This is a genomic window from Ruegeria sp. CDSC052, from assembly GCF_059610685.1.
Genome location: NZ_JBXWOB010000001.1, coordinates 282070 through 396347, shown reverse-complemented (window position 1 = coordinate 396347; position 114278 = coordinate 282070). Strand labels below are relative to the sequence as shown.

General features: G+C 55.7%; 112 protein-coding genes and 3 tRNA genes (2 of these 115 only partly in view). 53 read left to right on the top strand and 62 right to left on the bottom strand.

Annotated elements, in window-relative coordinates; translation table 11 throughout:
* A protein-coding gene (locus AC2FIM_RS01975) for a MarC family protein (RefSeq protein ID WP_271946972.1) crosses the window boundary here: on the bottom strand, nt 1-446 show its 5' portion. 214 nt of this gene lie to the left of the window's left edge; 446 of the gene's 660 nt are visible here — the first part of the coding sequence; it begins with the start codon at nt 444-446; its stop codon lies off the left edge, out of view.
* A 129-nt stretch (nt 447-575) separates the two neighbouring features.
* Complete coding sequence (purC, locus tag AC2FIM_RS01970) at nt 576-1331, bottom strand: phosphoribosylaminoimidazolesuccinocarboxamide synthase (RefSeq protein WP_271946969.1); 756 nt, start codon at nt 1329-1331, stop codon at nt 576-578.
* Between the two features lie 186 nt (nt 1332-1517).
* Here purC and AC2FIM_RS01965 point away from each other — a divergent pair, with 186 nt between their 5' ends.
* Together AC2FIM_RS01965 and bmt are read left to right on the top strand one after the other, a co-directional pair.
* A complete protein-coding gene (locus AC2FIM_RS01965; protein WP_271946966.1) occupies nt 1518-1835 on the top strand; it encodes a DUF1476 domain-containing protein in 318 nt (105 codons plus the stop codon).
* Between the two features lie 118 nt (nt 1836-1953).
* Entirely contained in the window at nt 1954-2967 is a 1014-nt protein-coding gene (gene bmt, locus AC2FIM_RS01960; RefSeq protein ID WP_271946964.1) for a betaine--homocysteine S-methyltransferase, read from the top strand.
* A 5-nt stretch (nt 2968-2972) separates the two neighbouring features.
* Here the strand turns inward: bmt and AC2FIM_RS01955 are convergent, their stop codons facing one another.
* The 10 genes from AC2FIM_RS01955 to AC2FIM_RS01910 all read right to left on the bottom strand — a co-directional run bounded on the left by AC2FIM_RS01955 (nt 2973) and on the right by AC2FIM_RS01910 (nt 14389).
* Complete coding sequence (locus AC2FIM_RS01955; RefSeq protein WP_142633977.1) at nt 2973-3749, bottom strand: enoyl-CoA hydratase-related protein; 777 nt, start codon at nt 3747-3749, stop codon at nt 2973-2975.
* Between the two features lie 71 nt (nt 3750-3820).
* Nucleotides 3821-4279, bottom strand: a complete 459-nt coding sequence (locus AC2FIM_RS01950; protein WP_142633979.1) for a cytochrome c-type biogenesis protein — start codon at nt 4277-4279, stop codon at nt 3821-3823.
* Nucleotides 4276-6240 carry a heme lyase CcmF/NrfE family subunit gene (locus tag AC2FIM_RS01945; protein WP_496675447.1) on the bottom strand — a complete coding sequence of 655 codons (1965 nt, stop codon included), beginning with the start codon at nt 6238-6240 and terminating at the stop codon, nt 4276-4278. Before AC2FIM_RS01945 ends, AC2FIM_RS01950 begins: the two co-directional genes overlap by 4 nt.
* A 75-nt stretch (nt 6241-6315) precedes the next feature.
* A complete protein-coding gene (locus AC2FIM_RS01940; RefSeq protein WP_496731721.1) occupies nt 6316-6894 on the bottom strand; it encodes a holin family protein in 579 nt (192 codons plus the stop codon).
* Nucleotides 6885-7496, bottom strand: a complete 612-nt coding sequence (locus AC2FIM_RS01935; RefSeq protein WP_271946953.1) for a holin-associated N-acetylmuramidase — start codon at nt 7494-7496, stop codon at nt 6885-6887. The genes AC2FIM_RS01940 and AC2FIM_RS01935 overlap by 10 nt, the downstream gene beginning before the upstream one ends.
* 121 nt (nt 7497-7617) lie before the next feature.
* Entirely contained in the window at nt 7618-8064 is a 447-nt protein-coding gene (gene ccmE / locus AC2FIM_RS01930) for a cytochrome c maturation protein CcmE (protein ID WP_271946950.1), read from the bottom strand.
* Between the two features lie 7 nt (nt 8065-8071).
* Nucleotides 8072-9100: an N-acetyl-gamma-glutamyl-phosphate reductase gene (gene argC, locus AC2FIM_RS01925; RefSeq protein WP_496731719.1), complete on the bottom strand. Its 1029-nt coding sequence runs from the start codon at nt 9098-9100 to the stop codon at nt 8072-8074.
* A 94-nt stretch (nt 9101-9194) separates the two neighbouring features.
* Nucleotides 9195-10004, bottom strand: coding sequence for a glutamate racemase (gene murI, locus AC2FIM_RS01920; protein WP_271946944.1), 810 nt, complete (start codon nt 10002-10004; stop codon nt 9195-9197).
* 8 nt (nt 10005-10012) lie between these two features.
* The gene (locus AC2FIM_RS01915; RefSeq protein WP_271946941.1) at nt 10013-10891 is read right to left on the bottom strand and encodes a lysophospholipid acyltransferase family protein; all 879 of its coding nucleotides are present in this window, start codon (nt 10889-10891) and stop codon (nt 10013-10015) included.
* Between the two features lie 78 nt (nt 10892-10969).
* Nucleotides 10970-14389: an indolepyruvate ferredoxin oxidoreductase family protein gene (locus AC2FIM_RS01910; protein ID WP_271946938.1), complete on the bottom strand. Its 3420-nt coding sequence runs from the start codon at nt 14387-14389 to the stop codon at nt 10970-10972.
* 169 nt (nt 14390-14558) lie between these two features.
* Between AC2FIM_RS01910 and AC2FIM_RS01905 the strand changes: the two genes are divergently transcribed.
* From AC2FIM_RS01905 to grxD, 6 genes are all read left to right on the top strand, one after another.
* The gene (locus AC2FIM_RS01905) at nt 14559-15464 is read left to right on the top strand and encodes a LysR family transcriptional regulator (protein WP_142633997.1); all 906 of its coding nucleotides are present in this window, start codon (nt 14559-14561) and stop codon (nt 15462-15464) included.
* A gap of 277 nt (nt 15465-15741) precedes the next feature.
* Nucleotides 15742-17991, top strand: a complete 2250-nt coding sequence (locus AC2FIM_RS01900; protein WP_271946936.1) for a mechanosensitive ion channel family protein — start codon at nt 15742-15744, stop codon at nt 17989-17991.
* Nucleotides 17992-18223: 232 nt separating this feature from the next.
* Entirely contained in the window at nt 18224-20383 is a 2160-nt protein-coding gene (gene purL, locus AC2FIM_RS01895; RefSeq protein ID WP_496676203.1) for a phosphoribosylformylglycinamidine synthase subunit PurL, read from the top strand.
* A 134-nt stretch (nt 20384-20517) separates the two neighbouring features.
* A complete protein-coding gene (locus tag AC2FIM_RS01890; protein WP_142634001.1) occupies nt 20518-20754 on the top strand; it encodes a BolA/IbaG family iron-sulfur metabolism protein in 237 nt (78 codons plus the stop codon).
* 250 nt (nt 20755-21004) lie between these two features.
* On the top strand, nt 21005-21328 hold the full coding sequence (locus AC2FIM_RS01885) for a hypothetical protein (protein ID WP_496707817.1): 324 nt from the start codon (nt 21005-21007) through the stop codon (nt 21326-21328).
* Complete coding sequence (gene grxD, locus AC2FIM_RS01880; protein ID WP_142634005.1) at nt 21282-21644, top strand: Grx4 family monothiol glutaredoxin; 363 nt, start codon at nt 21282-21284, stop codon at nt 21642-21644. The genes AC2FIM_RS01885 and grxD overlap by 47 nt, the downstream gene beginning before the upstream one ends.
* Here grxD and AC2FIM_RS01875 read toward each other — a convergent pair whose 3' ends face one another.
* Genes AC2FIM_RS01875 through AC2FIM_RS01865 form a run of 3 tightly spaced genes read right to left on the bottom strand, consistent with a single transcriptional unit; the run spans nt 21645 to nt 23136 of the window.
* Nucleotides 21645-21989, bottom strand: a complete 345-nt coding sequence (locus tag AC2FIM_RS01875; protein ID WP_246097133.1) for an MliC family protein — start codon at nt 21987-21989, stop codon at nt 21645-21647. It abuts the gene before it with no gap.
* Between the two features lie 5 nt (nt 21990-21994).
* Nucleotides 21995-22390, bottom strand: a complete 396-nt coding sequence (locus AC2FIM_RS01870; protein WP_271946928.1) for a cell division protein ZapA — start codon at nt 22388-22390, stop codon at nt 21995-21997.
* Nucleotides 22390-23136 carry a hypothetical protein gene (locus tag AC2FIM_RS01865; RefSeq protein WP_496700236.1) on the bottom strand — a complete coding sequence of 249 codons (747 nt, stop codon included), beginning with the start codon at nt 23134-23136 and terminating at the stop codon, nt 22390-22392. The genes AC2FIM_RS01870 and AC2FIM_RS01865 overlap by 1 nt, the downstream gene beginning before the upstream one ends.
* 234 nt (nt 23137-23370) lie before the next feature.
* Between AC2FIM_RS01865 and tkt the strand changes: the two genes are divergently transcribed.
* Nucleotides 23371-25395, top strand: a complete 2025-nt coding sequence (gene tkt, locus AC2FIM_RS01860) for a transketolase (RefSeq protein WP_496700235.1) — start codon at nt 23371-23373, stop codon at nt 25393-25395.
* A gap of 58 nt (nt 25396-25453) precedes the next feature.
* Here tkt and AC2FIM_RS01855 read toward each other — a convergent pair whose 3' ends face one another.
* Nucleotides 25454-26416: a DUF808 domain-containing protein gene (locus AC2FIM_RS01855; RefSeq protein ID WP_496707818.1), complete on the bottom strand. Its 963-nt coding sequence runs from the start codon at nt 26414-26416 to the stop codon at nt 25454-25456.
* 184 nt (nt 26417-26600) lie between these two features.
* Here AC2FIM_RS01855 and gap (AC2FIM_RS01850) point away from each other — a divergent pair, with 184 nt between their 5' ends.
* The 3 genes from gap (AC2FIM_RS01850) to gap (AC2FIM_RS01840) all read left to right on the top strand — a co-directional run bounded on the left by gap (AC2FIM_RS01850) (nt 26601) and on the right by gap (AC2FIM_RS01840) (nt 28904).
* Nucleotides 26601-27602, top strand: coding sequence for a type I glyceraldehyde-3-phosphate dehydrogenase (gap, locus tag AC2FIM_RS01850; RefSeq protein ID WP_142634017.1), 1002 nt, complete (start codon nt 26601-26603; stop codon nt 27600-27602).
* A gap of 71 nt (nt 27603-27673) precedes the next feature.
* Nucleotides 27674-27817, top strand: coding sequence for a hypothetical protein (locus tag AC2FIM_RS01845; protein ID WP_185956611.1), 144 nt, complete (start codon nt 27674-27676; stop codon nt 27815-27817).
* 82 nt (nt 27818-27899) lie between these two features.
* Entirely contained in the window at nt 27900-28904 is a 1005-nt protein-coding gene (gap, locus tag AC2FIM_RS01840) for a type I glyceraldehyde-3-phosphate dehydrogenase (RefSeq protein ID WP_142634019.1), read from the top strand.
* Here gap (AC2FIM_RS01840) and coaD read toward each other — a convergent pair.
* The 3 genes from coaD to AC2FIM_RS01825 form a co-directional block, all read right to left on the bottom strand.
* Complete coding sequence (gene coaD, locus AC2FIM_RS01835) at nt 28896-29387, bottom strand: pantetheine-phosphate adenylyltransferase (RefSeq protein ID WP_142634021.1); 492 nt, start codon at nt 29385-29387, stop codon at nt 28896-28898. The genes gap (AC2FIM_RS01840) and coaD overlap by 9 nt on opposite strands.
* Before the next feature lie 85 nt (nt 29388-29472).
* Nucleotides 29473-29910 carry a CBS domain-containing protein gene (locus AC2FIM_RS01830; protein WP_142634023.1) on the bottom strand — a complete coding sequence of 146 codons (438 nt, stop codon included), beginning with the start codon at nt 29908-29910 and terminating at the stop codon, nt 29473-29475.
* A gap of 60 nt (nt 29911-29970) precedes the next feature.
* Nucleotides 29971-30873, bottom strand: a complete 903-nt coding sequence (locus AC2FIM_RS01825; protein ID WP_142634025.1) for a LysR family transcriptional regulator — start codon at nt 30871-30873, stop codon at nt 29971-29973.
* A 101-nt stretch (nt 30874-30974) separates the two neighbouring features.
* On the opposite strand from AC2FIM_RS01825, the gene AC2FIM_RS01820 reads away from it, so the two are divergent.
* Nucleotides 30975-32474, top strand: a complete 1500-nt coding sequence (locus AC2FIM_RS01820; protein ID WP_142634027.1) for a CoA-acylating methylmalonate-semialdehyde dehydrogenase — start codon at nt 30975-30977, stop codon at nt 32472-32474.
* A 201-nt stretch (nt 32475-32675) separates the two neighbouring features.
* Nucleotides 32676-33263, top strand: a complete 588-nt coding sequence (locus tag AC2FIM_RS01815; RefSeq protein WP_271946907.1) for a L,D-transpeptidase — start codon at nt 32676-32678, stop codon at nt 33261-33263.
* A gap of 55 nt (nt 33264-33318) precedes the next feature.
* On the opposite strand, the gene AC2FIM_RS01810 is transcribed toward AC2FIM_RS01815, so the two are convergent.
* Both AC2FIM_RS01810 and AC2FIM_RS01805 read right to left on the bottom strand, forming a co-directional pair.
* A complete protein-coding gene (locus AC2FIM_RS01810) occupies nt 33319-33795 on the bottom strand; it encodes a fasciclin domain-containing protein (protein WP_142634031.1) in 477 nt (158 codons plus the stop codon).
* A gap of 77 nt (nt 33796-33872) precedes the next feature.
* Nucleotides 33873-34718 (bottom strand): class I SAM-dependent methyltransferase, encoded by an 846-nt coding sequence (locus AC2FIM_RS01805; RefSeq protein ID WP_496700234.1) that lies wholly within the window; start codon nt 34716-34718, stop codon nt 33873-33875.
* A gap of 144 nt (nt 34719-34862) precedes the next feature.
* Here AC2FIM_RS01805 and AC2FIM_RS01800 point away from each other — a divergent pair, with 144 nt between their 5' ends.
* The 7 genes from AC2FIM_RS01800 (at nt 34863) to AC2FIM_RS01770 (ending at nt 40463) form a co-directional block, all read left to right on the top strand.
* Complete coding sequence (locus tag AC2FIM_RS01800; protein ID WP_142634035.1) at nt 34863-35978, top strand: carboxylate-amine ligase; 1116 nt, start codon at nt 34863-34865, stop codon at nt 35976-35978.
* A 128-nt stretch (nt 35979-36106) separates the two neighbouring features.
* The gene (locus AC2FIM_RS01795; RefSeq protein WP_142634037.1) at nt 36107-37249 is read left to right on the top strand and encodes an acyl-CoA dehydrogenase family protein; all 1143 of its coding nucleotides are present in this window, start codon (nt 36107-36109) and stop codon (nt 37247-37249) included.
* A gap of 7 nt (nt 37250-37256) precedes the next feature.
* A complete protein-coding gene (locus tag AC2FIM_RS01790) occupies nt 37257-38297 on the top strand; it encodes an enoyl-CoA hydratase/isomerase family protein (protein WP_496700941.1) in 1041 nt (346 codons plus the stop codon).
* A 3-nt stretch (nt 38298-38300) separates the two neighbouring features.
* Nucleotides 38301-39173, top strand: a complete 873-nt coding sequence (mmsB, locus tag AC2FIM_RS01785) for a 3-hydroxyisobutyrate dehydrogenase (RefSeq protein WP_496679606.1) — start codon at nt 38301-38303, stop codon at nt 39171-39173.
* Between the two features lie 94 nt (nt 39174-39267).
* Nucleotides 39268-39666, top strand: a complete 399-nt coding sequence (locus AC2FIM_RS01780) for a hypothetical protein (RefSeq protein WP_496679603.1) — start codon at nt 39268-39270, stop codon at nt 39664-39666.
* A gap of 141 nt (nt 39667-39807) precedes the next feature.
* Complete coding sequence (locus AC2FIM_RS01775; RefSeq protein ID WP_496731716.1) at nt 39808-39960, top strand: hypothetical protein; 153 nt, start codon at nt 39808-39810, stop codon at nt 39958-39960.
* A 176-nt stretch (nt 39961-40136) separates the two neighbouring features.
* On the top strand, nt 40137-40463 hold the full coding sequence (locus AC2FIM_RS01770) for a site-2 protease family protein (RefSeq protein ID WP_496679596.1): 327 nt from the start codon (nt 40137-40139) through the stop codon (nt 40461-40463).
* Between the two features lie 17 nt (nt 40464-40480).
* On the opposite strand, the gene uvrA is transcribed toward AC2FIM_RS01770, so the two are convergent.
* From uvrA to AC2FIM_RS01755, 3 genes are all read right to left on the bottom strand, one after another.
* Nucleotides 40481-43339, bottom strand: a complete 2859-nt coding sequence (gene uvrA / locus AC2FIM_RS01765; protein WP_496707819.1) for an excinuclease ABC subunit UvrA — start codon at nt 43337-43339, stop codon at nt 40481-40483.
* A 168-nt stretch (nt 43340-43507) separates the two neighbouring features.
* A tRNA-Asp gene (locus tag AC2FIM_RS01760) sits at nt 43508-43584 on the bottom strand.
* 44 nt (nt 43585-43628) lie between these two features.
* Nucleotides 43629-43705, bottom strand: a tRNA-Asp gene (locus AC2FIM_RS01755).
* 562 nt (nt 43706-44267) lie between these two features.
* Here AC2FIM_RS01755 and AC2FIM_RS01750 point away from each other — a divergent pair.
* Both AC2FIM_RS01750 and AC2FIM_RS01745 read left to right on the top strand, forming a co-directional pair.
* A complete protein-coding gene (locus AC2FIM_RS01750) occupies nt 44268-46094 on the top strand; it encodes a M10 family metallopeptidase C-terminal domain-containing protein (protein WP_496707820.1) in 1827 nt (608 codons plus the stop codon).
* Between the two features lie 143 nt (nt 46095-46237).
* Nucleotides 46238-46312: transfer RNA gene (locus AC2FIM_RS01745), tRNA-Val, on the top strand.
* Nucleotides 46313-46423: 111 nt separating this feature from the next.
* Here the strand turns inward: AC2FIM_RS01745 and lon are convergent.
* A complete protein-coding gene (gene lon, locus AC2FIM_RS01740; protein WP_496679588.1) occupies nt 46424-48832 on the bottom strand; it encodes an endopeptidase La in 2409 nt (802 codons plus the stop codon).
* Nucleotides 48833-49183: 351 nt separating this feature from the next.
* Between lon and AC2FIM_RS01735 the strand changes: the two genes are divergently transcribed.
* Nucleotides 49184-50353 (top strand): sugar-transfer associated ATP-grasp domain-containing protein, encoded by a 1170-nt coding sequence (locus tag AC2FIM_RS01735; RefSeq protein WP_496707821.1) that lies wholly within the window; start codon nt 49184-49186, stop codon nt 50351-50353.
* A 49-nt stretch (nt 50354-50402) separates the two neighbouring features.
* Here the strand turns inward: AC2FIM_RS01735 and tgt are convergent, their stop codons facing one another.
* Together tgt and AC2FIM_RS01725 are read right to left on the bottom strand one after the other, a co-directional pair.
* Nucleotides 50403-51533, bottom strand: coding sequence for a tRNA guanosine(34) transglycosylase Tgt (gene tgt, locus AC2FIM_RS01730; RefSeq protein WP_142634055.1), 1131 nt, complete (start codon nt 51531-51533; stop codon nt 50403-50405).
* 63 nt (nt 51534-51596) lie between these two features.
* A complete protein-coding gene (locus AC2FIM_RS01725; RefSeq protein ID WP_142634057.1) occupies nt 51597-52508 on the bottom strand; it encodes a nucleoside hydrolase in 912 nt (303 codons plus the stop codon).
* Between the two features lie 173 nt (nt 52509-52681).
* On the opposite strand from AC2FIM_RS01725, the gene AC2FIM_RS01720 reads away from it, so the two are divergent.
* The 3 genes from AC2FIM_RS01720 to AC2FIM_RS01710 all read left to right on the top strand — a co-directional run bounded on the left by AC2FIM_RS01720 (nt 52682) and on the right by AC2FIM_RS01710 (nt 54310).
* Nucleotides 52682-53572: an SPFH domain-containing protein gene (locus AC2FIM_RS01720; protein ID WP_142634059.1), complete on the top strand. Its 891-nt coding sequence runs from the start codon at nt 52682-52684 to the stop codon at nt 53570-53572.
* Nucleotides 53572-53850, top strand: coding sequence for an NfeD family protein (locus AC2FIM_RS01715; protein WP_142634061.1), 279 nt, complete (start codon nt 53572-53574; stop codon nt 53848-53850). The genes AC2FIM_RS01720 and AC2FIM_RS01715 overlap by 1 nt, the downstream gene beginning before the upstream one ends.
* Before the next feature lie 97 nt (nt 53851-53947).
* Entirely contained in the window at nt 53948-54310 is a 363-nt protein-coding gene (locus AC2FIM_RS01710; RefSeq protein ID WP_142634063.1) for an SUF system Fe-S cluster assembly protein, read from the top strand.
* A gap of 22 nt (nt 54311-54332) precedes the next feature.
* Here the strand turns inward: AC2FIM_RS01710 and AC2FIM_RS01705 are convergent, their stop codons facing one another.
* Nucleotides 54333-54662, bottom strand: coding sequence for a hypothetical protein (locus AC2FIM_RS01705; RefSeq protein WP_496707823.1), 330 nt, complete (start codon nt 54660-54662; stop codon nt 54333-54335).
* A gap of 200 nt (nt 54663-54862) precedes the next feature.
* Here AC2FIM_RS01705 and AC2FIM_RS01700 point away from each other — a divergent pair, with 200 nt between their 5' ends.
* A complete protein-coding gene (locus AC2FIM_RS01700; protein WP_142634067.1) occupies nt 54863-55228 on the top strand; it encodes a HesB/IscA family protein in 366 nt (121 codons plus the stop codon).
* Here AC2FIM_RS01700 and AC2FIM_RS01695 read toward each other — a convergent pair.
* Complete coding sequence (locus AC2FIM_RS01695; RefSeq protein ID WP_496679576.1) at nt 55225-56148, bottom strand: isopenicillin N synthase family dioxygenase; 924 nt, start codon at nt 56146-56148, stop codon at nt 55225-55227. The genes AC2FIM_RS01700 and AC2FIM_RS01695 overlap by 4 nt on opposite strands.
* A 116-nt stretch (nt 56149-56264) precedes the next feature.
* Here AC2FIM_RS01695 and tpiA point away from each other — a divergent pair, with 116 nt between their 5' ends.
* Entirely contained in the window at nt 56265-57014 is a 750-nt protein-coding gene (gene tpiA / locus AC2FIM_RS01690) for a triose-phosphate isomerase (RefSeq protein WP_496679571.1), read from the top strand.
* Here the strand turns inward: tpiA and AC2FIM_RS01685 are convergent, their stop codons facing one another.
* From AC2FIM_RS01685 to AC2FIM_RS01660, 6 genes are all read right to left on the bottom strand, one after another.
* On the bottom strand, nt 57015-57326 hold the full coding sequence (locus AC2FIM_RS01685) for a DMT family transporter (RefSeq protein WP_142634071.1): 312 nt from the start codon (nt 57324-57326) through the stop codon (nt 57015-57017).
* Between the two features lie 157 nt (nt 57327-57483).
* Nucleotides 57484-58860: a TRAP transporter large permease gene (locus AC2FIM_RS01680; RefSeq protein ID WP_142634073.1), complete on the bottom strand. Its 1377-nt coding sequence runs from the start codon at nt 58858-58860 to the stop codon at nt 57484-57486.
* Complete coding sequence (locus AC2FIM_RS01675; RefSeq protein ID WP_142634075.1) at nt 58860-59537, bottom strand: TRAP transporter small permease; 678 nt, start codon at nt 59535-59537, stop codon at nt 58860-58862. The genes AC2FIM_RS01680 and AC2FIM_RS01675 overlap by 1 nt, the downstream gene beginning before the upstream one ends.
* A 113-nt stretch (nt 59538-59650) precedes the next feature.
* A complete protein-coding gene (locus AC2FIM_RS01670; protein ID WP_142634078.1) occupies nt 59651-60652 on the bottom strand; it encodes a DctP family TRAP transporter solute-binding subunit in 1002 nt (333 codons plus the stop codon).
* A 363-nt stretch (nt 60653-61015) separates the two neighbouring features.
* Nucleotides 61016-62245 carry a sigma-54-dependent transcriptional regulator gene (locus AC2FIM_RS01665; protein ID WP_271946867.1) on the bottom strand — a complete coding sequence of 410 codons (1230 nt, stop codon included), beginning with the start codon at nt 62243-62245 and terminating at the stop codon, nt 61016-61018.
* Nucleotides 62242-63975 carry a sensor histidine kinase gene (locus AC2FIM_RS01660; protein WP_496707824.1) on the bottom strand — a complete coding sequence of 578 codons (1734 nt, stop codon included), beginning with the start codon at nt 63973-63975 and terminating at the stop codon, nt 62242-62244. The genes AC2FIM_RS01665 and AC2FIM_RS01660 overlap by 4 nt, the downstream gene beginning before the upstream one ends.
* Nucleotides 63976-64022: 47 nt before the next feature.
* Here AC2FIM_RS01660 and AC2FIM_RS01655 point away from each other — a divergent pair, with 47 nt between their 5' ends.
* Nucleotides 64023-65204 carry a cytochrome P450 gene (locus AC2FIM_RS01655; RefSeq protein WP_142635133.1) on the top strand — a complete coding sequence of 394 codons (1182 nt, stop codon included), beginning with the start codon at nt 64023-64025 and terminating at the stop codon, nt 65202-65204.
* A 3-nt stretch (nt 65205-65207) separates the two neighbouring features.
* Here AC2FIM_RS01655 and AC2FIM_RS01650 read toward each other — a convergent pair whose 3' ends face one another.
* Nucleotides 65208-65687 (bottom strand): Lrp/AsnC family transcriptional regulator, encoded by a 480-nt coding sequence (locus AC2FIM_RS01650; RefSeq protein WP_142634084.1) that lies wholly within the window; start codon nt 65685-65687, stop codon nt 65208-65210.
* Nucleotides 65688-65829: 142 nt separating this feature from the next.
* Between AC2FIM_RS01650 and cobA the strand changes: the two genes are divergently transcribed.
* The 7 genes from cobA to infC all read left to right on the top strand — a co-directional run bounded on the left by cobA (nt 65830) and on the right by infC (nt 71453).
* The gene (gene cobA, locus AC2FIM_RS01645) at nt 65830-66606 is read left to right on the top strand and encodes a uroporphyrinogen-III C-methyltransferase (protein WP_142634087.1); all 777 of its coding nucleotides are present in this window, start codon (nt 65830-65832) and stop codon (nt 66604-66606) included.
* Nucleotides 66606-66920 (top strand): DUF2849 domain-containing protein, encoded by a 315-nt coding sequence (locus AC2FIM_RS01640; protein WP_142634089.1) that lies wholly within the window; start codon nt 66606-66608, stop codon nt 66918-66920. The genes cobA and AC2FIM_RS01640 overlap by 1 nt, the downstream gene beginning before the upstream one ends.
* 65 nt (nt 66921-66985) lie before the next feature.
* A complete protein-coding gene (locus AC2FIM_RS01635; RefSeq protein WP_496677747.1) occupies nt 66986-68650 on the top strand; it encodes a nitrite/sulfite reductase in 1665 nt (554 codons plus the stop codon).
* Nucleotides 68640-69401: a phosphoadenylyl-sulfate reductase gene (locus AC2FIM_RS01630; protein ID WP_271946855.1), complete on the top strand. Its 762-nt coding sequence runs from the start codon at nt 68640-68642 to the stop codon at nt 69399-69401. Before AC2FIM_RS01635 ends, AC2FIM_RS01630 begins: the two co-directional genes overlap by 11 nt.
* Nucleotides 69398-69805 carry a DUF934 domain-containing protein gene (locus AC2FIM_RS01625; protein WP_142634095.1) on the top strand — a complete coding sequence of 136 codons (408 nt, stop codon included), beginning with the start codon at nt 69398-69400 and terminating at the stop codon, nt 69803-69805. Before AC2FIM_RS01630 ends, AC2FIM_RS01625 begins: the two co-directional genes overlap by 4 nt.
* A 109-nt stretch (nt 69806-69914) precedes the next feature.
* Nucleotides 69915-70748 (top strand): ferredoxin--NADP reductase, encoded by an 834-nt coding sequence (locus AC2FIM_RS01620; protein ID WP_142635135.1) that lies wholly within the window; start codon nt 69915-69917, stop codon nt 70746-70748.
* Nucleotides 70749-70871: 123 nt separating this feature from the next.
* On the top strand, nt 70872-71453 hold the full coding sequence (infC, locus tag AC2FIM_RS01615) for a translation initiation factor IF-3 (RefSeq protein ID WP_246097134.1): 582 nt from the start codon (nt 70872-70874) through the stop codon (nt 71451-71453).
* Nucleotides 71454-71501: 48 nt separating this feature from the next.
* Here infC and AC2FIM_RS01610 read toward each other — a convergent pair whose 3' ends face one another.
* The 3 genes from AC2FIM_RS01610 to AC2FIM_RS01600 form a co-directional block, all read right to left on the bottom strand.
* Complete coding sequence (locus tag AC2FIM_RS01610) at nt 71502-71891, bottom strand: hypothetical protein (RefSeq protein WP_142634097.1); 390 nt, start codon at nt 71889-71891, stop codon at nt 71502-71504.
* Between the two features lie 73 nt (nt 71892-71964).
* Nucleotides 71965-73281, bottom strand: coding sequence for an aspartate aminotransferase family protein (locus AC2FIM_RS01605; RefSeq protein ID WP_271946848.1), 1317 nt, complete (start codon nt 73279-73281; stop codon nt 71965-71967).
* A complete protein-coding gene (locus tag AC2FIM_RS01600; protein ID WP_271946845.1) occupies nt 73278-74045 on the bottom strand; it encodes a beta-keto acid cleavage family enzyme in 768 nt (255 codons plus the stop codon). Before AC2FIM_RS01600 ends, AC2FIM_RS01605 begins: the two co-directional genes overlap by 4 nt.
* An 84-nt stretch (nt 74046-74129) precedes the next feature.
* Between AC2FIM_RS01600 and AC2FIM_RS01595 the strand changes: the two genes are divergently transcribed.
* Nucleotides 74130-75029, top strand: a complete 900-nt coding sequence (locus AC2FIM_RS01595; RefSeq protein WP_271946843.1) for a MurR/RpiR family transcriptional regulator — start codon at nt 74130-74132, stop codon at nt 75027-75029.
* A gap of 52 nt (nt 75030-75081) precedes the next feature.
* Here the strand turns inward: AC2FIM_RS01595 and AC2FIM_RS01590 are convergent, their stop codons facing one another.
* The 5 genes from AC2FIM_RS01590 to AC2FIM_RS01570 form a co-directional block, all read right to left on the bottom strand.
* Nucleotides 75082-75873: an FAD binding domain-containing protein gene (locus AC2FIM_RS01590; protein WP_271946840.1), complete on the bottom strand. Its 792-nt coding sequence runs from the start codon at nt 75871-75873 to the stop codon at nt 75082-75084.
* A gap of 94 nt (nt 75874-75967) precedes the next feature.
* On the bottom strand, nt 75968-78328 hold the full coding sequence (locus AC2FIM_RS01585) for a xanthine dehydrogenase family protein molybdopterin-binding subunit (RefSeq protein WP_142634107.1): 2361 nt from the start codon (nt 78326-78328) through the stop codon (nt 75968-75970).
* 54 nt (nt 78329-78382) lie between these two features.
* The gene (locus tag AC2FIM_RS01580; protein WP_142634109.1) at nt 78383-78868 is read right to left on the bottom strand and encodes a (2Fe-2S)-binding protein; all 486 of its coding nucleotides are present in this window, start codon (nt 78866-78868) and stop codon (nt 78383-78385) included.
* 147 nt (nt 78869-79015) lie between these two features.
* The gene (locus AC2FIM_RS01575) at nt 79016-80017 is read right to left on the bottom strand and encodes a molybdopterin-binding protein (RefSeq protein WP_496707826.1); all 1002 of its coding nucleotides are present in this window, start codon (nt 80015-80017) and stop codon (nt 79016-79018) included.
* Entirely contained in the window at nt 80014-80982 is a 969-nt protein-coding gene (locus AC2FIM_RS01570; protein WP_496707827.1) for an XdhC family protein, read from the bottom strand. The genes AC2FIM_RS01575 and AC2FIM_RS01570 overlap by 4 nt, the downstream gene beginning before the upstream one ends.
* 225 nt (nt 80983-81207) lie before the next feature.
* Between AC2FIM_RS01570 and AC2FIM_RS01565 the strand changes: the two genes are divergently transcribed.
* The gene (locus tag AC2FIM_RS01565) at nt 81208-81708 is read left to right on the top strand and encodes a hypothetical protein (RefSeq protein WP_496731711.1); all 501 of its coding nucleotides are present in this window, start codon (nt 81208-81210) and stop codon (nt 81706-81708) included.
* 3 nt (nt 81709-81711) lie between these two features.
* Here the strand turns inward: AC2FIM_RS01565 and AC2FIM_RS01560 are convergent, their stop codons facing one another.
* Together AC2FIM_RS01560 and AC2FIM_RS01555 are read right to left on the bottom strand one after the other, a co-directional pair.
* Entirely contained in the window at nt 81712-82968 is a 1257-nt protein-coding gene (locus tag AC2FIM_RS01560; RefSeq protein ID WP_496731709.1) for a vWA domain-containing protein, read from the bottom strand.
* Nucleotides 82968-83876 carry an AAA family ATPase gene (locus AC2FIM_RS01555; protein ID WP_496677751.1) on the bottom strand — a complete coding sequence of 303 codons (909 nt, stop codon included), beginning with the start codon at nt 83874-83876 and terminating at the stop codon, nt 82968-82970. Before AC2FIM_RS01555 ends, AC2FIM_RS01560 begins: the two co-directional genes overlap by 1 nt.
* Nucleotides 83877-84037: 161 nt before the next feature.
* On the opposite strand from AC2FIM_RS01555, the gene pyrC reads away from it, so the two are divergent.
* Complete coding sequence (gene pyrC / locus AC2FIM_RS01550; RefSeq protein WP_281994693.1) at nt 84038-85075, top strand: dihydroorotase; 1038 nt, start codon at nt 84038-84040, stop codon at nt 85073-85075.
* Here pyrC and AC2FIM_RS01545 read toward each other — a convergent pair.
* Both AC2FIM_RS01545 and AC2FIM_RS01540 read right to left on the bottom strand, forming a co-directional pair.
* Complete coding sequence (locus AC2FIM_RS01545) at nt 85072-86367, bottom strand: MmgE/PrpD family protein (RefSeq protein ID WP_496677752.1); 1296 nt, start codon at nt 86365-86367, stop codon at nt 85072-85074. The two genes, pyrC and AC2FIM_RS01545, sit on opposite strands and share 4 nt — an antisense overlap.
* Nucleotides 86368-86405: 38 nt before the next feature.
* On the bottom strand, nt 86406-86852 hold the full coding sequence (locus tag AC2FIM_RS01540) for a type II toxin-antitoxin system RatA family toxin (RefSeq protein WP_142634123.1): 447 nt from the start codon (nt 86850-86852) through the stop codon (nt 86406-86408).
* Between the two features lie 72 nt (nt 86853-86924).
* Here AC2FIM_RS01540 and hpt point away from each other — a divergent pair, with 72 nt between their 5' ends.
* Both hpt and AC2FIM_RS01530 read left to right on the top strand, forming a co-directional pair.
* Nucleotides 86925-87467, top strand: a complete 543-nt coding sequence (gene hpt, locus AC2FIM_RS01535; RefSeq protein WP_142634125.1) for a hypoxanthine phosphoribosyltransferase — start codon at nt 86925-86927, stop codon at nt 87465-87467.
* A gap of 131 nt (nt 87468-87598) precedes the next feature.
* A complete protein-coding gene (locus AC2FIM_RS01530; RefSeq protein ID WP_142634127.1) occupies nt 87599-87958 on the top strand; it encodes a hypothetical protein in 360 nt (119 codons plus the stop codon).
* Nucleotides 87959-87962: 4 nt separating this feature from the next.
* Here AC2FIM_RS01530 and AC2FIM_RS01525 read toward each other — a convergent pair whose 3' ends face one another.
* Both AC2FIM_RS01525 and lipA read right to left on the bottom strand, forming a co-directional pair.
* Entirely contained in the window at nt 87963-89105 is a 1143-nt protein-coding gene (locus tag AC2FIM_RS01525) for an amidohydrolase (protein WP_142634129.1), read from the bottom strand.
* Nucleotides 89102-90052: a lipoyl synthase gene (gene lipA / locus AC2FIM_RS01520; RefSeq protein WP_496677753.1), complete on the bottom strand. Its 951-nt coding sequence runs from the start codon at nt 90050-90052 to the stop codon at nt 89102-89104. Before lipA ends, AC2FIM_RS01525 begins: the two co-directional genes overlap by 4 nt.
* A 265-nt stretch (nt 90053-90317) precedes the next feature.
* Between lipA and AC2FIM_RS01515 the strand changes: the two genes are divergently transcribed.
* Entirely contained in the window at nt 90318-90866 is a 549-nt protein-coding gene (locus tag AC2FIM_RS01515; protein ID WP_142634133.1) for a peroxiredoxin, read from the top strand.
* Between the two features lie 46 nt (nt 90867-90912).
* On the opposite strand, the gene AC2FIM_RS01510 is transcribed toward AC2FIM_RS01515, so the two are convergent.
* A complete protein-coding gene (locus AC2FIM_RS01510) occupies nt 90913-91833 on the bottom strand; it encodes a hydrogen peroxide-inducible genes activator (protein WP_142634135.1) in 921 nt (306 codons plus the stop codon).
* 52 nt (nt 91834-91885) lie between these two features.
* Nucleotides 91886-92989 carry a DUF6456 domain-containing protein gene (locus AC2FIM_RS01505; RefSeq protein ID WP_496677754.1) on the bottom strand — a complete coding sequence of 368 codons (1104 nt, stop codon included), beginning with the start codon at nt 92987-92989 and terminating at the stop codon, nt 91886-91888.
* 241 nt (nt 92990-93230) lie between these two features.
* Between AC2FIM_RS01505 and AC2FIM_RS01500 the strand changes: the two genes are divergently transcribed.
* Nucleotides 93231-93539: a DUF6477 family protein gene (locus tag AC2FIM_RS01500; protein ID WP_142634139.1), complete on the top strand. Its 309-nt coding sequence runs from the start codon at nt 93231-93233 to the stop codon at nt 93537-93539.
* Here AC2FIM_RS01500 and AC2FIM_RS01495 read toward each other — a convergent pair.
* Nucleotides 93532-95076, bottom strand: coding sequence for a trimethylamine methyltransferase family protein (locus tag AC2FIM_RS01495; protein ID WP_281972186.1), 1545 nt, complete (start codon nt 95074-95076; stop codon nt 93532-93534). The genes AC2FIM_RS01500 and AC2FIM_RS01495 overlap by 8 nt on opposite strands.
* Nucleotides 95077-95353: 277 nt before the next feature.
* Here AC2FIM_RS01495 and guaA point away from each other — a divergent pair, with 277 nt between their 5' ends.
* The 8 genes from guaA (at nt 95354) to AC2FIM_RS01455 (ending at nt 103802) form a co-directional block, all read left to right on the top strand.
* A complete protein-coding gene (guaA, locus tag AC2FIM_RS01490) occupies nt 95354-96913 on the top strand; it encodes a glutamine-hydrolyzing GMP synthase (protein ID WP_142634143.1) in 1560 nt (519 codons plus the stop codon).
* Between the two features lie 96 nt (nt 96914-97009).
* The gene (locus AC2FIM_RS01485; protein WP_496677755.1) at nt 97010-97909 is read left to right on the top strand and encodes a DMT family transporter; all 900 of its coding nucleotides are present in this window, start codon (nt 97010-97012) and stop codon (nt 97907-97909) included.
* Between the two features lie 125 nt (nt 97910-98034).
* A complete protein-coding gene (locus AC2FIM_RS01480) occupies nt 98035-99159 on the top strand; it encodes an OmpP1/FadL family transporter (RefSeq protein ID WP_142634147.1) in 1125 nt (374 codons plus the stop codon).
* Nucleotides 99160-99391: 232 nt separating this feature from the next.
* Nucleotides 99392-100264, top strand: coding sequence for an ATPase (locus AC2FIM_RS01475; protein WP_496677756.1), 873 nt, complete (start codon nt 99392-99394; stop codon nt 100262-100264).
* Between the two features lie 39 nt (nt 100265-100303).
* Nucleotides 100304-101221, top strand: coding sequence for a homoserine O-acetyltransferase MetA (metA, locus tag AC2FIM_RS01470; protein WP_496677757.1), 918 nt, complete (start codon nt 100304-100306; stop codon nt 101219-101221).
* The gene (locus AC2FIM_RS01465) at nt 101205-102164 is read left to right on the top strand and encodes an alpha/beta fold hydrolase (protein WP_496677802.1); all 960 of its coding nucleotides are present in this window, start codon (nt 101205-101207) and stop codon (nt 102162-102164) included. Before metA ends, AC2FIM_RS01465 begins: the two co-directional genes overlap by 17 nt.
* A gap of 49 nt (nt 102165-102213) precedes the next feature.
* Entirely contained in the window at nt 102214-103083 is an 870-nt protein-coding gene (gene ppk2, locus AC2FIM_RS01460; protein ID WP_281994702.1) for a polyphosphate kinase 2, read from the top strand.
* A 104-nt stretch (nt 103084-103187) separates the two neighbouring features.
* Complete coding sequence (locus AC2FIM_RS01455; protein WP_142634158.1) at nt 103188-103802, top strand: TetR/AcrR family transcriptional regulator; 615 nt, start codon at nt 103188-103190, stop codon at nt 103800-103802.
* A 5-nt stretch (nt 103803-103807) separates the two neighbouring features.
* Here the strand turns inward: AC2FIM_RS01455 and AC2FIM_RS01450 are convergent, their stop codons facing one another.
* The 3 genes from AC2FIM_RS01450 to AC2FIM_RS01440 all read right to left on the bottom strand — a co-directional run bounded on the left by AC2FIM_RS01450 (nt 103808) and on the right by AC2FIM_RS01440 (nt 106201).
* Complete coding sequence (locus AC2FIM_RS01450; RefSeq protein WP_271946800.1) at nt 103808-104866, bottom strand: adenylate/guanylate cyclase domain-containing protein; 1059 nt, start codon at nt 104864-104866, stop codon at nt 103808-103810.
* The gene (locus AC2FIM_RS01445) at nt 104863-105264 is read right to left on the bottom strand and encodes a group I truncated hemoglobin (RefSeq protein WP_345741800.1); all 402 of its coding nucleotides are present in this window, start codon (nt 105262-105264) and stop codon (nt 104863-104865) included. Before AC2FIM_RS01445 ends, AC2FIM_RS01450 begins: the two co-directional genes overlap by 4 nt.
* A gap of 94 nt (nt 105265-105358) precedes the next feature.
* Nucleotides 105359-106201 (bottom strand): glycosyltransferase family 25 protein, encoded by an 843-nt coding sequence (locus AC2FIM_RS01440; RefSeq protein ID WP_271946794.1) that lies wholly within the window; start codon nt 106199-106201, stop codon nt 105359-105361.
* A 132-nt stretch (nt 106202-106333) separates the two neighbouring features.
* Here AC2FIM_RS01440 and speB point away from each other — a divergent pair, with 132 nt between their 5' ends.
* Complete coding sequence (gene speB, locus AC2FIM_RS01435) at nt 106334-107308, top strand: agmatinase (RefSeq protein WP_271946792.1); 975 nt, start codon at nt 106334-106336, stop codon at nt 107306-107308.
* A 21-nt stretch (nt 107309-107329) separates the two neighbouring features.
* Here the strand turns inward: speB and AC2FIM_RS01430 are convergent, their stop codons facing one another.
* The 6 genes from AC2FIM_RS01430 to AC2FIM_RS01405 form a co-directional block, all read right to left on the bottom strand.
* Nucleotides 107330-108550 carry an aminopeptidase P family protein gene (locus AC2FIM_RS01430; protein ID WP_496707830.1) on the bottom strand — a complete coding sequence of 407 codons (1221 nt, stop codon included), beginning with the start codon at nt 108548-108550 and terminating at the stop codon, nt 107330-107332.
* 161 nt (nt 108551-108711) lie between these two features.
* Nucleotides 108712-109923 carry an ABC transporter permease gene (locus tag AC2FIM_RS01425; RefSeq protein WP_271946786.1) on the bottom strand — a complete coding sequence of 404 codons (1212 nt, stop codon included), beginning with the start codon at nt 109921-109923 and terminating at the stop codon, nt 108712-108714.
* A gap of 5 nt (nt 109924-109928) precedes the next feature.
* Nucleotides 109929-111203, bottom strand: a complete 1275-nt coding sequence (locus AC2FIM_RS01420; RefSeq protein ID WP_271946783.1) for an ABC transporter permease — start codon at nt 111201-111203, stop codon at nt 109929-109931.
* A 70-nt stretch (nt 111204-111273) separates the two neighbouring features.
* Nucleotides 111274-112362 (bottom strand): extracellular solute-binding protein, encoded by a 1089-nt coding sequence (locus AC2FIM_RS01415; RefSeq protein WP_142634172.1) that lies wholly within the window; start codon nt 112360-112362, stop codon nt 111274-111276.
* Nucleotides 112363-112463: 101 nt separating this feature from the next.
* Nucleotides 112464-113555, bottom strand: a complete 1092-nt coding sequence (locus tag AC2FIM_RS01410; protein WP_142634174.1) for an ABC transporter ATP-binding protein — start codon at nt 113553-113555, stop codon at nt 112464-112466.
* A 576-nt stretch (nt 113556-114131) separates the two neighbouring features.
* Nucleotides 114132-114278: the 3' end of a pyridoxal-phosphate dependent enzyme gene (locus AC2FIM_RS01405; RefSeq protein ID WP_142634176.1), read on the bottom strand. Its footprint extends 897 nt past the window's final position; the window shows 147 of its 1044 coding nt (coding positions 898-1044); its start codon lies beyond the right edge, outside the window; its stop codon occupies nt 114132-114134.

Genomic DNA, 114278 nt, shown 5'->3' with positions numbered 1-114278 from the left:
ACTACCTCGGCGCCGTCGGGCAAACTATGCGCGAACACAATGGTTGTCGCGATAGTGCCGGGCCCAATCGTCAACGGGATAGCCAGGGGAACAACCGCAATGTTCTTCTTCTGCGCGCCATCTTTAACGGCTTTCTGATCGCTTTCTGACCGGTCAGACGCGTTCAGCATCGACATGCCAACCCCAAGAATGATCAACCCACCAGCGATGCGAAAAGACGGAATGTCGATACCGAAAAGCGCCAGAATTTCTTCGCCGATCAGTACCGAAATCAGTGATACAATCACAACCGTGGCTGTCACAACCATTGCAACGCGTTTACGTTCTGGCGGGCTGTACCCCTCGGTCATGCTGAGGAAGATCGGGATGCCGTATAGCGGGTTGAAAATCGCCAGCAGCGCAGCGAGGAACTTTAAAAATACTGCCTGATCAAATAGCTCGGCCATTTTTGTTCACCCGATTACGCTTGTTCAACAAACAATGCCGGACAAGCTGCGGCCCTGTCAAATACCCGATCTCAAATAAAAACGCCGCCCAATATCGGCGGCGTTTTTGCGTTGTTCTTCGGCGTTCGATCAGTTGATCAAGGTCGGTTTGGACACATTGCTTTTCGGCAGAACGCCTAGGCGACGCGCAACTTCCGAGTAGGCGTCGGTCAGGCTGCCCAAGTCGCGGCGGAACACGTCCTTGTCCAGCTTCTGGCCGGTTTCGATATCCCAAAGACGGCAGCTGTCTGGGCTGATTTCATCCGCTATGATCAGGCGCTGGAAGTCACCTTCATAGACGCGACCGATTTCAATTTTGAAATCGACCAGACGAATGCCAACCGCCAGCATCACACCGCTCATGAAGTCATTCACCCGCAATGCGAGGCTAAGAATGTCTTCCATGTCCTGCTGGCTGGCCCATCCAAAGGCGGCGATATGTTCTTCGGTGACAAGAGGATCACCCAACGCGTCGTCCTTGTAGCAGTATTCTACTATCGGGCGCGGCAGCTGTGTCCCCTCGGCAATGCCAAGGCGTTTGGACATCGTGCCAGCCGCGAAATTGCGCACAATAACTTCAAGCGGTACGATTTCGCAGTTGCGGACCAACTGTTCGCGCATGTTCAGGCGACGGATGAAATGGGTCGGTACACCGATTTGATTCAGTCCGTTCATGAAGTATTCGCTCAGGCGGTTGTTCAGCACACCTTTCCCGTCGATCACGTCCTTCTTTTCAGCGTTGAAGGCGGTGGCGTCATCCTTGAAATACTGCACGATTGTACCCGGTTCAGGGCCTTCATACAAAATCTTGGCCTTACCTTCGTAAATTTTCTTGCGACGCGCCATGAGCGACCTTTCCAGACTGTCGCGAGGGAAAAAGTTCCTTCGCCTTGGCGCTCTCTTAGTCCAACCCCCACCTTCCCGCAAGTTCCGAGGACCGAGAGGCTTTGACGCAGCGCAAATACCTTGCACCCGGATCGTCGTATCGTCATATCATTAAGGAAAGAACTACCAACCCAAGGGGTCCAACTGATGACTACGTTTGACGAGCGCGAAAATGCATTCGAAGCAAAATTCGCCCATGATGAAGAAATGCAGTTCAAAGCACAGGCGCGTTGCAACAAACTGCTTGGCCTTTGGGCGGCCGAAAAACTGGGCAAAACCGGTAATGAAGCCGATGAATACGCAAAATCCGTTGTGATTTCAGACCTGGAAGAAACCGGGCACGAGGATGTCGTGCGCAAAGTTTCCGGCGATCTCGGGGATCTGTCTTCGGATGACGATATCCGCGCAAAAATGGCCGAGTTTCTGGTCGAGGCCAAAGCACAGGTTCTCAACGAAACCAGCTAAGGTCTCCCCGCAATATTCATGATCTTCATGAGATTTATGAATTTGATTTGACGCCCCGGTCATGAGACACGGGGCGTCTCGCATTTTTAGCGCGGCTCGCCAGTTTCGGAATATTCTTATGACAAATGCGCTCAGCAAACTTCTGGACTCCAACACGACTCTTTTGGCGGATGGAGCAACAGGTACAAACCTATTCAACATGGGCCTGCAGTCGGGCGACGCGCCCGAGCTTTGGAACGTCGATGCACCGGATAAAATCCGCGCGCTGTATCAGGGTTCGGTGGACGCAGGCAGCGACCTTTTCCTGACCAACACATTCGGCGGGACATCTGCGCGTCTCAAACTGCACGAGGCTCAGAACCGGGTCGCTGAACTGAACCGCGCAGGCGCAGAACTTGGCCGTGAGGTTGCTGACAAAGCCAACCGTCCGGTTATCGTCGCGGGATCGGTCGGACCAACCGGCGAGATCATGCAGCCTGTTGGCGCCCTGTCCCATGCCGATGCCGTGGAAATGTTCCACGAACAGGCGCAGGCATTGAAGGACGGTGGTGTCGATGTTCTTTGGGTCGAAACCATCAGCGCCCCAGAAGAGTTCAGGGCCGCGGCAGAAGCCTTTGCGCTGGTCGATATGCCTTGGTGTGGCACGATGAGCTTTGACACGGCTGGCCGCACCATGATGGGTGTCACATCCGCCGACTTTGCTCAGTTGGTTGAAACGCTCCCTAACCCGCCGGTTGCCTTTGGCGCAAATTGCGGGACTGGCGCGTCTGATATTCTGCGCACTGTCCTTGGATTTGTCGCACAAGGTACGGAACGGCCGCTGATATCAAAAGGCAATGCCGGTATTCCGAAATATGTGGATGGACATATTCATTATGACGGCACGCCGGAACTGATGGGCCATTATGCGACCATGGCGCGAGAGGCTGGCGCAAGCATTATCGGCGGATGTTGCGGCACAATGCCCGAGCATCTGCGGCACATGAGAGCTGCGCTTGACGGTGCCCCGTCCGGTATACGCCCAACCCTTGATCAGATCACGGACGCGCTGGGCCCGTTCTCATCCGCAACTGACGGGACTGGCGAGTCCGCCCTTCCGGAACGGCGCGTGCGTAAACGCCGCCGCGCCTGACAACCTCAACGCCCTTCGAATTTCGGGGGGCGTTTTTGCATGAAGGCAACGACGCCTTCGGAAAAGTCTCGGCTGCGGCCACATTCACCTTGCAGATGCGCCTCTGCCTCGAGCTGTTGCGGCAGAGTGTTTTCATAGGTGCCGCGAATAGCCTTTTTGATGGCGCCAAACCCTGAGGTTGGACCTTTGGCCAGATACATGGCCCGCTTGCGCCAATGCGCTTCGAACTCCGCGTCGGGAACGGCTTCCCAGATCAGGCCCCAGTCGTCGGCCTGTCGAGCACTGATCTTATCGGCAAAAAGAGCAGCGCCCATGGCTTTGGCGAACCCCATCTGGCGCGGCATAAACCAGGTGCCTCCAGCGTCGGGCAACAGGCCGATACGGGCAAAAGCCTGCAGGAAATAAGCACTCTCCGTCGCGATCACGATATCCGCGCATAGCGCCAGATTGGCCCCTGCCCCCGCAGCAGCGCCATTTACTGCGGCGATTGTTGGAACCGGGCAATTATAGATTGCTTCAAGCATGGGCTCGTATTCGTCGCGCAGCGTGCGCTCAAGATCAATCTTCCCGGTGCTTGAGGCATCACCTAAATCCTGACCCGAGCAAAAAGCGTTTCCCTTACCGGTCAAAACAATCGCGCGGGCATGGGTGGCAGCGTGTTTCATCGCGTGCGTGACTTCGGCCCGCAACTGAGCGGTCATTGCGTTCAACTTCTCTGGGCGGTTCAGAGTTACCACTGCCAGATCATCCGCAATGTCCAACAGGATCGCTTCGTATTCCATCCACCCCTCCAAGGTTCGCTGCGCCTGCGACCCTGCCTCAATTTCCAATGAAGGAAAAGGTGAACCGAAGGTCAATCTTTGAGGATTTCGCGTAATCGTTCTTTCTCGGCGTCGCTAAGGAGGCCGTCACCTTCCCTTCGGTCCTGTTCCGCCGATCTTTTGCGTAAAAAGCTGAAACCAGTCGCCACAGCGATCAAAAGCATGATCGGACCGGCCAGCCACAAAAGGATGTTCGATCCTGACGTTGTTGGCCTTAGCAAAACATATTCGCCGTAGCGATCAACGATAAAGTCAATCGCCTGTCCATCTGTATCGCCGGCCACCAGGCGTTCGCGCAATAACAGGCGCAAGTCACGGGCCAATCCTGCATTGCTTTCGTCTATGCTTTCGTTGCGGCAAACCAGACAGCGCAAGCCGGAACTCAGATCCCGCGCCCTCTGTTCCAGGATCGGATCATCAAGCACCTCGTCAGGTTGGACAGCCATGCTTGGCGTTGCCAATAAAAGCAGTATCAGTAGAAACCGTTTCATTCCGCCGGAACCCCCTGCGTCGGCGTCTTGCGCGCGCCTGCCGCAACGCGAAAACGCCTGTCGCACAGGCTAAGAACGCCACCGAGCGCCATCAGTAGGCACCCGCCCCAAATCCAATTCGCTAAAGGCTTGATATAAGTCCGCACGACCCAGCCACCATTTGCCTGCTGATCTCCAATGACGACGTAAAGATCCCTGAGAAACCGATAGTCAATCGCAGCTTCAGTCGTTGGCATCCTTGAAACTGGGTAGTCGCGTTTTTCCGGATGCAGTGTTGCGATTGTTCGACCGGCCTGTTCGACCTTAACATCGGCTGTGGTTGAGAAATAGTTGGGCCCCTCGACATTCCGAACCTGTTCAAGTGTCAGAGTGAACTGGCCAACCTCGAAAGGCTGCCCCGTCTGCGCAACGCGGATATCCTCGACCTCCCATGCGGTCAGCCCGGCGATGGCAAAGATCGTAACCCCCAGTCCGGTATGGGCTGCAGCCTTGCCCCAATCGGCACCGGGCAGTCTGAACAGACGCTGCAGGTTGTTTTTTCTTCCAGTACGGCTCCAAAGGTCCACAATAGCGCCAAATGTGATCCAGGCCCCCAGAAACAGCCCCACGGGTCCCAATGCGCTGCGACCGGTCTGCATGACCCAAACGAGCAAGCCAAGCGCAACCGCCAGAAGGAATGCGAACCGCAACGAATGCGCCGCCTTGCCAAGCTTTCCACGTTTCCACGGAAGCATTGCACCAAGCGGTAATACAATCCCCAGCGCAACCATGAACGGTGTGAACGCCGCATTAAAGAACGGCGCGCCGACCGAGAGTTTGCGATCAAATGCCATCTCGGCCACCATCGGCCACAAGGTTCCGAAGAACACAACGAAACAGCTGACCGCCAATAGAATGTTGTTCAGCACCAGGGCGCTTTCGCGGCTGACCATACCAAACACGCCCTTGGCCTCCATCGCTTGCGCGCGTGCCGCATAGAGTGTCAACGCACCGCCAATGAAGACCACAAGAATGATCAGGATAAACACGCCGCGTTCAGGATCATTGGCAAAGGCATGTACCGAAGTCAAAAGCCCCGATCGCACAATGAACGTCCCGATCAGCGAAAAGCCAAAGGCGATAATCGCCAGAAGGATGGTCCAGCTCTTCAGCGCTTCACGCTTTTCGACCACGATAGCAGAATGCAACAGGGCTGCCGCCAATAGCCACGGCATGAAAGAAGCGTTTTCGACCGGATCCCAGAACCAGAACCCGCCCCAGCCCAGCTCGTAATAGGCCCACCAGGATCCAAGCGCGATCCCAATGGTCAGAAAAATCCATGCGGCCAGCGTCCAGGGACGCACCCACCTCCCCCAAGAGGCATCCACGCGCCCTTCGATCAGCGCGGCCACTGCAAAGCTGAATGCCATGCTCAGGCCGACATAGCCCAGATACAGAAACGGCGGGTGGAATGCCAAACCTGGATCTTGCAATAATGGGTTGAGATCCCGCCCATCGAACGGGGCGACAATCAGACGGTCAAATGGGTTCGAGGTGAGCAGGATAAAAGCGTAAAACGCCACCCCTACGGCCGCCTGAACCGCCAGCACGCGCGCTTTGAGCGTCGGAGGTAACCCTGCGCCAAAAAAAGCGGCCATGGCCCCGAAAACTGCGACGATCAGGACCCACAGCAACATTGACCCTTCGTGGTTGCCCCACGTGCCGCTGATTTTATACAGCATCGGTTTGGCGGAATGGCTGTTTTCAACCACTATCCGCAATGAGAAATCAGAGGTGGTAAAGGCCCAGACCAACGCCGCGAAAGAGAAGGCGACTAACAGAAACTGTGCAATAGCGGCGGTTTCTGCAAAGGACATCCAGCCAGTCCACCGTTTCGCCGCCCCTATCAGCGGAATGACCGTCTGAACGATGGCGACGAGAAAGGCGAGTATCAGCGCGAAGTGACCAAGTTCTGTAATCATGGTCCCGCATATATTCCTGTTGAGGGACAATCACCAATCACTTTCGCCTCTGCCGGACGCACATAGTGTCGCGGGTCAGGCGGACCGACCCCGCCGCCAATCCTCGAGCGCAGGGTTGAAATCGGGTTTTAGGACCTCATCGGCCAAGCCTGCATCTGTCCCAGTATCAGCGACCCCAATCAAACGTTCCCGCATCTCTGCCAGTGTTTCGATGTTTTCCATAACTTTCGGAGTACGTGTCATCGTTGCCGAAATTTCACGCTGCAGATCCTGCACTTTGGTCTGGTGTCTTGCGCCGAAATAGAACGAGACGACCACGCCCAACAACCACCACAAGGGCTCAGGTACCAACGCAATCCCCTGCATCCGAGCGGCAAACCAAAGCGGATCGACCATAGCGGCGATAAACAGCCCCAATGTTCCCAAGGCCATGGCGGGGCGCGGCAGCCGGTTGAGCCCATCCATAAAACGGTCAAATGCACTTTTTTGAACCCGCTCGAACTCAGCCCTATACTGTTCCAGTACTCCCAGTTGTCGCGTCAGGTCGCGTTTAGCGCCCTGCTCAGAATTTTCACGAAAGACTTCGGTTGTTTCACGCACGACATTCCGACCCTCGCCAAACAAGAACGCAAATATTCCTGAGATCAGCCCCATTCAGAAACCCTCCTTTGAAACTCTGCGTCGCTAAGATGATAGGTCGGTGACAGGAATTCCTCGGCGCGTCGTATCCAGCCACCTTTTGCCCCAGACCGGGACCGAGCATATTTGCGAGAGGCTGGACGCCGTTCCGCTATCCGGAAATAATAGTTTCTCCTGGCAACGCCATAAGCATCCCGCAGCGCGACAGGGTCCGGTTCAGACGCAGCACTACAAGCCTGCGCCGTCTGCGGGCCCACAACGCCATCTACGACGACATGATACCCCATTTCACGCAGCAAATATTGCATAATTTTAACAGCTTGAACGCCTGAATTCACGTACATGTCGAAAACAGATGGCTGCAGAATGTTAGGTAGTAGGTGTAATCGCGGTTTTGAGAAATAGTGGCGGATAAAGATTTCAACGGCCTGCGACCGGCTCAGCCGCCTTACATCGGATACATCAACGTTCCCGTCCTGCGTCAGGTCCAGTTGCAATCTGCGCATGGTATGGATTGTTACGCCGAATTTTGTCGCTCCACCCGGATCGTCGGGGTCATCGACAAAACCACCTTCACGCGTAACTATCTGTTCCGCGATCTGCCGAACCGTCTGCATGTACTGTTCTCCAACTTGGGACAGACAGACGCTCGGACAATTCTGTTAATACAGCTAAAATAGAAAGGGCGCTGCATGTCGATCCACGCAACGCCCGAATTCCGATCTCAAAGCCTATGGCTCAGCTCTCGCCGGCCTCCTTGTAAATACCTTGTTCTTTCAACGCGTCCACAACCTCTTTTGGCATATAGGTCTCATCGTGTTTCGCAAGAATTTCTGAGGCTTCAAAGACTCCGTTTACGTAGCTTCCGGTACCAATCATACCCTGGTTTTCCGAGAACAAATCAGGCAAAACCCCAGTAAACGTGACCGGCACACTTTCGCCACCGTCCGTCACCACAAAACGCACGGTTTCCCCTTGCCCCCGCACGATCGAACCCTCTTCGACCAGACCACCGATCCGGAATACTTCAGTCGGTTTTGGCGGCGCTGCCATTACTTCACTGGGCGAGCGGAAGAAATTGATGCCGTCCTGCATAGCGTATCCGATCAACGCCGTAGACACTGCCAAAGCAACGATTGACAGAAGGATGATTTGAACGCGACGACGTTTCTTGAGCGTTTTCATTTGTTCCTCATGGGAAAAGTGGGGCCATCATCAGACCCGCAGTTTCAGCTTCACCTAACATCAGGTTAGCGTTCTGCAAGGCTTGGCCACTGCTACCTTTTGTCAGGTTATCCAGTGCTCCGATCACAATGGCGCGCTTCTCGATCCGGTCGCTGGCCACGCCGATATGGCAGAAATTTGAGCCGCGCACATGGTGGGTCGAGGGTGTTTCGCCAAATGGCAGCATCTGGATAAATGGTTCGCTTTCATAGGTTTTCACAAGCGCTTCATAAACGCTCGTGGGGTCACCTTTGACATATGTAGTCGCTAGGATACCCCGGTTTGCCGGAACTAGATGCGGAGTGAACTGAACTTGGACCGGGCGCCCTGCAAGGGCAGAAAATTCTTGATCGAATTCCCCCAAATGCCGATGAGTACCGCCAACAGCATATGCGTTATATCCTTCGCTAAGTTCGGCATGCAGCAGGTTTTCTTTCAGCGACCGCCCGGCACCAGACACCGCGCATTTGAGGTCCAGAATGATGTCATCCAGATCGATGACACCGGCCGAAATCAAGGGACGCAATACATATTGTCCGGTAGCGGCGTTGCAACCTGTTCCGGCAACCAAACGGGCCGTGCAAATTTGATCGCGATAAAACTCGGTCAGGCCGTAAACGGCCTCCTCCTGCTGCTCCAAAGCCGCATGAGGGTTGCCATACCATTTTTCATATTCCTCAGGGTCGCGTAGCCGGAAATCGGCGGACAGGTCGATGATTTTCAGGTCCTTCGGCAGATCGCGGATAACTTCCTGGCTGGTTTTATGTGGCAGCGCGCAAAAGCACAGGTCGATCCCTGAAAAGTCGATTTCTGAAATTTTGCAAAGAACCGGTAATTCCAGGTGCCGCAAATGTGGAAATACCTGCGCCATCGACTGTCCGGCTTTCCGTTCGGCAGAAAGTGCAGCGATTTCCATATTCGGATGCTCGGCGATCAACCGAACCAGTTCAGCGCCGGTATAACCCGAAGCGCCCAGAATTGCGATTTTGTGGGTCATCTTGGACCTCTTGAAACTCTATGCCACTGTTCATGCCCGCCACTGTGACGGTCATGGGATTACGGATTCTTTCAGGCCGCGTCTTTGACCAAAGTCAGACAGCCTCGAAAGTAATTTGTCGTCGGAGGAACTGGGTGGCGCGATCACTGACAACGCCTGGCTTACCAGTGGTCAGATAACCGCCCTTCGCCGCACCCTGCATGTTCGGGTGCCGCTGCAAATAGTCTGCCAGACTTTCGGCAACCAGATCACCCTGGCTGAACACCTCAACGTCGGGTCCTAAGGCCTTCTGAAACGCCTCAGCCATCAAGGGATAGTGCGTACAGCCCAGAATTGCGGCCTGAGGCTCTGGCATCTTGCGTTTCAGGGCGTCCACATGGCTTCGAACCAGCGCTTCGGCCAGGATCATGTCGCCTTCCTCGATGGCATCAACGACCCCACCGCAGGCCTGCGCCTCAACATCTACGCCAATCGCACGAAAGGCCAACTCGCGTTGAAACGCGCGACTCGATACGGTGGCCGGGGTCGCAAACAAAGCGACGTGTTTGACCGCGACTTCACGCGGCGGGCTGTTGTCACCCCATTGCCGCTCAGTCAGCGCTTCGATCAATGGAACAAAAACGCCCAAGACGCGCTTGCCTTGAGGCACGCCCTCTTCCTGCATCCGCCGCAAAGCAGCAGCGCTGGCCGTATTGCAGGCCAGAATCACCAGATCACATCCCCGGTTCCAGAGGTCGTTCACCGCACCCCGGGTCAGCTCATAGATATTCTCTACATCACGCACCCCGTAAGGCGCATGTGCGCTGTCCGCGTAATACAGGAAATCAACGTCGGGAAGACGTTTCTGCGCGGCGTTCAGAACGGTCAGACCGCCCAAACCAGAATCAAAAATGCCTACTGCCATTTGCCCCTTTAGGCGCGATGCCGTTCCTCAAATTCATAGCCATAGTCATAAGACTTTAGTGGCTTTGGAGACAGCTCATACGTTGCTTTGCGCAAGAAATCCATCATCTTGCGCGTATCCTTGGCCAACGGGTCCAGAACGTCGCGGCCGATGGGCTCTCCGATCACCACCTGGACCGGGGTATCAACGCGTTTTTTGAATTCCTTGATTAGCAATCCCATGCGCAATGTATTGTGCAGATGGCTGGCGATCTGAAACAGGCGTGAGGTATGACCGTCAAAAAAGACCGGCACAACTGTCGCGTCTGATTTGGCAACCATCCGCGCTGTGAAGCCACGCCAGCCCGGGTCCATCGGGTACGAGAAAGGCTTTGCCCCTGTGCTGACGGTACCGCCGGGAAATATGCCAATCGCGCCGCCCTCGCCCAGATAGTTCAAAGCTTTCTTGCGGGTCTCGAGGTTCTGCTTCATCGCAGCTTTTGTATCGTCGAATGAAATCGGCAGAACGACCCGATTCAGATCCTCTGCCTTACGAAACACATGGTTGGCCAGAATGCGAAAATCCCCACGCGTACTGGACAACATGTGCCCCATCATCAACCCATCCAGAATTCCATATGGGTGATTGGCAATCAGAATCAGAGGGCCATCACGGGGAATATTAGACAATGACCCGCCAACCACATCCAGAGACAAACCGTATCTCTCAACCATGACCGACCAGAAATCTCGCCCGTTGGCCACGTCTTTTTCGTACCCATCAGCACGCCTGATAAGGCGCAGGCGGCCTGTGGTGTTCTCCATAAGCTTGATGACCATCCGTCCGCTTTTGGTTTCAGCGGAATAGGCATAAGAAATGTCACGTGCAACATGGCGTCGCGAGGGCATGGAAGTCTCCGGTTTTGTACCTGCATTTTAGATGCAAGTAACAATTTTGCCTAGCTGTCGTGACACGGTTGTGACGAATTACTCGGCGGCGGCCTGTAATTCAGGTCCTCCGTTCCGTATCGTGGTCAACAATTCCTCTCTGCGTTTGGCGGCGCTCGCCTCATTCGCCTTAAGGACGGGTCCAAAACCTTTGATATCCAAGGGCAACTTAGCGAGCGCAATTACGGCATCCTTTGTTTGGATGGAAATCAGCGGAGTGATCTCTCTGAGATCACGCTCATATTGCTTGATCAGCGCGCGCTCCATTCGACGTTCGACACTATAGCCAAAGATATCCAGCGGAGTACCTCGAAGAGCTTTTAGCCGAGACATGAATTTCAGCGGCTTCAGCATCCATTCGCCGAAACTCCGTTTGCGGGGTCGGCCATCTGGTCCTTTGCCACCAAGCAGCGGTGGGGCAAGGTGGAAAGTCATTTTGAATTCGCCATCAAATTCGGCGGCGGCTTTCTCCCGACTGGACAGTAACAACCGGGCCACTTCGTATTCGTCCTTGTAAGACAACAGCTTATGATACCCTTTTGCGACAGCATCACGAATTTCTGCATCCTCAAACGAGTCAACGATTTTGCGGTAGCGTTTCGCCAAACGAGCGCTTTGATACTGGGTCAGATGATCGGCGCGGAACGCGATGACCTGCTCTGGTGATTTCGGGAGGTCGGAAACACTTGGCCGTAGAATCTCATCGACTTTTTCCGGGTGTAAAACCGCCCAACGACCGATCTCAAAGGCTCTTTTGTTGCGTTCTACCGCCGTTCCGTTCAGATCAATGGCTGCAATCACCGCATCGAGGCTGACGGGTATCAGCCCGCGCTGCCATGCGGCCCCAAAAACCATCATGTTCGAATAGATTGAGTCTCCCATCACTGCGCGCGCAAGCTCAGTGGCATCAAACAGGGAAACGTCTTCTTTCAATCGTGCTTGCAGCGCCAGTTCCAGCCTCTCACCAGGAATCCTAAACTTAGTGTCGCGCGTGAAATCACCGGTAACGGTTTCGTGGCTGTTGACCACCGCTCCGGTCTGACCCAAGCGTGTCAGGCCAAGTGTTTTGGCCCCGGCGGAAACAACCAAATCACCACCGATCAATGTGTCGGCTTCACCCGTTGCCACACGTATTGCACTGATATCATCTGGCCGGTTGGCTATACGGCAATGAATATGAACCGCACCGCCTTTCTGAGCCAAGCCTGCCATCTCCATCATTCCGGCGCCTTTGCCGTCAATCTGGGCCGCCTGTGCCAGGATCGCCCCGAGCGTGACAACTCCGGTCCCACCGATGCCGGTAATGACAACATTATGTGTGCCCATGATTTCAGGCAGCTCGGGCATCGGAAGATCGGGCAGATCAAGTTCGGTCGTCGCTTCTTTGCGAATCTTCGCGCCTTCCAGCGTTACAAAGGAGGGGCAGAACCCACTCAGACACGAAAAATCCTTGTTACAGCTCGATTGGTCAATCGCGCGCTTCCGGCCAAGTTCGGTTTCCTTGGGAACAATCGAAACACAGTTCGATTGGATGCCGCAGTCACCGCAGCCCTCACAGACATCCGTATTGATAAAGACCCTTTTGTCCGGGTCGGGAAAGGTTCCGCGTTTACGGCGACGGCGTTTCTCAGCGGCACAGGTCTGGACATAGACGATGACCGAGACGCCCTCATAGGTGCGGAATTTCTCTTGCACAGTCATCAGTTCGGCACGCTCAAAGCTCTCTACCCCTGCGGGTAAGGCTTTGAAGTTTACATCTTCTTTTTCGTCATAGACCAGCGCGACATGTGTGACGCCCATAGCCTTGACCTCGGCCGCGATCCTTTCGGCGGTCAGATCACCCTCATTGCCCTGCCCGCCCGTCATTGCGACTGCATCGTTGAACAGAATCTTGAAGGTGATGTTCGTACCCGCCGACAAAGCTGCCCGGATCGCCTGAACACCGGAATGGTTATAGGTGCCGTCTCCGAGGTTCTGGAACACATGATTGGTGGTCGAGAACGGCTCTTCCCCGATCCAGTTTGCCCCTTCGCCACCCATCTGAGTAAAGCCAAATGTGCTTCGATCCATCCACTGAACCATGTAATGGCATCCGATGCCCGCATAGGCCCGGCTTCCGTCTGGTACCTTGGTCGAACTGTTATGCGGGCATCCAGAACAGAAATACGGAAGGCGCGAGGCTATTTCCTCGGCATTGTCCGCCCGGCGCGCTTCGGTCAGCTTGGTCAAACCTGCGCGGACCCCGTCGGTATCACGGCCTTCTTCAATCAGGATACCGCCCAGTTTTTCAGCGATCATGTTCGGATCAAGGGCACCGCGGGTGGGAAACAGCTCTTCCCGATGCAGCGTCCCAGCACCGCCCTTGTACCAGCCATAGACTCGTCGACCACGGCGGTCGTCAAAGATCGCTTCCTTAACCTGAACCTCGATCAGTTTACGTTTTTCCTCAACGATTACAATCAGGTCCAAACCTTCTGCCCAGTCATGAAATCCGGACATATCCAGAGGGAACGTCTGTCCGACCTTATAGGTCGTGATGCCAAGGCGCTCGGCCTCGGCCTCATCAATATTCAACAAGGAAAGCGCGTGGGTAAGGTCCAGCCAGTTCTTGCCAGCGGCCACCAGACCTATCTTTGCGCCGGGTTTGCCCCAGACACGTTTGTCCATCCGGTTGGCCCGTGAAAACGTTTCAGCCGCAAAACGCTTGTAATCAATAATGCGCTCTTCCTGCAGATGAGGCGTATCGCCAAGCCGGATGTTCAGCCCTCCTTCGGGCATATCAAACTCGGGCACCAAGACTTTCATGCGATCAGGGTTGCCATCAACGACCGAGGTCACCTCGATCGTGTCCTTCATGGTCTTGAGGCCGACCCAGACACCGGCGAACCGACTGAGCGCGAATCCGTAAACGCCGTAGTCGAGTATCTCCTGTACTCCGGCCGGGCTGACCACTGGCATGTACATATCAACCAGCGACCACTCGGACTGATGCAGAACGGTCGAGCTTTCGCCCGTGTGATCATCCCCCATGGCCATCAGAACGCCACCATGTGCCGCCGTCCCTGCCATATTGGCATGGCGCATCACGTCGCCTGACCGATCTACACCAGGTCCTTTTCCGTACCACAGACCAAAGACGCCATCGAACTTGCCGTCACCCCTTAACCCGGCCTGCTGACTGCCCCAAAGCGCGGTTGCCGCAAGATCCTCGTTCAGACCGTATTGAAAAGTGACATCGCTTTCTGTCAGCTGTTTCTGCGCGCGCATCATCTGCTGGTCGACCGCTCCAAGAGGCGATCCGCGGTATCCCGTCACCAATCCCGCAGTGTTCAGACCCGATTTCGTGTCGCGCGCCTTTTGCATCAGCATAAGGCGCACAAGCGCCTGAGTGCCGTTCAATAGAACCGTGTTTTTGCTTAAGTCGAAACGGTCGTTCAAAGAAATTTGTGGCTTACTCATCAAACGCCTCCCCTCGTCAGATCAGTGTGCTTCATCTGCTTCCATATTAGGTCATAATAACTGACCTGCCTAGAGCTTATCCTCTGAAACGCAAGGATTTCGCCGTTTGAATGTGGAAGTTGTCACCTATTTCATATAGGCGTTCGGCAGGATAACGAAAGTTGCGGCGATGGATTGGGACAAGCTTAGGATATTTCACGCGGTTGCAGATGCGGGCAGCCTGACACATGCAGGCGATAAGCTGAACCTATCTCAATCGGCAGTCAGCAGACAAATTCGGGCATTGGAAGAGTCACTTGATTCGACGTTGTTCCATCGTCACGCCCGCGGTCTGATTCTGACCGAACAGGGTGAGCTGCTGTTCGACGCCACCTCGGCAATGTCCAAGCGACTGGACGCGGCAGCGGCGCGCATACGAGACAGCGAAGAAGAAGTCTTTGGTGTGCTGCGGGTCACAACCACATTTGGCTTTGGGACCCTATGGCTCGCTCCGAGGTTGCCAAAGCTGTATGAACAATACCCGGACCTAAATATCGACCTCATGCTTGAGGAACGCGTTCTTGACCTGCCAATGCGCGAGGCCGATGTCGCCATCCGTATGAAAGAGCCTAGCCAGGCTGATCTGGTGCGCAAGCGCCTGATGACAGTACAGATGCTGCTTTATGCTACCCCGGAATATCTAAAGGAAAGCGGTCAACCTGCCTCCCTCGAAGAAATCTCGAGCCATCGACTTATCTGTCAGACCCCCTCAGCCCCCCAAGTAGGGGCCAGTGCGGCAATGGTACGGCATCTGATGACCTATAACCCGGCGTCGTTGCTGACAGTGAACAACTATTTCGGTGTCTTGCAGGGCGTACTGCACAATCTGGGAATTGGCTTGCTGCCCGATTATGTCACGCATGATTTCCCGCATCTGCTGCCGGTACTTTCAGACATCGAAACGGCTGACGTTCCTGTTTATCTCGCCTACCCCGAAGAACTACGCCATTCCAAACGCGTGGCAGCCTTCCGCGATTTTGTGCAGGACGAGATCATCGCGCAGCGTAAACACCTGAAGAAAATGGGGAAACTATAGCTATGCGTCAACGTCATAGCGGACATGACGGACTATCACACTGAAACGCCTTGATCGTTATCAAACTGATGCCTAAATGAGCACTCGAAGGCGGTGATGCTGTAACGCTCATCATCTTCATACCTCCCTGTTGGACTACGGCCGAGCTTAGTGCTCGGCCTTTTTTTTGGTCCTGGCTTAATCGGTGACACCGAACAGCCGAAAACTGCTGGGAAATTTCCACCTCCGCGCCTATGATCCCGTAAAAGATCAAAAATTCGTGTTCGAGGGAAAATTCATGCACCATCCACTCCGCCTATTACTGGCGTTGATTTCCGCCATTCTTCTTGCGGTACCAGTACACGCACAAGACAGTGGGACCGCGTCGTCTACGGTCACAATTCCAGAGGACCTGACGCCCGATCAGGTTGATGGCTTGGTGGCACGTATGTCCGACGATCAGGTTCGCGCCATTTTGTTGGAACGGCTCGACGCGGTTGCAGAAAAGCAGGCGGCAGCAAACGAAAACCATGAAGATCCGCTTACCGAAATCAGTGAAATCTGGGCCGAGATGGTTACCTCTTGGACGCAGGTTTTGACCACATTGCCAAATATTGTCAGCGCCCAGGTTGAGGCGTTCAGCAATTTCTCAGCGAAATTCGGATCTACCGGGGTGTTTGGCCTGTTTGGGCTGATCCTAGCAGTTCTGGTGGCCGGATACGCTGCTGAAAAATTGTTTGGGTTTCTCACCCGCAAATGGCACGAAGAGCCCGATGGGAATTCCGATGCTGATCTTTGGAGCGCGGTACGTTACTTGTTCCGCCGTTTCTGCCGGGAAATCGCAGGACTTGTTGTGTTCTATGTTGTTATCCGGGCGATTGGACGGGGCTTGCTGACGACAGAACAGCTTACCTATGCCGCCCCATTCGTTTTCTACCTGATTTGGATTCCGCGTCTGGGCGCAGCCGCCTCACGCTTTGTACTGGCGCCCAAAAAGCCACATTACCGGTTGGTCAACATAGACGATCATTGGGCCAAATATCTGCATCGCAACCTGATTGGCCTTCTTCTATTGATCGGCCTCACGCTCTTTATCGTACGGTTCAACTTGCTTAACGGTATCACCCCGGCCGATACGCGTATCGGTTTCTGGCTGAACGCTGGCATCCATATATACATTGGGATCATCGCCTGGACCGCGCGCGAAGGGTTGTCTCAGATGATGTTGGGCACGGACCCGGATCACACCAAATTCGATGAAAAGGTCGCTCATTACTATCCCTACTTCGCTATCGGCGTTTCGGTGGTGATATGGTTCCTGGTCGAATTCCTGATCGCACAGCGTGATCCCAGAACACTTGCCCTGCTTGGCAAAGGGCCACATTTCACGACGATGTTCTGGCTGCTGATCGCACCAGCGCTTGATACGCTGATCCGTGGCCTAGTGCGCCATCTTCAACCCCCAATGTTGGGCGACGGACCATTGGCCGAACGCGCCTATAAATCAGCCAAGCGCAGCTATATCCGGATCGGTCGCGTGCTGGCGGGCCTGTTTGTGGTCTTTATGATCGCACGGGTCTGGCAGCTTGATCTTCGACACGTCGCCTCTGCCGGGATCGGAACCGACGTTGGCGGTACGGTTATCGAATTCCTGATGATCATCGCTGTCGGATACATCTTGAACGAGGTCGTCTCACTATGGATCAACCGTCGTCTTGCCAAGGAACAGACAACGGCAGAAGAGCTGGATGAAGAGGCCGGTGGCGAGGGTGGCGGCGCAGGCGGTTCACGTCTGGCGACGGTTCTTCCCTTGCTGCGGATCACGGCGCAAGTCACGATTGCGGTCATCTTCGGCCTGCTTGCATTGGGCGCGCTGGGCATCAACATCACCCCACTTCTGGCAGGTGCTGGTGTCCTTGGTCTTGCGATCGGTTTCGGCGCTCAGAAGCTGGTGGCAGATATCGTCGGCGGTGTCTTCTTCCTTATCGACGATGCGTTTCGCGTGGGTGAATATGTCGATGTCGGCGGCACCATGGGCACCGTCGAGAAAATCTCGATCCGTTCGATGCAGCTCCGCCATCACCGTGGGCCCGTTCACACGATCCCCTATGGCGAGATTCAAAAGCTGACCAATTTCAGCCGTGACTGGGTGATCATGAAGCTAAAGTTCACCGTGCCGTTTGACACTGATCCCAACAAGGTCAAGAAGATCTTCAAGAAGATCGGCGCCGAGATGATGGCGGACGAAACCCACAAAGAAGGCTTCTTGCAGCCCTTCAAATCGCAAGGTGTTTTCGACTTTGACGATGTTGGCATGATCATCCGCGGCAAGTTCATGGCCAAGCCGGGCAAGCAGTTCACGCTTCGCAAGGAAATCTTCAACCGGGTGAAGGCCGAGTTCAATGCCAATGGCATCGACTTTGCCCGCCGCGAAGTTCGCGTAGCAATTCCTGGTCTGGAAGAGGCCGAGAACCTTACCGAACAACAAAAAGCTGCTGTTGGGGCCGCTGCGGCGGACTCGATCAACAAGGGAGAAACCCCAGCTTAAAGACCAGATACAGACGCCACGCGGCTTTTGGGCCGTCTGGCAGGAAATACTATAGACGGAACCGGCCACTGGCGCGGTTCCGTTTTTTTCTGGGTACACAAAGCGCAGAAAAGCTCGAAATTGGCATATGCCGGTTACGTTATTCGACCCTGCGCTGACTTGGCCCTTCCCACAGACGCGCCCTTGCCCTACAAGGCCCGCAATCTCGGCCACCATGGATACAGGACAAACGATGCAAGAGCCCGCCATCACACCGGATCTGATTGCCGCGCACGGGTTGAAACCCGAAGAATACGAGATGATCCTGGAGATTATCGGGCGCGAGCCAACCTTTACCGAGTTGGGCATTTTCTCGGCCATGTGGAACGAGCATTGTTCCTACAAATCTTCTAAGAAATGGCTGCGCACCCTGCCCACCTCTGGACCCCAGGTGATCTGCGGACCGGGTGAAAATGCAGGTGTGGTCGATATCGGCGATGGTCAGGCCGTGGTCTTCAAGATGGAAAGCCACAACCATCCGTCTTACATCGAACCCTATCAAGGTGCGGCCACAGGTGTTGGAGGTATCCTGCGCGACGTTTTCACCATGGGTGCGCGCCCAATCGCCTCGATGAACGCGCTGTCTTTTGGTGAACCCGGCCACCATAAGACCCGTCAGCTGGTCAATGGCGTGGTCGAAGGTATCGGCGGCTATGGCAACTGTTTCGGCGTGCCTTGCGTTGGCGGCGAAGTGCGCTTTCACCCGGCCTATAATGGCAACTGCCTTGTGAATGCCTTCGCAGCCGGGCTGGCTGACAGTGACAAGATTTTCTACTCAGCCGCATCGGGCGTCGGCATGCCGGTTGTCTATCTTGGAGCCAAGACCGGACGCGACGGCGTGGGCGGAGCCACCATGGCCAGCGCCGAATTTGACGACACGATCGAGGAAAAGCGCCCCACCGTTCAGGTTGGCGACCCGTTCACCGAAAAACGCCTGATGGAAGCGACGCTGGAGCTGATGCAAACCGGCGCAGTGATCTCGATCCAAGATATGGGCGCGGCGGGCCTGACCTGTTCCGCAGTTGAGATGGGGGACAAAGGCGGTCTGGGCGTTCGGCTTGATCTGGAAAACGTCCCCCAGCGCGAAGAGAACATGACAGCCTATGAGATGATGCTGTCGGAATCCCAAGAACGCATGTTGATGGTTCTCAAACCCGAGCTTGAGGCCGAGGCTCGCGCCGTTTTCGATAAATGGGATCTGGATTTCGCTATCGTGGGTAAAACCGTCGCCGAAGATCGCTTTCTGATCATGCATAATGGTGAGGTCAAAGCCGATCTGGTTCTATCCAAACTCTCCTCAACCGCGCCCGAATATGATCGCCCGTGGGAGCCTACACCGCAAGCAGAAGATCTGGCCGACGTGCCTCAGATCGACCCAATCGACGGTCTGCGCGCCCTGCTCGCTTCGCCCAACTATGCGGGCAAGCAATGGGTTTACGAGCAGTATGACACCATGGTTATGGCCGATTCCGTGCGTACGCCTGGTCTGGGCGCCGGCATGGTTCGTGTACACGGCACCGACAAAGTTCTTGCTTTCACCAGTGACGTGACCCCGCGCTATGTGCGAGCTAACCCTGTTGAAGGCGGCAAGCAAGCTGTTGCCGAAGCCTACCGCAACCTGACCGCCGTCGGGGCATTGCCGCTGGCGACCACTGACAACCTGAATTTTGGCAACCCAGAAAAGCCCGAGATCATGGGCCAGTTCGTCGGCGCGATCCAAGGCATTGGTAAGGCCGTCGCAGCGTTGGATATGCCCATCGTGTCCGGCAACGTGTCGCTTTACAACGAAACCGACGGTCAGGCGATCCTGCCGACCCCGACAATTGGAGCGGTCGGCCTTCTGGCGCACACGGACGAGATCATAGGTAATGAGGTCCGCGACGGCCACGTGGCTCTGGTCATCGGCGAAACGCAGGGGCATCTGGGCCAATCCGCGCTTCTGGCCGAAGTGTTCAACCGCGAAGATGGCGACGCGCCGCATGTCGATCTTGACGCCGAAAAGCGCAACGGAGAGTTCATCCGCGCAAACCGAGAGATGATCAAAGCCTGCACCGATCTTGGCGATGGTGGTCTGGCATTGGCGGCCTTCGAACTGGCCGAGGCAACCGGCGTCGGCATCACGCTTGACGACGCCTCGACCGAATTCCTGTTTGGCGAGGATCAGGCCCGTTATCTGGTCGCCTGCAACTTTGACCAGGCCGAAGCCCTGATGATTGCCGCAGGTCAGGCTGGCGTTCCACTGGTATCGGTCGGGCGGTTCACGGGCGACAGCGTCCGCATCGGCTCTTCTGAGGCCTTGCTTGATGAACTGACTGCCACTTTCCGCAACAGCTTCGCCGAAGCCGTCGCCTGATTTTGGCACCTGCGCTTCTGAAAACCTGCACTTTGACAAGTGCAGGTTTTTGTCATTTCGGGGCGTCTATCTGACCCTTGCGCGCCCCGCCCCGGCGCACTACATCTTGGGAAAGACTTTCAGGAGAAACCTACATGCCGATGAGCGCCCACGAGATTGAGAACCTGCTGCGCGACGCGTTTCCCGATGCGGACATTCAGGTCGGCGGCAGCGACGGCGTACATATGTCGGCCATGGTCGTGGATGAGAGCTTTCGTGGCAAAAACCGGGTGCAACAACAGCGAGCAGTCTATGCAGCCCTCAAAGGCAAGATGGACGGCCCGGATGGCGACTTGCACGCGCTGGCGCTGACGACGAAAGTGCCTGAGTGAGCACGACTTTTGGGGCATATGCTATTTGGGGCGTCGTGCTGATTGCCATCCTTGGTATTTATGTAGTGGTTATTGTCAGACGTAGCCGCTCTGACCGAAAACCAGTTACGCGCGATCCCAAGGGGGCAACCCCCAGCCAGAATGCGACTCTAGTCGCGTCAACGACAGACGGAGGCAGAGGCGGTGGTGTTAGTGCAATCGTTATTCCTCGGGACCCACAGGCATACGCAAAAACCATGGCCCCCAAGAAATGAACCTTTGGCTCGTCAGCATTTGCGCAATCGCAGCATTGATAGTTGTCGCCGCGCTGATCGAGGCCTATGTAAAACGCAACAGAAAGCGTAAATTGGCTGACATGCGCCCGGACCCCGACAAAATCAGCAAGGTTGGCGGCATTGAACGGTACGGGCTTGATCCGGTGACGCTGGCACAGGCCGAGCACCAACGATTGGAAAAAGAAGGCTGGGCTCCTGGCCAAGCAGAGAACGAAACGACCGCCGAAGATGCGGGCGAAAAGGATGACCAAGATGACCGACGTGAAAACCCAGATCGACGAGACCGTCAAAGCCAATGATGTGGTGCTATATATGAAAGGCACCAAGGAAATGCCGCAATGCGGATTCTCCTCGCGCGTGGCAGGCGTGCTGAACTACATGGGCGTAGAATTTGCTGACGTGAATGTACTGGCCGACGAAGGCTTGCGTCAGGGGATCAAGGACTATTCTGACTGGCCGACTGTTCCGCAACTCTATGTCAAAGGCGAGTTCGTAGGCGGATGCGACATCATCACCGAGATGACCCTGTCGGGCGAATTGGACACGCTGTTTGACGAAAACGGTGTCGGCTACAACAAGGAAGCCGCTGATAAAATCAGAGAAGCAAACGCCTGATCAGCGGCTGACGCAATTTCCCAATAAGACCTGCTCGCTGGCGGCATCTGCACCTGTCGCCAGAAAGCTCACCGTGGCGTCCCAGCCTTTGGAGCGCAGGATGTAAGTGCCAGTTGTTCCGTCGGATTCATAGCGGATACCAGAGCCGCTCTGAGCTTGGCGCAAAGTCACCAGCTTATTGTCGACCATCATGGCTGCCGCGCTGGATCCGTCCTCGGCATTGAAATAGGCAACCTCAAGAGGCACGCCGTTATCACAAGTAAATGTGACGGGCAGAATATCGATCCCAGCCCAGGAAACCTGCGCTGACACAGACATGAAAGTCGCAATAGCAATAGTACGCATATTTATCATTTCGTTGACTTTTCTTCTATGAATACCGCCATTGCCTCGGCCCGAGCAGCCAATTCTGCCAAGGTGTCAGTGACCGAAGGTGGAACCACGGCAACTTCAATTCTTTCCGGCTCGGGCTGTGGCATGCTGCGCAGGTTCCGAAGCTCGGATTCGGCCTCCGCCAGCTTATTTTCCAGCGAGTTGATTTTGTCACCTGTGGCTGCGGCTTTGTCTGCCAACATCAATCCAGCCATCAAAAGCATCCGGGATTCAGGCATCCGACCGATCTGATCCGACAATACCTGCGCTTCATCATCCAGCAATTTAGCAGCAGCTTGCAGGAAAACCTCTTCGCCTTCCTGGCACGAAACCTCAAAGCCGCGCCCCCCGATTTGAATGGTCAATTCAGGCATTATTCCACCTCTCCTTCGGCCAGTTTCGCCTGAGACAGCAACGGTTCCAACCGGGCCAGCACGGCATGTGCTTCGGCCGCATCGGTGGCCTGCGCTGCGCGCGTTGCCTCAAGCTCGGCAGCTGTGGCACGGTTCAACAGATCCGCATCGGTCATTCCGTCTTCTGCAGCTGCGCGCAGCTCTTCGACCGACATTCGTAGTTGTTCGTTGGCTTTGCGCATGCGCTGCAGATCATCATCCAGACGCGACATCGCCGAGCCATGGCTACTGCGTTCGGCGCGCAGCATTTCTAACTCAGCGCTGAGTTCCGCCACGCGTTCACTATCCGCCAATTCCGAACGAAGACGGGCATTTTCGGCTTTCAGTTCTTCGACAACATCCTGATCTTCCAATGCTGCCTTTGCGCTTGCCAACTCGGCCCGTGCGGCTTCGACCGAGGCAAGCTGTGCCCTGGCATCGTCGAGTTGCTCGCGCAGCGCTGCACTTTCCTGATTATCGGACGGGGTATTACGCAAGCCTTCGATTTCTAGGCGCATGGCATCGACTTCGGAATCGTGTCTTTCTTTTAATGATCTGAGACGCTCTTCAAGTTGAGCATTCGCAACCCTCTCATCATCCAGAGCTACACGCAGAGTGTTATCTTCTCCACCGCTGCCTGCGCCAACTTCCGCCAATGTCGCAATGCCGGATCCAATCCGATCCATCGCGGCCACAATACGGCGTTGTAGTTCTTCGATCTGGCTCATGCCCCTGCCACCTTTTTATCAAGGTTCCTTGTTTCGCGAGGTTATCCGAATCAACCTTGTACGCGTCTTGGCCTAGTCTAACCCAATGGCATCGAAAATACCCACTGTTTGCTTTCAACGACTTGGGTCACATTCTTGATCCAGCAAAACCCTGCAGCACCCAGTTCTACTTGCACTTTGAGGGCTGAATGGTATTGAGCGGCCATCTGCCTGTAATCCAAAGGAACAACACCCGTGGACCTGACTGCGCTGCGCAATGCCAACCCCGAACACTGGGACAAAGCTGCGGCCATCCGCACATTGACCCTCGACGCCGTCGCCGCCGCCAATTCCGGCCATTCCGGTATGCCAATGGGCATGGCCGATGTCGCGACCGTACTGTTCGAAAAGCACCTGAAATTCGACGCCTCGGCCCCAAGCTGGCCCGACCGCGACCGGTTCATCCTGTCCGCCGGTCACGGCTCGATGCTGATCTATTCGCTGTTGTATCTCACTGGGAACGCTGACGTTACGCTGGAACAGATCAAGAATTTCCGTCAGCTGGGCGCAAAAACTGCAGGTCACCCCGAGAACTTCCTTGTCAACGGGATCGAAACAACAACCGGCCCGCTGGGTCAGGGGATCTCGAACGCCGTTGGTTTTGCCATGGCCGAGGAAATTCAGCGCGCTCATTACGGCAAGAAGATCGTAGATCACTATACCTATGTCATCGCGGGCGACGGCTGCCTTATGGAAGGCGTTAGCCAAGAGGCCATCACGCTGGCCGGCCGTCACGAGCTGGGTAAGCTGATCGTGTTCTGGGACAACAACAACATCACCATCGACGGCACGGTCGACATCGCTGACCGGACCGATCAGGTGAAACGCTTTGCCGCCTCTGGCTGGCAGGTTATCGAGATTGACGGCCACGATCCGCAGGCCATCGACGAGGCCATCACCAAGGCGAAATCGTCCAACAAGCCGACCATGATCGCCTGCGAAAGCCATATCGCTTTGGGTCACGCGGCGCAGGATACCTCAAAAGGCCACGGCGCCCTGACCGATCAGGAACAGCTGAAAGCGGCCAAAGAGGCCTATGCCGCCCCCCATGGCGCCTTCGAAGTCCCGGCAAATGTCAAATCAGCCTGGGAAGCAATCGGTTCGCGCGGCGCAGCCGAGCGTTCTGCGTGGGAGGAGCGTTTCGCGCAGATCTCTGAACGCAAACAGGCCGAGTTCAACCGCTCTTATGCGTTCGAGGCACCCAAAAAGCTGGCCGGTGCCATCCGCTCGTTCAAAAAGCAGATGTCGGAAGATCAGCCCAAGTTGGCCACCCGTGCCTCGTCCGAGAAAGTTCTGAACGCGGTCAATCCGATCATGCCGGAAACTATTGGCGGCTCTGCTGACCTGACCGGTTCGAACAACACGAAATCGGCCGATATGGGCGTATTCCTGCCGGAAAACCGCAAGGGTCGGTACATCCATTATGGTATCCGCGAACACGGCATGGCCGCCGCGATGAACGGTATGGCGCTGCATGGCGGCATCCGCCCCTATGGCGGTACCTTCATGGCGTTCACCGACTATGCGCGGCCCTCGATGCGGCTTGCAGCGCTGATGAAGATACCCACGGTCTTTGTGATGACCCATGACTCGATCGGTCTGGGCGAAGACGGCCCGACCCACCAGCCGGTCGAGCATCTGGCGATCTCACGCGCGACACCGAATACCTATGTTTTCCGCCCGGCGGATGCCGTTGAAACAGCGGAATCCTGGGAACTGGCGCTGACCTTCAAGGACAGCCCTTCGGTCTTGTCTCTGACCCGCCAAGGCGTGCCGACCGTACGCAAGGATCACAAAACCAAAAACCTGACTGCACAAGGCGGCTATGTTCTTGCCGAAGCCGAAGGCAAGCGTCAGGCAATCCTGATCGCAACCGGTTCGGAAGTGTCGCTGGCAATGGAAGCCAAGGCGATGCTCGAGGCCGAGGGCATTGGCACGCGCGTCGTGTCGATGCCATGCATGGAACTGTTCGCCGAGCAGGATGAAGCGTATCGCAAGCGGGTTCTGCCCGGTGGAGCCGTCCGTGTCGGCATCGAGGCCGCCGTCCGCGCCGGAGGCTGGGACCGCTGGCTGCTGGGGGAACGCGGCCGTGACGCCAAGGCGGGCTTCATCGGCATGTCGGGCTTTGGCGCGTCTGCGCCCGCTGATGAACTGTACAAACATTTCGGCATCACTGCAGAGGCCACAGTTGCAAAGGTCAAGGAATTGCTGGAGCTGTAATTCCCAATTTCAAACATCAAGCGAAGGGCGGCCATGCGCCGCCCTTTTCGTTTTCTGATTAATGCGTTTCAGATTTCCGAGACAAAATCGGCGCGACCACTTTGGTTGCAATCGGGATAAGCACGAACCCCCAGCCCAGTCCGAATATGCCATCCATCGTGGCTTTGGAAATCCACTCCACGGCACCTTCCCATTGCGCCGAAACCGCATGCCCGGCTGCATAGGCCATGTCATGGATCTGATGTCCCAACCAGCCAAAACCCAGAACCTCAAGCCCGTGAATGATGATCGAGCCGCCAACCCACAGCATCGCAGCTGTGCCGACAATCGACAGCACTTTCATGACAACCGGCATCGCCTTGACCAATCCACGCCCCAATCCGCGCCCGATCGGCGTTGGTGCGTTCTGCGCCAGGAAAAGGCCCACATCGTCCATCTTCACGATCAAGGCGACCGAGCCATAAACGGCCAGAGTCACACCTAGTCCAACAACGGCCAGCGTTGCCGCCTGCATCCAGATATTCGGTGCTTCGATGGCGGCAAGGGCGATTGTCATGATCTCGGCGGACAGGATGAAATCGGTTTTGATCGCACCCTTGACCTTCTGCTCTTCCAAATGGCCCGGGTCTTTGACCTTCATATCTTCGTCTATAACGTGGCTGCCATGAGGGAAAAGCAGGTGAAATATCTTTTCTGCCCCTTCGAAGCACAAATAGGACCCGCCAAGCATCAACAAGGGCGTTATCAACCAGGGTGCAAAATTGGCCAGCAACAAAGCGACTGGCAACAGCAGGATAATCTTGTTGAAAATCGAGCCGCGCGCAATGCGCCAGATGATCGGCAATTCCCGCGCCGGGGCAAAGCCCTGCACATATTTCGGAGTAACTGCTGCATCGTCGATGATCACGCCCGCAGTCTTGGCCCCGGCCTTGCCGGCGGCAGCGACCACATCGTCCACTGACGCCGCAGCAACCTTTGCTATGCCAGCAACATCATCCAACAGTGCCAACAAACCACTCATGCGTGTTTCCTCTCATCTCACCTGTCGCCAGGGGACCCTACCCGATCCGACGGCTAGCGCAAGCGTTAGCGCAACCGGCGAAGGTTTGCGCTAACACGTTAAGAATATGTCACTTTTGCCCTTTTGAGAAAGCGTCTGTGCCGCTATATGCCCCGCAGAGCAAGCGCATTTTTGGAGACGTCAGATGACCATCAAGGTCGGCATCAATGGATTTGGCCGTATCGGCCGCTGCACCCTGTCGCATATTGCGGCATCGGCCCGCAACGACATCGAAGTGATCAAGGTCAACGCAACCGGCCCATTGGAGACTACCGCCCACCTGCTGAAATACGACAGCATCCACGGCCGCTTTCCCCGCGATGTTTCGATCGAAGGCAACACCATGGATTTGGGCCGCGGCCCAATGGAGGTGTTCTCGACTTACGATATGAACGAGCTTGATTGGGAAGGTTGTGACGTCGTTTTGGAATGCACCGGAAAATTCAACGATGGCCTGAAAGCCAAAACGCATCTGGAACGCGGTGCTCAGAAGGTTCTTTTGTCTGCGCCAGGCAAGAATGTCGATAAAACCATTGTCTATGGCGTGAACCACAACAGCCTGGTTACTGAAGATAGAATGGTTTCGAATGGCTCTTGCACTACGAACTGCCTTGCTCCGCTTGCCAAGGTGCTGGACGAAGGTATCGGGATCGAACACGGTATCATGACTACGATCCATGCCTATACCGGCGACCAGCCGACACTGGATCGCCGTCATAGTGACCTGTATCGCGCGCGCGCTGCGGCAATGTCCATGATCCCAACTTCAACAGGTGCAGCCAAAGCTCTGGGCGAAGTTCTGCCGAACCTGAAGGGTCGTTTGGACGGCTCGGCTATCCGTGTACCAACACCAAACGTTTCTGCTGTCGACCTGACTTTCCATGCGGCGCGTGACGTGACTGTCGAAGATGTTAATGCCATCGTTCGTGAAGCATCACGGGGATCAATGCAGCGCGTCGTGGGCTATGAGCCTGCGCCGCTGGTCTCGACCGATTTCAATCATACCGAAGAAAGCTCGATTTTCGCACCAGACCAGACACGGGTCGTTAACAACCGCATGGTTCGTGTTCTGGCTTGGTATGACAACGAATGGGCCTTCTCGGTCCGTATGGCAGACGTCGCCGTTGCCATGGGACGGCTTAACTAAAACGCCGTAGAAATGTTGTACCTTTACACCCGCTCAGTTTATCTGGGCGGGTGTTTTCATTCGGGGCCAACATGACCAATCAAATTGCTATCTGGCTTGGCATTCTAATACTTGGCTGTCTGCTAGTCGATTACGCAATGTTCGGCTCTGAGAACCTGATCTTCCTGGGAAAGAAACTTTACACCTTCCTGGACTGGCTCGCCTTCTGGCGCTGACAGAGGTTTTTCTTGACTTTTTCCTTGATCTAGCTTTGTTAGCGCTAACTTTGCAATAACAGACACCCAGACGGAGCAGACCATGACACTCAAGTTGGCAATCAATGGATTTGGACGGATCGGGCGCGGTGTTTTGCGGGCCTTGATGGAATCTGGGCGGACCGACGTTCAGATCGTGGCCATAAACGATTTGGCCAAGCCCGAAATTAACGCGCATCTCTTTGAATTCGACAGTGTGCATGGACGTTATACAAAGCCCGTTTCCCTGACCGACGCCGGTTTGGATGTCGGTGCAGGCCCGATCCGCCTAACCAGCGAACGCGAGCCTGAGAAACTCGATTGGTCCGATATTGACGTTGTTCTCGAATGCACAGGCGTGTTTCGCACGCGCGAAGCCGCGGCGCGCCATTTTGACAACGGCGCCAAAAAAGTTCTGATTTCTGCTCCTGCCCGCGGGGATGGTGCGGTCAAAACCATCGTCTTCGGGGTAAATGACCATGAACTGACCGTCGAGGATACGATCGTTTCGAACGCATCCTGCACGACCAACTGTTTGTCACCCGTTGCTGCGGCGCTGGACGAGGGTTTGGGCATTGTCCACGGAAACATGACAACCGTTCATGCCTATACAGCCAGCCAACCAGTTCACGATACCGCCGGAAAAGACCCGTATCTGTCACGCGCGGCTGCATTGTCGATGATTCCCACCACTACGGGGGCAGCCTCAGCCGTAGGTCTCGTATTGCCCCAGTTGGCAGGTAAATTGACTGGACAGGCAATCCGTGTACCCACTCCGAACGTCTCGGTTGTGGATCTGGTGGCCGAGGTGTCGCGCCCAACAACCGAAGAAGAGGTCAACCAGTTGTTCATTGATGCCGCGGCCAATATTCGCGGTGTCCTGGCTGCGGAAAGCCGCCCACTAGTGTCGATCGACTTCAATCACGACGCACACAGTTCGACCGTCTCTTTGGCTGAAACCAAGGTGACAGACGGCACGTTGGTCCGGGTGCTGGCCTGGTACGACAATGAATGGGGCTTTTCTAACCGGATGCTGGACACGGCGGCCGCGATGGGCGCGCTATCCTAAGCGCGCACGCAGCGCGTCATTTACGCGGGGCGTGACGAAATTCGACACGTCCCCGTTCAATCGCGCGATCTCTTTCACCAGTTTCGAGGCAATCGCCTGATGGCGGGCCTCAGCCATAAGGAACACCGTCTCGATCGAGTCGTCCAAAGCGCGGTTCATACCGACCATCTGGAACTCATACTCGAAATCCGCAACAGCACGCAGGCCTCTGACAATGACCTGAGCACCTACGTCGCGGGCACAGTTGATAAGCAGGTTTTCAAAAGGATGGGCGACAATTTCAGTTCCGGTCTGTTCGGAAAGAAAGGAACATTCGGCTTCGATCATCTCGACCCGTTCTTCCAACGAAAATAACGGCCCCTTTTCCCGATTGATCGCCACCCCAATCACGAGCTTGTCAACCAGAGCGGCCGCGCGACGGATGATATCAATATGACCCAGGGTGATCGGATCAAATGTTCCGGGATACAATCCAACCCTCATTGCCGCCTCCTGCGCAACGAAATTTCTGCGCAAGCAAACATAACTTGGCTATGGGTGCAAGTAGTTGCGTCGCGTTTCTATGGGCTTAATGGCCCATGATCATGCCTTCCAATGCGTCTTTTTCCATTGCCAGTTCGGAAAGCTGTGCTTTGACAACGTCGCCTAGGGTAACAATGCCAACGAGGTTACCGTCCTCAACAACCGGCATATGGCGAAAGCGCCCTTCGGTCATCCGCGACATTATATCCTGGACAGTATCCTGTTGCGTCGCTGTCACCAGCTCGCGGGTCATATACGCGCTTACGGGTTTTGATAGGCATCCGCTGCCGCTTGCGGCCAGTTCGCGCACAATGTCACGCTCTGATAAGATGCCCGATGCGGTCTTGCCGCCGTCTTCTGATACAACCACCGTTCCGATGCGCTTTTCTGCAAGGATTCCTGCAACCTCTGAAACTGTGCGCGAAGGAGCAACTGTCACCACGCCTCCGGTGGCTTTGGATTTCAGAATGGCCTGAACAAGCATTGACGTAACCTCCGAAATAACTTCGTGTTTTCCAAAGCGTTGCCGGAATGAAATAGCCTGTCAAGGTGAAGCTTCAGCCTCAAGCCGCTCAACTTCATCGCGAATCCCTTGGGACAGGGCCTGCGCGAACCGATTCAACCGCTCGTTTCGTTGGTCACCTTGATGTCGAACCAGATGAAAACTGCGTGTCAAACTCACTTGATCAACTAATATTTTCTTCAACTTCGGGTGAAATGGCAGTGTGAAATCATGCGCAATGCAGATCCCTGATCCCTGGGAAACCTGCCGCAGTTGGACAGAGACCGAATTCGAGGCCAGCGCGACACGGTCAACACCCAGATCGACCAGATAGTCCAGTTCGCGGTCGAATATCATATCAGGTATGTATCCGATCATACGATGCCCCCCTAACGTTCTGATGGAATGAACTGCAGGGTGATCGGCAAGGTATTCCTGCGTTGCGACAAGATGAAGTTTGTAATCGGTAATTTTCTGTACAAGCAGTTTTCCAGCGGTTGGTGCACTAACGGTCACGGCCATATCGGCTTCACGGCGGGAAAGGTTGATGACGCGCGGCAAGGCCAGAATTTGTATGTCCAGATTGGGATTGGCGTCACAAATCTTGCCACACACCTGCGGCAACAAGTAGTTCGCACACCCGTCCGGTGCGCCGATCCGGATTTGCCCGCTCAACCTCTCAGATGGTTCTGCCATGGCGCCTGCTGCAGCTCGCATCGCCTCTTCGGCTTTTAGACCGTGGTCCATCAAACGCTCACCAGCCGAGGTCAGCACATATCCCTGCTGCGATTTGGTGAACAGCGGCGCATCCAGAGACGCTTCCAACCGCGCAACACGGCGTCCGACCGTAGCCGGGTCAATCCGAAGTAATCGTCCCGCCGCCGAAAGGCTTTCTTCGCGGGCTACAGCCAGAAAGACCCTCATATCATCCCAATTAGGTGTCACGCTTCACCTTTGCAATTTTGCAAAACACCTTTGGGACATTGCCTCTGTTCAAGCCATTTATGCAAGCCTATTCTGCGCGCAGACCTTCGGAGGAATTCGCAATGAACGAACTGTCCCATTTCATCAACGGTGAGAATGTCGCCGGCACGTCCGGCCGATATGATGACGTGTTCAACCCCGCTACCGGCGAGGTACAGTACAAATGCCCGATGGCAAGTGCTGCCGAGACCACAGCAGCCATTGCTAGCGCCGCAGCCGCACAACCGGCCTGGGGTGCAACGAACCCGCAAAAACGCGGGCGCGTGATGATGGCGATGGTTCACCTGATGAACCGCGACATGGACAAGCTGGCCGAAGCGCTCAGCCGCGAGCACGGCAAGACGATCCCTGACGCGAAAGGCGATCTGCAGCGCGGTCTGGAAGTGATCGAATACTGCATCGGTGCTCCGCAGATGTTGAAAGGCGAATTCACCGACAGTGCGGGCCCAGGCATCGACATGTATTCTATGCGCCAGCCTTTAGGGGTTGTGGCCTCGATCATGCCGTTCAACTTCCCGGCCATGATGCCTCTGTGGCATGTGGGCCCTGCCCTGGCCTGTGGCAACGCTGTTGTTCTGAAACCGTCCGAGCGCGATCCTTCAGTACCTTTGATGCTGGCGGAACTTTTCGTTGAGGCAGGTTTGCCCAAAGGTGTGTTCCAGGTGGTCAATGGCGACAAAGAGGCCGTGGACACCCTGTTGGACAGCGAGATCATTCAGGGCGTTTCCTTTGTGGGCTCGACCCCTATCGCGCAGTACATCTATTCGCGCGCCACGGCCAACGGCAAACGCGCGCAGTGTTTCGGCGGTGCCAAGAACCACATGATCGTCATGCCCGACGCCGATCTTGACCAGGCAGCAGATGCCCTGGTTGGCGCCGGTTTCGGCGCGGCCGGCGAACGCTGCATGGCCGTATCGGTTGCCGTCCCAGTCGGAGAGGATACCGCCGACGCGCTGATCGAAAAGCTTATTCCGCGTATCGAGAAACTGAAGGTCGGCCCCTACACTGCCGGCGATGATGTTGACATGGGACCGGTCGTGACCGGTGCTGCCAAAGAGCGCATTTTGGGACTGATCAGCTCGGGCGTGGAACAGGGCGCCAAGCTGGTTGTCGATAATCGTGACTTTAGCCTGCAAGGCTATGAGGACGGTTTCTTCGTCGGCCCGCATCTGTTCGACCACGTGACGCCCGAAATGGACATCTATAAGCAAGAGATCTTTGGTCCGGTTTTGTCGACCGTCCGCGCAGGATCGTACGAAGAAGCGATTGGCTTGGCTATGGACCACGAATACGGCAATGGCACGGCGATCTTCACCCGCGATGGAGATACCGCGCGTGACTTTGCCAGCCGGATCAATATCGGCATGGTCGGTATCAACGTTCCGATCCCGGTTCCGTTGGCCTATCACACCTTTGGCGGTTGGAAGAAATCCATGTTCGGTGACCTGAACCAGCATGGTGCGGATAGCTTCAAATTCTATACACGCACAAAAACGGTCACCGCGCGTTGGCCTTCAGGCATCAAAGAAGGCGGCGAGTTCAACTTCAAAGCCATGGACTGATCCAAACGAAAGCTGTGGATCCACAGAGCCCGGCCACCACTGGCCGGGCTTTTTCAATACACGGCCAAGTTTCGCTTGTGATGTTCGCTTCACAATAAATTCACTCAACACTCCCTAGGAAATCTGATCAGAAAAACATAAGTTACACGCAGTTCCGCGCGAGCAGTTCCTGAACCGGAGGCCAATTTGTCAGATCCCCGCATGACCCGTCGCTCTGCATTGTTAGGTGCAGCGTCTCTGTTGATGACACCTGCACTGGTGCGCGCACAAAGCAGCGCCGATGCTTTCCCACTCGACGAAGAAGCGATCAGCACACAGCTAGCTGTGCGGCGGAATGTCTCCTCATTCTCGCACCAAAATTGGCAGGATCACTTCGATCAGTTAGGTGTCGGCTGCCTGCTGGCAGATATCACAAGCCGCGCTGTACACTATTGGGGGGCTGACGGGACGTACAAACTGTACCCCAGCTCAGTCCCTATGAGCGAAGAACTCACAAGGCGTGGTTATACCGAAGTAGTACGCAAGCGCGAAAACCCAAGCTGGACTCCGACCGCCTCAATGCGCGAGCGCGACCCGAACCTGCCCATCCGAATAGAAGGTGGCGAGTCCGGAAATCCGCTGGGTACGCGGGCGATGTATCTGGGCTGGCCAGCATATCTGGTGCACGGCACGCACGATACACGCAAGATTGGACGCCAAAGTTCTTCTGGATGTATTGGCCTTTATAATCAGCATGTTGAAGAGTTATATCCGCTGGTTCAGGTTGGCACCAAGGTCAGATTGGTCTGACAGAATGCCCCGGCCATAACGGCCGGGGTTTTTGCTTGATCACGGTGGTTGCCAATTATTCCGGCAGGATCACCGCATCGACGACGTGGATCACGCCATTGCTGGCTTCGATATCGGCCTGCACAACCTTGGCGCCATTCACTTTGACGCCGTTTTTACCATTCACACTCAGGCGATCACCCTGCACGGTCAGAACTTTGGTGCGCTTGCCAGCGATGTCCCCAGACATGACTTTGGCCGGAACCACATGGTAAGTCAGGATTGCGACCAGTTGGTCTTTGTTCTCGGGCAGTAGCAGCGTTTCCACTGTCCCTTCGGGCAGTGCGGCAAAGGCCTCATCCGTGGGGGCAAAAACGGTGAACGGACCGTCCCCTTTCAGCGTATCGACCAGACCCGCCGCTTGAACCGCTGCGACCAGTGTGGTGAATGATCCGGCAGATACGGCTGTATCCACGATATCGGCGGCTTTCGCTTGAACCGGCAAGGTAAGTGCGATTGCGGCGGCGGCGCTCAGGAAAGTACGGCGAAACATATTTGAGATCTCCTATCCAGGTTGTTATGGAAAGGGGTACGGGCGTTTCGCTGCACCGGATCAATTTAGTGTCAGATTTATTTGACCTGAACCCAAATACTTTGCGCGCGCCCATCTTTCAAAAACGGTAGCGCCTCGACCGCATCCTGGCGATCCTGTTGCAAGAAGTATCCAGGCCAAAGCATTGAATATGCACTAGATTGCAACAATGCATGCAACATATATTGCTCGCCCCATCCCGGGCAATCATAGAAGAACCGCTTGGGGTATTCGTAGGGTAGAAAAACATCGTGCACATGGATCACAACGCCCGGATTTAAGGCCGGTATGATGCGACAGAACAGATGCGCGACATCATTGCTCATCCGGACAACATGGCTGGAATCGATGAACAGGATGTCACCCGCTTCAAGCTGTTCGAAGAGGGCTGGATCGACCTCTTCCAACCGTTTCTGTTCGAATTGATCGACAACATGCGCGATGTCCGCGCGCGGATAAGGATCAATCGCGGTGATTTGCGTCTGCAGCCCGCCATCCAATACAGCCTGCCGTGTCACGCGCGTTGAATTACCGCAGCCAACCTCAATCACCCGCTTGGGTTTGAAACGACGGACCATAAGATACAACGCATCCGCATCTGGGCTGTCATAATACCCGTTGCCGATCCTATACCCGGTTTGATTGCGGGACGGATCTTTCAATGCAGCCAAAGCGGCGGCATGTTCACCATATTCGGCTACCAGCTGCGAGATGTCGAAATCGGCCATTCCCGGTGACAACGAATAAGCCGGACGGGTCAGCCCGCCTGCCCTTTCGAACGCCTCCAGCCGGGCGCGCTCGTCCCGTTCCGTGACTTTGTCAATCAGCCTGACACCAAATCGGTCGAGAACGGCATTCAGCCGGGGGAATTTCCTGGGTTTCACACAAAGGCTCCGGGGTTCTTCTGAACTTTGACCCGTTCCTTACCGTTGCTAGCCCGATGACCGCAAGGACTCTGCCGGTAAACACTTGGCAAAAAGCGTATTTCCGTATTCACTGTTTCGCATAAAGCTAGAAAGAGGGCCGCCATGCAGCAGGAATACACGCTGGGCATTGAGGAAGAGTATCTTCTGGTCGACCGCGACAGCCTTGAACTTGCCCAAGCACCCGCTGCCCTGATGGAAGCCTGCCAGGCCGATTTTCAGGGCCAGGTCAGCCCTGAGTTTCTGCAGTGCCAGATCGAGGTTGGCACCCGCCCCCATGCGACGATCCGCACGGCCCGAGAAGATTTGAAACGCCTGAGGGCGGGTGTGGCGGATCGGTCCGCCGAATACAATCTGGCCCCGATTGCTGTGTCCTGCCACCCCTTTGCGGACTGGAAGAAACAGCACCACACGCGCCGAGAGCGCTATGACGCCTTGCAGCATGCCCTGGGCGGTGTCGCGCGACGGATGCTGATCTGCGGGATGCATGTGCATGTCGGTGTTGAAGAACCATCCTTGCGGGCCGACCTGATGCCGCAGCTTTCCTATTTCCTGCCGCATCTGTTGGCGCTCTCCACATCCTCGCCCTATTGGAACGGAGAGGATACCGGCCTGTCTTCCTATCGTCTTACCGTATTCGACAACCTGCCCCGCACCGGATTACCACCTGTTCTGGCAAGTTGGTCGGAATATGAACGTACGACAGGCATTCTGGTCGAACTTGGCGTGATCGAGGATACCTCGAAAATCTGGTGGGATTTGCGCCCCTCGCATCGCTTTCCAACGCTTGAAACACGCATCATGGACGTGCAGCCGAGGTTGGAACACACATTGTCGCTGGCCGCCATGGTGCAGGCGCTGGTTCGAATGTTGTGCCGTCTGAAAGACCGCAATTTGCGTTGGCGGCAATATGACAGGTTCCTGATTGGTGAAAACCGGTGGCGGGCGCAGCGTTACGGTGTCGGCGAAGGCATGATTGATTTCGGGGATCGATCCATCAAGCCCATGCCGGAACTTATGGGTGAACTGATGGGGATGCTGGCCGAAGATGCCGAAGCACTGGGCACCATGACTGAACTTGCCCGGCTACAGCAAATCGCACAAAACGGCACATCTGCCACGCGGCAACGACGTGTTCACGCCGAAGCGACGGCCAAAGGTGCGGATGCAGGCAGGGCTGTGGTTCAGCATCTGATCGAAGAATTCCATCAGGATTTATGACCTGCCTCAAAGTATGATCTAATCGTTTTCGCAATATCCCTGTCAGGAATTGCTGGGCGTGCAAAATTTCTGTAAGAATCAGGAAATAAACACTCGTTCAATTCATCCGGCGACGTGGGAGGAAACCAATGGATTTTGCACCAACCGAAGAGCAAACTGCTATCTTCGATATGGCCTATGAGTTCGGGCAGGAGCATATCGCACCCTTCGCCCGTCAATGGGAAGCAGATGGCACTATTCCCAAAGACCTTTGGCCCCGTGTAGGAGAGCTTGGTTTTGGCGGTCTCTATGTGTCCGAAGATAGTGGCGGTTCCGGTCTTAGTAGGCTGGATGCGACGATGGTGTTCGAGGCCCTTTCGATGGCTTGCCCTTCAGTCGCGGCCTTCCTGACGATCCACAACATGTGCGCCAAGATGTTGGACACATTTGCCGCGGATGAGCTGAAATCGCGGATCATGCCGGATATTCTTAACCTGAACACAGTCCTCAGCTACTGCCTGACCGAACCCGGATCAGGCTCGGACGCCGCCGCGCTGAAAACTCGCGCCGAACGCACGAACGAAGGTTATACGCTGAACGGAACAAAGGCCTTCATCTCGGGCGGCGGATACTCAGATGCTTATGTCTGTATGGTGCGCACCGGACAGGATGGTCCCAAAGGGATTTCAACCCTGTATGTCGAAGATGGCACTCCAGGTCTTAGCTTTGGCGCGCTTGAACAAAAGATGGGCTGGAAAAGCCAACCAACGGCGCAGGTTCAGTTTGACGACTGCAAAGTTCCGGCGGGCAATCTGGTGGGTACAGAAGGTGACGGATTCAAATATGCGATGATGGGCCTGGATGGCGGTCGCTTGAATATTGCCTCATGTTCTTTGGGGGCGGCACAAGCAGGTCTGAACATGACGCTTCAGTATATGTCCGAGCGTCAGGCATTCGGGAAGTCGATTGATCAGTTTCAAGCGCTGCAGTTCAGGCTTGCGGATATGGAAATAGAATTGCAGGCGGCCCGGACGTTCTTGCGTCAGGCAGCCTGGAAATTGGACACGGGCGCACCGGACGCCACCAAGTTTTGTGCAATGGCCAAGAAATTCGTGACTGAAACCGGATCAAAAGTGGTCGACCAATGCCTGCAACTGCACGGCGGTTATGGGTATCTCGCCGATTACGGTATCGAAAAGCTTGTCCGCGACTTGCGCGTTCATCAAATTCTGGAAGGCACAAACGAGATCATGCGCGTCATTGTTTCTCGTCAGATGCTTGCCCAACGCTGAGACCCCGATGTCAGATATTGAAATTCACACTACCGGCCGCGCTGGACGCATCACTCTGACACGCCCCAAGTCTTTGAACGCGCTGAGTTATGACATGTGCATGGCGATAGATACGGCCATGCGCAACTGGCGCGAGGACGAGTCAGTTGACCTGATCATACTGGACGCCGTTGGCGATAAAGCATTTTGCGCCGGGGGAGATATCGCAGAGCTTTATGATACCGGGTGCAAAGGCGACTTTGCCTATGGGCAGACTTTCTGGCGCGATGAATACAGGCTGAATGCACTGATTTTCGAATACCCCAAGCCCGTGGTCAGTTTCCTACAAGGGTTTACTATGGGTGGCGGCGTCGGAATTGGGTGCCATGGAAGCCACCGCATAGTCGGTGAAACATCTCAGATTGCCCTGCCCGAGTGCTCTATCGGTTTGGTGCCGGATGTTGGTGGCTCTCTGATGCTCGCGCTGGCTCCGGGTCGACTGGGAGAATACTTGGGCACAACAGGTCACCGAATGGGCCCTGCGGACGCCATTTATGCGGGCTTTGCCGACCATTTTATCCCCATTGAAGAATGGCCCGGCCTGATCGAACTGCTCGAAGCTTCCGGGAACACAGACCTGTTGGTCGAGCATTCCCAGACGCCACCCACAGGTAACCTTGAAAAGGTTCAGGCGGAAATCGACGTGCTTTTCAATGGCGAGGGGTTGAACGACATCCTCAACGCGTTGCGCTTCTCCGAAACCCCGTTCTCTGACGCGGCGCAAAAGTTGATGGGCCGCAACTCTCCACTATCGGTGGCTTGTACCATTGAAATGATTCATCGGCTTAAGGCGCTGGATCTGTCGATCCGAAAAGCCCTGGAGATGGAGTACCGTTTTACGGCGCGCGCCATGGAACACGGAGATTTTCTGGAAGGTATCCGCGCGCAGATCATAGACAAGGATCGCTCTCCTAATTGGCGTCACCATGGCAAACCTGTTCCCGCCGTGGATATTTCCGCAATGCTGCGGCCCCTGGGCAGCGTCGCCCTGACATTCGAGGAGGATTAAAGAATGAAAATCGGGTTTATAGGCCTTGGAAACATGGGCAATCCAATGGCAGTCAATCTTGCCAATGCCGGGCATGAAGTCGCTGGGTTTGATATGGCCGAGGTGTCGGTTTCCGGTGTTACTTTGACTGGGTCAGGGGCCGACGCTGCAAAAGACGCAGACATCGTCATCACCATGCTTCCGAATGGCCAGATACTTCGATCCGTCGCAAATGAGATCATTCCAGCGATGAATGAAGGGGCCGTCTGGGTCGATTGTTCGACAGTGGATGTCGACAGCGCCCGAGCTGTTGCCGATATGGCATTGGCTGCGGGAGTTTTGGCCGTCGACGCGCCCGTCTCGGGCGGTATCGGAGGCGCCTCGGCTGGGACGCTGACATTCATGGCAGGTGGAAGCGCCGAGGCATTCGAAAAAGCCCGGCCCTTGTTCGACATCATGGGGCAAAAGGCAGTACATTGCGGAGACGCGGGCGCGGGTCAGGCGGCCAAGATCTGCAACAACATGATTTTGGGCGTCACCATGATTGCAACCTGCGAGGCCTTCGCGCTGGCCGACAAGTTGGGGCTGGACCGGCAGAAAATGTTCGACGTTGTCAGCACCTCCTCGGGCTATAGCTGGACGATGAACGCATACTGCCCTGCCCCCGGTATCGGCCCGCAAAGCCCGGCCGACAATGGTTATCAACCCGGCTTTGCCGCCGAACTGATGTTGAAAGACCTGCGCCTCAGTCAGCAGGCGGCGGAAAGCTCGGATGCCGACACCCCAATGGGGATGATGGCGACCGAGCTGTATCAGCAATTCGTCGAAAGCGAAGATGGGCTGGGGCTGGACTTCTCGGCCATGCTTCCGCGATTTGAAAAGCGCGGTCGGAACTAGGATGCCCTTGGGCGGCTTCCTGCCCATAGGGTTGACCCCTTTCCTGCCGATGTCCATCTAATGGAGAGGTTCAGCATCGATTCTTGGGGCTACGATGACGCATAATTTGGTCAAAGCGCTTACTGTTCTTGCTCTGGTCGTGACCCCGGTGGCGGCCATGGCCGGTAACGGGAAGGGAAACGGCAAGAACAAGAATAGCAATAAGGTCATCCGCATTGCGCCTCAGGGCGGTATTGCTGCAACTGGAAACGCCGTCCACTGCCCGCCGGGTCTGGCCAAGAAAAACGTACCCTGTGTCCCTCCGGGACAGGCCAAAAAGCTGTACAGAAATGGCGAGTTTATCAATGGCGACTATCGCTGGATTGATGATCCGTTTCGGTATGGGCTGAATAGGGGAAGCTATGTCCGCGCAGGCGACTACGTGTATCGGGTCGACCCAGATACACGCAAAGTTCTGAACCTGATCGGCGCGGTTGCAGACATCCTGAACTGACAAGCGCGGCCTGAATTCAAGCGGGCGAAAACCAACCTCAGTCGATTTGAGAAAGTAAGCAGACTCGGGCATTTTCCGGCCTGTATAAAATTTTGACGCGATCTAACATCATCATAAACCTCACTATTTCGAGGTTTTATTATGAATACTGAATACGTGCTATTTGAGTCCCGCGACCGATGGAACGTACCGATACATTTCAGCCAAAGCCTTATTTTTCTGGTTTTGATCGTTGTCGGATTTAAGGCCGATCCGGTCAACCTGCTCTATGCGCTCACCTTCGTGGCGATTTAGTTGATTTCGATCCTCCTGCACGAGTTGGGCCACGCATGGGGCTGTCTTGCGCAAGGCGTGCCAGTCAATCCAATCGTCGTTTATGGGGGCGGCGGATTCTGCGAACATCGCCGGTCAACCTCGGCATATGAAGACGAATTGATTGTGGCCATGGGGCCGATTGTGAACCTGACCCTGTGGACCGTGTGTTCATTGCTGGAACCGTTTCCAACTCGCCCGAAATTGGCTGGGTTCTGGTGGTGAGGGTAGAGCTAAACCTATGGCTGGCGCTGTTTAACATGCTGCCCCTGATGCCGCTGGATGGGGGGCGTCTGCTCTTTGCTTTGCTCACGCGCATTATGTCGGCGAACTCAGCCGCGCGTGTTTCCGGGATTATTGGGCTGGTTGGCGTTCTGCTATGGATCCCGATGATGATTTTTGCCCATGTCAGCTTCGGCTTCGTGTTACTGTTCTTTCCGCCAATACTGCGCCACTGGCAGACGCTGCGATACGCCAAATACTGAAGTTGCCGCGACGGAGGTTATTCCGCCGCGACCCGCTCGGGGTTCAGCAACTGTTTCAAATACCTGCCCGTATGGCTGCGTTCCACAGCAACAACATCTTCGGGCGTTCCCGTGGCGACAATTTCACCACCACCGTCACCGCCTTCGGGCCCGATATCAATGATGTGGTCGGCCGTTTTGACAACATCCAGATTGTGTTCGATCACAACAACCGTGTTACCCTGATCAACCAATTCATGCAGCACTTCCAACAGCTTGCGGACGTCTTCGAAATGAAGACCGGTCGTCGGCTCATCCAGAATGTAAAGCGTCCGACCAGTTGAGCGTTTGGAGAGTTCTTTTGACAGCTTCACCCGCTGCGCTTCACCGCCCGACAGGGTCGTCGCCTGTTGCCCGACCTTGATATACCCCAGACCGACCCGCGCCAGCGCGTCCATCTTATCGCGGATCGACGGCACGGCTTTGAAGAACTCTTGTGCATCTTCCACTGTCATATCAAGGACATCCGCGATGGACTTGCCCTTGAACTTGATCTCAAGCGTCTCCCGATTGTACCGCGCGCCTTTGCAGGTTTCACAGGTGACATAGACATCGGGCAGAAAGTGCATCTCGATCTTGATGACGCCGTCGCCCTGGCAGGCCTCGCACCGACCGCCCTTGACGTTAAAGCTGAACCGACCGGGCTTGTACCCCCGCGCCTTGGACTCGGGCAGACCGGCGAACCAGTCACGGATCGGCGTGAACGCCCCCGTATACGTGGCCGGGTTCGAGCGTGGTGTACGCCCGATGGGCCGCTGGTCGATGTCGATCACCTTATCCAGATGCTCGAGCCCCTTGATCGTCTCGCATGGCGCAGGTGTCTGCCGCGCGCCATTCAGCCGCATCGAGGCTGTCTTGAACAGGGTTTCAATCGTCAGGGTCGATTTGCCACCGCCGGATACGCCGGTCACACAGACGAACTTGCCCAGAGGAAAATCAGCGGTCACTTTCTTCAGATTGTTCCCGGTGGCTTTGACCACAGTCACTTTCTTTTTGTTCCCCTTCCGCCGCTCGGACGGCACCGGGATTTCGCGTGTGCCTGACAGGTATTGGCCGGTGATCGAGGCTGCATCGGTCGCGATCTCGGACGGGGTACCATGGCTAACCACCTGCCCACCATGCACACCCGCACCTGGACCGATGTCAAAGACATAGTCGGCTTCGCGGATGGCTTCCTCGTCGTGTTCCACAACGATGACCGTGTTCCCCTGATCCCTCAGGTTTTTGAGAGTACCCAGCAAGCGGTCATTGTCGCGCTGATGCAACCCGATCGAAGGTTCGTCCAGTACATACAACACCCCGGTCAGACCCGAACCGATCTGGCTGGCCAGACGGATACGCTGACTTTCCCCGCCCGAAAGCGTTCCACTTGAACGTGACAGCGTAAGGTATTCCAAACCAACGTTATTCAGGAACCCAAGCCGCTCACGAATCTCCTTGAGTATCACCCGCGCGATTTCATTTTTCTGAGCACTCAGATGGTTTGGTGCATCCTCAACCCACGCCAGCGCCTCGCGGATCGACATCTGCACAACCTGCCCGACATGCAATCCGGCGATCTTGACGGCCAGCGCCTCGGCCCGCAGTCGATAGCCTTCGCAACTGCCGCAGGACCGGTTGTTTTGATAGCGTTCGAATTCTTCGCGTATCCAGGCGCTGTCAGTCTCGCGATAGCGCCGCTCCATATTCGGGATAACGCCTTCGAAACTGCGGGTTACCTGATAAACCCGGCCGCCTTCGTCATAGCGGAACTGGATTTCTTCCTCGCCCGATCCGCGCAGAAACACCTGCTGTACCTTGGCGGGCAGATCTTTCCACGGCGTATTCTTGTCGAACTCATAATGTCGCGCGATGGCTTCGATAGTCTGCAGGAAATAGGGCGACTTGCCCTTGCGCCAGGGCGCCAAGGCGCCGTCATACAGTTTCAGCGTCTGATCCGGCACTACGAGGCGTTCGTCAAAGAACAGCTCGACCCCCAGCCCGTCACAGGCCTGACAGGCCCCGAAGGGCGCATTAAAGGAAAATAGGCGCGGTTCGATCTCGGGGATGGTGAAGCCACTGACAGGACAGGCGAAATTTTCACTGAAGGTGATCCGCTCCGGGTCGCCTTCAGGCGGTGCGGTTTCCAAAATCGCAATGCCATCGGCCAAATCAAGCGCTGTGCGCAGGCTGTCCGCCAGCCGCGTTTCCATGCCCTCGCGCACCACCAATCGGTCGACCACGACGTCGATGTCATGGCGGAACTTCTTGTCCAGCTTCGGAGGCTCGTCCAACTCGTGAAACGCGCCATCAACCTTGACGCGCTGAAAGCCCTGTTTGCGCAGTTCCAGAAACTCTTTCTTATACTCGCCCTTTCGGTCCCGAACGATCGGGGCCAGGAGATACCCTCGCGTGCCCTCCTCCATCGTCATGATCCGGTCGACCATATCCTGCACCTGCTGGGCTTCGATCGGCTTGCCCGTGGCAGGGCTGAACGGTGTACCAGCGCGGGCAAACAGCAGACGCAGATAGTCGTAAATCTCGGTCACGGTTCCCACGGTAGACCGTGGGTTCTTTGAAGTCGTCTTCTGTTCGATGGAAATAGCCGGAGATAGACCACTGATATGGTCCACATCTGGCTTTTCCATCATATCCAGAAATTGCCGGGCATAGGCCGACAGGCTTTCGACATACCGGCGCTGCCCTTCCGCATAGATCGTGTCAAAGGCAAGCGACGACTTGCCCGAGCCTGACAGACCAGTGATAACCACAAGCTGGTCACGCGGAATATCCACGTCAATGCCTTTGAGGTTATGTTCGCGCGCGCCGCGCACCTCGATATTCTTCAGCTCAGCCATGTTTGGCCCCCAACACATAAGTGTCCTAGAGATAAGCGAGCCACACTGAGTCTCCAACAGAAAAGTTAGAACAAAATGTGAACGAGAGAGATGTTGCCGCCACCTACTGACAACAAAACCAATAGAGTCACCCGGTAAACGGTATGATTTCTGAAAACTAGTGGAAAATGGCGCGGTTGACGGGGCTCGAACCCGCGACCCCCGGCGTGACAGGCCGGTACTCTAACCAGCTGAGCTACAACCGCGCATCTATTTCGTGGCCTTTACCCTGGACCAAGGATGGCAGCGATGGCGCGGTTGACGGGGCTCGAACCCGCGACCCCCGGCGTGACAGGCCGGTACTCTAACCAACTGAGCTACAACCGCCCGCTGCCCGTTCGTTGCTGAACGTTGGGGTGTATTATGGCCACGCCCGGACATCGTCAAGCGGCGAATTGAAGTTTTTTCTCAGAACGTAATTTTTGTTAGAGATGTTTTCTCGTCACACGACGAATGGCCAAACAGAAACCAGCCGATAATTCACGACCTACTGCCTTTGGCCAGACAAAAATATTCTGAAACCTTGAGCAGCACATCACCTGGCATGGGTCCGCTAAATCCAGATCTCAGGACAGCCTCCAAGCTCATCCCCAAGCTTATTGTGACATAAACCCAAAGTGAACAGTCATATCAACTTACTTGCAGAGAGTTACTCAAAGCTTGCCGCGTTCTGCCTCATTTCAACCACAAATGGTCTGCAAGACGATTACAAACACCTCTGCCAAAAGAGACTTCATACGCTCGGTTGATCCTCGGGCCAAAACGTTGGAAATTTCTGATGCCAAAGGAAGAATTACCGATTCTAGAACCGGTCAATATATACGGCGCCAATTTTGTATTCCGGAAAAACCGGGAACAAATGGCGTGTTAGACAAGGAAGAAATTTAAGATGTCAGTTGCCAGCACAACTTCTCCGGGTGCAAATGTTACCGGCCATGTTTATGTAGACAGCCTGATTTGGGGCACGTCTTGGGACACCAGCGCCGGAGGCGTCAGTGCTCCGGGCACAATCACATACTCCTTCGATGATGGATCGTTAGGTCGCCGTGGCTTTGCCTCCTACATGAAGGAAGCAATCCGCAAAGCATTTGCAATTATCGAAACGATCATTCCGATCGAGTTCAACGAAGTCGGCTTTCTGACACCAGCAGGCGAGATTAATGACGTTAACATCACCTACGCTTTGCTGACCCAAAACGATCTTGGCGGACCCGGATCTCTTGGTGTCCATCAAGTTCCGGGTGACGACCCCCTGCTGCAGGATTCTGGCATCGACGCCCTGTTCGGCATCTTTGCCTATGATACGCCTCTGTTTAGCAAAGAGGCGCTACGCAAAGGCGGTGAAGGCTTCGCGACAATCATTCACGAGATTCTTCACGGCCTTGGCCTAGCCCACCCACATGATGAAGGCGGCAGCTCGACTATTTTTCCGGGGGTTACGCAGCCCTTCGACGACTACGGGACAGATGGGCAGAACCAGGGTGTTTATACCATCATGTCCTACAACTCGGGCTATCCCGAAGTTGTTCCTCTGAAGACATATAAGGCTGGCGGCACGGCCTCGCCCATGGCCCTTGATATAGCTGCGCTGCAGGCGATCTACGGAACGACGGACCACAACACCGACGACAACGTCTATAAAATCAAAGGCAAGAATGGCGCCGGAACATTCTGGACATCCATCTGGGATACAGATGGAAACGATACAATTTCGGCAAAGGGTGTTGATCGTAGCGTCACGATCAACCTCAATGACGCGGATCTTGATGGCAGCGATGCAGGTGGCACTCCCTCCCATGCCAAAGGCGTAACCGGTGGATTTACGATCGCAAATGGGGTCGTCATTGAGAATGCGCAGGGCGGCAACAAGGGCGACATCATCGTCGGGAATGAAGTTGATAACCGGTTGGAAGGATTTGGCGGTAGCGATGTTATTTCTGCTGGCGAGGGTAATGACATTGTTCTTGGGGGTGGCGGCAATGACACCCTGACCGGAGGTCTTGGAAACGACGAACTGTACGGCCACAAGGGCACGGACAACTTTGTAGCCGAGGACAGCGACGGCGACGATATCATTGACGGCGGAGAGGGCCTTGATTGGTTGCGTTATATCGGCACAAGCGCCGTAACCGTTGATTTGTCTGACACCAATGCACAGGCAACCGGATACGGAACCGATACCATTACGGGTGTCGAAAACGTCGTTGGGTCCGAGCAAAATGACGACATTACAGGTACGGACGGTCGAAACATCCTGCAGGGTAATGGAGGGTCTGACCGCCTGGACGGGGGCCTTGGCAAAGATACCCTGAATGGTGGCGCAGGCAGCGATACTTTGATCGGTGGTGCCGGAAGGGACACCATGACCGGCGGCGAAGGGGCCGATGAGTTTGTGTTCACGTCAACAACCGAAAGTTCGCGCAAAGCAAAATATGCCGACCGGATTACCGATTTCACTCAGGGTGAAGACAAGATCGACCTAAGTGCGATCGACGCAAGCACCGTAATTGACGGCGATGATTCATTTGTCTTCAACGGTACAACACCGGCCCAGACGTCGGACGAAGGCGAAATCTATTACGTCAAGAAAAACAACGCAGGCACCAAGAACGACTTCACACTTGTTCTTGTGGATACTGACGGCGACAAAAATCCTGAGATGGTTATCAAGATCTCTGGCTTGCACGATCTGACCCAGGACGATTTCATTCTTTGACATCAAAAAAGTGAAAGGGCGGCCCCACAAGGCCGCCCGTTTATGGGCACCTCGACTGGGCATTTGCGGGGTAATCCCCGGGGCCCAAAAGGCGCAAAGACCTCTTGCGGCTTTGCTGAACTCCTTATAAGACCCCTGCTCACGGGTGATTAGCTCAGTGGTAGAGCGCTTCGTTCACATCGAAGATGTCAGGAGTTCAAATCTCTTATCACCCACCATATCACAATCTGCGATCCGACATGCAAAGCCAGTAATTGGCTGACTATTTGGTCTGACCAAAGAAAAAGGGCGAGGTGCTAACCCCGCCCCTAATTGCCATATTCTGACCTTTAGTGCGCCCTGGCGGACGGGGACGTGTTCTCAGCCGTTTTGGCTGCAGCCGCGGCGGCTTCTTCTGCGGCTTCGTCCCACTCGACAGGTTCAGGATCCCGAACCAGAGCGTGTTTCAGAACTTCCGAAACATGCGTGACCGGGATGATTTTCAGCCCTTCCTTCACGTTGTCAGGAATTTCGGCCAGGTCTTTCTCATTCTCTTCAGGAATCAGAACAGTCTTGATCCCGCCGCGCAGAGCCGCCAGCAGCTTTTCCTTCAAACCACCGATGGGCATCGCATTGCCGCGCAGGGAAACCTCTCCTGTCATGGCAATATCCTTGTGCACCGGGATACCCGTCAGAACCGATACGATTGAGGTCACCATTGCCAAACCGGCCGAAGGACCATCCTTGGGCGTTGCCCCGTCCGGTACGTGGACGTGGATGTCCAGGTTGTCGAATTTGGGCGGCTTCACCCCGATCTTAGGTGAGATTGACCGCACATAAGATGAGGCTGCATCGATGGATTCCTTCATCACATCGCCCAGCTTACCCGTGGTCTTCATCCGCCCCTTACCGGGCAGTTTCAGCGCCTCGATATGCAGCAGATCGCCGCCAACGGAGGTCCAGGCCAGACCGGTTACAACCCCAACCTGATCGTGCTGTTCAGCCAAACCATAGCGGAACTTGGGCACGCCCAAGAATTCATCCAGATTGTCCGGCGTCACCGTGACCGACTCCGCCTCTTTCTTGATGATCTTGGTCAGCGACTTCCGCGCCACCTTGGCGATTTCGCGTTCAAGGTTCCGAACGCCAGCTTCCCGCGTGTAAGTGCGGATGATCGAATGCAGCGCGTCATCGGTAAGTTCGAACTCTTTGGCCTTCAGGCCGTGGTTCTTCACCTGCTTGCTGATCAGGTGCTGCTTGGCGATCTCGCTCTTTTCATCTTCGGTATAGCCCGCCAGAGGTATGATCTCCATCCGGTCGAGCAAAGGCCCGGGCATGTTGTAGCTGTTGGATGTGGTCAGGAACATCACGTTGGACAGGTCGTATTCGACCTCAAGGTAGTGATCCATGAACGTGCTGTTCTGTTCCGGGTCCAACACTTCCAGCATGGCCGAGGCCGGATCGCCACGGAAATCCTGACCCATCTTGTCGATCTCGTCGAGCAGGATGAGCGGGTTTGTGGTCTTCGCCTTTTTCAGCGCCTGGATGATCTTACCAGGCATCGAACCGATATAGGTCCGACGGTGGCCACGGATCTCGGACTCGTCACGCACACCGCCCAGCGAGATGCGAATGAATTCGCGCCCCGTCGCACGTGCAACCGACTTACCAAGCGAGGTTTTACCCACACCCGGAGGGCCAACAAGGCACATAATCGGGCCCTTCAGCTTCTTCGACCGCTGCTGAACAGCCAGATATTCGACGATCCGTTCCTTGACCTTCTCAAGCCCATAGTGATCGTCATCCAGAATTTCCTGCGCGCGACCAAGATCTTTTTTAACGCGGGACTTGGTGCCCCAAGGCAGAGCCAAAATCCAGTCGAGGTAATTGCGCACGACTGTGGCCTCAGCCGACATCGGGCTCATATTGCGCAGCTTCTTCAGCTCACCTTCGGCCTTTTCACGCGCCTCTTTCGACAGCTTTGTTTCGGCGATTTTCTCTTCCAGCTCGGCCACTTCGTTCGAGCCGTCATCGCCATCGCCAAGTTCCTTCTGAATGGCTTTCATCTGCTCATTCAGGTAGTACTCGCGCTGTGTCTTCTCCATCTGGGTTTTGACGCGGGTCTTGATCTTTTTCTCGACCTGCAGAACCGACATCTCGCCCTGCATCAGGCCGTAGACCTTTTCAAGCCGTTCGCTGACCGACAGTGTTTCCAGCAGTTCCTGCTTTTGCTCGACCTCGATACCAAGATGCCCCGACACGAGGTCGGCCAGTTTGGCGGGCTCGGCGGTTTCACCAACAGCGGTCAAAGCCTCTTCGGGGATGTTCTTGCGGACTTTGGCATAGCGTTCGAACTCATCCGCGACGGTGCGAAGCAACGCTTGTGTAGTGGTCACATCACCCGGAATCTCGGTCAGATATTCTGCACGAGCCTCAAAAAACTCTTCGTTATCAAGGTATTCTGTAATCTGTACGCGCGCTTGCCCCTCGACCAGAACTTTCACGGTTCCATCTGGAAGCTTCAGCAGCTGCAGCACATTCGCCAGCACGCCCGAGCGATAGATACCGTCGATTTCCGGATCGTCATCACCTGGATCAATCTGGCTAGACAGCAGAATTTGCTTATCGTCCTGCATCACTTCCTCAAGTGCGCGGACAGACCTTTCCCGACCCACGAACAAAGGCACGATCATATGAGGAAAAACCACAATGTCGCGTAGCGGAAGTACTGGGTATGAGGAATTCAGGGGCTCTTGCATGCTCAATCCTTATCTTTGGCAAGACGGCACTGGTCCCTCATCTAGGCAACCCCCGGCCGTCTCCTGTCTGGAAGGTAAAGGTGGTGCGCCAAGCGTCCTATTTCAACCTTACCTGTAGTGGACCTAACAATGACCGGAAGGTTGCGCCTCCGCAAGACGATAACATGATCGGTCTTGTCAAATTCTCAATTTGACCCCGCTTGGTTTCTTCGGCGATTGCCTGCCTGGAAATTCAGAAACCAACAGCAAAAGTACAACACTATCTAACAGGCAGCTGCCCAAAGCCTGCCATCATTGCAAACAATATGATTGCATACCCCAACTTCTGATCGATTACTGTGAGTCGTAGAGATGACAAATCCAAAAAATATCAATGCTGCGGAATCCGACCATCAACGGTACCTATCTGCCCGCGACTCCGATCATGCGACGCTTTTAGCGCATGCCGCCAAAAGCTCTGGGCGCTCTGTTTTACAAGTCCAACGGAGCTTCAATCAAATGGCAAAGCCTCCCAGCCGTTTGAATATGGTTGAGTATGTGCGCAATGGCCTTCATCACGAAGACCGCTTTACCGACGCCGAACGCGCGGCATACATCTCCAATGATCTCCATTGGCCCATCGCCCACAAGTGTAACCATCATGGTTGGAACAGTGCCGCAGAAGACAAGATACTGGCTTCTACTTTGCTTGAAACAGCAGGTGTACCTGTCCCGGAAACCGTTGGCGTCATCGACCGTTCGAACCGACACTACCCCGGGGTTACGAAAATCAACACTCCTGAGGCGTTGCGCGATCTCGTTTGCAACCATCTGGAAGGTGGGCTTTTTGGAAAGATCGTCGAGGGGATGGTAAGCTTTGGGGCCTTTTTGATCGAGGACGCGGATCAATCCACTATCACTTGTGCGGGCCAACCGCCGATCACCTATGAGGCATTCCTAGACGAGTTCGTTGGGCAGAATTCATATGTCGTGCAACCTTTGCTCAAAAATCACTCTGCAATCCAAGACTACGCTTCAGCCCTTGCAACGGTGCGAATGGTTACTCTGGTAAGAGAAAACGACGTCTTTTGCCCAGTTTCCGTTATTAAACTTCCGCAGGGCCCCAATATTGCGGACGCCTTCTGGAGACCGGGGAACCTTGCTTGTTCGATCAATATCGAAACCGGTGTTATCGAAACCGTCGCGCGCCGCGCCAAGATGGAAACAGAATTCCTGGATGACCATCCTGACAACCCCGGTTTAATGGGCTTGAAACTGCCTTTTTGGGACGAATTGATCGAAATAAATGACCGTGCTGCAAGAACGTTTCAGCCAATTCGATATCAGTCGACCGACATCGCTATAACCGAGTCTGGTCCGGTCGTTGTCGAGCTGAACTATGGCGGTGGCTTCGACCTGCCTCAATATGCAAGTGGCCGTGGGATGTTGACACCAGAAGTTCGTAGCTTTTTCGAAGGGTTTGGCTACGACCTTGATGCAAAACCACAAAAGAAGCGCTGGCTGTTCGGTAAACGCAGATAAAGCGCCCTCAATCTAGAGTCTTGTTAGGTTGACTGAAAAGGCGCTGAACCTAAATCTGTTCAATATCCCCTTGCGCGCGCTGCGCATGGAAGGTCGCCTGCCAGGCGTCGAATGTACCAGCAGCAATGGCATCGCGCATACCCTGCATTATTTCCTGAAAATAGTGCAGATTATGCCAGGTCAGCAGCATGCCCGAGATCATCTCGTTCGAGCGGAACACATGGTGTAGATAGGCGCGAGAGTAGTTCGAACACGCCGGGCATGAGCAGGCCTCATCCAGCGGGCGCGGGTCATCTGCGTGGCGGGCATTCTTTATGTTGACCACGCCGTAACGAGTGAACACCTGTCCTGTGCGACCGGACCGTGAGGGTAAGACACAATCCATCATGTCGATCCCGCGGGCGACAGCTCCGACAATGTCGTCAGGCTTTCCAACGCCCATCAAATAGCGCGGTCTGTCGGCTGGCAGAAAGTCAGGAGCGTAGTCGAGGCAACCAAACATTGCCTCCTGACCTTCGCCCACGGCCAGACCGCCAACCGCGTAGCCTTCGAATCCGATCGCTTTCAGCGCCTCGGCGCTTTCTTCGCGTAAATCCTGTTCCAGCCCGCCTTGCATGATCCCAAACAACGCATGTCCAGGACGGTCGCCGAAAGCCTGTCGCGATCGATCGGCCCATCGCATCGACAGGCGCATTGATTCAGCAATTCGATCTCGATCTGCGGGTAGGGCCGGACATTCGTCAAAACACATCACGATGTCTGACCCGAGCAGACGCTGAATCTCCATCGAGCGTTCCGGGGTCAGCTCGTGCTTGGACCCATCGACATGAGATTTGAAGGTCACGCCCTTTTCGGTCAGCTTGCGCAGACCAGCCAGGGACATGACCTGAAATCCACCGGAATCCGTCAGGATCGGGCGATCCCAGTTCATAAATTTATGCAACCCACCCAAACGGTCAATGCGCTCGGCCGTAGGGCGCAGCATCAGGTGATAGGTGTTCCCCAACAAGATATCGGCACCGGTTGCACGAACACTTTCCGGCATCATCGCTTTGACCGTCGCAGCAGTGCCTACGGGCATGAACGCCGGAGTACGCACTTCACCGCGCGGTGTGTGGATCACTCCGGCGCGGGCCTTGCCGTCCGTGGCCTTCAGGTCAAATGAGAAACGGTCTGTCATTGGGCATCCTCGGGTCGCTGAACCGGGCAGGATTTGCCCGATCTGTTCAGCCATTGCAAGTTGTCAGGGTAAAGAGGCAACCTGCCGGGTAAACAGATCAACAACCCCTGCCCCGTCAACATCCCGGCATACCAGCACAGCCGGTCGCGTTGAGACCGGACGCGTAGCGCCGGATTCCGTACCACCCACAATTACCTCAACCCCGGTTTCGACCATCTCGAACATCGTGCCATGGGTGCAGGCGATCACAGCAGTCGAGTCATGCAGGCCGCAGCCCTCCAACCCGCCGATATCCTTGTAGAATTTCAGGTAAAATACCGAGATGTCACGCAGGAAAGCCCCCATATCGGGCGAGCGTTGGGCCAGACCGTCAAAATCCGCACTTTTGTACAGCGTTTTCAAGGTGACATCCAAACCAACCACAACGGTCGCCGGGGGTGCTGCAAACACTTCATTTGCGGCAAGGGCATCGTGATAGATGTTTGCTTCGGCATGTTCCGTGATGTTTCCTGGGCAGAAAACCGCCCCACCCATGATCACCAACTGTTTGATGTTCTGCGAAAACTCAGGGTCCAAACGCATCGCCGCAGCAATATTAGTCAAGGGGCCGATTGCACAAACCGTCAGCTCTCCCTTGTGGCGGCGCGCCATTTCCACCAGGAATTCCGTGGCATTCAAATCATGGTTCGCCCCGATTTCCGGGATATCGGTAATATCCCCAAAACCTTCGGGACCGTGAACATGTTCGGACGGTGCGTGGTGCCCTGTTCCCTGTGGGTAGGCCGCGCCTTGGGCGACGGGAATGTCCAACCCAAGTTTATCCACCAAAAACCGTGCATTGCGGCTGGATTGATGAACGTGGGTGTTGCCAAAAACGGTCGTCAGGCCGATCAAGTCAATCTCGGGGGCTGCAGCGGCATATGCAATGGCCATCGCATCGTCGATGCCGGGGTCTGTATCAATAATCAGTTTCATCCCAGCCCGATAGCGCAAACGCGAGGGGATGCAAAGCGGTCACAATAGCAAAAACTAACCAAAATCCATGGATCAGCGTTTTGAATCCAAGCACAATCCCTCCATACCAGAGTTGAAAAAGGGCGATTCAACCCCCAAATGTATACTATCGTACACAATAAAAGAGGACAGATATGACCGAAGACCAAATCATTGGATTGCTTTCTTCGAACATAATTTACCTGCTCGCGGCGGCATTGATCGTCATCATCACGCTAAAAGGCATTAAAATCGTGCCGCAATCGGAAAAGTATGTGGTCGAACGGTTCGGGCGCTTGCATTCGGTGCTTGGCCCTGGGATCAACTTTATCGTTCCTTTACTGGATGTTGCGCGGCACAAGATATCCATTCTGGAACGCCAGCTTCCCAATGCAACGCAGGACGCAATCACCAAAGATAACGTTCTGGTCCAAATCGACACTTCGGTCTTTTACCGCATCCTAGAGCCGGAAAAGACAGTCTACCGCATCCGCGATGTAGATGGTGCTATCGCGACGACCGTTGCGGGTATCGTCCGGGCGGAAATCGGCAAAATGGACCTGGACGAAGTTCAGTCGAACCGTGCTCAACTGATCACTCAGATTCAAGGAAGCGTCGAAACCGCAGTGGATGACTGGGGGATCGAAGTGACGCGCGCCGAGATTTTGGACGTTAACCTCGATCAGGCGACCCGTGACGCGATGCTGCAACAGTTGAATGCAGAACGCGCGCGCCGCGCGCAGGTGACCGAGGCTGAGGGCAAGAAACGTTCTGTTGAGCTTCAGGCCGACGCCGAACTCTATGCGGCAGAACAAACGGCCAAAGCGCGCCGCATTCAAGCCGAAGCCGAAGCCTATGCAACCAGTGTCGTTGCCCAGGCGATTAAGGAAAACGGTATCGAGGCGGCTCAGTACCAGGTTGCATTGAAACAGGTTGAGGCATTGAACACGCTGGGCACCGGCAATGGCTCGCAGACTATCGTTGTACCTGCCAATGCGCTTGAAGCTTTCGGAAACGCCTTCAACATGTTGAAAGGACGTACATAATGGCTGATCCCTTTTGGTTAACATGGTGGCTATGGCTGGCTGGCGCGTTGGCTTTGGGCATCCTCGAAATAGTCCTACCTGGGTTCATCTTTCTGGGTTTCGCCATCGGGGCCGGGCTGACGGGTATTCTGCTGGCAATCCCTGGCATAGTACCGTCGCTGCCGATCCTGCTTATGATCTTTGCGACTTTGTCGCTGATTGCCTGGCTGATCCTGCGCCGCGTCTTTGCTCTGCCCCATGGCCAGGTGAAGAAGTTCAGGCATGACATAAACGACTAAACTCTTATGGCACCCCTTAAGGGGGTGTCATTGTGCCTCTGGACGCTGCCCGAGGCTTTCCCTATATAATTCGTCAGGTAACAAACCCGAGGCACGAATGACTCACCCGAGCGAACAGTTTGAAGGCACACCTCTTATTGCCCCTTCAACGATTGAACACCCTCTTTATGAGCCGGTGGTCGACGCCTGCCGAACGGTTTATGACCCCGAAATCCCTGTAAACATCTATGATCTGGGTCTGATCTATACGATCGACATCACCCAGGAAAACGCGGTCAAGGTCATCATGACACTGACCGCGCCCGGCTGCCCGGTTGCCGGCGAAATGCCTGGGTGGATCGTCGAGGCAATCGAACCCGTTGCCGGCGTAAAAGAAGTTGACGTGGAACTGACCTGGGAGCCCCCCTGGGGCATGGAAATGATGTCAGACGAAGCGCGCCTGGAACTTGGATTTATGTAAGGTCAAGTGCGAAAGCCTTCTGTTATTGAAGTCCGCAGGTCGATTTGATTTCGTCCGACCTCTGGTTAAGCTTCTCTATGTAATCTCCTGATAACATAGTTAGTCTTTTCTTTTCGGTTCCAGTCACAAGGCCTAGAAGCGCCCCAGCAGGTGTAATGGCAATTACACTTTTTGCCTGCTCCTCCTCTGCATGTTTTCGTTCGGTTGCAATCGCGCGCAAATCACCTTCTGCCGTTGCACAGTTTACCGGATGTTGCTTTTCTTCTGCGATCGCCGTCTGAGCCAAAAACACAGACAGCATCAGAGAAGGAATTGTAAGAATATCTTTTTTTCTAAACCAAAGTCTTTTCATGCTATTCAGCCTCAAATATTTTCCAAAAGTGGATCATGGGTCAGGCTATGACGAGTGTAATTTGCAAAGCAAGCCTTGCTTACCGACTGGGGCGGGAAATCTAATCCGACAGTAAAAGTTAGGTAAGAAATCCTGCTATGTCTTGAGCCTGATGCCTCGCGGCACTACATTAGCAACAACGAACAACGACGGAGATCATGATGTTCGGCATCCCCGGCAAACAGGCCGTAACAATGACACCAAAGGCTGCAGAGCAGATTGCCCGCCTGATGACTTCGGGCGGTCATGCTGGTTTGCGTATTGGCGTCAAGAAAGGCGGATGTGCCGGGATGGAATACACCATGGACTATGTCGACCAGCCTGACACCAATGATGAAGTGGTCGAGCAGGACGGCGCGCGGATCATGATCGCCCCGATGGCACAGATGTTCCTGTTTGGAACAGAGATCGACTATGAGGTCTCGTTACTTGAATCCGGTTTCAAGTTCCGCAACCCGAATGTTGTAGATGCCTGCGGTTGCGGAGAATCCATCAAGTTCGACGAAAGCATTGCAACTCAGCCTTAAGACGCTGCCTGCAAGTGCACATAGGTCTCGTTGAACCGACGCGTCAAGTGCTCTCCTGCCTGGATGACATTCTCTGAATGTGGCGGGGCAACATTGGTGTCATAAGACGGGTTGAAGAACAAAGGAACCGACAGCCTTTCAGCAGATCCACCGATCACACGGTGCAGAGTTGCCTTGACCGCCCCTGCCGTCCAGAACTCCAGCATCTCCCCAAAATTGATAATGAATGTTCCGGGCTGCGCTTGGACCTGAGCCCAACTCTGGTCCGGCATCTGTACCTCTAACCCGGCTCGACCATCGGTGGCCAGCAGGGTCAGACAGCCATAATCAGTGTGCGCTCCGATACCGAAATCCTTTTCGCCTGCCCAGACTGGCCTTTGCGGGTAATAATTGCCGCGCAACAGGGCCATGGGCGTGTCGAAGGCAGTGTCAAAGCTGTTGGCATCCTTGCCCAATGCCACCGAAATGGCGCGCAACACCCGCATGGCAACCGAACAGGCGTCACCATAATAGGCCTCGATGATTGATCGAAACTCGGGCACAGTCTCCGGCCATTGGTTCGGGGCATAAACCGAGAGGTTCTTGCCAAAGTACCTATTGGTCTCAGCTAGCTCGTATCCGCAATCGAACACCTCTTTGAAGTCAGGATTTGCAGCTGGATCTACCTGTTCCGAGCGCGAGGCGCCCCACCCACGGTTGGACCCGGTCACAGCCATATCAACACGCCGTTTCTCGGCCTCTGGCAGCCGGAAGAATGCGTGATATGCCGAGATGACCCGTTCCACCCGACAGGCGGAGATACCAGTATTGGACACGGTCAGAAACCCAACTTCACCGACGGCGCGGGTCAATTTGGCCAATTCCGCCGTGTCGCACCGATCCAGTTTTTCAAGATCAAGATGTTCGATCATATTGCTCATTCCTCATCGCGGCGGAAACTGCCGTTTTGCAACGGGCTCTGCAACCGGAATTGTCAGACCTGACTGGCAATGATATCCGGTCACCAGAAAACCGATTTATTTCAAGGGGACGCGATATGCGGCGCAAACTGGCGGCTGGAAACTGGAAGATGAATGGTAATGCTGCCGACTTGAGAGAGCTTCAGGCCCTTTCTCACATGCATGCTGCCCCGGCAGTTGATATTCTGATCTGCCCACCTGCCACCTTGATCCAACGGGCCAAAGAGAAGGTCCCGGTCGGAAACATCCAGATAGGCGGTCAGGATTGCCACGCGGCGAACTCGGGCGCGCATACAGGTGACATTAGCGCCCAGATGCTGGTCGACGCCGGAGCGTCAGCCGTCATTCTTGGCCATTCTGAACGCCGCGAAGACCATGGTGAACAGAATGAAGATGTTCGTGCTAAATCTATTGCCGCAATGTACGGTGGGCTAAAGGCGATCATCTGCGTCGGTGAAAGCCTGGAACAGCGCGAGGCCGCCAATACCCTGGATATAATCGGCGGTCAGATGTCTGGCTCGATCCCGGATCAGGCAACCGGTGAAAACCTGATTGTTGCCTACGAGCCGATCTGGGCCATCGGCACAGGGAAAGTGCCCACCCTGGATGAGATCGGACAGGTTCATGACTTTATCCGCGCGCGGCTGGAACGGCGCTTTGGCGAAGGCGTTGGGCGTTCGGTCCGGCTGCTTTATGGCGGCTCGGTAAAGCCATCAAACGCCGCCGAGATTTTCGCCGTATCGAACGTGGATGGCGCATTGGTGGGCGGGGCGAGCCTGAAGGCTGACGATTTCTCGGGCATCATTCAGGCTCTGGAACAGGCCTGATCAGGCCATTTTCATCGTCACCATCCCGGCTATGATCAAGACTGCCGCGCAGATGCGCGTGGCAGTCAGGGCTTCGCCCAGAAAAAGAATACCAAAGGTAAACGCGCCAACCGCTCCTATTCCCGTCCAGATGACATAGGCTGTTCCCAAAGGCAGCGTCCGCATGGCCAGTGCCAGCAATGTGAACGAACCAAGCATCGAAACCGCCATCAGGGCGGTCGGCCAGAACCGGGTGAACCCGGCAGATTGTTTCATCGCCACGGCCCAGACAATTTCAAGCAGGCCGGCAAACAACAGGATAATCCAGGGCATAGAAGAGACCTCTGATCAGTCCGGGTCGTCCCGGATACTGTCCCGTGATGGAGAGGTCGTCCTCTGCCCTTTTAGATAATCCCCTTGGCGCCCCGTTCAAGACGCAAAAACCGGGCAGAGATCCCCTGCCCGGTCTTATTCTCAGCGGCTGGACCCGCTAGTTTGTTATGATCTCCGGCCCCATGAAAGTGTTGGGCAGAAAGGTGGATATCCACGGGATATAGGTCACCATGATCAGGAAGACGAACAGGACCGCCAGGAATGGCAGGGCCGCCCGGACAACGCCCATCATCGGCATGCCGGCCACGCCCGAGGTCACGAACAGGTTCAAGCCGACCGGCGGGGTAATCATCCCGATCTCCATATTCACAACCATGATGATGCCCAGGTGAATCGGGTCGATGCCCAGCTCGATTGCAATCGGAAACACCAGTGGTGCTACGATAACCAGCAGGCCCGAAGGCTCCATGAACTGGCCGCCGATTAGCAGGATCACATTGACCACGATCAGGAAAGTCACCGGCCCCAGACCTGCCGACAGCATGGCAGTTGCTATGTGCTGCGGAACCTGCTCATCGGTCAGTACATGTTTCAGGATCAAGGCGTTGGCGATAACGAACAGCAGGGTAACGGTCAGTTTCCCAGCTTCGAACAACGTCTGCTTGGTGTCGGGGTGAAAAATCGCAGTGATCAGCGCATAAGGCTTTCTGAGCAAAGAGATATTCTTTTCCTCACCCTCGGTGCTGAGGGGGCCCATGTCCTTGTAGACGAAGCTGGCAATCAAAAAGGCATAGACTGCGGCCACCGCAGCGGCCTCGGTCGGGGTAAAGATACCCCCATAGATGCCGCCCAGAATGATCACGATCAGGAACAGACCCCACCCGGCCTCGCGTGCCGAGACAAGGATTTCGCCCCAGCCTTTCCATTCCCCCTTGGGAAGGTTCTTGACCTTGGCCATCACATAGATGGTGATCATCAGCATCAGCCCAGCCATCAGGCCGGGGATCACACCGGCGAGGAACATGCGGCCAACCGAAACTTCGACAGCAGCCGCATAGACCACCATCACGATCGACGGCGGGATCAAAATGCCCAGCGTCCCGGCGTTACAGATCACACCGGCGGCAAACTCCTTGGAATAACCAACCTGCCGCATCCCGGCGATCACAATCGACCCGATGGCCACCACCGTAGCCGGAGACGACCCCGACAGGGCCGCAAACAGCATACAGGCGAACACCCCCGCAATCGCCAGACCTCCGGGCAAGTGCCCCACGCAGGCAATCGAGAAACGGATGATGCGCCGAGCCACGCCGCCCGTGGTCATGAAGGACGAGGCTAGAATGAAGAAAGGGATCGCCAGCAGGGTAAAATGCCCCTCGAACGCCTCAAACAGAGTGCCTGCGACCGAGGCCAGCGAACTGTCTGAATAGATCAGCAGAAACAGCGTCGAGCTGAGCCCCAACGCCACCGCAATCGGTACACCGATCAGTAGCAGGCCGATCACCATCGAGAACAAAAGAATGACATCCATCAGTTGTGCTCTCCTTGCTGAGCGCGGACTTCTTCAATCTCGTCCTCGACTTCGTGGCTAGCGACCATCCGGTCGGCTTCGCCGCGCCAAATCTGTACCGCAACCTGCGCAAAGCGGATCACCAAAAGCAGCATCGACACGGGCAGAACCAGATACGGCACCACCTTGGGCAGTTTTTCATAGCCCTCGCCATAGTTGATCAGATCCTCAAGAAACCGCAGCGGGGCGACCATCGGAATGTCGTCGACCTCATAAAAGCTCTGACTGCGCGCATCGAAGTTGAACCCGGTAGGGAACCATCGCCCCGATGTGGGCGGCAGATCCGCGAACACGGCCCAATAGTCATATGCGCCTTTTAGCATCAGCAGAGAAAACACCAGACAGCAGGCTACTGCGATCAGAGCCAAAATCCGTCGAGGCGCCGGGCTGAGCATGTTCAGGATGGCGTCCACTCCCAGATGGGCGTGTTTCTTGACGGCATAAGACGCCCCAAGCAGCACCAACCAGCCGAAGGCGAATACCGTCAGCTCCAGTGCCCATAGGATATTGGAATTAAAGAAATACCTTGCGATCACATTGGCAAATGTCACAGCCGTCATCAGGCCCAGCAACGATGCGATCAAGGTTTCTTCGATATGGTCGACCAGCCCGCCTTGGCCGGATTGCGCACCAGACATCTATCTGTCCCCACATTTTTTTGAGATAAGTGCTGTTTGGGCGGGCCAAATCGGCCCACCCTGCCTGCGCGTCGAATACTCCCCAGTCCCCGGACGCGCGGCGTATACCAGGATCAGAACCCGGCGTTGATAGCCTGTGCGGCGTCGATCTTTTCTTGACCCACGTCACCGGCGAACTGTTCCCAAACAGGTTTCATGGCGTCGATCCAGGCCTGACGCTGTTCAGGGTTAAGTTCACGGATGATACCGCCCGCATTTGTGATCGAGACCTTGGCTTCCTCGTTCACCGAGAAGGATTCTTTGTTCCGCTGTTCTGTCACTTCGCCCAGAATGGTCAGGAACTGTTCGCGCACCGCAGGATCCAGGCTGTCCAGCCAGTCAACCGATGTCACGACCAGATAGTCGATGACACCGTGGTTGGTTTCAGTGATACCGTCCTGAACCTCAAAGAACTTCTTGCCGTAGATGTTGGACCAAGTGTTTTCCTGTCCGTCGACGACACCTTGCTGCAACGCGCCATAAACCTCTGAGAAAGCCATTTTCTGCGGGCTTCCGCCAATCGCCTCCATCTGCGCGACCAGCACGTCAGAGGATTGGACGCGGAATTTCAGGCCATTGGCATCCGACGGATCGACCAGCGGTTTGTTGGCCGACATCTGTTTCATGCCATTGTGCCAGAATGCCAGCCCCTGCAGGCCACGGCGCTGCATGCTGTCTTTCATCGCCTGACCGTCAGCCGAAGCCTGAAATGCGTCTACCGCGTCAATGTTCTTGAACATGAACGGCAGGTCGAACAGGCGGAATTGCTTGGTGAACTTCTCGAACTTGGACAATGACGGGGCCGCCAGTTGCACATCGCCCTGCAACATCGCCTCAAGGACTTTATCGTCGTTATAAAGCGTGGAGTTCGGGTAGACCTCCATGCACATCACGCCGTTCATCTCATCATTAACGCGCTGTTCCAGCAACGAGGCTGCAATACCCTTGGGATGTTTATCGGTATTGGTCACATGCGCGAATTTCACGACGATTTCGCCGTCTTCACAAGCGGCCATGCCTGCGGTTGCTGTTACGGTTAGAGCGACGGCCGTCGCTGCCGTTGTCAGAAATTTCATCAGTCGAGTTCTCCCAGATACTTCACTACGTCTCCGGACGTGCCGAAGTCGTCCCATGGCGGCGAGTGAACCGAATCGGGCTCACGCTCTCAACTTTTTGTGGGAATCGCCGCCGGTTGACATTTTGTCATTTATTTACTTGATGTTACACGCATTCAACCAAGTCTCTGTTTGAGCCTGCAAGAAAGCCGTGCGAGAAACCGCACATATATCTGCGCCATTGTGTGGATTTCCGCACAAATAACGATTCGCCGAATCCGAATCGATTGCCGGGCATTTGGTTCGCCCCGCAGTCCGCGTCAGCGGACTGCCACGCCCAACAGCTTAACCGCATGACAATGCGGGAAAAGCTGGCGGGAGCCTTTACCTCCGGTAGTCTTCAGGACGAATGTGGTATCGCGCCAGCTTGTCGTAGAAGGTTTTGCGAGGCAGCTTTAGCGCCTTTGCGGCTTCTGATGCCTTGCCGTTATGCCGGCCAAGGGCAGCAATCAGCAGAGATCTTTCGACCCGTGCCATCTGCTCGCTCAACCCCAGTTCTGCGGCCTGCGAGACATCTTCAGGCATTCCCAGCACAAACCTCATTGCGGCTGACATCAGCGACCGTGCGTTGCCCGGCCAGTCTCTGGTCATCAGCGATGCCAGATGGTCCGACGTGATTTCCGGTTCCTTTATCCCGGCCTGTTCGGCTGCCTGTGCTACATAGTGGCGGAAGATTACAGGTATATCCTCGGGGCGCTCGGCAAGCGACGGTATGCGAACGCGCATCACATCCAAACGATAGAACAAATCCGCAAGAAACCGTCCATCCGAAGACAATTCGGCCAGGTCAGTGGTCGTGCCCGCCAGAATTCGGGCGCCTACACCCTGTTCAACCATCTCCAGTGCTGCATATTGCGTGGCCTCGGGCATGGCCGAGATTTCGTCCAGAAAAAGGGAACCGCCGGCTGCATCTTCGCAGACATGAACCAGATCGCTGGTCGACAAACCGGCGGATGGACGTTTGACAAATGGGCCCTGACTTTGCGGCGACATTAGGTGAACGACCTCGGCAACTTTGGACACTCCGCTGCCAGCCGGTCCGGTGACCAAAACTTCGGCCCCTGTCTGGGCTACTGTACGAACCCTTTCCCTCAGTTCTTCGGCCTTTGATGAGAGACCGAACAGCAGGCGTGCCGCTGGATCGCCGCGTTCGAGTTCGCTTTTCATCGCCCGTTGTTGCAGGACATGTTCTCGCGCTTCGGATGCCTTGCCCAACACCTTTAGCAGATCTGCCGCGGCGCAGGGCTTTTCCAAAAAGTCGAATGCACCCTGCCCCATGGCCTGCACTGCCATTGGTATGTCGCCTTCTCCAGTCAACAGGATGACAGGCAGATCAGCATCCATATCGCGGGTGTAGGTCAACAGGTGAAACCCGTCCCGACCAGGCATCCGGATATCCGACACGATCACTCCTGCGAAATCCGCCCGGATATGATCCTTCGCCGCCACAAAGGACCCGGCTGTTACGGGTTCATAATCGGCAAGCTCCAGCGTCTGGGCCAGCGCTTCGCGCACTGCCGAGTCGTCATCGACCAAAAGCACTTTGCGGGTCATGCTGCCCCTACTTCGCTGAAATGTTCCAGTTCCACAGTGAATACCGCACCTGTCGGAGCGTTGGTGCCCCGAATATTACCACCAAAGCTTTGAACCAGACCATAAGAGATCGACAGCCCCAGCCCCATGCCCTCAGACGAACCGACAGCTTTGGTGGTATAGAACGGCTCGAACAGCTTCTCCGAATTCTCGATCCCCGGACCTGTGTCGCTTACCGTGACCGTCAGGGTCTTGTCACTGTTTATCGCGATCTTGATCATGCGTTGTTGTTGCTCACTCATGGCATCGGCGGCGTTGTTAATCAGATTTACGAACACCTGCACCAATCTCACTTCGCCACCCCAAGCATAGATAGGGACATCTGGAGCCTGCCATTCCATACGAACGTTTTCCGAATTCAGCCGGGCCTCGGTCAATTCCAACGCCGTTTCTATTACCTGAACCAGATCAACTCTGCCCATGGGCTCGTTTTCATTGCGGGCAAAAGCCCTGAGGTTCTTGATAATTCGCGCCATTCGCGCGGCCAAATCGGAAATTCTGGTGAGGTTCTCGGCGGCTTTTGACTCGTCACCTCTGGTCAGAAAAGCCGTTCCGTTCTCGGCGAATTGGCGAATGGCCATCAGCGGCTGGTTCAACTCATGGCTGATGCCCGCCGACATCTGCCCGAGCGCACTCAACTTCCCGGCCTGTATAAGCTCTTCCTGCGCATGTTTCAGCGCGACCTCGGCCTCTTCCCGTTCATGAACCTCGCGCCGCAGGGCCGTGTTCGCGGCGGTAAGCGCATGGGTTCTGCGCGTCACGCGGCTTTCCAGCACCGCATTGGCCTCAGCAAGCGCGCGCCGGCGTTCGGTTGCCATGTACAAAAGCGCCCCGAAGGCCAGACAGATCGCAGCGACCGCCGCTGCTTGCAAATTCGCCAGACGGCGCGCCGGGGCCACATCCACCAGCACCTCTGCTGTCATGTCTATCACCGGTAGATCGAGCGTAAGGTGTAACGCATGCCGTGGCAGATACCGGCCCCAATTCAAGGTCCAAAGCTCGTGTCGTCCGATCAGATTCGACGAGAAATCAACCGCCTGCCCCTCGGGCGGCACCAGCCCCGGTTGACCTTCGGTCCGACGCCAGAACAACAGGTCGGATCGGTTCGAGATGAACACCACACCTTCCCCATCAATAAAGAAAATGGCCTCGGTACTGCCCCGCCAAGTCTGTTCGACATCTTGCACATCGGCTATAACCATCAATGCGCCTTCGACTATACCGGTGGGACCAAAGGCAGGGGCTGCATAGGAATAGGTTCGATCGCCGCTTGTGGACTCGACCCCGTGGGCACTGCCCATAGCACCCTGCATGGCGCGCCTGAATGCGGGATGGTCTGCCATCGTCAATTCAGGCACCGGGTGGGCGGCTGCAAGTACCCTGCCCAGACGGTCCAGATAGACAATGTTAACGGCGGCAGTTTTGTCTGCCACGTCCAGCAACACAGCCTGCGCGATGGCGCGATCACTCGGCGTGACAAGCGTTCGAACAGCCGGGTGGCTGGCCATCAAGACAGCCAGTTCCTGATAGACCTGCATTTGTGTGCTAAGGCGGTCGGCGGCCAATTCCAGATCGGCCTCAGCCTTATCGCTCAGCGGCGACAAAGCCTGACGAAAGCCGTATGACCACACTCCAACAGAGAGCAGCCCAACAGCAATCAGAAATGTCGAAATTAACCATACCCTTTGCATGACATTGGGTCTTGCATTCAACGCGCCTCATGGCAAGTGTGCCCGCCATGAAGACTTTGCATCAATCCCCTGTTGACCCGAATTTTGTCCAGAACCCTTATCCGATTTATGATGCGGCCCGCGCGCATGGCGACCTTGTGTATTGGGCCGACTACCGGATGCACGCTGCTGTATCCCACCGGGCGGTTCAGGCCTTGCTGAAGGACCGTCGTTTCGGTCGCGAAGTACCGGCGGAAATGCAACGTCCAGGTCCTGCGCATCTAGCCCCCTGGCTGATGGTCGAATCTCATTCGTTGTTGGAAGCAGAGCCGCCGCGCCACACCCGGCTTCGACGCCTGGTCATGCGCGCCTTTACGTCACGTGCCATTGCGGCACTGGAACCAACGATCCATGACCTCAGCCACAAGCTGATCGACGCCTTTCCGGATGCGTCGTTCGATCTGCTGGACACCTATTGCATGCAAGTTCCGGTCGTTACGATCTGCCGCCTTCTAGGCGTTCCCGAAGAGATGTCGCCCGAGCTTTTGCGCTGGTCCCATGACATGGTGGCGATGTATCAGGCCAGCCGCACACGCCAGACCGAGGATGCGGCGGCGGCCTCGGCAAAAGAGTTCACCGACTTTCTCTCATCTTACGTCGAAAAGCGCCGGTCTGACCCTCGGGATGACCTGATTACCCGGTTGATTGCCGCTGAAGAAGATGGTGAAAAACTGTCGCGTGACGAGTTGGTTGCAACTTGTATTCTGCTCTTAAACGCCGGTCATGAAGCCACGGTTCATTCGCTAGGAAATGGGCTCAGGACCGTATTGCAACAAGGTGTAAAAGCCGATGCCTTTCAGCCTGAAACCATTGACGCCACCGTCGAAGAAATCCTGCGCTTTGACCCGCCGCTGCATATGTTCACGCGCTATGCCTATGAAGAGATCGACCTGTTCGGGCACAGTTTTAAACGCGGTGACGAAGTCGCTTTGTTGCTTGGAGCCGCGAACCGTGATCCCCAAGTCTGGGCCGAACCTCATAAGTTCGATCCAACCCGCCCCATCCTGACCAACAGCAGCTTTGGCGCGGGTCTGCATTTCTGCGTCGGAGCACCGTTGGCCCGACTCGAAATGCGAATAGCGCTGGCGGCACTGTTCGAACGCTGTCCCAACCTAGCGCTCAGCGCGGAACCGGAATATTCCAACAGCTACCATTTTCACGGGCTAAAGCGGTTGATGGTTCAGGTCTGACCGCTAGTTCTCGATCAGGGCATTCAGCGGCAGCATGGTCGTCGACTTGATCTCTTCCATCGACAGCAGAGCCGTCACATTGTGGACGCGCACCTCGGAAATCAAAGTCTGATAGAACACGTCATAGGCGCGCGCGTTCTTGACCCGCACCTTGAGGATATAGTCGATATCCCCCGCCAGCCGGTGCGCCTCTTGCACTTCGGGGCGGTCCCGCAGCGCTTTCAGGAATTTGCGCTGCCAATCTGCCTCGTGTTCAGAGGTGCGGATCAGCACGAAGAACGTCGCCTCAAAACCAAGCGCCTCGGCATCCAATAATACCGTCTGCTGACCGATCACCCCGGCCCCTTTCAGCTTGCGGATACGATTCCAGACAGGCGTCTTGGAACTGCCGACGCGGGCTGCTATTTCGTCCAGCGATTGGCTGGCGTCGCGCTGCAGCTCAACCAGAATTTTCCGATCCGTGTCATCAATCCGCACTGACATTCCAATTTCTTCCTCGTTTCGAAACTTTCGTATCGCTTAACCAATACAGCGAAACGCTTGTTCTTATTTATGCGCACATATGGCGTAATACCGGGAATATTTCCTATATTGAGGGTCAAGTCAAACCAACCCGGACCGAAACATGCAAGTGACGCAAACATATCAGGACGCAGGCCATGTCGACTTTGTCGGCGCAGGCCCCGGTGATCCCGAATTGCTGACGCTCAAGGCCCTGCGCGCATTCGAGCGCGCGGAAGTTGTCCTGCATGACCGGTTGATCAGCGCCGAGGTGCTGGCCCTAGCCGGGCAAACGGCCGTTCTGGTCGATGTTGGCAAAGCCGGGTTCGGCCCCTCGTGGAAACAGGAAGACATCGACGCGCTGCTGGTAGAGTACGCCCTGAAGGGTCTACGCGTTGTACGCCTGAAATCCGGTGACCCCACCGTATTTGGTCGTTTGGACGAAGAAATCGACGCCGTCGAAGCAGCTGGCATCTCGTGGCAGATTATCCCCGGCATCACCGCAGCCTCGGCCGCAGTTGCGGGCATCGGGCAAAGCCAGACGCGCCGCGGGCGCAATTCTTCGATCCGTTTCCTGACTGGGCACGACATGAAGGGGTTCGCCGATCACGATTGGAGCGCCCTGGCGCAGCCCGGTTCGGTGGCGGCGATCTATATGGGCAAAAAGTCTGCCCGGTTTATTCAGGGCCGCCTGATCATGCACGGCGCCGACCGAGCCACACCTGTGACGCTGATCGAAAACGCGTCGCGTCCCGATCAGCGCATATTGACCACGACGCTGGATCACATGTCCGCCGATCTGAACGCCTCGGACATGGACGGCCCCACCCTTACTTTTTACGGCCTTGCCCCCCGCCAGGCAGCCAAGGCCCTGACTGAATTCAAAAAGGAGCACGCCTGATGGCCCGCGCTTTTACTCCCAAAGTGGTAACCGCCAACGATCTGTTGGAAGGTGACGTCATCTATCTGACCGAGGACGACCGCTGGTCGCGTGAATTATCCGAGGCAGAGCTGATCACAGACGAAGCCCACGCACAGATCCGCCTTCTGGATGCCGAACGTCAGGCAGGCAAGATTGTCGGTGCCTATCTGGCGGATGCCATAGCTGGCGACGAAGGCCCAGAACCAACTCATTTTCGGGAAGACTTCCGCCGGACTGGTCCGTCCAACTATGCCCACGGCAAACAGGAAACTTCCCCGCAGCCCCGGGCCTGATCCCTGGCCCTCTCTCTCCCCTACATTGGCCCCAGGTTCGGGGCTGCACTTAAGGACAGCTAATCATGTATCGCTACTCCGAGTTCGACACAGCATTTTTGGCAGAACGCAACAGACAGTTTCGCGCCCAAGTCGAGCGCCGCATTGACGGATCGCTGACCGAGGATGAGTTCAAGCCGCTGCGGCTGATGAACGGCCTGTATCTGCAGCTGCACGCCTATATGCTGCGGGTCGCCATTCCTTACGGCACGCTGAACAGCGCGCAGATGCGCCAACTGGCCCTGCTGGCTGAAAAGTGGGACAAGGGCTATGGCCATTTTACCACCCGTCAGAACATCCAGTACAACTGGCCCAAGTTGCAGGACGTCCCGGATATGCTGGACGCGCTGGCCGAGGTTGGCATGCACGCCATCCAGACCAGCGGCAACACCATCCGCAACGTGACCGCCGACCATTTCGCCGGTGCCGCCGCGGATGAGGTCGCCGACCCGCGCCCCTATGCCGAACTGCTGCGCCAATGGTCGACCGACCACCCGGAATTTCAGTTCATGCCGCGTAAATTCAAGATCGCCATCACCGGGTCCGAAAATGACCGCGCCGTTATCAAGGCGCATGACATCGGCCTGCAACTGGTCGAGCGTGACGGCGTACTGGGTGCTCGCGTCATCGTAGGCGGCGGTCTGGGCCGTACGCCCATGATAGGCAAGGAACTGTCTGACTTCGTCGCGTTTGACGACCTGCTGGCTTACCTAGAAGCCACTGTTTCGGTCTGGAATCAAATCGGCCGCCGCGACAACAAGTACAAGGCGCGCATCAAGATCACCGTGCATGAACACGGCATCAACGCCATCCGCGCCAAGGTGAACGAGCGTTTCCTGCAGGTCCGCCCGCAGTTCAAAGGCGCGGATATGAACCTGCTGGAAGAGATCAAGGGCCACTTCGCTGCACCCACCTTCCGCGAAGCGTCGGTTGCGTCGTTTGAAGGTGCATACACCAACGACCCGGTCTTCCGCTCGTGGGTCGATACTAACATCGCGCCGCACAAGAATGCGGACCACGCGATTGTCACCATCTCAATCAAGAAGCACGGCGCGACGCCGGGTGATGCAACTGCCGAGCAGATGCGCGTGATGGCCGATCTGGCCGAAGAATTCGCCTATGACGAGCTGCGCATCAGTCATGAGCAGAACGTGATCCTGCCGCATGTCCATAAATCGGACCTGCCCGCGATCCATGCCAAACTGAAAGAATACGAGCTGGCCACCGCCAATATCGGCCTGATCAGCGACATCATCGCCTGCCCTGGCATGGACTATTGCGCGCTCGCAACGGCGCGTTCGATCCCGGTTGCACAGGAAATCGCCACCCGGTTCGAAGACCTCAAACTGGAGCATGATATCGGCCACCTGAAGATCAAGATCTCGGGCTGCATCAACGCCTGTGGTCACCACCATGTCGGCCATATCGGCATTCTTGGTCTGGATCGTGCAGGCGTCGAAAACTACCAGATCACTCTGGGTGGTGACGGCACGGAAAACGCCGCAATCGGTGATCGTACGGGTCCGGGCTTTGCCTATGATGAGATCGTTCCGGCCGTTGAGCGCATCGTCGAAACCTATCTGGAGCAGCGTGAGGGTGCCGAAGAAACCTTCCTCGAGACCTATCGCCGTGTCGGAATGGCTCCGTTCAAGGCGGCCCTCTACCCCGAGGCGCGAGCGAATGCCGCTTGATCTGATCCAGACTGAACTGGGCCGGGATAGACGTGAACTGACCGAACGGGTCAGTGAGTTGAACGCCCGGTTCCGCCACCACAGTGCGCATGACGTGATGCACGGAGCAATGGAAGAGATCGATGATCTCGCTCTGGTCTCAAGTTTCGGTGCGGAATCGGTGGTGTTGCTGCATATGGCGGCCGTGGTCGACAAGATGACCCCGGTGCTGTTCATCGACACGCAGATGCTGTTCACCGAAACGCTGGAGTATCAGCAGGAGGTGAGCGAGCGGTTGGGGTTGCGAAACGTCAAGATCATCCGCGCGGATGACGAGGATGTTCAACGCGACGACCCCTATGGCGCGCTGCGTCTGCGGGACATGGATGCGTGCTGTAACCTGCGCAAGACCTTCCCGCTGCAACAGGCATTGTTGGGATATGATGGCTGGATCACCGGGCGCAAACGGTTTCAGGCAGGGTCCCGCGCTACGCTTGATTTCTTTGAGGTCGAGGACGGCACAGGCCGGATCAAGGTCAACCCGCTGGCCCATTGGGCGCCCGAAGATGTGCGCGCCTATATGGAAGAGAACAACTTGCCCAGGCACCCGCTGGTGGCCAAAGGATACCCTTCGATCGGCTGTGCGCCCTGTACTTCGCCGGTCAAACAGGGCGAAGACCCCCGCGCCGGACGCTGGCGCGATCAGAACAAGGAAGAATGCGGCATTCATTTTGTAGATGGCAAGATGATGCGCGCCGGAGAGAACACATGAACGTTATCGTAACCGATGAGGGGTTCGCCCCCGATGATTGGACTGATGGCTATGTCACGCTGGAAGACGCGGCCAATGATGTGGTCGCGCTGGATGTCAGCTCGGACACGGATCCCGATGAGCTTGCCGAACGGCTGGGCTGTGCCAAGATGGTGCGCATCGATTTCCCGTCCTTTGCGGATGGGCGCGGCTTTACCATCGCGCGGACCCTGCGCCTGAAAGGCTATACCGGTCGCTTGCGCGCCAAAGGCCATGTCTTGGCCGACCAGTATGCCATGGCGCGGCGCAGCGGCTTTGATGAGGTCGAGATTGAAGACACTCTGGCCGATCGCCAGCCCGAAGATCAGTGGGTGGCTCGCGCCAACTGGCAGGACAACAACTATCAGGCCCGCCTGCGCGGCTAAAATCGCCTTTCGCAGCCTCAAATAGGAACGTAGGGGCAAGAGCCCCCTTTTCCTGACTTGGATCAAAGATTAAACGGAGATGTCGGTTTACTCCACCGGCAGTGAAACGATGACAGAGATGAAACCCGTGACCGAAGCAACCGCCGTGAAGGCCCCCGTTCTGCCGGACGCCCAGACTGTGACAGACGTCAAGCATTGGACTGACAGCCTGTTCTCATTCAAAGTGTCGCGCCCCGCGTCCTTGCGGTTCCGCTCGGGCGAGTTTGTGATGATCGGTCTGCTGGGCGACAACGGCAAACCCCTGCTGCGCGCCTATTCCATCGCCTCGCCGTCCTGGGATGAAGAGCTTGAGTTCTATTCGATCAAGGTACAGGACGGCCCGCTGACTTCGAAACTTCAGCACATCAAACCAGGCGATCAGATCATCCTGCGGCCCAAGCCGGTTGGCACGCTGGTCCATGACGCCCTGCTGCCTGGTAAGCGCCTGTGGTTCTTTGCCACCGGCACCGGCTTTGCACCCTTCGCCTCTCTGCTGCGCGAACCACAGACCTATGAGGATTATGATGAGGTCATAATCACCCATACCTGCCGCGAAGTGGCCGAGCTGGAATATGGTCGCCAACTGATTGAAGACATCCGTAAGGACGAAATGCTGGCTGAGCTGATGGGCGAAGGTTTTGCGGACAAGATTCGTTACTACCCGACCACCACACGCGAACAGAGCCCCAAAATGGGCCGCATTACCGAGCTGTTGAAAGACGGCACAGTATTTGCCGATCTGGCGATTGAGGGCGGCATCCAGCCGGATACGGACCGCGCGATGGTTTGCGGATCATTGGCTTTCAACCTGGATATCAAAAAAATCCTCGAGGATTTCGGACTGCGCGAAGGCGCAAATTCCGACCCCAAGGAATTCGTCATTGAAAAGGCCTTTGTTGGCTAATCCGGTTTGCCGGTCTGATATGCGACATCAGATCGGCAAAAACGCGGGAATATCATGGGAAATTCACGCTGGTGGTCACTTATGCCGCTTGAATCGTCCCGCAGCCCAGTCTAAATTCCGGGCTTGAAATTCTGCAATCATCAAAGGAATGAACCCATAGCTCGCAGACCTCACAACGCGCCGCCACAGAGAGACACCGGCCCGCGCGTCAATGATAAGATCCGTGCCCCCGAAATTCGCCTTATCGGCGCCGAAGGTGAAAATGTCGGGGTGGTTCATCCCGCCAAAGCCATGCAACTCGCGGACGAAGCCGGCCTGGATCTGGTCGAGATTTCGCCGAATGCAAACCCTCCGGTTTGCAAAATCATGGACTTTGGTAAATTCAAATACGAAACGCAGAAACGCGAGGCCGAAGCGCGCAAAAAGCAAAAAGTCATTGAGGTGAAAGAGGTCAAGTTCCGGCCCAACACCGATACTCATGACTATGAAGTCAAAATGCGTAACGTGTTCAAATTCCTTGAAAACGGCGACAAGGTAAAAGTGACTCTGCGCTTCCGTGGTCGTGAGATGGCACACCAGAATCTGGGCCGTGAGCTGCTGGAACGTGTTGCCGTGGACACCAAGGAAATCGGCAAGGTCGAGAACATGCCCAAGATGGAAGGCCGTCAGATGATCATGATGATCGGCCCGCTGCCGCAGAAGTAAGCCCTGCGACAACTGCGTTATTCGAAACCCCCTCGGATTGAGGGGGTTTTATTTTGCGCTTCGGCTTTTGAGCCAGACCCTTGCGTCATTCACATCAAATGCCAACGAAATCAGGTCAATAACCAGTAGAAACACTAGAAATTTCGCATATCCGGTCGCCAGTTCAGCTTCGCTTGCAAATGCTGCAATCACGACGAAAACCATTGGCACCCAACATATTAGATGCGGAAATGCCATCGCTTTGCTCATCCCTCGTGTCGCCAGCATGATCGGAAGATTCAATGCCATCCCACCGATTGAGAGTGCTGCGATTAGAATACCATTTGGCTGATCCAGATACGCCAGAGGTGCCAGATTGGTCGGGATGAGCAGCACCACCAACCAGATCTGTACCCAAGCGGGCAAGTCCCGAAAACTCTTCCAGATGTCGACAATCATCATCGCTCCTTCAGGAATTGACCTTTTGTCGATACCCTATTGAGTAAAAAGAGAAAGTCAGATCAAAAGAGCGTCAGATCGCGGCTTTGAGTGCAACCCCCAGCTTATCAACCAATTCCTCAATCTGTGCGTCTTCGATAATGAAAGGCGGTGCCAACAGAATATGGTCGCCACTTCGACCATCGCGCGTGCCAGACATGGGGTAACAGATCAGACCAGCGTTCAATGCCGCCTTCTTGATCTTGCCCGCGAGACCAAGTGCGGGATCAAACGGTGTTTTTCCGGCCCGATCCGAGACCAGCTCGATACCGCGGAACAGCCCGCGGCCCCGAATATCGCCGACATTAGGGTGCTCGCTGAACGCAGTTTCCAGCGCAGATTGCAGTCTCTGTCCCATAAACTCGGCGCGCTGGGGCAGTTGTTGGCTCGTCAATTCCTTCAGCACCGCCAATGCCGCTGCAGTTGCCACCGGATGGCCGACATAGGTATGCCCGTGCTGGAAAAACCCTGACCCATTTTGGATTGCCTTATATATCCGGCTCGTACACAACATTGCGCCGATGGGTTGATAACCCGCCCCCAAACCCTTGGCGATGCACAGAATATCCGGGGCAATTCCATCGTGATCGCAGGCAAACAAATGCCCGGTGCGCCCCATTCCGCACATGACCTCATCCAGGATCAGCAAAACGCCATATTGATCACAGATTTCACGTATGCGCCTAAAATACCCTTCGACCGCCGGGACCGCCCCCAGCGTTGCCCCCACGACTGGCTCGGCCATAAACGCCATGACGGTTTCAGGGCCAAGACGCAAAATTTCGGCCTCCAACTCATCGGCCACCCGTTGACCATAGGCGTGGCTGCTCTCACCATCTTGCTTTTCGGCATATTCGTAGCAGGGCGCGATATGGGTCATTTCGATCAGCATCGGTGCGAATTGCGCACGGCGCCAGGCATTTCCCCCCGCTGACAAGGCCCCCAAAGTGTTTCCATGATAGCTTTGGCGGCGCGCGATGACGTGGCGGCGCTCGGGCTGACCGATCTCAAGAAAAAACTGCCGCGCCAGTTTGATGGCGGCCTCTGTTGCTTCGGACCCTCCGGATACGAAATAAACGCGATCCAAATCCCCGGGCGCATGATCAATCAGAAGGTCCGCAAGGGCTTCGGCAGGTTCGGACGTCATAAACCCGGTATGCGCAAAGGCGATCTTTTCAACCTGGCTTTGAACCGCCTCGATCACCGCCCGGTTTGAGTGGCCAAGACAGGACACAGCAGCATCACCGCAATCCAGATACCGCTTACCGTCAGCATCGATCAGATAGCAGCCTTCGCCGCCAACCGCGACCGGCAGCTGAGATTTCGTATGGCGTGGGAAAACGTGGCTCATGATCTATCCTCTTTCAATCTGGCAACAAGGGCCGCGACTGAGGCGGCGTTATTGTCCCAAGTGTCTCCGTTCCGATCTGCGATGCTGTTTTCAAATCCGACCCGGACATCACCGCCCAAGGACGCCGCATGTACCAGACAGTCATGCTCTTGTTTTCCAAAGGCACAGATCATCCAGGGCGAATCCCCGTCCGGAAACGCATCCAGATCCGAGGGCTTTGATTCCTGATCAGTCCGATAGCGCCCCAGAACAAGCAAACGGTCGGATTGCTGTTCGCGCACAACACCACGCTTTTGCCACCGTGTTAATAGGGCCGCATCTTCAGCGTCGTAAAGAATATGCTGAACCCGCGTCCCCTGATCCGCGCAAAGACCATAGATCCGGTCAGCCAGATCGTTATCGCGCGCGATTTCGCGGACCGAGATCGACGCCCAAGCCGGTCTAACCTTCCTCAGACATTCGAACTGGCTGCTTACATCAAAAATCCCTGCCGCCTCGGTTGTGATCTGGATGTCCAGGGCCGGAACCCACCGCCGAAGTTCGGCAAGTGTTTCCAGATACTGTCCCGCGTCCAAAGAGTGACGACCTTCTGTGTCCCGAATGTGCAGATGAAGACCGGCCGCACCGGCCTCATGGCATGCTCTGGCCGCTTCAAGAATTTGCGCGGTTGTGACAGGCAGGGCTGGGTGATCTGCCGCACCTCGGCGCGCACCATTGGGCGCCGCCAGAATGTAGGGTTCGGATTTCGACCGATGCTGTGACATTCCCTGCCCCCGTTTACCTGTTGCCGCATCTATGCAAGCGGCCTATGTTTTACACCTTCTTCTTTCATAACATATGTTTTTTTCATGACAGAGACCCAACGCCAGCTGACAGATCACCTGAGGAAAAACATCGACCAGATGCCGCCCAGACTTCAGGCGGCAGCCAAATACATCATAGATCACCCCGCGGATTTTGGCCTCGACCCGATACGGGTAACTGCCGAGAAGATCGGTGTCAGTGCAAATGTCCTTGTCAGGCTTGCCCAGTATATGGGCTATGGTGGGTTTCAGGCCTTCCGCTCTCCGTTCCGTCAAAATCTGGCGACGGATAACGAAGAATTCCTTGGCCCTGCCTGGCAAACCCACATGCACGCTGAAGGAGCCCATGGTCAACTTCAAGCCAAGCTTGCCCGCAACGAACAGAATGTCGTTGTCAGGTCGCTGCGATTGATGAGGCCCGACACAGCGCATCTGGCCATTGAACATATACTCGGGTCCCGCCGGTGCTTCGTAACAGCCACTCGTGCTAGTTACGCGCTGGCCTATTATTTCTCCTATAACGGGCGCATGGCGCACCCGGGCATTCAGTTGATCCCCCGCCACATTGGCTCGGCCACTGATGATCTGCTGGATGCCGATGACAAGGACTGTCTGCTGGCAATCACGGTCAGCCCCTATTCTGCGGAGACGATTAAATCCATAAGGTTCGCCCGGGAAAAGGGGCTTCGGGTCATCCTGATCTCGGACAGCGAAGTCATTGCGCCGGGTGTCGAGCCGGATGTCGCCTTTAACGTCAGCACAAGGTCACAACATCACACCTCGAGCTTTACCGGTGTCATGGCTGTGTTGGAATGTCTCATCGGCCATTTATTTGACGCCGGTGGTAAAACAGCAGCGCACCGCGTTGAGGCCTATCAAAAGGCGCGCGAAGATACCGGAGCCTATTGGCAGCCAAACAAGCTTCCGAAAATTCGCCGAAAATAGAAAAAGCCCCGAGGGACACACCCCGAGGCTTTGCGACTAAAAGCCGATTTACTTACATGCAGGCCAGCACAGCCCGCTTGGTCATCACACTGACCAGATGCGCGCGATACGCTTTGCTGCCATGAAGATCGCCGATCATGTTGGCCGGGTTGATGTTCAGCCCCATCAACGCGTCCGGTCGGAATTCAGTATTCAGCGCCTGTTCTGCTTCGGACCAGCGGAACACCCCATCCTCGCTGGCGCCCGTGACCGCCACACGCACACCGTCGGCGAACCGGGCCAGATAGACACCCACCAACGCAAAGCGCGAGGCTGGCTGCAAGAACTTCTGATAACTCGCGGCCTGTGGCACCGGAAAGCGGATGGATGTGATGATCTCACCCTCATCCAGTGCGGTCGAGAACATGCCATCAAAAAACGCATCCGCCGCAATCTGACGGGCGTTGGTCACGATCGTGGCCCCGGATCCGAGCACACCCGCCGGGTAACAGGCCGCCGGATCGTTATTCGCAACCGAGCCGCCAATCGTGCCGCGGTTGCGCACCGCCGGATCACCGATCTGACCGGCCAATGCGGCCAGCGCCGGGTATGATCCCGCTGCCTCTTGCGCAACAACTGCATGCGGCGTTGCGCCACCGATAGAAACCGACCCGTCATCCCCAACACAGACGCCCTGCATTTCGGGAATTCCGCTGAGCGAGACGAGTGCCGATGGCGCAGCCAATCGTTGTTTCAGCGTCGGGATCAGGGTTTGCCCACCACCCAACGCCTGCGCATCCTCAGCCCCTAAAGCGGCAACCGCGCCGGCTATGGTCGAGGGTTTCTCAAATTCGAAATTGTACATTTCGTCTTCCTTTCCGAAAGGCGCTGATCCGCCCTTCATCTGGCTATGAATATCTCGGGGAGCGCGAGGGGTTGACCCCTCGCACCCCAACCTCTCACCCGTGCATCGCGGTCCAGACACGCGATGGACTCACCGGCATATCGATATGATCGATGGCTTTGCCGCCTGAATTCAACGCATCCAGCACCGCGTTGACCACCGCAGGTGGTGAACCGATTGCCCCGGCCTCACCACAACCCTTCACACCCAACGGGTTATGCGTACAGGGCGTCTGGCTGGAATGATCCACCGCATAGAACGGCACATCATCGGCACGCGGCATCGCATAGTCCATGAAGGATGCGCTCAGCAGCTGACCGTTTTCGTCATAGGCACAGTTTTCAAGCAATGCCTGACCGATGCCCTGACCGATGCCGCCATGCACCTGACCATCCACGATCATCGGGTTGACGATATTGCCAAAGTCATCAGCGGCAGTGAAGGCTTCGATGGTGACCCGGCCGGTTTCGGGGTCAACCTCGACCTCACAGGCATAGGCGCCAGCCGGGAAGGTAAAGTTGGCCGGGTCATAAAAGGCGGTCTCCTCCAGCCCGGGCTCGACCTCCAGCGGAAAGTTATGCGGCACATAGGCCGTCAGGGTGACGTCACCCCAGGCCACCGACTTGTCGGTCCCTGCCACGCTGAACTGACCGTCCTTCAGCTCGATATCAGCCTCGGACGCCTCCAACAGATGCGCCGCGATCTTCTTGGCCTTGTCGATCACTTTCTCGGTTGCCTTGACCATCGCCGATCCACAGACCGCCAAAGACCGCGAGCCATAGGTGCCCATGCCAAACGGAATCTTCGACGTGTCGCCATGCACGATCTCGATCATCGACTCGTCGATACCGATCATGTCCGCCACAACCTGCGGGAAGGCCGTTTCATGCCCCTGCCCGTGGCTATGGGCACCTACCATGACGCTGATCGAGCCGGTGGCATTCACCCGCACAGTCGCCGCATCATACAGACCCGCACGGGCCCCCAGCATGCCAACGATGTTCGACGGCGCGATACCGCAAGCCTCGATATAACAGTTGACGCCCAGACCCCGCAGCTTGCCCTTGGCCTCGCTTTCAGCGCGACGCGCGGCAAAGCCTGCCAGATCAGCAGCGGACTCAAGCTTGTCCATCGTCCCATTATAATCGCCTGTGTCATAGGTCAGCGCCACCGGTGTGTCATAGGGGAACTGGGTGATGAAGTTCTGCCGGCGCAGGGCGATCGGATCGACACCCAGTTCACGCGCTGCCTTGTCCACGACCCGCTCCAACTGGAACGTCGCCTCAGGACGGCCCGCGCCGCGATAGGCATCCACCGGGACCGTATTGGTGAACATCGCCTTGACGTTGACCTGAATGACTGGCGTCTTGTAGTTGCCCGCCATCAGCGTCCCGTGCAGCCATGTCGGTACCGAGCTGGAGAAGGTCGACAGATACGCACCCATATTTGCATAGGTGTTGGTGCGCAGACCGATAAAGTTATTGTCCGCATCCAGCGCCAGTTCGATCTGTCCGACATGGTCGCGCCCATGCGCGTCTGACATGAACGCCTCGGACCGGCTCGAGGTCCATTTGACCGGGCGGTTACAAGCCTTGGCGGCGAAGGTGCAGAACGCCTCTTCGGCATAGTGGAAGATCTTGGTGCCAAAGCCGCCACCCACATCCGGCGCGACCACGCGCACCTTGTGTTCGGGCAGACCCAGAACAAAGGCACACATCAACAGGCGGATCACATGCGGGTTCTGCGACGTGGTATAAAGCGTGTATTCTTCGGTGCCGCGGCTGTACTCGCCCACCGCCACACGCGGCTCCATCGGATTGGCAACCAGACGGTTGTTCACCAGATCCAGCGTGGTGACATGGGCCGCATTGGCAAAGACCTCATTGACCTTGGCATCATCGGTTTCGCCCAACTGCCAATCATAGCAGATGTTGTTCTTCAGATCGTCATGGACCAGCGTTGCGCCTTCTTGCGCGGCGGCCTTCATGTCGATCACGGCGGGCAGCTCCTCGATATCAAGCTCGATCGCCTCAGCCGCGTCGCGGGCCTGTTCCAGGCTATCGGCGACCACAGCAGCAATCGGATCGCCCACATGGCGCACTTTACCCTGTGCCAAAATGGGATGCGGAGGTTCCTGCATCGGTGCGCCGTGCTTGTCGGTCACTTCCCAGCCACAGGGCATGCCGCCCACGCCTTCGAAATCCTTGCCGGTAAACACTTTGACCACGCCCGGCATGGCCTCGGCAGACGAGGTGTCGATACTGTTGATCCGGCCATGCGCGATGTCGGACCGCAGAAAATGCACATAGGCCTGGCCATGCACGTTGATATCGTCGGTGTAATTGCCTGCTCCGGTTAAAAAGCGCACGTCCTCGCGCCGTTTGGAACTGGCTCCGATGCCACTGTCTTTGGGCATTGCTTGTTCTCCTCCCTGAAAAAGAATTTTCGTCGAAAATTCTTTACGTCGGTATTACTCGGCAGCGATGCCGCTTACGTCCTGGCCCGATGCGGCCATGATCGCTTTGACAATGTTGTGATAGCCTGTGCAGCGGCACAGGTTGCCTTCCAGATACTTTCGAATCTCGGCTTCGCTCGGGCGCGGGTTCTCTTTCAGCAAGGCGGCGGCGCTCATCACCATGCCCGGCGTACAAAACCCGCATTGCAACCCGTGATGATCCTGAAACGCCTGCTGAATCACGTTCAAAGACCCATCCTCAGCGGCCTGGCCCTCAATCGTGGCGACCTCAGACCCGTCCGCTTCCAGTGCAAGCATGTTGCACGACTTCACCGCCGCGCCATTCACATGAACAACACACGCCCCACATTGCGCCGTGTCACATCCAACATGCGTTCCGGTCAGCGACAGATGATCACGTAAAAATCCAGACAACAACGTCCGACCCTCAACCTCTCCGCTAACAGACCTCCCGTTCACGGTCATGGTGACCTGTGTCATAAGTTCCTCCCATGTCATATTTTTCTCTGTCGAGTTAAACACGGGACTTATTGTTTGAGAACAAAAATTTCGCAGGGCGCCGTTTAGGACAGATCACAATGCCGAACAAATCGGCCCGATCTGGGTCTTAAATTGATGTCAAACGCCTTACCGCTTGATAGATGCGCGTGGCTGTGGCCGGGTCGGGATTTCCTTGAGCAATCCACCGACCCCCATGCCTGCAATATGCGCCGCTGTCGTTTCAATCCCGCAAGCCACGCGCGACAAAACCCAATCCGCACCGTTCAGTGCGGGAGAACGCGCACACCCCGGCAAACCGATTACAGGTCTGGCGTCCAGCAGACCGGAGAACAACAGGTTGCCCGGATCTACTGGCATTCCAAACCGATCCACCTGACCGCCTGCAACACGAACAGCCTGCGGCGCGACATCATGTGCATCCGAAGTTGCTGAGCCCGTCAAGATCAGGACAATATCCCCTTTAACACCCGTCAATGCAGCAGACAGCGCCTGAATCTCATGTGGCACCACCCGAATGTCATCCAAACCCATACCCAGGGCTTCGACACGCCCTCGGATTGCGGCAATACCCTTGTCGTTCGAAACACCTCCGGGGATGTCTGTGACGATCAGGCCGGCACTGCGAAACACCGGGCCAGACAGGCGCACCGCCCCTTGTGCCAGCGCCGAGGCACGCGCCACATCTTCGCCGGGGACGGCATAAGAAATGACTTTGATCGTCGCCACCATCCCGCCTGATCCCATCTGTTGATATTGGGGAACTGTGGCCACGGTAATCATCGGGTTAACCAAGTTGAACGCTTCCAGCGCCTGTACGTCCAGAACAGCGACTCCGGGGCCTCTCGCCAAGAGGTTAACGCGCCCTGTGAACGGCTCGGTGACGCGCAATCCCACGGTTGCCGGGTCCGGGGCCAAAGCCTCTGCCAAACTCCGGGCAGCGTCGTTTTCGTGACAATCACCGGGTTCCAGCTGCGCAACAGTGACCGAGGTCAACCCGGCGGCGGCCATTTCATCCAGATGAGTTTGCGTGAGCAAAAGGCCCTTACGCAGCTTTGTGTCTTGGGCTTTCACTGAATGCGCCAGAATTGCACCAGCGGCCTCGCGCAAAGGAACCGAGCCAAACTTCATGCTTTGCCCCGCAACACCGCAGTCATTTCGGCCAATATGGAAACCGCAATTTCCGCAGGATCGGCGGCACCGATATCCAAGCCTACGGGACCGTGAATCTGTGAAATCTGCCCTTCAGTAAATCCGGCTTCTTTCATCCGGGTGACGCGTTTCGCATGCGTTCGATTAGACCCCAGCGCCCCAATATAGAACACACCGACTCTCAGGGCGGCCTCTAACGCGGGATCATCCAGTTTTGGATCATGGGTCAGCAAGACAACAGCCGTTCGCGCATCCATTCCAAGCTTTGCAACGGCCTCATCCGGCCAATCCGTCAGCACGGTTTCCTGAGGGAATCTTGCGGCGGTTGCAAACGCATCTCGCGGATCCACAATCGCAGGGTCGTACCCCGCAATTCGCGCCATCGGGACCAGGGCCTGAGCAATATGAACGGCCCCGACCACTATCAACCGCAAGGGCGGATTGTGGACCGAAACAAATGTCTTCGCATCCTCTTCGAAACCGGACCGGTCCATGCGCATGCGTTCGGGATAACGATCGCGCTGCAACGCACGATGGCCGGATTCGATATTCACCTCATAAGCCACAGGCTCGCGCTGCGCGCGTGCAGCGACCAGATCGCGCAATATGCTTTCAGGAAGGACCGATCCAATAGGTTCGACCAGTACCCGAATTGTTCCGCCACAGGCCAGCCCGACGGCAAAAGCATCTTCGTCACTGACCCCGAATTCAAGTAGGCGCGCTTCACCCTCTTTGATCGCTTCCAACGCCTCGACAACAACCGCACCTTCGACACAGCCACCCGATACTGACCCCTCAAAGCGGCCATCACCTGCTATCACAAGCTGAGCGCCAACACGTCTGGGGGCACTGCCCCAGGTCTGAACAACCGTAGCCAGCGCAACTGGCTTTCCCGTTTCATACCAATCCAGAGCAGTCTCGGGGCTGTTGTCGAATCTGTCCATATCGCCCTCCTGGCGTTTCCCGCACCAACATAGGCAGGTTTGGCAGGATGAAAAGTAAACCATCAGGCTAACTCATGGGCCTTGAAAGAAATTCCAAATGCTATGCAAAGCCCCGCGGGTTTCAGCCGAACATCCCAAGCATTGATTGCCAGCCCTCCCGATTCTGACCTAAACGCGGATCATGCGCAGCTGTGACGCAGATAATTTTCAAAAGGAGACAGAGACTTGAAACACATTATTACACTCGGATCGGTATTGGGAATGCTAGCGGCGACAGTGGCCAGCGCAGATACCTTCCTGCGCTATGGCGAAGTGGACGGATGGAAAATCTTCATCGACGAAGACAAGAAATCCTGCCTGATCGAAGCTGTTGATGACGCGGAAAACGTGGTTCAAATGGGTCTGACCGAAGACCGCGGCGTGGGATATGTTGGCGTATTCACCAAAGCTGAAACCAACATCAAGCGTGGCGAAACCGAGGCTGTGGCGATCCTGCTGGGCGAAAACCTGTATCTTGGAGAAGCCACCGGCATGAAGGGCAACATCACCAAAGGCTATTCGGGTGGCTATGTGCTGTCGAATGACCCCAAGTTTGCCGAAGACCTTGCCAAACAGAAAGTTATGGTTGTGTTCCCCGAAAAGAAATTCGCCTTCACCGTTGATCTGACCGGTACGTACAAAGCGATGGAAATGGCGCGTAAGTGCAACGAAGAACAGCTTGGTTGAGACCTACTTCGAAAGCGCGGCCATCAACCGCGCTTTCTCACCCATGTCATCCGGTTTTGAGATGACTTTGGCCAGATCTTCCAGCGACGCAATGGAATGACCGGCCCGAAAGCTGTCAACATGGGGAAGCATCGCCGCCACCCCCTGCGCTTTTGGCGCAAAGCCATCCCAGCGCAACAAAGGGTTTAGCCAGATCAACCGGCGGGCTGACAGATGCAGGCGCTGGATTTCTTTTCCAAGCACCTCGGGTTCGCCCCGATCCAGACCATCCGTAATCAACAACACCATCGCACCCTGCCCCAGAACCCGGCGCGACCAGTCACGGTTAAAAGCGTGCAGGCATTCCCCGATCCGCGTGCCACCCTCCCAATCTTGCGCCTCGGCCCCTGCCGCCGACAGGGCAGCATCCACATCGCGTTGGCGCAGGTGCCGGGTGATATTCGTCAACCTCGTACCGAATGTAAACGCATGAACCTTGGCCCATCCCGCGCCTTTGACGTTTGAAACCGCATGCAGGAAATGCAGGATGATACGAGAGTACTGGCTCATAGATCCTGAAATATCGCAGAGAACGACAAGGTTCGGCCACCGTTGTTTCGGCTTCAAATACGCGATGTCCCGCAGTTCACCACCCTGCCGCATGGATGCGCGCAGCGTGCGGGCGCGGTCGATCCGATGCCCAAAGTGGCTGGCTTGGCCTCGGCGCGACTCGATTGGTTTTACCGGCAATTTGAGCTGTGCCAGAATGCGCTTGGCCAAGGCAATTTCTTCGGTGCTCATTTGCTCAAAGTCTAGATTGCGCAACCGTTCTTCCGAGGACGCGGTCCGCGACGCATCTATCTCCAGCTCAGTTTCTTCCTCGATGTCAGAGCTGTCAGGCAAGTCCCGTTCGACGCCGTCCAGCAGAGCCTCGGCCGCGCGTTTCTCTGCAGCTTCGGCCTTGCGCTCTTCCTGAACGCCGCGGATCGCGGGCAGCATCATGGACATCATGTGTTCCATGTAACGAGGGTCGCGCCAATACATGCGGAAAATCTGCGCAAATACTGCCCGATGCTCGGGTCGGGTCACGAAACAAGCGTGCAACGTCCAGTAAAAGTCGCGCTTCTCCGAGAAGCCCGCAACCTGAACCGCCCGGATCGCATCCACGACCCGACCGGTGCCGATGGGCAACCCGGCCTTGCGCAAAGCCCGCGCGAAATGAGTGATATTCTGCGCCAGTTTTGGGTTGTCGGGGATGTCGAGAGGGATCTGTTCAGCCATCAGGCAGGTTCCAGCGACGCCTTGGCTTCATCCAGAATGCGTTTCGCCTCGGACCCTTGCAGTTGCTGGATATCGTCCTGATATTTCAGGATCGCTCCCAGCGTGTCGCCGATCACTTCGGGGCTAAGGTTGATGACGTCCAGCGCCAGCAGGCATTTGGCCCAGTCGATGGTCTCGGCCACGCCTGGTTTCTTGAACAGATCCTCTGTGCGCAGGTGTTGGACAAAGGCGACGACCTCTCGGCTTAGCGCCTCGGCGACCTCGGGGGCGCGGGCGTTCAGAATTTCAATTTCACGGTCAAAATCCGGGTAATCGACCCAATGGTACAGGCAACGGCGTTTCAGGGCGTCATGCACTTCTCGCGTTCGGTTCGATGTAACGATGACAATCGGTGGCTCCGGCGCTTTGACAGTGCCCAATTCGGGAATGGTGACCTGAAAATCGCTGAGCGCTTCCAGCAGGAAGGCCTCGAACGGTTCATCCGTGCGGTCAAGTTCGTCAATCAACAGGACGGGTGCCCCGTTTTCATCCGGGCGCATGGCCTGCAGCAACGGACGCTCGATCAGGTAGTCGTCAGAAAACAATTCGGTCTGCAACGAACCCCGGTCAGCGCCGCCCGAGGCTTCGGCGGTTCGGATCGCCACCATTTGCGCCGGGAAATTCCATTCGTAAACCGCCGAGGATGCGTCCAACCCCTCATAACATTGCAGGCGGATCAGACGGCGGTTCAGACCAGCGGCCAGTGCTTTGGCGATTTCGGTTTTTCCAACGCCTGCCTCACCTTCTAGAAATAGTGGGCGGCCCAGTTTAAGCGACAAAAACACCACTGTCGCCAAGGCCCGACCGCAAACGTAACCTTGCGAGCCCAGCATTTGCTGCACGGAGTCAATGGAATCTTGCTGCGTCATGGAACCCTCTTTCTTTCGTTGCTTAACAGGTCATGCAAGCGCGGGGGCGTCAAGGCCCCGGCCCCGCCACCCTGACGCCATCGCAGCAAAGGGGCGAAGTTTTTGCACCAGATCCTCACGGTTTGGTTGGTCTTTGGCCGAGGCTGTGCTAGCGGGTGCGCATGACTGATACGCTGACCATTCGCCGCCCCGATGACTGGCATCTGCATTTGCGCGATGGCGCCATGTTGCAGGCCGTTCTGCCCGAAACAGCACGCCATTTTGCCCGTGCGATCATAATGCCGAACCTCGTTCCGCCAGTTGTGCGCGGCGATCAGGCCGCCGCATATCGCGACCGCATTCTGGCCGCCCTGCCCGAAGGCATGCCGTTCGAGCCGCTGATGACCTTGTACCTGACCGAAGACACCGACGCCGAGGATGTCGCCGCAGCCCATGCAAGTGGGCTGATCAAGGCCGTAAAGCTGTATCCCGCAGGCGCAACCACCAATTCCGCCTCGGGCGTGCGTGATTTCGACAAGGTCCGCCCGGTGCTTGAGAGAATGGCTGAGATCGGTCTGCCGATGTGTGTCCATGGTGAAGTCACCGATGCCGAGGTCGACATTTTCGACCGTGAAGAGGTTTTCATCGATACGATACTTGATCCACTGCGCCAGGCGACTCCTGGTTTGCGAGTCGTGATGGAACACATCACGACGGCTCAGGGTGCAAATTATGCGCAATCCGGTGGAGATGATCTGGCCGCAACAATCACGGCCCATCACCTGATCATCAACCGCAATCACATCCTGGTGGGCGGGATCAAACCGCATTACTACTGCTTGCCCGTGGCCAAGCGCGAGACCCATCGTCAGGCTTTGATGAGCGCCGCAACTTCTGGGATGTCTTGCTACTTCCTTGGCACCGACAGCGCGCCACACACAGATGCAAACAAGGAAATGGCCTGTGGCTGTGCGGGATGCTTCACCGCTACAAACACAATGTCCCTTGTGGCCGAGATGTTTGACAAAGCCAGTGCGCTGGACAAGCTGGAAGGGTTCACATCATTGAACGGACCTGCGTTTTATGGCCTGCCAGTTAATAAAGAAACCATCACCCTTACCAAGGGCGATCCCGTTGAATATCCCGACAAGATCGAAACTGACGACGGCCCGGTAACAGTATTCGAACCCGGGTTCCCATTGCACTGGCGCGTTGTCTAACGCGCCAGCATTTTCGCCAGATCGCGAGTCCGGCCACCGGTACGCAGCATCGACCAGATCGCGTCTGCGTCCTCGGCACCGATCAGCTTGGCCGCCTTGCTTCTGACCCGGTCTTCCCGGTCGGCCAATGTCATAGGGCCAAGCAAATCGTGGCTGGCCTGTTTTCGTGCCCCATCGCGGCGCAGCAAAGACAGATCCGCTTGAGTTTCAGACAGCGTCTCATCGGCTTCGACTGAAATCCGGTCCCGCAGCGATTGCAGGCGCCTATCCGCACATACCTTATCCGAAAAACTGTCTGGCAAGGCTGTGTCATATCCCAGCGCTTGCATAGCAATTACCGTCCGGTAGGAAAACTTGGCCCCCAACCCGGTGGTCGGAGAGGTTTGATTACACACTGTCATCCAACGTGGGTGGGTCTTGATCCTGATCTCGGCTACTTCGGGCTCTGCAATATCCAGGTCACGTGCGGCCTCTAATGCGGCGTGCAACCCATGACAGCAGGCATGAAACTTATGGCTTACATCTTTGAACAGCCACGTTTCTCCTATTCCATCGAGAGCAGCGGCCTGTTCGAACTGACCCATATGGGTTGCACCAAAACCATAGGGCCCCTCAAGCGCATCCGAGTTGGGATCAAACCCCTTGGATACCAACAGCGCAGCCTCAACCCCTGCAGCGGCAGCTAGCCCGGCATTATAGGGCTTCCCCATCGTGCCGAAATGAGCTTTCAGCCCTGCGGCGCGGGTGGCAGCCAGACCAAGAACCCGGCGCATCTTTTCCGTATCGAACCGCAGCACCCGGCCAGCGGCGACCGCCGCACCAAAGGCACCTGATGTCGCGGTCTGATGGAACCCGCCCTGGTAATGCGCGCGCCCCAGCCAAAGCCCTACGCGGATCGAAACCTCCATCCCGACAAGAGCGGCCTCAAGGACATCGACAAGAATCCGGTCGTCCCAATCACAAAGGGCAAAGGCCGCAGGCATAACTGCGACCGAAGGGTGCCCTATATGCGCAAAATGCGTGTCATCATAATCCAAAGCGTGGGAAATGGTTCCGTTAACCAAACCTGCTGCCCTGACGGGAGCCAGCCCCCCGCCAAACAGATGGGCCTGCGGGTTGCCCCCTTCATCCAGAACCAGTGCGCGCACGGTCTGAGATACGGGTTCGCTAACACCGACGCGGCCAACAACCACCCAATCCAGCGCAGACAGAGAGGTTACGAGACGGGCCTCTGACGAGGTCGCAACAGGCCCCGAGGCAAAATCGGCCAATGCTGTGGTAAAATCAGTCATGTGGCGCAGTCTAGCAAGCGCCGCTTTCGGGTAAAGACTTAGCTGTACAATTCCTCTGCCCGGCCCTCGAACGCCCTCACGATCCTGTGCATCGCCTCATTGAAGACCACTCCGATGATACCCTGAAGAATGGCATTCTTGAATTCGAAATCAACATGGAACGAAACGTTGCACCCGCCTTCTGCCGCGTCCTCGAAATGCCAGTCCGACTTCATGTATTTGAAGGGCCCATCCAGATATTCCGTGTCGATCCGGCGTTGTTCGGCAAACAGGGTAACCCGGCTGCCAAAGCGTTCGCGGAACACTTTGAACGAAATGATCAGGTCCGCTTCCATCACCTGTGCCTCTCCTGCTGCATATGAGCGTCGGATACGTGCAGCCGCACACCAGGGCAAAAACTCGGGATACTTTGCTACATCGGCAACCAGATCGTACATCTGTTGCGCAGTGTAAGGCAGGTGTCGCGTTTCCGAATGTATAGGCATGGCGTCCGGTTTTTGCAGGTGACAATGGCGCGTCATGTCGTATGTTGCGCGCCAAAGATCAAGGGGGCAGTGATGAGCCAGCGCGGATATGTGATTGATGAGATGATCTCGGCAAAGGCCATTGCCGCCAGGATCGAAGAACTTTGCCGCGAAATCACTGCCGAATTCGACGGAACCGACAAGCTGGTTGTTGTCGGCCTGCTGCGTGGTAGCTTTGTCTTTATCGCCGATCTGGTGCGCGAATTGGACTTGCCCATTGAAGTGGATTTCCTTGAGGCGTCATCCTACGGGGATGCGATGGAAAGCAGCCGGGAAGTCCGCATTCTAAAAGACCTGCGCGGCGCTATTGAGGGTCGCGACGTTCTGGTAGTCGAGGATATCGTCGACACCGGGCACACGCTGAACCATGTTACTCATCTGCTGCAAAGCCGCGATCCTGGAAAACTTCGCTCGATCGCACTACTGGACAAGCCCAGCCGGCGCGAAGTCGATTTCCGTTCGGACTGGATCGGGTTTGAAATTCCTGATGAGTTTGTTGTGGGTTACGGGATCGACTACGCACAGCGCAATCGCAACTTGCCATTTATTGGTAAGGTTCGTTTTATCGAAGACTGAGAAGGGTAAAAATAGACCCAGATTCCAATAGTCAAAGTTGCTGCGCACCTTTGCATTCACTTGATTGAATACCATTGGACAACGCCCTCAACAACAGATTACCCTCCGATCATCTTGGGAGGATTCTGCTTATGAAAGTAATGTCTATTGGGCTTCTGGCGACTTGTGCCGTCGCCGCAACGGTTGGTCTTGCGGACGCAAAAGACAACAAGGGCAAAGGGAAAAGTTCAGACAAGTCGAAAATCGAAAAGTCGATAAAGACCAATAATGGCGTTGGTGTACCGCCCGGACAGATCAAGCGTTATACGCGAGGTCAGAAACTCCCTAACGATCTGAATTTTGACTATCTTGATGACCTGGACGGCTGGAAGTTGAAGCCCCTACCCGCCGGTCAGCGATATATCCGCGTGGATGACGAAATCCTGTCGATATCTGATGACACTAAGACAGTCATTGATGCCGTTGGAATAGTGAGCGATCTCGTAAACTGAAGTTTCAGCCATTAAGTGATCGAATTGCGGCAACAAATACGTCTACTCCTACCGGGATAAGTGCGTCTGGGAAATCATAGTCAGGGTTATGCAATTGCGGATGATCCTGCCCCGACCCCAGCCAGAACATGGCCGTTTTCGCGCCTTTCCCAAATTGCCCGAAATCTTCTGAGAACTTTTGCGGCGCCTTTGTTGAATGGCACGGTACTCCACGCTCGGCGCAGGCCGTTGCGATGATGCTCACCGCGTCGCTGTGATTGACGCAGGCCTCGAAGACATCGTCATAGGTGATCTCAACCTCCAGACTGTCGGCGGATGCGGCGCGGCGCGCCAGTGCCTCGGCCTCGGTCATCAGCTTCTGCATCCGGGCATCTGAAACGGTGCGCAAGGTCACCCAGATCTCGGCCTTTCCCGGAGCGACGCCGAAAGTCGGCTCTCCCAAACGGGCATGCGTCACAGTTGTCAGCGCAAAATCGGCATCCAACGCGCCGCCTGCGCCTAAACTCGCCAGCTTCGAAACCAGTTCGGACATCGCCTCAGCCGGGGAAATCCCATCCTGAGGCGCAGCCGCATGGGACGTCTTGCCGGTCAGGATGATTTTCATCCCGCGCGAGGCGCAGTTAGCCGAACTCTGACACAACTCAACAGCGCCAAGTTCCAACCTCGGCAGGTTGTGCAGAGAGAACACGTAGTCCGGCGCGATCTTCGCGAATTGAGGGTCCGCGCGAAAGGCGATGGCGCCCTGCCCGGTTTCTTCAGCCGGTTGAAAGATCAAAACCACCCGACCCTTTTGGGGTCGGTGACGCGCCAGGTCTTCCGCAACGCCAAGCACCATCGCCATGTGCCCATCATGGCCACACAGATGCCCTTTGCCCGGAACCTTCGACACATATAGGTGCGTACCAAGTTCTTGAATCGGCAGCCCATCCAATTCGCACCGGATACCAACGGTTGGCCCAGCCTGCCCACTGTCAAAAACCGCGGCAACGCCATGCCCTCCCAGTCCGGTAAGCACATGGTCCGCACCGAACCCCCGCAAAAGATCTGTTATGCGGGCAGCGGTCTCACGCTCGTGCCCGGATAGTTCGGGATATTGATGCAGGTCGTGGCGCAGGCGTGTCAGCCGCGCATGCGCTTCGGGTGTCACCCCTGTTCCAGCTTTTTCCGGCGTGCCTCACGCAGCCGGGCAAAATCGTCTCCGGCGTGATAAGACGACCGGGTCAAAGGTGTGGCCGATACCATCAGGAACCCTTTGCCATAAGCTGCCTTTTCATAGGATGCGAATTCTTCCGGCGTTACGAACCGATCGACTCCGTGGTGTTTGGGCGTGGGCTGCAGATACTGACCGATGGTCAGGAAATCAATTTCAGCGGCGCGCATATCATCCATGACCTGCCGGACCTGCTGACCATCCTCACCCAAACCGACCATGATCCCGGATTTGGTAAAGACCGACGGATCCAGCTCTTTCACGCGCTGCAATAGACGCAAAGAGTGAAAATACCGCGCGCCCGGGCGCACTTCGGGATAGAGGCCGGGTACGGTTTCAAGATTATGGTTAAAGACGTCTGGCTTTGCCTCAACGACAACTTCTAGAACGGACGGCTCGCATTTCAGAAAGTCAGGCGTCAGTATTTCAATCGTCGTACCCGGAGACCGGTGACGCACGGCGCGAATGGTCTGCGCAAAATGCTCTGCCCCGCCATCTGCAAGGTCATCGCGGTCGACAGAGGTGATGACCACATGGTTCAACCCCAGCTTTTCAACCGCATGAGCAACGCGACCAGGTTCAAACGCATCCAGCGAATCCGGGCGACCGGTGGCGATGTTGCAAAAGGTACAGCCGCGGGTACAAATCTCGCCCATGATCATCATGGTCGCGTGGCCCTGGCTCCAACATTCACCGACATTGGGGCATCCGGCTTCTTCGCAGACCGTAACCAGATTGTTGTCACGCATGATCTTGCGCGTGTCGGCATAACCCTGACCACCGGGTGCTTTGACGCGAATCCAACTGGGCTTTTTCGGCTGCGAATTGTCGGGCCGATGAGCCTTTTCTGGGTGTCTTTGTTCGGGAATGTTCAGATCGCGCACGGCCTGTCTTTCTGACTTTGGGTCAATTCGGTTTACCCATAACATAAACTGACCTCTGCTATTACACCACCCATGCATATCCGCTATGCATCAGGGTGAAAGACTTTGACGTCTCAGGGACAAAATTCTAAATAATTTCCTATCATTAACTGCAACTTACGCGTTGTCAGGTAAATTCTGACGCACCTGGAGCATCCGCCATTGAAGCGGATTTGGAATCCTTTTAAGTCCACGAAAACCGTACGTGATTCACAGGAGTTCGATCATGAAGTCTGGCACCAAACTGCCCGAAGTGACCTTTCACACCCGCGTCCGAGACGCTTCTGTCGAAGGACCAAACCCCTTCCGTTGGGAAGACAAGACCACGGCGGACTATTTCGCAGGAAAGCGCGTGATTCTGTTCTCACTGCCTGGCGCATTCACCCCGACATGTTCGACCTATCAGTTGCCCGGATTTGAAAACGGCCACGCAGATTTCAAAGCCGCAGGTGTGGACGAGATCTATTGCATGTCCGTGAATGACAGCTTTGTCATGAACAAATGGGCACAGGATCAAGGCCTGAAAAACGTCAAGGTTATCCCTGATGGCTCAGGCGAATTCACACGCAAAATGGGCATGTTGGTCGACAAGGACAATCTGGGCTTTGGCATGCGGTCCTGGCGCTATGCGGCCATCATCAATGACGGCATCGTAGAAGCCTGGTTCGAAGAGCCCGGACTGATGGATAACTGCCCCGAGGACCCCTATGGCTTTTCGTCACCGGAAAACCTGATGAAACATCTAAACGAAGTCAAAGAGCCGGAACTGGCCTGAGTTCGTCCTCAACAGAAAAGTCCGCTTCAGGCGGGCTTTTTTGTGACTAGCGCGTTTGCGTGACAATGCTCTCGCCGACGGTGCGAATGGTATCCGCCAGGCTTTCGAACCAATCTTCCTGCGAGGTAGAAGATCGACGAACTAGCCCCACTGTCCTTGCCGGCTGCGGCGAGGCAAATCGCATCAGCTCAAGACCCGGTACCGCGTCGGATTCGGAACGGGCGGCAAGCTCTGGCATGAGCGTCAATCCAAACCCTTCGGCAACCAAACGGGATAATGTCGCCAAAGACGAGGCACCCATGTTAATCAGACCGCTGCTGCGGTCCTGACCACAAACCTCCAGGGCCTGATCCGTCAGGCAGTGCCCATCATCCAGTAGCATAAGCTGTGCATTTTGAAGGTCCAAAGGGCGCAAACGCTCCGTATCGCTGGAAAAATTGCGCAACCGTGCCGAACTTCCGGCCAATAAGAACCGATCCTCGAACAAGGGAAATTCGAACAATTCGCTTCCCCCGGAGGGCAGCGCGACCACACCTGCGTCGATCTCACCAGCGCGCAGCATCGTCAACAGGCGCTCTGTCCGCGCTTCGCGTATCTGCACTCTCAAAGAAACATCGGCCGCCCTTAACCCCGCCAGAACACCTGGCAGAACATAGGGCGCAATCGTCGGGATTATTCCGATCGACAAAGACCGATGCCCGCTTGAGTGATCCTTGGCAAATTGGTCGAGCCTGTCCGAGGCACCAAGTATCTGACGCGCATATTCGAGCACATCCCGCCCCAAAGGGGTAAGCAATATGTCACGGGCCTTACGCTCGAACAGGGCACCACCGAGGGTTTCTTCTAACGCCTTGATCTGAACCGATAATGCCGGTTGCGAAACGTTACACATCTGTGCCGCCCGCCCAAAGTTGCGCTGTTGCGCAACAGCGTTAAAGTATAGGAGCTGTCGAAGGGTAAAGTTCATAACCCCTGGCTATCACTCCACCCTGAAACCGCAACCAAAACCGATCAAAGCGTTATCCGATCATACGGCTGCGCTCTTCCTGATCCTGGTAATGACGTTTCAGGCGCTGTAATGCGATACGCAAAACGATTTTGCCGGACCGCGCTGACCACCCCATTCGCTTTTCCGCCAATTCCAACCCTTCCAGATAGCAACAGCAGCGCAAAGCCACGTCGCTCAGCCCCGGTCCAAGGTCAGACAATGCACGCTCTACGCGGTCGCGCGCTTCTGAAGAACCCCGGTTGCCAGTGTCGCCGCTTCCAAAACTTCCGCGCCCACCGGCAGTCAGGAAATGGTCCCAGTTCTGTGCAACCTGAGGTCCGATCTGAGCCAGTTCAAAATCCTCGCGCAGGCGCTCTCCTGCCCCGACAAGTGCTTCATCTAAAAACGGCTTTCCATCCCGATCCCGACGCCTTGCCAGGGCGATCAGCGGGCTTTCTGCGGCGCTATAGCGCATTCTTCTGGGACGTTCTGGATGGGCGCGGTTTGTCGTCGCGTGAGAGGGCGCCCCATGAAACGAAGAAGGCGCTTCTGCCATTCCATGTTCGTTGCGAGACCTTGCCTGGTTCTCGAAATCGGCCATTAACTGGCTCAGTGCCGTGCGGCCCGCGCTGGTAATCCGGTAGCGCGATATCCGGCCTGGGTTGTCGCAGGAAATCCAATCCTTCAACGCCAATGCCTGTGCGATCCTGCAATCAACCACTGCAGTTCTGGTCGCAGCGGCTTCGCCGGTATCGCGCACCACCACTGCTTTGTTCATTTCTTCAGCGACAGCCAGGACCGAACCGGTCTCACACAGTCTGCGCAGTACCCTTAGGGCCTCGTGGTTGAATTCTTCTTTTTCGACGTGTGAATCATGACTGAACGCTGAAACCGTGCGATCAGAAGCATCATTGACCGAAAAATGTTCTTCGGCCAACGACTGCAAAGCCGCATCCACCAATGGATCGTCACGGCGCATCTCGATTCGGCGGATTTGTCTAAGAATGGTCGAAGCATGGCACCCCGCAGATCGCGCAATATCGCGGATCGACTGGCCGGTTTCTGTGTGGGCCAGGTATCGTTGTGCCCCCTCAGGTACCCAAGCCGGAATGGTGAAAGCCATGTTGTTTTCCATAGTTCTGTGCCCTCATCGACGAAACAATCTGTTCTCTATCGCCCCCGGTGACTTTGTTAACCAATTCTAACTAGAGTCGCTTTCGTTACTCGTTCGTTAACTGCCGGAGGTGATGACCAGATTTCATTCAAATTCATAAACACTAATGAAGCGAGAGTTCGGGGAGAACCCGATTAAGGCAACACCCGCTTAGGTTGTGTAACAAATTGAGCAACATTAATCCGACAAGTGGAGCCCAATGATGCAGGACCTGATGACCATGATTTCCGCCCTCCGCCGCCCCCGCCTATTGGCGCGGGCAGCCAAACACGGCGCACAGGACTATGATCGGGACCGCCACCTGCAACGCATACTTGGGTACGGATCGCTACCTGGGTCGGGTGCGGCGCTGATGCGTTTGATGGATATTGAACGAGAGGTTAACGCGCAGAGACTGGCAGAAGATGCAGGCTATTCGCTGGTCCGTCATTTGGACCTTCTGATCGCGCTATTGGGTGAGGCGCAGCTGTACAAAGCCAGCCGCGCCTCACAGTTTTCAGTTATCAGCTGAAAGCGTCCGGCATGGAGGTCTTTTTCTTTTCAACATATTCGGTCAAAGCGCTGTGAATTCCCGGGTCGAGTTCCGGTTGCTTGTAGTTGGCAATCAAATGCTCGACCCGAGACGAGGCCAACTGTCGCGTATCGCGCGCGCCCTCGTCTTCCCAGGTTTCGTAAGGTTTGTAGTCCAGCAGGTCGGACTTCCAGAACGCCTCTTTGAAGTTTGCCTGCGTATGAGCACAACCCAGATAGTGGCCACCCGGGCCGACCTCGCGGATTGCGTCCATGGCCTGGGCGTTTTCGTCATAGGCCACACCCTTGGCCAGACCGTGCAGAACGCCAAGTTGATCTGCGTCCATGACGAACTTTTCAAAGTCCGCAACCAGGCCGCCTTCAAGCCAGCCGCAGGAATGCAGCATGAAGTTCACACCCGCCATCAGCCCCATGTTCAGCGAGTTCGCGGTCTCATAAGCGGCTTGCGCATCGGGCAGTTTCGAGCCACAGAACGACCCGGCTGAGCGGAACGGCAGACCCAGACGCCGCGCCAGCTGTCCCGCGCCATAGGTAACCATTGACGCCTCGGGTGTGCCAAAGGTTGGCGCGCCTGAGTTCATGTCGATCGACGAAACGAAAGCACCAAAGATAGCAGGCGCTCCCGGGCGGATGATCTGACTGTACGCGACACCGGCCAAAACTTCGGCCAGAACCTGTGTCAATGTCCCCGCTATCGAAACCGGCGCCATCGCACCACCGACGATGAACGGCGAGATGATGCAGGCCTGATTATTCCTGGCGTAGACTTCCAGCGACCCCATCATCACATCGTCGAAGGTCATCGGCGAGTTGATGTTGGTCAGCGAAGTCATGACCGTGTTTTCCTGAACAAACTCTTTGCCGAACAGGATCTCACACATTTCCACCGAATCCTGAGCGCGGCTGGGATCGGTGACCGAGCCCATGAATGGCTTGTCCGATAAGGTCATATGCGCCATCAGCATGTCCAGGTGACGCTTGTTCACCGGAACGTCTGTGGGTTCGCACACAGTACCGCCCGAGTGGTGTAGCCACTTTGACATGTAAGCCAGTTTCACGAACTTGTTGAAATCGTCCATGGTCGCATAGCGACGGCCACCTTGCGCATCACGCACGAACGGAGGGCCATAGACCGGCGCCAGAACCAGATTGCGACCGCCGATGACCACGGACTTTTCCGGGTTTCTTGCGTGCTGCGTGAACTCGCTTGGCGCTGTTTTGATCAACTCGCGCGCAAGGCCGCGTGGGATGCGCACCCGTTCGCCATCCACATCGGCGCCCGCGTCTTTCCAACGTTCCAGCGCCGCAGGATTGTCGACAAAATTGACGCCGACTTCGGCCAGAAGCGTTTCCGCATTTGTTTCGATGATCTGCAACGCTTCTTCGTTGAGAACCTCGAAATTCGGAATATTGCGTTCGATGTACTTTGCGGTCTCGATACGAACCGCTGTACGTTCGGCCCGGCGGGCAGCGCCACCGCCACCTCTCGCCCTGCGCCGGGTGTTTGCCTCTGTCATGAGAAAATCCCGTATCAGTTGTTGAATTTACATGTGTGTTACAGGAACCCGCCGCAATGGCAGTCGTGGATAACGGCGCTATAGGGGAAAAAGCGACAAAATGTCGGGGACAACCGCCACAAAATGACCCAGCACATGTTTTTAAACTCGCGCGGGTCTTCGTCATTCGCTTCGGGGCCGTCCACCAGACAAGCGGGCCCTAACCGCGACCAACTGGCGTGTCTATACCAGTTGAAATCCCTTGCGCTTATCATCTTCGCAACCTAGTAGCAGACCCATGACCCAAGACACCCATGACCGCCTTCTGATCATCGACTTCGGCAGCCAGGTAACGCAACTGATTGCGCGCCGCCTGCGTGAGCTGAATGTTTATTGTGAAATCCATCCTTATCAGAATGTTACGACGGACTTTGTTCGGAAAATGGCCCCAAAGGCCGTTATTTTCTCGGGCGGTCCCGATAGCGTGACACGAGAAGGGTCTCCGCGGGTCCCGCAGGAAATCTTTGACATTGGCGTTCCCATCCTTGGTATCTGCTATGGGCAGCAAGTGATGATGCACCAGTTGGGCGGCAAGGTCGAAAGCGGCCATGGCACCGCAGAGTTCGGCCGCGCCTTTGTGACCCCCAAAGGCCAACTGGATATTCTCGATGGTTGGTTCACCGACGGCGATGAACAGGTCTGGATGAGTCACGGCGACCATGTCAGTGAAATCGCGCCGGGGTTTCAGGTTTATGGCACCTCGCCCAACGCACCGTTTGCGATCACCGCAGACACGTCCCGCCATTTTTATGCTGTTCAATTCCATCCCGAGGTGCACCACACACCAAAGGGCGCCAAGCTTTATGAGAATTTTGTAAAGCTCGCCGGGTTCAGCGGCGATTGGACCATGGGTGCCTATCGCGAGCAGATGATCGCGACAATCCGCGAACAAGTGGGCGACAAACAAGTGATCTGCGGTCTGTCCGGAGGTGTCGATAGTTCGGTCGCGGCGATCCTGATCCACGAGGCGATTGGCGACCAACTGACCTGTGTGTTCGTTGATCACGGCCTGTTGCGCAAGAACGAGGCTGACGAAGTCGTCGGCATGTTCCGCGACAACTATAATATTCGGCTGATCCACGCGGATGAAAGCGATCTGTTCCTAGGTGAGCTTGAGGGGCAAAGCGACCCGGAAACCAAGCGCAAGATAATTGGCAAGCTGTTCATCGACGTGTTCCAGAAACATGCCGACACGATCGACGGGGCCGAATTCCTGGCCCAAGGTACCCTCTACCCTGATGTGATCGAATCCGTTTCGTTCTCGGGCGGGCCTTCGGTCACGATCAAAAGTCACCACAATGTTGGTGGTCTGCCAGAGAAAATGGGTCTGAAACTGGTCGAACCGCTGCGCGAACTGTTCAAGGACGAGGTCCGCGCATTGGGGCGCGAGCTGGGTCTGCCCCAAAGCTTTATCGGCCGCCACCCCTTCCCCGGCCCTGGTCTGGCAATCCGTTGCCCCGGTGAAATCACCCGCGAAAAACTAGATATCCTGCGCGAAGCCGATGCGATCTATATCGACCAGATTCGCAAACATGGGCTTTATGATGATATCTGGCAGGCCTTCGTGGCGATCCTGCCGGTTCGAACCGTCGGCGTCATGGGCGATGGCCGCACGTACGACTATGCCTGCGCCCTGCGGGCAGTTACCTCAGTCGACGGAATGACCGCCGACTATTACCCGTTCAGTCATGAATTCCTGGGCGAAACCGCCACCCGGATCATCAATGAGGTCAAAGGCATCAACCGATGCACCTATGACATCACGTCGAAGCCCCCGGGCACAATCGAGTGGGAATAAAAACAAGCCGGGCCAGCGCCCGGCTTTTTTGTTTCTGCGTCACAAATATTTGGTTACCAATCAACATTGTAGAACTCATAATGCGCGGGCATCTCAATGAAAAACAGCAAACCCCAAATCGGCAAAGCCGCGCTGTGGATGATCGGGGCAATAGCATCTTTTACGTCTATGGCCGTGGCCGGACGTGAGCTGAGCGTCACCCATGACACCTTTGAGATCATGTTTTATCGCAGCCTAGTCGGCATGTGCGTGGTCAGCCTAGTTCTGACGGTTACGGGAAAGTGGCATCAGGTATCGACCGAACGGATTGGCCTTCACGGGGTAAGAAATACCCTGCATTTCACCGGTCAGAATCTCTGGTTCTACGCTGTTTCCGTGGCACCACTGGCACAGGTCTTTGCACTTGAGTTTACGCAACCGATTTGGGTGATCCTGCTGTCCCCGATGCTTCTCGCCGAGCGGTTGACAGTCGTGCGGGTCCTTTCAGCACTTATCGGTTTTGCTGGTATCCTTATAGTCGCACGACCGGGGGCTGTTCCGTTAAGCGCAGGAATTTTCGCCGCCGCGATGTCGGCGGTGTTCTTCGCTTTGACTACAATTTCCACCAAAAAACTCACGCGTTCTGCAAGCATCGGGTGCATCATGTTCTGGCTGACCGTTATACAGGCTGGTCTTGGGCTGGCAGCCTCTGCGATCGACGGAGAACTTGCGTTACCAACGATGGCAACCGCGCCTTGGCTTTTGCTTGTAGGGCTTGCAGGCCTATTGGCGCATTTCTGCATTACGAATGCACTCTCAATCGCACCGGCTACGGTTGTGATCCCATTCGATTTTGCGCGCCTTCCTACAATCGCGATTGTCGGTATGCTTTTCTATCATGAGGCTCTCGATCAGTGGACGCTCGTGGGGGCTGCTGTCATTTTTGTGGGTATCTTCCTTAACGTTCAGTCGGAAAACCGTAACAGTTTAGCAACAGATTCTCGCAACACTCACTAAGGGTAACGTTCAGTCACCCGTTGACCACCTATTGTAGAGAGAGTGAAATCCACCTGTAAGAATAACTCGGTTGTGCGCAGACACCACAAATTCGCGCAACTTAGCGACATAATTGGGAGGAATGGATGAAGAAGACGCTTCTACAGGCGTGTGCTTTGTGCGTGGGCGCAACAAGCATTCAAGCCGGTGGTCTGGACCGTAGTGGACAGGGAATCAATATCATTTTCGAAGAGGGATCCGTGGTCCAACTTCGTCTTGGATATGCTTCACCCGACGTAAGCGGTGAACAAAATGGCGTAGAATCAGGTGATGTGTCGAATGCTTTCTTCTCACCGGGCCTGGCTTACAAACGTTCATTTACTGACAAACTGGACTTTGCGCTGATCTATGACGAACCATTCGGTGCGGATATTGGGTATTCCGCCGACTATCCCCTGTCGCAGAATCCAACTGCAGCGTTTGGAGGACGCAGCGGGATTCTGAGAGCCAGCGCTGATGTCGACTCCCTCACCGCATTGCTGCGCTACAAGCTTGACGGTGGCTTCAGCGCCATTGGCGGTATTCGCGCGCAACGTGCTAGCGCAAAAGTCGTTGTACCGGCAGCAGCCGGATACGAATTTGACGCGGATGCCGATACTGACTTTGGTTATCTCGTCGGGGTTGCCTGGGAAAAACCTGAAATCGCAGCTCGGGTTTCGCTGGTCTACAACTCCAAGATCACTCACGATCTGTCGTCGACCGAGTCGTTCAACGTAGTGCCGCCCGTCCCCGCCGGGTTGCAAACAATCGATGACACGACCAGGGTCGAGACACCGCAATCCATCAACCTGGATTTCCAGACCGGGGTTGCCCCAAAAACGCTGGTGTTCGGATCGATCCGCTGGGTTGACTGGCCTCAGACAGTAGTGGCACCTGCCGCCTATGTCGGGATCGTTGGGGACAACCTCGTCGACTTTGACGACGACACATTCACCTATACTCTTGGAATGGGATATCAGTTCTCAGAGGCTTTTTCTGGCGCGATATCCACATCTTACGAAAAGTCGAATGGTACCGAAGTATCAAACTTGGGGCCGACTGACGGTTTCTGGAGCATTGGCGTAGGCGGTACTTACACCGTGGAAAATGCTCAGATCTCGGGCGGTGTCCGTTATACGGACATTGGCGATGCGACAACCACCACGGGTGGTGAATTCAGCGGCAACTCTGCCTGGAGCGTCGGCCTTCAGTTGACCTACTCTCTGAACTGATCAGCGGCAAAACTGTTCACAAGGCTCCGCCCTCCGGCGGAGCCTTTTTTGCATAGATCCGCATGATCACGAATTGAGATGATGCGGTCCTGCGTGGCAAGGAACAGATATCTACTCCCATTCTGGCATAACGAAACCTGTGCCCAAGACTGTTGGTTCTAAACAACCGCGCACGCGCGATTGACGCCGCCTCCCACCCGTTTTAGCAAGGTCGGAAAAGGGATAGTGGACAATGATCTACAACTCGGCAAAAGACTGGCGGGAAGCCGCGCGCAAAAAGGTGCTGTTTTTTGGCATGTCAGGCCTGGGAAAGACCTATGTGTCCAACGTTCTGCGCGATTCCGGGGACTGGTTCCACTATTCGGTCGATTACCGGATCGGCACGCGATACATGGGCGAGTATATCATCGACAACGCCAAAGCCGAGGCCATGAAGGTCCCTTTCCTGCGTGACCTGCTGTTGTCTGATTCCATTTACATCGGATCAAATATCTCGTTCGAGAACTTGACCCCTGTCGCCGCCTATCTGGGAAAACCGGGCAACCCGGCACAGGGCGGCATGGAGCTGACCGAATATAAACGCCGTCAGGAACAATTCCGTTTGGCAGAAATTCACGCTCTGTTGGATACCGAGTATTTCGTGGATCGGGCGCAGAGATTGTACCAATACCCGCATTTCATTTGCGATACTGGCGGTTCGATCTGCGAATGGGTTGATCCCGACGATCCGCGCGATCAGGTCCTGACTGAGCTGTCGCGCCACACGCTGATGATTTGGATCAAAGGTGATGACGACCACACGTCCGAGCTGATCAGGCGCTTTGACCGTGCGCCCAAGCCCATGTCTTATCAGCCCGAATTCCTGACACGTGTCTGGGACGAATATCTGACCCAACAAGGCTGTTCCGCCGAACAGGTCGATCCCAACGCATTCATTCGCTGGACCTATGCCAAAGCTCTTGCGCACCGGCAACCGAGATACAGGGCAATGGCCGACAACTGGGGTCTGAGGATCGCTGCCAGCGACATGCACAGTATTCGCGACGACGGTGATTTCGATGAGTTGATCGAACGTGCACTTGAGACCCGGCCAAAGCGCGATTAACTACGGCACTTACACTCTCAAACCAAAGGCTTGCATCCGATGCCGATCAAGATTCCCTCTGACCTGCCCGCATATGACGTTCTCACCAATGAGGGCGTCATGGTCATGTCCGAGGATCAGGCAATGCGTCAGGATATTCGCCCCCTTCGGATCGGGTTGCTGAATCTGATGCCCAAGAAGATTCAGACCGAAAACCAGTTCGCTCGCCTCATCGGTGCAACCCCTCTGCAGATCGACCTGTCGCTGATCCGTATGACCGAACATCGGACCAAGAACACCGCAGCCGAGCATATGGCCGAGTTCTACCGCCCGTTTCAGGAGGTAAGGGACCAAAAATTTGACGGCCTGATCATCACCGGCGCCCCTATCGAACATCTTGAATTCGAGGATGTCACCTATTGGGAAGAGATCAGCGAAGTATTTGACTGGACCCAGACAAATGTCCATTCGACCTTTGGCGTGTGCTGGGGCGGAATGGCGATGATCAACCATTTCCATGGGGTGCGTAAGCATATGTTGGACGCCAAGGCTTTCGGATGTTTCCGGCACCGCAATCTGGCCCCCTCCTCACCGTTTCTGCGCGGGTTTTCCGATGATTGCGTCATCCCGGTCAGCCGGTGGACCGAGATGAAGCAGGCCGAAATCGACAACGCTACGGGCCTGACCACCTTGCTGGGTAGTGATGAGGCAGGCCCCTGCTTAGTCGAAGATAAGGACCATCGTGCGATCTATATCTTCAACCACTTTGAATATGACAGTGATACGCTCAAGCAGGAATATGATCGCGATATCGACAACGGCACACCGATAAACGTGCCGATGAACTACTATCCAGACGACGACCCCTCGCGGCGGCCCCAGAACAGATGGCGCAGCCATGCGCACCTGCTCTATGGCAACTGGATTAACGAAATCTATCAGACAACACCGTTCGATATGGATCAAATTGGTTCTTAAAACCATCATAGCTCTTGCCCTGCTGATTGCTGGCCTGGCCACCGTAACAACTTGGCGCGTGTCACGGAACGAAGCTGTTGCCGAGGCCAGTTTCCCACCCGAGGGTCAGCTGATCGACGTCGATGGAGTCAGCGTTCATGCCGTAGTCATAGGGCGCGGGCCCGATGTCGTGCTGATCCACGGGTCCAGCGGAAACACTCGGGACATGACTTTTGCCCTCGCACCAATTCTGGCAGAAGATTTCCGTGTCATTGTTTTTGACCGGCCCGGACTGGGGTATTCCGACAGCTTCAATCCGGACGGCGAAACCCTTGAAGAACAAGCCGAAACCCTACGCCGTGCAGCTGTCAAGCTGGGCGCGGACAAACCCATTGTTGCAGGGCAAAGCTATGGCGGGTCGGTGTCGCTGGCCTGGGCGGTTACACAGCCCGAACACATCTCGGCGCTGGTGTTGATTGCCCCCGCCGCGATCCCTTGGGAAACGCCGCTGGATGGTTTCAACCGAATTGCCGCGACCAAGCCCGGAAACGCGCTTGTGCTGCCGTTGATCAACGCCTTTGTCCCCGATTGGTATGTCGAACAGGCGATGGATAGTGTCTTTGCTCCCCAAAAAGCGCCCGAAGGTTATGCCCAACATTTCGGCCCCGGGCTGACCATGCGCCCGGCTTCGATGCATGCCAACGCAATGCAACGCGCCAATCTGTTGGACGAAGTTCGTGCGCTGCAGCCGCGCTATAAGGATATTTCGGTCCCGACCGAGGTTGTGCATGGCACCGCCGACACAACGGTCGGGTTGGAATGGCATGCGGAACCCCTGATCGACCAAATCCCCGGCGCTGAACTGATCGAATTGCCGGGAATTGGCCATATGCCACAGATCGTGGCCGCACCCGAAGTAGCGGCCGCAATCATCCGGGCTGCTCAGCGGGCGGGTTTGCGTTAATTCCGAGGCTAATCCATAGTAAGATATGGATTTTATCGCGAGGTGACTCATGACACGAACTGGCAAAGGCACCATCGAGGAATATTACAAAAAACGTGCACCAGAAGAAGTCCGGAACGAGATCAAAGAGGCCGATAAGGATGACATTCTGAACCCTACATACCCCTATGACGAACGCATGAAGCGTAAGGCGTATGAGAAACAAATGCAGTCCCTGCAAATCGAGCTTGTGAAAATGCAGCTTTGGGTGAAGGAAACCGGCCAGCGTGTCGCTGTTATCTTCGAAGGCCGCGATGCCGCTGGAAAAGGCGGGACAATCAAGCGGTTCCGTGAGAACCTGAACCCGCGTGGGGCCCGGAATGTTGCGCTCAGCAAGCCATCGGATCAAGAGCGCAGCCAATGGTATTTTCAGCGCTATATCCCACATCTGCCCGCAGCCGGAGAAATCGTGTTCTTTGACCGCAGCTGGTATAACCGCGGCGTGGTGGAAAATGTGTTTGGGTTCTGCAACACAGAACAGCGTGAACGCTTCTTCCGACAGGTTCTGCCGTTAGAGACCGGCCTGTGTGACGATGGTATCCGCTTGTTCAAGTTCTGGTTGAACGTCGGACGGGCCGAGCAGTTGAACCGGTTTCTTGCGCGCGAAACGGACCCATTGAAACACTGGAAGCTAAGCCCAATCGATATCGCTGGTTTGGACAAATGGGATGAATACTCTGCTTCGATTTCCGAAACCCTTACACGCAGTCACAGCGAAGCCTGCCCCTGGACCATAGTTCGTTCCGACGACAAGAAACGGGCAAGGCTGGCAGCAATCCGAACCGTGCTTCATGCGCTGGACTATGATGAAAAGGACAAAAATGCGATTGGCGATATCGACACCAAGATATGTGGCGGGCCAGATATCTGGGATGCTTGATCTTTCTTGCCGGCCAATATCATCACAAAGATTGGACGAATACGTGCTACCGGTTTATGTCTTAGTTCCTCAAGAATTGAACAAAAAAGGCGTCTGAATCAGGGATGACAAAACGCGGGTATCACCACGGCAACCTGAAACAGGCTCTGATCGACGCAGCTCTGTCCCTGATCGAGGAAAAGGGTCCGACCGGGTTCACCCTGTCAGAGGCTGCAAAAGCGGCAGGCGTCACGCCTGCAGCTGTTTATCGCCACTATCACGGGCGCGAGGACCTGATCGCCGAGGCGGCGCGTCAAGGGTTCGAGATGTTCGCCGATCTAATTCAATTCGCTTATGACAAAGGCCAGCCTTCGGCGCTGGCTGCATTCGAAGCAACCGGGCGCGCCTATCTGGCCTTTGCGCGCAAGAATCCTGGCCACTATATCGCGATGTTCGAAAGTGGGATTTCCGTCAACCGCACCCCAGAACTTGCCCTGGCTGCAAACCGGGCCAGAGATGTTCTAGAAAAAGCTGCAGCCGATCTGTCGCAACATATTCCGCCGGAAAAACGTCCGCCGGCTTCAATGTTCAGCGCACATATCTGGGCGCTGAGTCACGGTGTAGTCGAATTGTTTGCCCGTAACACCGGCGCCACCGCACCCTTCCCGCCCGAAGATCTTTTGGAAACGGGGATCGGTATTTATCTGAGGGGACTAGGGCTGGTGCCTCCGGACGAATAAGGCCGTCAGAACACCGGTTTCCGTTGCGGAATGCTGAGACCGGATGTGACATTAATCAGATCCATCTCACCCATACCCTTGATGTCCACACGCCCGATATCAGAGACCTGAAACTCGTCAATCAGGGCGTATTTCATTTCTTCAGGCGCAACAATATTCATTGGGTTTGCAAAGACTTGTAGCCGGGAAGCGATGTTCACGGCGGGTCCGAAAACATCATAGACATATTTCTGAATACCAACCACAGATCCTACCGCTGGCCCCATACCCAGCCCCACACGTGCCTGCCACTTGTGCGGATGGCTTTCATTTCTCCGCTCAAGATAGCGAAGGAACCTGACCGCACAATGGGCAGCAGCAGTCGCATGATCTGGCGTAGCATCCGGCATGCCTGACACCGCAAGATAAGCATCGCCAATAGTCTTGATCCGCTCACATCCGAACTGTTCGACGATCCGGTCAAAGGCCGTAAAGATGTCATTCAACTCGCTTAGGGTAACCGTCGGGTCCGTCTTGGCGGCAAAATCCGTGAACCCCACAAAGTCCAGCATCACAACTGACACCTGATCGTAAAGCTGCGGCGTGACCACACCGAATGTCTTGAATTCTTCATAAACAGCGCGCGGCATCAGGTTCAGCAACAGCCTTTCAACCCGCTCTTTCTCACGCTCCAACTCGCGCGTGTTGCGTTCGACCATGGTCGAGTAGCTGTCAATCATGCTTTCAAGTTCGCGGATTTTGGTGATGTTCTGAAACTCGATGACCAGAACCTGTTCCGAAAGACCGTTTGCCAGAGAAACTGCCGTTGCGAAAACCAATGTCCTGCGTTTCGGCTTGATCTGCAATTCGACCGAGTATCTGAGCCCCGATTGCTTTACGTCTTCAAGTTCACGCGCATCAAGGTCAGGAAAAATATCCAACAATGTCTGTCCATTAGCCGGAGGGCCAAACCATTCCTGAAAAGGGCCGTTGCAGAATACGAATGTAAGATCTGACGCCCGAACCACTGCGACACCAACACCGATCGCGCGCAGCAGTTGTTCATTGATCGCAAGAATACTCATGCCGCATCGCGCGTAACAATAATTGCGCGTTTGGATTCGATCGCTCCCAAGGCAATCTTTACGTGCCGATCTTCCATTCCATGTAACGCCAGCGCTTCACCAAACAGATCTGCCATTTCGTCAAAATCTGCGTGCGAGATGTTCAGATTTCTGTGAACCGCTTCAATTCGATCATCGCTAAATGATGTCGGACCACCGATCAGAGACGATACGAACTTGGTCTGGTGATCAATCAGCCTTGGCATGTCGATATCTTCGAAATGGTCACCGATCTGATCAGACTCCAGTGCCATTTCGTAAAAAGTCATTACGATCCGACTGATCGTTTTGAAACCGCCATAATGCTCATAGATTGTCTGACCCACACCAACCCCAAACCGGAAAAACACCAACAACACTGGAAGTTTATATCAAATTGACAGTTTTGTTAACGCTTATCGAGAATTACTATTTTTGCTTGGTTGGAAAGACGTGATCAGCTCATGATCTAAACTAAACCCTCAGGTCTTCGGCACAGGGGATAAATCCGACATACCCCCCGCTTTCAAGCAATCGGGCTTCGCCTCTCTGGCGCCAATACAACTTACGTTTCGCGGCCTGCAATTCGCGACGAATGCGAAACCACAGGGGTCCCTTATCCAGACCGCTATTGGTCTTTCTGTTTTGTGAACGTTCACTGACTTTCACGGAATCTTCAGCCTGATCTTGCTGTTTCGACCAGATCATTTGAACGCCGACTGCTGGAAAACACTGATACATTTGCCAATCCGGGCGGGGGATAGATACGAAATCATCCAGGTGATCCGAGTATTTCTCGGACCACATCAGCAATTTACGGCAGGCCGCCTGCGACAGGATATATGCGGCCGCGCTGGGTGCCATTTCCAGCATCGGGCGAACCGGTACGCCGGAAATCTGTAGTTCTGGCCCAAACCGCAGCACCCGGGGGGAATAGTCCAGCTTTAGGAAGTCGAACCCTGCCCCTGCTTCGAGCAATCTGGCAATCACACCGCCAGCTTGGGTCGACATTTCGACATCGTCTTCAAAGATCGCAACAGCCTTCAGGTCTTGCTGAACGGCACGCTTCCAAACGGCGCGATGGCTTTCGAAACAAGCGACTTCACTTTGTTTCAGACCCCAGCGGCTGCCGGAACCGGCAACATAGCCGTGACCATCCAGTGCGCCTTCTTGTTGCGCGTCGGTCGCACTGAAACGCGCGGCCCCGATCAGCCCGGTATGGGCGAACTGCGCCTCCATAAAGTTGCGCCGCTCGGGTACCCGATCCAGATTGATATAGTAGACACCCGTTCCCGGTGGCAGTTCATGATGGCCCACGGCTGTTCCTTTATAATGCCTGCACCAGATACACTTCGCACAATCGGATAATCAAGCCCACAGCCCCCACCTATCGCAGCTTTGAATTCCTGTCTAAGCTGCCGTTGAACAGCAAGAAACGGGAAACTCGCCATGTCATCACATGGGTATAGCGGTGGGCGGCTTAATCTGCCTTTCGTCGGCATTTCGACCTTCGGCAAAGCGCCGTATGTCGAGGATTGGGACAATATCGACGCGGATGTCGCAGTCATGGGGGCGCCTTTCGACTTTGGCACTCAATGGAGGTCCGGCGCGCGCTTTGGGCCCCGTGCTGTACGCGAGGCCTCAACCCTGTTCAGCTTTGGCCATGCCGGGGCCTATGACCATGAGGATGACGCCACTTATCTGGATGGATCGGTGCGGTTGGTCGATATTGGGGATGCCGATATTATCCACACCAAGACAGATGAGAGCCACGCCAATATTCAATACGGCGTCGAACGTATTCTGTCCGCAGGCGCCCTGCCCGTCACCATCGGCGGCGATCATTCGGTGAATATCCCCTGCATCAACGCCTTTGCCTCAGATTGCGCGCAGAACGGTCCGATCCATGTGGTCCAGATCGACGCGCATCTGGATTTCGTTGACGAGCGTCATGGCGTCACTGCTGGCCACGGCAATCCGATGCGGCGGGCGATTGAAAAGCCGTACGTCTCGGGCATGACTCAGCTGGGCATTCGAAACGTGTCATCAACCGCCAAGGAAGGGTATGAGGATGCCCGCGCTCGCGGCTCGGACATCTTGTCCGTACGACAGGTGCGCAAACTGGGCACCGAGGGCGTGGTTGAACGCATCCCCGAGGGCGCGCGGTATTACGTTACGATTGATATCGACGCGTTTTGCCCCTCAATCGCACCTGGTACGGGTACGCCCAGCCATGGCGGGTTTTTGTATTACGATGTGCTGGAAATTCTTCAGGGGCTAGCGAAACGCGGTGACGTGGTCGGGATCGACCTTGTTGAAGTCGCCCCAAGTTACGACCCAACCGAAAGCACGCAGATTCTGGCGGCACAGGTGCTGCTGAACTTTATCGGCTTCATCTTTCACGAACGGGGCAAGAAGGGCTGATCGCCCTTCCTGCCCATGTGATCAGGCGCTGATCGTGTTGTGTTCTGGCCCATAGGGGAAGCCGGTGATGTTTTCAGCTCCGGCCTCTTCGACCACCAGAATGTCATGCTCACGATAGCCGCCGGCGCCTTTCTGACCTTCAGGTATCCACAGCATCGGCTCGATGGACACGACCATGCCGGGTTCCAAAACCGTGTCGATATCCTCGCGCAGTTCAAGACCCGCTTCACGACCGTAATAGTGGCTGAGTATGCCGAAGGAATGGCCATAGCCAAAGGAGCGGTATTGCAGCAGGCCTTCGTCGGCGAAGAATCGATTGATCTCAGCCGTGATCCCCGAGCAGGTCGCGCCCGGTTTGATCAGGCTCAGCCCCAACTCATGCGCGGCGACGTTTGCCTTCCAGATGCGCAGGCTGTCAGCGTCGGGTTCGCCCAGAAACAAGGTGCGTTCCAGCGCAGTGTAATAGCCCGAGATCATCGGGAATGTGTTCAGCGACAGGATATCGCCCTTTTCCAGCGCCCGCTTGGTGACCGGGTTATGTGCGCCATCAGTGTTCAGGCCGGATTGGAACCAGACCCAGGTGTCGCGGTACTCGGCTTCTGGATAAGCACGAGCAATCTCGGCCTCCATAGCGTCACGGCCTGCCATGGCGATTTCGATCTCGGTTGCGCCTTCGCGGATCGCCGCGTGAATGGCTGCACCGCCCACATCTGCAGTGTGTGCGCCGCCTTTGATCAGCGCGATCTCTTCGGCGGATTTCACCATGCGTGCGGCCATTGTGTCAGGTGCGATATCAACCAGTTCAGGCTGGCCCAGCATATCCAGTGCGGTGTCGCTCATTGCCAGGGTCATGTGATCGCCTTCGATCCCGACCCGACCGGCTGATCCAATCAGATCAGCCACCGCGCGCCAGTAATTGTTCCGCTTCCAGTCGGTATAGATCACGTTGTCTTCAACCGAGCGACGCCAAGGCTGGCCGGCGTCGATATTGGCCGACACGGTGGTGCATTTGTCCTGAGTGACAACGCAACCGTAGGGACGCCCGAACGAGCAATACAAGAAGCCCGAGTAATAGGCGATGTTTTGCATGGAAGTCAGCAGAACTGCTGGAATATCGCGGGCGGCCATCGTGGCGCGCAAGCTGGCCAGACGGCGTGCATATTCCGCCTTACTAAAGGGCAAAGGCGCCTTCTCACCGTTGTGGCAGGTAAAGAATTCGGGGCGATTGTTTAGATCATTCATCTTGGTCTCTCCTCGATGCCGGACAGGCAAAGCCCGGCCACAAGTCCCGGCGTTCAGGACAAGCGGCCTCGGGAACCGAGAGCCATGCACCCGCCTAGATGTCACGACGCCATCGTGACCGGGGTGCATGGTGAAATCGCTAAATCACCTTTTGAGTCGCGTCAAGCGGGACTGAGCCCCCGCATGCGTTCAGACCGCCGCCGCAGCAGCTCTACCGTGGTCAACAGCGCAATCGAGATCACCACAAGGATTGTCGCTACCGCCAGAATGGTCGGGCTGATCTGTTCGCGCAGGCCGGTGAACATCTGCCATGGCAGTGTCTTCTGGCTGGCAGAGCCAACGAACAGCACCACAACCACCTCATCGAACGAGGTGATAAAGGCGAAGAGGCCGCCCGAGATCACGCCCGGCAGGATAAGGGGCATCTGAATCTTGAAGAACGTCCGCACCGGGCCCGCGCCCATATTCGCCGCCGCCCGCGTCAGAGAGCGATCAAAGCCCACCAGCGTCGCAGTCACGGTGATGATGACGAAAGGGATGCCCAGAACGGCGTGAGCAAGGACAACTTTCACATAGCCCACGAAGTTCTTGTTCATGCCCAGCGTGCCTTCCATGAAGCGACCGATATCGCTGTAGAAGAAGAACATGCCGGTGGCCGAGATGATCAACGGAACGATCATCGGCGAGATCAGGACGCCCATGATTACGCGGCGGCCGGGTACGTGGCTCTGGCTGAGGCCGATGGCCGCCAACGTGCCCAGCGAGACCGAGATGATCGTCGCAATCGGCGCGATGATCAGCGAGTTCTTGAAGCTGCGCTGCCATTCATTGTTGGTGAAGAAATCGCGGTAATGCTTCAGCGAATATCCTTCGGGGTCCAGACTCAGCATCTCAGGGGTGAAGGTAAAGAAGTCCTGCGCGTTGAACGACAGCGGCAGAACCACAAGGATCGGAGTGATCAGGAACACGAAGATCGCACCGCAGATAACCCGGAACAGATAGTGATAGAACACCTGTTTTGGCGTCAGATAGCTGAGCAGTTTGCGACGATACCGGCCTTCATAGAGCCAATAGATAAAGAAGATAAAAAACCAACCGCCCAACAGGCCCAGAATGCCACCCATCGGACCTGTCAACAGGAAACCGATGACGCCGAAACCCAGGATATTGATCCAGCGCGCCAGTTTTTCGTTCTTCAGAACGTTGATGTAGACCCAGGCCAGCGCGGCGATCAGAGCTGCGCCACCCAGAATGCCCAAAAGGATCGAGCCGTTGCCCGCGCCGACAAAGACGCCGGCGAAGGCACCCGCCAAGGCGACACTGGGCAGAACCATGGAGAGCGGTTTGCGGGATATCGGTGTAAGTGCTGCCATGTCGATTATCCCAACTTCACGTTATCAATGCCCACGATCTTGTCGTAGACCCAGTAGAGCAGCATGACGACACCCAGCAGGATCGTACCCAAGGCCGCAGCCAGTCCCCAGTTCAGCGAGGACGATATGTGATAGGCGATCCGGTTCGAGATGAAGACACCCTTGGTGCCGCCCACAATTTCAGGCGTGATGTAGTAACCGATCGACAGAATGAACACGAGGATAGAACCCGCTCCGATACCCGGAATGGATTGTGGGAAGTAGATGCGCCAGAAGGTCGTCCAGTTGGTCGCGCCCATGGATTTCGCCGCCCGCGTGTAAGTCACCGGGATCGTCTGCATCACTGAATACATCGGCAGGATCATGAACGGCAGCAGGATATGCGTCATCGCAATGATCGTGCCTATCTGGTTATTGATAATCACCAGTCGTGCATCATCGGCCACAAGTCCAAGCCAGACCAATGTTTCATTAATCACGCCCTGCTGTTGCAACATCACTTTCCACGCCGAGGTCCGCACCAGAAGTGAGGTCCAGAAAGGCAAGAGAACGAGGATCATCAGCAGGTTCGACACCCGCATCGGCAGGGTCGCCAGCAGGTAGCTAACCGGATAGGCCAACAAGATGCAGGACACCGTAATCACCAGCGACATGAACAATGTGCGGCCAAACAGCTTGATCAGAATCTGCTTGTCTTCAGGCTGCGACTGCGCGCCTTCGGGCGTGCGGCGCATATCGACCGCGTTCAGGAAATAACCATTGGTAACCGTTGGCGAATGGGTCTTGATCACTGCCCATGTCTTAGGATCGCCCCAGCCCTCGTGAATCTCTATGATCTGTTCCTTGAACGGTCCATCGGTTTCAGGGTCAAGCTTGCCCATTTTCCGGCCAGAGCGGCGGAACAAAGAAGACATGCCAGTCTCTTCGTAGTTCAGACGCGAGCCAAGGCGGGTGTGGGTTTTGCTATCAACGGCAACGACCATGTCGCGAACAAATGCGTCGTATACTGCTTCGTCCGGAAGCTCACCGCTTTGGGCGTCCCAGCTTTGCAGGGCTTCCACAGTAAGCGGGAGGGTCTCTGAAACCATGCTGTTTTCAACCGAGCGGAACAGCATTGAAGCAATCGGCACGATAAAGGAAAACATGACAAATAGCAGAAGCGGAGCGACGAGCATCAATGCTCGTAATTTCTGCCGCCGCAGTGAACGTGCCAGCGATTGCTTGAGCGGCGTTCCGTCCGCTGCCAGCATCGGCCCCGCATTTTGGCTTGCGTCAGTCATTTGTGCCCCTTGACTCTGCTTGGGTCTGGGGGCGGCGCACCGCCCCCGACTGTTTCATGAAATCAAACGATTATTTCGCAAGCCAAGCCTGGAATTTCGCTTCGATGTCATCGCGGTAATCCGCCCAGAACTCGTAGTTATACAGGAACGTGTTCTTGGCGTTTTCCGGATCGGTCGGCATGTGCGGCGCCATGTCGATGCCAAGCTCGGCATGCTGACCAACCAGCGGAGCCGAAGAGGCACGGGCCGGACCGTACGAGATGTACTTAGCCTGATCCGCCAGACGCTGCGTGTCCGTTGCGAACATGATGTAGTCCAGCGCACGCTGCTGACGCTCTTCGCTCAGACCGGCGGGGATGATCCAGCCGTCCAGGTCAAAGATCTGCGCGTCCCACAGCATGGCAACGGGCTGCTTCTGCTCTTCGATCACGCTGAACAGACGGCCGTTATAGGTCGAGCCCATGATGATCTCGCCATCGGCCAGAAGCTGCGGCGTGTCGGCACCCGCGGACCACCAGACGACGTTGTCCTTGATGGTTCCCAGTTTCGCCAATGCCTGATCCTGACCTTCAGGGGTCGCCAGAACGTCATAAACGTCATCTTTGGCGACGCCGTCACAGATCAGCGCCCATTCCATGTTGTTGATGGCGCGCTTTTCCAGTGAACGTTTGCCCGGATAGGCCTCCAGATCAAATACGGCGCAGACATCGGTCGGAGGTGTGTCACCTACCAGGTCTGTACGATAGCCGAATGTAGTCGAATACACGATCTGCGGGATAAAGCACTCGCTGACCAGCAGGTCACCGAAATCATCGGCAGCCGAAGTGCCGTCGGGCGCCGGGGCCAGCATGGTGTCGGGGTCGATCTCCATCGCCAGACCTTCGTCACACAGACGAATTGCGTCCGCAGCAACAACATCCACTACGTCCCAGGTGATGTTGCCCGCTTCGTTCATCGCGCGCAGCTTGGCAACCGCTTCGGCCGAGCTGTCATCGTTAAGGATAGTGATGCCGCTCTTTTCAGAATAGGGCTCGTGATACGCCTTCAGCTGTGACTTGGAATAGGCGCCGCCCCACGAGACAATCGTCATCTCCTCGGCCATGGCGCCTCCGGCCACGGCAACAATGGCGCTTGCCATCAAAGTGGTCTTAACTTTCATTGTTAACTCCCTGTTATACCCGTAAATTTCTGAACAGACCGGATCACGGGGCAACCCGGCCGCCATTTACCCCCCAGCGATCCACCAGGGGACGTTCTTCATCAGGCGTCAAGTGCCCGGCAATCATGGGCCAACCAACCGATTTCAACTTCCTGGCCGGGCGACAACCGAACCGCATCGGGAGCGTTTCGGGTCTTGATGATAAAGTCTTCATTGCCCGCCACAGATAGGCGGAACCGGAAGACATCACCCATATAGATGAATTCTTTGACAGTCGCCTTTAGCGTATGCGCATCGGCATGCAGGCGATCTTTGTTGAACTCCACCCGTTCGGGGCGGATTGAAACTTTGGTCCGTTCACCAGCAGCGCTGACATTGACCGGTTTAGCGTCAATTTCTGATCCATCATCCAGTGCAACCACGCACGAGTCGCCGTCGATTGACTTAACAGCGCCTTCCAAGGTGTTGTTTTCACCAATGAACTGGGCAACAAAGCTATTTTCGGGCTCTTCATAGAGCAGATCCGGCGGCGCAAGCTGCTGGATGCGTCCGTCGTCGAACACGGCCACGCGATCCGACATCGTCAGCGCCTCTGTCTGGTCGTGGGTCACGTAAACTGTCGTAATCCCCAGCTCATGCGCCAGACGGGTAATCTCGAACTGCATATGTTCGCGCAATTGCTTGTCCAGCGCGCCCAGCGGTTCGTCCATCAAAACTAGCTCAGGCTCGAACACCAAAGCACGGGCCAAGGCGATCCGCTGCTGCTGACCGCCGGACAGTTGCGCCGGACGACGGCTGCCAAAGGCGCCCATCTGGACCATATCCAGCGCACGCTTCACTTTTTCTTCCCGATCGCTTTTGCCGATGTTGCGCACTTCAAGCGGGAACGAAAGGTTTTCAGCCACAGTCATATGCGGGAACAATGCATAGTTTTGGAACACCATGCCAATCCCGCGCTTATGTGGTGGAATGTTGTTGATCGGGCGTCCGTCCAACATGATTTCGCCATGAGTAGCGGTTTCAAATCCGGCCAACATCATTAGGCAAGTTGTCTTGCCTGACCCCGAGGGGCCGAGCATAGTTAGAAACTCACCCTTTGGCATCGAGAGATTAAGGTCTTTTACGACGAGTATCTCGCCGTCATAAGATTTTTGAACACGCTGAAATTCGACGAACGCTGCGTCATTTGACATTACCAACTTGGCTCCCCTGTGCGGTCTTTGCTTGCCCGGTTCATCCGGATCTCAAAGACCAGTCCACCCTATTTAAGGACATGGGGGACCAACCACGCAACCATAAATGTGACAGCTAGGCGACAAAGAATCCTGTAATTCACTTCAGCTCAACTGATATTTCGATATCTCGTACGCAACGCAAGGCCTTGAATGGCGTAATTAACTTGCTTCATTCGCCTCTATTTAACTTCCCAATCAACAACATAAATCTAATTATTTAAATGAGTTATAATTGCTATTTAAACCGCCGCATCTCCCAGCCCAGACCTCGACATCGATACTGAGTTGCTGAGAGATTCGCATGTCGAAATTCCTTGACCGATTGGAAAACGCCAAAATTATCTGGTGCAATCCAATCTAGAAACCGCGCTTTGGGGGGCTATTAATCTCATTTTGATAGGGCAGAGGTACGGATTTGCGAACCCCGCGTTTTCAGGCGCAATCGGATTCTGCCTTTGGGGGCAGTTGCATCCTCTTAACTTGCCGCTTCCTGCGCTTATTCCAGGGCAGGATTCAGATGCTTCTTGGCCTTCTTCAATCCGGTACTTCGGATAAAATGCACAGAACTTGGGCATCGCTTCCAATGTTCAGGGCCTCACAGACATCTGCATTCATCGCTGCTGCGACGCCCGCCCCGCCCGAAGCAGTTGTCGCCAACCCAGCCTCTGCCATGGCCGGTAA

Coding starts and splice junctions, on each gene's coding strand:
- purC (WP_271946969.1), bottom strand. CDS start 1,331: ATGGCGCGTCGCAAGAAAATTTACGAAGGTAAGGCCAAGATTTTGTAT.
- AC2FIM_RS01965 (WP_271946966.1), top strand. CDS start 1,518: ATGACTACGTTTGACGAGCGCGAAAATGCATTCGAAGCAAAATTCGCC.
- bmt (WP_271946964.1), top strand. CDS start 1,954: ATGACAAATGCGCTCAGCAAACTTCTGGACTCCAACACGACTCTTTTG.
- AC2FIM_RS01955 (WP_142633977.1), bottom strand. CDS start 3,749: ATGGAATACGAAGCGATCCTGTTGGACATTGCGGATGATCTGGCAGTG.
- AC2FIM_RS01950 (WP_142633979.1), bottom strand. CDS start 4,279: ATGAAACGGTTTCTACTGATACTGCTTTTATTGGCAACGCCAAGCATG.
- AC2FIM_RS01945 (WP_496675447.1), bottom strand. CDS start 6,240: ATGATTACAGAACTTGGTCACTTCGCGCTGATACTCGCCTTTCTCGTC.
- AC2FIM_RS01940 (WP_496731721.1), bottom strand. CDS start 6,894: ATGGGGCTGATCTCAGGAATATTTGCGTTCTTGTTTGGCGAGGGTCGG.
- AC2FIM_RS01935 (WP_271946953.1), bottom strand. CDS start 7,496: ATGCAGACGGTTCGGCAGATCGCGGAACAGATAGTTACGCGTGAAGGT.
- ccmE (WP_271946950.1), bottom strand. CDS start 8,064: ATGAAAACGCTCAAGAAACGTCGTCGCGTTCAAATCATCCTTCTGTCA.
- argC (WP_496731719.1), bottom strand. CDS start 9,100: ATGACCCACAAAATCGCAATTCTGGGCGCTTCGGGTTATACCGGCGCT.
- murI (WP_271946944.1), bottom strand. CDS start 10,004: ATGGCAGTAGGCATTTTTGATTCTGGTTTGGGCGGTCTGACCGTTCTG.
- AC2FIM_RS01915 (WP_271946941.1), bottom strand. CDS start 10,891: ATGCCCTCGCGACGCCATGTTGCACGTGACATTTCTTATGCCTATTCC.
- AC2FIM_RS01910 (WP_271946938.1), bottom strand. CDS start 14,389: ATGAGTAAGCCACAAATTTCTTTGAACGACCGTTTCGACTTAAGCAAA.
- AC2FIM_RS01905 (WP_142633997.1), top strand. CDS start 14,559: ATGGATTGGGACAAGCTTAGGATATTTCACGCGGTTGCAGATGCGGGC.
- AC2FIM_RS01900 (WP_271946936.1), top strand. CDS start 15,742: ATGCACCATCCACTCCGCCTATTACTGGCGTTGATTTCCGCCATTCTT.
- purL (WP_496676203.1), top strand. CDS start 18,224: ATGCAAGAGCCCGCCATCACACCGGATCTGATTGCCGCGCACGGGTTG.
- AC2FIM_RS01890 (WP_142634001.1), top strand. CDS start 20,518: ATGCCGATGAGCGCCCACGAGATTGAGAACCTGCTGCGCGACGCGTTT.
- AC2FIM_RS01885 (WP_496707817.1), top strand. CDS start 21,005: ATGAACCTTTGGCTCGTCAGCATTTGCGCAATCGCAGCATTGATAGTT.
- grxD (WP_142634005.1), top strand. CDS start 21,282: ATGACCGACGTGAAAACCCAGATCGACGAGACCGTCAAAGCCAATGAT.
- AC2FIM_RS01875 (WP_246097133.1), bottom strand. CDS start 21,989: ATGCGTACTATTGCTATTGCGACTTTCATGTCTGTGTCAGCGCAGGTT.
- AC2FIM_RS01870 (WP_271946928.1), bottom strand. CDS start 22,390: ATGCCTGAATTGACCATTCAAATCGGGGGGCGCGGCTTTGAGGTTTCG.
- AC2FIM_RS01865 (WP_496700236.1), bottom strand. CDS start 23,136: ATGAGCCAGATCGAAGAACTACAACGCCGTATTGTGGCCGCGATGGAT.
- AC2FIM_RS01855 (WP_496707818.1), bottom strand. CDS start 26,416: ATGAGTGGTTTGTTGGCACTGTTGGATGATGTTGCTGGCATAGCAAAG.
- gap (WP_142634017.1), top strand. CDS start 26,601: ATGACCATCAAGGTCGGCATCAATGGATTTGGCCGTATCGGCCGCTGC.
- AC2FIM_RS01845 (WP_185956611.1), top strand. CDS start 27,674: ATGACCAATCAAATTGCTATCTGGCTTGGCATTCTAATACTTGGCTGT.
- gap (WP_142634019.1), top strand. CDS start 27,900: ATGACACTCAAGTTGGCAATCAATGGATTTGGACGGATCGGGCGCGGT.
- coaD (WP_142634021.1), bottom strand. CDS start 29,387: ATGAGGGTTGGATTGTATCCCGGAACATTTGATCCGATCACCCTGGGT.
- AC2FIM_RS01830 (WP_142634023.1), bottom strand. CDS start 29,910: ATGCTTGTTCAGGCCATTCTGAAATCCAAAGCCACCGGAGGCGTGGTG.
- AC2FIM_RS01820 (WP_142634027.1), top strand. CDS start 30,975: ATGAACGAACTGTCCCATTTCATCAACGGTGAGAATGTCGCCGGCACG.
- AC2FIM_RS01815 (WP_271946907.1), top strand. CDS start 32,676: ATGACCCGTCGCTCTGCATTGTTAGGTGCAGCGTCTCTGTTGATGACA.
- AC2FIM_RS01810 (WP_142634031.1), bottom strand. CDS start 33,795: ATGTTTCGCCGTACTTTCCTGAGCGCCGCCGCCGCAATCGCACTTACC.
- AC2FIM_RS01800 (WP_142634035.1), top strand. CDS start 34,863: ATGCAGCAGGAATACACGCTGGGCATTGAGGAAGAGTATCTTCTGGTC.
- AC2FIM_RS01795 (WP_142634037.1), top strand. CDS start 36,107: ATGGATTTTGCACCAACCGAAGAGCAAACTGCTATCTTCGATATGGCC.
- AC2FIM_RS01790 (WP_496700941.1), top strand. CDS start 37,257: ATGTCAGATATTGAAATTCACACTACCGGCCGCGCTGGACGCATCACT.
- mmsB (WP_496679606.1), top strand. CDS start 38,301: ATGAAAATCGGGTTTATAGGCCTTGGAAACATGGGCAATCCAATGGCA.
- AC2FIM_RS01780 (WP_496679603.1), top strand. CDS start 39,268: ATGACGCATAATTTGGTCAAAGCGCTTACTGTTCTTGCTCTGGTCGTG.
- AC2FIM_RS01775 (WP_496731716.1), top strand. CDS start 39,808: ATGAATACTGAATACGTGCTATTTGAGTCCCGCGACCGATGGAACGTA.
- uvrA (WP_496707819.1), bottom strand. CDS start 43,339: ATGGCTGAGCTGAAGAATATCGAGGTGCGCGGCGCGCGCGAACATAAC.
- AC2FIM_RS01750 (WP_496707820.1), top strand. CDS start 44,268: ATGTCAGTTGCCAGCACAACTTCTCCGGGTGCAAATGTTACCGGCCAT.
- lon (WP_496679588.1), bottom strand. CDS start 48,832: ATGCAAGAGCCCCTGAATTCCTCATACCCAGTACTTCCGCTACGCGAC.
- AC2FIM_RS01735 (WP_496707821.1), top strand. CDS start 49,184: ATGACAAATCCAAAAAATATCAATGCTGCGGAATCCGACCATCAACGG.
- tgt (WP_142634055.1), bottom strand. CDS start 51,533: ATGACAGACCGTTTCTCATTTGACCTGAAGGCCACGGACGGCAAGGCC.
- AC2FIM_RS01725 (WP_142634057.1), bottom strand. CDS start 52,508: ATGAAACTGATTATTGATACAGACCCCGGCATCGACGATGCGATGGCC.
- AC2FIM_RS01720 (WP_142634059.1), top strand. CDS start 52,682: ATGACCGAAGACCAAATCATTGGATTGCTTTCTTCGAACATAATTTAC.
- AC2FIM_RS01715 (WP_142634061.1), top strand. CDS start 53,572: ATGGCTGATCCCTTTTGGTTAACATGGTGGCTATGGCTGGCTGGCGCG.
- AC2FIM_RS01710 (WP_142634063.1), top strand. CDS start 53,948: ATGACTCACCCGAGCGAACAGTTTGAAGGCACACCTCTTATTGCCCCT.
- AC2FIM_RS01705 (WP_496707823.1), bottom strand. CDS start 54,662: ATGAAAAGACTTTGGTTTAGAAAAAAAGATATTCTTACAATTCCTTCT.
- AC2FIM_RS01700 (WP_142634067.1), top strand. CDS start 54,863: ATGTTCGGCATCCCCGGCAAACAGGCCGTAACAATGACACCAAAGGCT.
- AC2FIM_RS01695 (WP_496679576.1), bottom strand. CDS start 56,148: ATGAGCAATATGATCGAACATCTTGATCTTGAAAAACTGGATCGGTGC.
- tpiA (WP_496679571.1), top strand. CDS start 56,265: ATGCGGCGCAAACTGGCGGCTGGAAACTGGAAGATGAATGGTAATGCT.
- AC2FIM_RS01685 (WP_142634071.1), bottom strand. CDS start 57,326: ATGCCCTGGATTATCCTGTTGTTTGCCGGCCTGCTTGAAATTGTCTGG.
- AC2FIM_RS01680 (WP_142634073.1), bottom strand. CDS start 58,860: ATGGATGTCATTCTTTTGTTCTCGATGGTGATCGGCCTGCTACTGATC.
- AC2FIM_RS01675 (WP_142634075.1), bottom strand. CDS start 59,537: ATGTCTGGTGCGCAATCCGGCCAAGGCGGGCTGGTCGACCATATCGAA.
- AC2FIM_RS01670 (WP_142634078.1), bottom strand. CDS start 60,652: ATGAAATTTCTGACAACGGCAGCGACGGCCGTCGCTCTAACCGTAACA.
- AC2FIM_RS01665 (WP_271946867.1), bottom strand. CDS start 62,245: ATGACCCGCAAAGTGCTTTTGGTCGATGACGACTCGGCAGTGCGCGAA.
- AC2FIM_RS01660 (WP_496707824.1), bottom strand. CDS start 63,975: ATGCAAAGGGTATGGTTAATTTCGACATTTCTGATTGCTGTTGGGCTG.
- AC2FIM_RS01655 (WP_142635133.1), top strand. CDS start 64,023: ATGAAGACTTTGCATCAATCCCCTGTTGACCCGAATTTTGTCCAGAAC.
- AC2FIM_RS01650 (WP_142634084.1), bottom strand. CDS start 65,687: ATGTCAGTGCGGATTGATGACACGGATCGGAAAATTCTGGTTGAGCTG.
- cobA (WP_142634087.1), top strand. CDS start 65,830: ATGCAAGTGACGCAAACATATCAGGACGCAGGCCATGTCGACTTTGTC.
- AC2FIM_RS01640 (WP_142634089.1), top strand. CDS start 66,606: ATGGCCCGCGCTTTTACTCCCAAAGTGGTAACCGCCAACGATCTGTTG.
- AC2FIM_RS01635 (WP_496677747.1), top strand. CDS start 66,986: ATGTATCGCTACTCCGAGTTCGACACAGCATTTTTGGCAGAACGCAAC.
- AC2FIM_RS01630 (WP_271946855.1), top strand. CDS start 68,640: ATGCCGCTTGATCTGATCCAGACTGAACTGGGCCGGGATAGACGTGAA.
- AC2FIM_RS01625 (WP_142634095.1), top strand. CDS start 69,398: ATGAACGTTATCGTAACCGATGAGGGGTTCGCCCCCGATGATTGGACT.
- AC2FIM_RS01620 (WP_142635135.1), top strand. CDS start 69,915: ATGACAGAGATGAAACCCGTGACCGAAGCAACCGCCGTGAAGGCCCCC.
- AC2FIM_RS01610 (WP_142634097.1), bottom strand. CDS start 71,891: ATGATTGTCGACATCTGGAAGAGTTTTCGGGACTTGCCCGCTTGGGTA.
- AC2FIM_RS01605 (WP_271946848.1), bottom strand. CDS start 73,281: ATGAGCCACGTTTTCCCACGCCATACGAAATCTCAGCTGCCGGTCGCG.
- AC2FIM_RS01600 (WP_271946845.1), bottom strand. CDS start 74,045: ATGTCACAGCATCGGTCGAAATCCGAACCCTACATTCTGGCGGCGCCC.
- AC2FIM_RS01595 (WP_271946843.1), top strand. CDS start 74,130: ATGACAGAGACCCAACGCCAGCTGACAGATCACCTGAGGAAAAACATC.
- AC2FIM_RS01590 (WP_271946840.1), bottom strand. CDS start 75,873: ATGTACAATTTCGAATTTGAGAAACCCTCGACCATAGCCGGCGCGGTT.
- AC2FIM_RS01585 (WP_142634107.1), bottom strand. CDS start 78,328: ATGCCCAAAGACAGTGGCATCGGAGCCAGTTCCAAACGGCGCGAGGAC.
- AC2FIM_RS01580 (WP_142634109.1), bottom strand. CDS start 78,868: ATGACACAGGTCACCATGACCGTGAACGGGAGGTCTGTTAGCGGAGAG.
- AC2FIM_RS01575 (WP_496707826.1), bottom strand. CDS start 80,017: ATGAAGTTTGGCTCGGTTCCTTTGCGCGAGGCCGCTGGTGCAATTCTG.
- AC2FIM_RS01570 (WP_496707827.1), bottom strand. CDS start 80,982: ATGGACAGATTCGACAACAGCCCCGAGACTGCTCTGGATTGGTATGAA.
- AC2FIM_RS01560 (WP_496731709.1), bottom strand. CDS start 82,968: ATGGCTGAACAGATCCCTCTCGACATCCCCGACAACCCAAAACTGGCG.
- AC2FIM_RS01555 (WP_496677751.1), bottom strand. CDS start 83,876: ATGACGCAGCAAGATTCCATTGACTCCGTGCAGCAAATGCTGGGCTCG.
- pyrC (WP_281994693.1), top strand. CDS start 84,038: ATGACTGATACGCTGACCATTCGCCGCCCCGATGACTGGCATCTGCAT.
- AC2FIM_RS01545 (WP_496677752.1), bottom strand. CDS start 86,367: ATGACTGATTTTACCACAGCATTGGCCGATTTTGCCTCGGGGCCTGTT.
- AC2FIM_RS01540 (WP_142634123.1), bottom strand. CDS start 86,852: ATGCCTATACATTCGGAAACGCGACACCTGCCTTACACTGCGCAACAG.
- hpt (WP_142634125.1), top strand. CDS start 86,925: ATGAGCCAGCGCGGATATGTGATTGATGAGATGATCTCGGCAAAGGCC.
- AC2FIM_RS01530 (WP_142634127.1), top strand. CDS start 87,599: ATGAAAGTAATGTCTATTGGGCTTCTGGCGACTTGTGCCGTCGCCGCA.
- AC2FIM_RS01515 (WP_142634133.1), top strand. CDS start 90,318: ATGAAGTCTGGCACCAAACTGCCCGAAGTGACCTTTCACACCCGCGTC.
- AC2FIM_RS01510 (WP_142634135.1), bottom strand. CDS start 91,833: ATGAACTTTACCCTTCGACAGCTCCTATACTTTAACGCTGTTGCGCAA.
- AC2FIM_RS01505 (WP_496677754.1), bottom strand. CDS start 92,989: ATGGAAAACAACATGGCTTTCACCATTCCGGCTTGGGTACCTGAGGGG.
- AC2FIM_RS01500 (WP_142634139.1), top strand. CDS start 93,231: ATGCAGGACCTGATGACCATGATTTCCGCCCTCCGCCGCCCCCGCCTA.
- AC2FIM_RS01495 (WP_281972186.1), bottom strand. CDS start 95,076: ATGACAGAGGCAAACACCCGGCGCAGGGCGAGAGGTGGCGGTGGCGCT.
- guaA (WP_142634143.1), top strand. CDS start 95,354: ATGACCCAAGACACCCATGACCGCCTTCTGATCATCGACTTCGGCAGC.
- AC2FIM_RS01485 (WP_496677755.1), top strand. CDS start 97,010: ATGAAAAACAGCAAACCCCAAATCGGCAAAGCCGCGCTGTGGATGATC.
- AC2FIM_RS01480 (WP_142634147.1), top strand. CDS start 98,035: ATGAAGAAGACGCTTCTACAGGCGTGTGCTTTGTGCGTGGGCGCAACA.
- AC2FIM_RS01475 (WP_496677756.1), top strand. CDS start 99,392: ATGATCTACAACTCGGCAAAAGACTGGCGGGAAGCCGCGCGCAAAAAG.
- metA (WP_496677757.1), top strand. CDS start 100,304: ATGCCGATCAAGATTCCCTCTGACCTGCCCGCATATGACGTTCTCACC.
- ppk2 (WP_281994702.1), top strand. CDS start 102,214: ATGACACGAACTGGCAAAGGCACCATCGAGGAATATTACAAAAAACGT.
- AC2FIM_RS01455 (WP_142634158.1), top strand. CDS start 103,188: ATGACAAAACGCGGGTATCACCACGGCAACCTGAAACAGGCTCTGATC.
- AC2FIM_RS01450 (WP_271946800.1), bottom strand. CDS start 104,866: ATGAGTATTCTTGCGATCAATGAACAACTGCTGCGCGCGATCGGTGTT.
- speB (WP_271946792.1), top strand. CDS start 106,334: ATGTCATCACATGGGTATAGCGGTGGGCGGCTTAATCTGCCTTTCGTC.
- AC2FIM_RS01430 (WP_496707830.1), bottom strand. CDS start 108,550: ATGAATGATCTAAACAATCGCCCCGAATTCTTTACCTGCCACAACGGT.
- AC2FIM_RS01425 (WP_271946786.1), bottom strand. CDS start 109,923: ATGGCAGCACTTACACCGATATCCCGCAAACCGCTCTCCATGGTTCTG.
- AC2FIM_RS01420 (WP_271946783.1), bottom strand. CDS start 111,203: ATGACTGACGCAAGCCAAAATGCGGGGCCGATGCTGGCAGCGGACGGA.
- AC2FIM_RS01415 (WP_142634172.1), bottom strand. CDS start 112,362: ATGAAAGTTAAGACCACTTTGATGGCAAGCGCCATTGTTGCCGTGGCC.
- AC2FIM_RS01410 (WP_142634174.1), bottom strand. CDS start 113,555: ATGTCAAATGACGCAGCGTTCGTCGAATTTCAGCGTGTTCAAAAATCT.